The organism is Acidobacteriota bacterium, from assembly GCA_012517875.1.
Classification (GTDB): Bacteria; Acidobacteriota; JAAYUB01; order JAAYUB01; family JAAYUB01; genus JAAYUB01.
Map to the genome: position 1 here is coordinate 1 of JAAYUB010000111.1, position 81,203 is coordinate 81,203.

Annotated in this window: 74 protein-coding genes and 2 tRNA genes; 27 read left to right on the top strand and 49 right to left on the bottom strand. The window is 63.1% G+C overall.

All coding sequences use genetic code 11. The features are described 5' to 3' along the window. The 11 genes from GX414_11860 to pilM all read right to left on the bottom strand — a co-directional run. On the bottom strand, positions 1 to 1,339 hold a 1,339-nt coding region (locus GX414_11860), incomplete at its 3' end, for a hypothetical protein (GenBank protein NLI47791.1). Beyond that, entirely contained in the window at positions 1,336 to 1,911 is a 576-nt protein-coding gene (locus tag GX414_11865; protein ID NLI47792.1) for a hypothetical protein, read from the bottom strand. The genes GX414_11865 and GX414_11860, both read right to left, overlap by 4 nt. A 119-nt stretch (positions 1,912 to 2,030) precedes the next feature. Then, a complete protein-coding gene (locus tag GX414_11870; protein NLI47793.1) occupies positions 2,031 to 3,725 on the bottom strand; it encodes a sodium-dependent transporter in 1,695 nt (564 codons plus the stop codon). Between the two features lie 47 nt (positions 3,726 to 3,772). Further along, entirely contained in the window at positions 3,773 to 5,119 is a 1,347-nt protein-coding gene (gene accC / locus GX414_11875) for an acetyl-CoA carboxylase biotin carboxylase subunit (protein ID NLI47794.1), read from the bottom strand. A 4-nt stretch (positions 5,120 to 5,123) separates the two neighbouring features. After that, on the bottom strand, positions 5,124 to 5,591 hold the full coding sequence (gene accB / locus GX414_11880; GenBank protein NLI47795.1) for an acetyl-CoA carboxylase biotin carboxyl carrier protein: 468 nt from the start codon (positions 5,589 to 5,591) through the stop codon (positions 5,124 to 5,126). Between the two features lie 124 nt (positions 5,592 to 5,715). Then, on the bottom strand, positions 5,716 to 6,093 hold the full coding sequence (locus tag GX414_11885) for a hypothetical protein (protein NLI47796.1): 378 nt from the start codon (positions 6,091 to 6,093) through the stop codon (positions 5,716 to 5,718). Positions 6,094 to 6,109: 16 nt separating this feature from the next. Beyond that, positions 6,110 to 8,137 carry a type IV pilus secretin PilQ gene (pilQ, locus tag GX414_11890; protein ID NLI47797.1) on the bottom strand — a complete coding sequence of 676 codons (2,028 nt, stop codon included), beginning with the start codon at positions 8,135 to 8,137 and terminating at the stop codon, positions 6,110 to 6,112. A gap of 31 nt (positions 8,138 to 8,168) precedes the next feature. Then, positions 8,169 to 8,657, bottom strand: coding sequence for a hypothetical protein (locus GX414_11895; protein NLI47798.1), 489 nt, complete (start codon positions 8,655 to 8,657; stop codon positions 8,169 to 8,171). Between the two features lie 13 nt (positions 8,658 to 8,670). Next, positions 8,671 to 9,264 carry a type 4a pilus biogenesis protein PilO gene (gene pilO / locus GX414_11900; protein NLI47799.1) on the bottom strand — a complete coding sequence of 198 codons (594 nt, stop codon included), beginning with the start codon at positions 9,262 to 9,264 and terminating at the stop codon, positions 8,671 to 8,673. Then, complete coding sequence (locus GX414_11905; GenBank protein NLI47800.1) at positions 9,257 to 9,859, bottom strand: hypothetical protein; 603 nt, start codon at positions 9,857 to 9,859, stop codon at positions 9,257 to 9,259. The genes pilO and GX414_11905 overlap by 8 nt, the downstream gene beginning before the upstream one ends. After that, positions 9,853 to 10,860: a type IV pilus assembly protein PilM gene (pilM, locus tag GX414_11910; GenBank protein NLI47801.1), complete on the bottom strand. Its 1,008-nt coding sequence runs from the start codon at positions 10,858 to 10,860 to the stop codon at positions 9,853 to 9,855. Before pilM ends, GX414_11905 begins: the two co-directional genes overlap by 7 nt. A gap of 266 nt (positions 10,861 to 11,126) precedes the next feature. On the opposite strand from pilM, the gene GX414_11915 reads away from it, so the two are divergent. From GX414_11915 to GX414_11960, 10 genes are all read left to right on the top strand, one after another. Then, positions 11,127 to 11,705: an orotate phosphoribosyltransferase gene (locus tag GX414_11915; GenBank protein NLI47802.1), complete on the top strand. Its 579-nt coding sequence runs from the start codon at positions 11,127 to 11,129 to the stop codon at positions 11,703 to 11,705. A 46-nt stretch (positions 11,706 to 11,751) separates the two neighbouring features. After that, entirely contained in the window at positions 11,752 to 12,522 is a 771-nt protein-coding gene (gene truA, locus GX414_11920; GenBank protein NLI47803.1) for a tRNA pseudouridine(38-40) synthase TruA, read from the top strand. Positions 12,523 to 12,609: 87 nt separating this feature from the next. Continuing rightward, complete coding sequence (gene ruvA / locus GX414_11925) at positions 12,610 to 13,218, top strand: Holliday junction branch migration protein RuvA (protein ID NLI47804.1); 609 nt, start codon at positions 12,610 to 12,612, stop codon at positions 13,216 to 13,218. Position 13,219: 1 nt separating this feature from the next. Continuing rightward, entirely contained in the window at positions 13,220 to 14,257 is a 1,038-nt protein-coding gene (ruvB, locus tag GX414_11930) for a Holliday junction branch migration DNA helicase RuvB (protein NLI47805.1), read from the top strand. A gap of 5 nt (positions 14,258 to 14,262) precedes the next feature. Beyond that, on the top strand, positions 14,263 to 16,821 hold the full coding sequence (gene polA, locus GX414_11935; protein NLI47806.1) for a DNA polymerase I: 2,559 nt from the start codon (positions 14,263 to 14,265) through the stop codon (positions 16,819 to 16,821). A gap of 8 nt (positions 16,822 to 16,829) precedes the next feature. Then, entirely contained in the window at positions 16,830 to 19,232 is a 2,403-nt protein-coding gene (locus GX414_11940) for a hypothetical protein (protein ID NLI47807.1), read from the top strand. Between the two features lie 81 nt (positions 19,233 to 19,313). Next, positions 19,314 to 21,062 carry a DNA primase gene (locus GX414_11945; protein NLI47808.1) on the top strand — a complete coding sequence of 583 codons (1,749 nt, stop codon included), beginning with the start codon at positions 19,314 to 19,316 and terminating at the stop codon, positions 21,060 to 21,062. After that, the gene (gene rpoD / locus GX414_11950; protein NLI47809.1) at positions 21,059 to 22,747 is read left to right on the top strand and encodes an RNA polymerase sigma factor RpoD; all 1,689 of its coding nucleotides are present in this window, start codon (positions 21,059 to 21,061) and stop codon (positions 22,745 to 22,747) included. Before GX414_11945 ends, rpoD begins: the two co-directional genes overlap by 4 nt. A gap of 59 nt (positions 22,748 to 22,806) precedes the next feature. Continuing rightward, positions 22,807 to 22,880: transfer RNA gene (locus GX414_11955), tRNA-Ile, on the top strand. A 24-nt stretch (positions 22,881 to 22,904) separates the two neighbouring features. Beyond that, on the top strand, positions 22,905 to 23,612 hold the full coding sequence (locus tag GX414_11960; protein ID NLI47810.1) for a hypothetical protein: 708 nt from the start codon (positions 22,905 to 22,907) through the stop codon (positions 23,610 to 23,612). Here GX414_11960 and GX414_11965 read toward each other — a convergent pair whose 3' ends face one another. The 3 genes from GX414_11965 to GX414_11975 are packed head-to-tail and all read right to left on the bottom strand — an operon-like array spanning position 23,613 to position 26,914. Further along, complete coding sequence (locus tag GX414_11965; GenBank protein NLI47811.1) at positions 23,613 to 24,554, bottom strand: deoxyribonuclease IV; 942 nt, start codon at positions 24,552 to 24,554, stop codon at positions 23,613 to 23,615. Then, positions 24,493 to 25,788, bottom strand: a complete 1,296-nt coding sequence (locus GX414_11970; GenBank protein ID NLI47812.1) for a hypothetical protein — start codon at positions 25,786 to 25,788, stop codon at positions 24,493 to 24,495. The genes GX414_11965 and GX414_11970 overlap by 62 nt, the downstream gene beginning before the upstream one ends. A gap of 19 nt (positions 25,789 to 25,807) precedes the next feature. Continuing rightward, the gene (locus GX414_11975) at positions 25,808 to 26,914 is read right to left on the bottom strand and encodes a hypothetical protein (protein NLI47813.1); all 1,107 of its coding nucleotides are present in this window, start codon (positions 26,912 to 26,914) and stop codon (positions 25,808 to 25,810) included. Positions 26,915 to 27,150: 236 nt separating this feature from the next. Here GX414_11975 and GX414_11980 point away from each other — a divergent pair, with 236 nt between their 5' ends. From GX414_11980 to deoC, 5 genes are read left to right on the top strand one after another with little or no spacing between them, the layout of a single operon-like run. Next, on the top strand, positions 27,151 to 29,181 hold the full coding sequence (locus GX414_11980; protein ID NLI47814.1) for an amino acid permease: 2,031 nt from the start codon (positions 27,151 to 27,153) through the stop codon (positions 29,179 to 29,181). A 55-nt stretch (positions 29,182 to 29,236) separates the two neighbouring features. Further along, the gene (locus tag GX414_11985) at positions 29,237 to 30,235 is read left to right on the top strand and encodes a hypothetical protein (GenBank protein ID NLI47815.1); all 999 of its coding nucleotides are present in this window, start codon (positions 29,237 to 29,239) and stop codon (positions 30,233 to 30,235) included. After that, positions 30,232 to 31,866, top strand: coding sequence for a hypothetical protein (locus GX414_11990; protein NLI47816.1), 1,635 nt, complete (start codon positions 30,232 to 30,234; stop codon positions 31,864 to 31,866). The genes GX414_11985 and GX414_11990 overlap by 4 nt, the downstream gene beginning before the upstream one ends. A 60-nt stretch (positions 31,867 to 31,926) precedes the next feature. Continuing rightward, a complete protein-coding gene (rpiB, locus tag GX414_11995) occupies positions 31,927 to 32,724 on the top strand; it encodes a ribose 5-phosphate isomerase B (GenBank protein ID NLI47817.1) in 798 nt (265 codons plus the stop codon). A 57-nt stretch (positions 32,725 to 32,781) separates the two neighbouring features. Beyond that, complete coding sequence (gene deoC, locus GX414_12000) at positions 32,782 to 33,489, top strand: deoxyribose-phosphate aldolase (protein ID NLI47818.1); 708 nt, start codon at positions 32,782 to 32,784, stop codon at positions 33,487 to 33,489. Between the two features lie 88 nt (positions 33,490 to 33,577). Here the strand turns inward: deoC and GX414_12005 are convergent, their stop codons facing one another. Both GX414_12005 and GX414_12010 read right to left on the bottom strand, forming a co-directional pair. Next, positions 33,578 to 34,096, bottom strand: a complete 519-nt coding sequence (locus GX414_12005) for a hypothetical protein (GenBank protein NLI47819.1) — start codon at positions 34,094 to 34,096, stop codon at positions 33,578 to 33,580. 27 nt (positions 34,097 to 34,123) lie between these two features. Beyond that, complete coding sequence (locus GX414_12010) at positions 34,124 to 34,465, bottom strand: YtxH domain-containing protein (GenBank protein NLI47820.1); 342 nt, start codon at positions 34,463 to 34,465, stop codon at positions 34,124 to 34,126. Between the two features lie 231 nt (positions 34,466 to 34,696). Here GX414_12010 and thiD point away from each other — a divergent pair, with 231 nt between their 5' ends. The 7 genes from thiD (at position 34,697) to GX414_12045 (ending at position 45,126) form a co-directional block, all read left to right on the top strand. Then, complete coding sequence (gene thiD, locus GX414_12015) at positions 34,697 to 35,542, top strand: bifunctional hydroxymethylpyrimidine kinase/phosphomethylpyrimidine kinase (GenBank protein NLI47821.1); 846 nt, start codon at positions 34,697 to 34,699, stop codon at positions 35,540 to 35,542. A 12-nt stretch (positions 35,543 to 35,554) separates the two neighbouring features. Continuing rightward, on the top strand, positions 35,555 to 36,508 hold the full coding sequence (locus GX414_12020) for a MoxR family ATPase (GenBank protein ID NLI47822.1): 954 nt from the start codon (positions 35,555 to 35,557) through the stop codon (positions 36,506 to 36,508). A gap of 17 nt (positions 36,509 to 36,525) precedes the next feature. Then, positions 36,526 to 37,902 (top strand): DUF58 domain-containing protein, encoded by a 1,377-nt coding sequence (locus tag GX414_12025; GenBank protein ID NLI47823.1) that lies wholly within the window; start codon positions 36,526 to 36,528, stop codon positions 37,900 to 37,902. Continuing rightward, entirely contained in the window at positions 37,899 to 40,109 is a 2,211-nt protein-coding gene (locus GX414_12030) for a DUF3488 domain-containing transglutaminase family protein (protein ID NLI47824.1), read from the top strand. Before GX414_12025 ends, GX414_12030 begins: the two co-directional genes overlap by 4 nt. A 17-nt stretch (positions 40,110 to 40,126) precedes the next feature. Beyond that, entirely contained in the window at positions 40,127 to 42,817 is a 2,691-nt protein-coding gene (locus GX414_12035; protein ID NLI47825.1) for a tetratricopeptide repeat protein, read from the top strand. 175 nt (positions 42,818 to 42,992) lie between these two features. Continuing rightward, positions 42,993 to 43,838 carry an ATP-binding cassette domain-containing protein gene (locus GX414_12040; protein NLI47826.1) on the top strand — a complete coding sequence of 282 codons (846 nt, stop codon included), beginning with the start codon at positions 42,993 to 42,995 and terminating at the stop codon, positions 43,836 to 43,838. Continuing rightward, positions 43,828 to 45,126 carry an ABC transporter permease gene (locus GX414_12045; GenBank protein ID NLI47827.1) on the top strand — a complete coding sequence of 433 codons (1,299 nt, stop codon included), beginning with the start codon at positions 43,828 to 43,830 and terminating at the stop codon, positions 45,124 to 45,126. The genes GX414_12040 and GX414_12045 overlap by 11 nt, the downstream gene beginning before the upstream one ends. Positions 45,127 to 45,227: 101 nt before the next feature. On the opposite strand, the gene GX414_12050 is transcribed toward GX414_12045, so the two are convergent. The 7 genes from GX414_12050 to GX414_12080 all read right to left on the bottom strand — a co-directional run bounded on the left by GX414_12050 (position 45,228) and on the right by GX414_12080 (position 51,008). Further along, positions 45,228 to 46,727: a succinate CoA transferase gene (locus tag GX414_12050; protein ID NLI47828.1), complete on the bottom strand. Its 1,500-nt coding sequence runs from the start codon at positions 46,725 to 46,727 to the stop codon at positions 45,228 to 45,230. A 30-nt stretch (positions 46,728 to 46,757) separates the two neighbouring features. Beyond that, on the bottom strand, positions 46,758 to 47,192 hold the full coding sequence (locus tag GX414_12055) for a hypothetical protein (GenBank protein NLI47829.1): 435 nt from the start codon (positions 47,190 to 47,192) through the stop codon (positions 46,758 to 46,760). Positions 47,193 to 47,282: 90 nt separating this feature from the next. Then, positions 47,283 to 47,963 (bottom strand): outer membrane lipoprotein carrier protein LolA, encoded by a 681-nt coding sequence (locus tag GX414_12060; GenBank protein ID NLI47830.1) that lies wholly within the window; start codon positions 47,961 to 47,963, stop codon positions 47,283 to 47,285. Positions 47,964 to 47,977: 14 nt separating this feature from the next. Beyond that, complete coding sequence (locus GX414_12065; GenBank protein NLI47831.1) at positions 47,978 to 48,172, bottom strand: hypothetical protein; 195 nt, start codon at positions 48,170 to 48,172, stop codon at positions 47,978 to 47,980. A 16-nt stretch (positions 48,173 to 48,188) separates the two neighbouring features. Then, on the bottom strand, positions 48,189 to 48,908 hold the full coding sequence (locus GX414_12070; GenBank protein NLI47832.1) for an ABC transporter ATP-binding protein: 720 nt from the start codon (positions 48,906 to 48,908) through the stop codon (positions 48,189 to 48,191). Between the two features lie 80 nt (positions 48,909 to 48,988). Next, positions 48,989 to 50,086 carry an ABC transporter permease gene (locus GX414_12075; protein NLI47833.1) on the bottom strand — a complete coding sequence of 366 codons (1,098 nt, stop codon included), beginning with the start codon at positions 50,084 to 50,086 and terminating at the stop codon, positions 48,989 to 48,991. Between the two features lie 7 nt (positions 50,087 to 50,093). Next, positions 50,094 to 51,008 (bottom strand): hypothetical protein, encoded by a 915-nt coding sequence (locus GX414_12080; protein ID NLI47834.1) that lies wholly within the window; start codon positions 51,006 to 51,008, stop codon positions 50,094 to 50,096. 120 nt (positions 51,009 to 51,128) lie between these two features. On the opposite strand from GX414_12080, the gene GX414_12085 reads away from it, so the two are divergent. Both GX414_12085 and GX414_12090 read left to right on the top strand, forming a co-directional pair. After that, entirely contained in the window at positions 51,129 to 53,402 is a 2,274-nt protein-coding gene (locus tag GX414_12085; protein ID NLI47835.1) for a DNA translocase FtsK, read from the top strand. Positions 53,403 to 53,543: 141 nt separating this feature from the next. Beyond that, complete coding sequence (locus tag GX414_12090) at positions 53,544 to 54,404, top strand: PDZ domain-containing protein (protein ID NLI47836.1); 861 nt, start codon at positions 53,544 to 53,546, stop codon at positions 54,402 to 54,404. Between the two features lie 70 nt (positions 54,405 to 54,474). Here GX414_12090 and GX414_12095 read toward each other — a convergent pair whose 3' ends face one another. The 9 genes from GX414_12095 to tgt form a co-directional block, all read right to left on the bottom strand. Next, positions 54,475 to 55,248 carry a tetratricopeptide repeat protein gene (locus tag GX414_12095; GenBank protein ID NLI47837.1) on the bottom strand — a complete coding sequence of 258 codons (774 nt, stop codon included), beginning with the start codon at positions 55,246 to 55,248 and terminating at the stop codon, positions 54,475 to 54,477. A gap of 19 nt (positions 55,249 to 55,267) precedes the next feature. After that, the gene (locus GX414_12100; GenBank protein ID NLI47838.1) at positions 55,268 to 55,684 is read right to left on the bottom strand and encodes a biopolymer transporter ExbD; all 417 of its coding nucleotides are present in this window, start codon (positions 55,682 to 55,684) and stop codon (positions 55,268 to 55,270) included. A gap of 12 nt (positions 55,685 to 55,696) precedes the next feature. Then, a complete protein-coding gene (locus GX414_12105) occupies positions 55,697 to 56,059 on the bottom strand; it encodes a hypothetical protein (protein ID NLI47839.1) in 363 nt (120 codons plus the stop codon). A 49-nt stretch (positions 56,060 to 56,108) separates the two neighbouring features. Further along, positions 56,109 to 56,759 (bottom strand): flagellar motor protein MotA, encoded by a 651-nt coding sequence (locus tag GX414_12110; protein NLI47840.1) that lies wholly within the window; start codon positions 56,757 to 56,759, stop codon positions 56,109 to 56,111. 84 nt (positions 56,760 to 56,843) lie between these two features. Next, positions 56,844 to 57,638, bottom strand: coding sequence for an energy transducer TonB (locus tag GX414_12115; protein NLI47841.1), 795 nt, complete (start codon positions 57,636 to 57,638; stop codon positions 56,844 to 56,846). Between the two features lie 82 nt (positions 57,639 to 57,720). After that, positions 57,721 to 58,929, bottom strand: a complete 1,209-nt coding sequence (gene secF / locus GX414_12120; GenBank protein ID NLI47842.1) for a protein translocase subunit SecF — start codon at positions 58,927 to 58,929, stop codon at positions 57,721 to 57,723. Between the two features lie 51 nt (positions 58,930 to 58,980). After that, positions 58,981 to 60,585, bottom strand: a complete 1,605-nt coding sequence (gene secD / locus GX414_12125; GenBank protein NLI47843.1) for a protein translocase subunit SecD — start codon at positions 60,583 to 60,585, stop codon at positions 58,981 to 58,983. A 22-nt stretch (positions 60,586 to 60,607) separates the two neighbouring features. Next, the gene (yajC, locus tag GX414_12130) at positions 60,608 to 60,937 is read right to left on the bottom strand and encodes a preprotein translocase subunit YajC (GenBank protein ID NLI47844.1); all 330 of its coding nucleotides are present in this window, start codon (positions 60,935 to 60,937) and stop codon (positions 60,608 to 60,610) included. Between the two features lie 49 nt (positions 60,938 to 60,986). Further along, positions 60,987 to 62,111: a tRNA guanosine(34) transglycosylase Tgt gene (gene tgt, locus GX414_12135; GenBank protein NLI47845.1), complete on the bottom strand. Its 1,125-nt coding sequence runs from the start codon at positions 62,109 to 62,111 to the stop codon at positions 60,987 to 60,989. 178 nt (positions 62,112 to 62,289) lie between these two features. Here tgt and GX414_12140 point away from each other — a divergent pair, with 178 nt between their 5' ends. Then, positions 62,290 to 64,065, top strand: a complete 1,776-nt coding sequence (locus GX414_12140) for a hypothetical protein (protein NLI47846.1) — start codon at positions 62,290 to 62,292, stop codon at positions 64,063 to 64,065. Positions 64,066 to 64,119: 54 nt separating this feature from the next. Beyond that, positions 64,120 to 64,665: a signal peptidase I gene (gene lepB / locus GX414_12145; GenBank protein ID NLI47847.1), complete on the top strand. Its 546-nt coding sequence runs from the start codon at positions 64,120 to 64,122 to the stop codon at positions 64,663 to 64,665. Positions 64,666 to 64,690: 25 nt separating this feature from the next. On the opposite strand, the gene GX414_12150 is transcribed toward lepB, so the two are convergent. The 10 genes from GX414_12150 to gap all read right to left on the bottom strand — a co-directional run bounded on the left by GX414_12150 (position 64,691) and on the right by gap (position 73,177). Beyond that, positions 64,691 to 65,557, bottom strand: coding sequence for a hypothetical protein (locus GX414_12150; protein NLI47848.1), 867 nt, complete (start codon positions 65,555 to 65,557; stop codon positions 64,691 to 64,693). After that, positions 65,554 to 67,341: a hypothetical protein gene (locus GX414_12155; GenBank protein NLI47849.1), complete on the bottom strand. Its 1,788-nt coding sequence runs from the start codon at positions 67,339 to 67,341 to the stop codon at positions 65,554 to 65,556. The genes GX414_12150 and GX414_12155 overlap by 4 nt, the downstream gene beginning before the upstream one ends. Beyond that, positions 67,338 to 68,018, bottom strand: a complete 681-nt coding sequence (locus GX414_12160; protein NLI47850.1) for a hypothetical protein — start codon at positions 68,016 to 68,018, stop codon at positions 67,338 to 67,340. The genes GX414_12155 and GX414_12160 overlap by 4 nt, the downstream gene beginning before the upstream one ends. Before the next feature lie 12 nt (positions 68,019 to 68,030). Then, the gene (locus tag GX414_12165; protein ID NLI47851.1) at positions 68,031 to 68,666 is read right to left on the bottom strand and encodes a hypothetical protein; all 636 of its coding nucleotides are present in this window, start codon (positions 68,664 to 68,666) and stop codon (positions 68,031 to 68,033) included. 4 nt (positions 68,667 to 68,670) lie between these two features. Beyond that, positions 68,671 to 69,276 carry an RNA polymerase sigma factor gene (locus tag GX414_12170; GenBank protein ID NLI47852.1) on the bottom strand — a complete coding sequence of 202 codons (606 nt, stop codon included), beginning with the start codon at positions 69,274 to 69,276 and terminating at the stop codon, positions 68,671 to 68,673. A gap of 160 nt (positions 69,277 to 69,436) precedes the next feature. Further along, a tRNA-Leu gene (locus GX414_12175) sits at positions 69,437 to 69,523 on the bottom strand. 53 nt (positions 69,524 to 69,576) lie between these two features. After that, positions 69,577 to 70,092 (bottom strand): preprotein translocase subunit SecG, encoded by a 516-nt coding sequence (gene secG / locus GX414_12180; GenBank protein NLI47853.1) that lies wholly within the window; start codon positions 70,090 to 70,092, stop codon positions 69,577 to 69,579. Between the two features lie 16 nt (positions 70,093 to 70,108). Beyond that, positions 70,109 to 70,861 (bottom strand): triose-phosphate isomerase, encoded by a 753-nt coding sequence (locus GX414_12185; protein ID NLI47854.1) that lies wholly within the window; start codon positions 70,859 to 70,861, stop codon positions 70,109 to 70,111. Between the two features lie 70 nt (positions 70,862 to 70,931). Further along, entirely contained in the window at positions 70,932 to 72,119 is a 1,188-nt protein-coding gene (locus GX414_12190) for a phosphoglycerate kinase (protein NLI47855.1), read from the bottom strand. 62 nt (positions 72,120 to 72,181) lie between these two features. After that, entirely contained in the window at positions 72,182 to 73,177 is a 996-nt protein-coding gene (gene gap, locus GX414_12195) for a type I glyceraldehyde-3-phosphate dehydrogenase (protein NLI47856.1), read from the bottom strand. A gap of 265 nt (positions 73,178 to 73,442) precedes the next feature. On the opposite strand from gap, the gene GX414_12200 reads away from it, so the two are divergent. After that, a complete protein-coding gene (locus GX414_12200; protein ID NLI47857.1) occupies positions 73,443 to 73,664 on the top strand; it encodes a NifU family protein in 222 nt (73 codons plus the stop codon). On the opposite strand, the gene GX414_12205 is transcribed toward GX414_12200, so the two are convergent. From GX414_12205 to GX414_12235, 7 genes are all read right to left on the bottom strand, one after another. Beyond that, a complete protein-coding gene (locus GX414_12205) occupies positions 73,661 to 74,488 on the bottom strand; it encodes a histidinol-phosphatase HisJ family protein (GenBank protein ID NLI47858.1) in 828 nt (275 codons plus the stop codon). The two genes, GX414_12200 and GX414_12205, sit on opposite strands and share 4 nt — an antisense overlap. Positions 74,489 to 74,495: 7 nt before the next feature. After that, a complete protein-coding gene (locus tag GX414_12210) occupies positions 74,496 to 75,509 on the bottom strand; it encodes a hypothetical protein (GenBank protein NLI47859.1) in 1,014 nt (337 codons plus the stop codon). A 10-nt stretch (positions 75,510 to 75,519) separates the two neighbouring features. Beyond that, entirely contained in the window at positions 75,520 to 77,226 is a 1,707-nt protein-coding gene (locus GX414_12215) for a bifunctional metallophosphatase/5'-nucleotidase (protein NLI47860.1), read from the bottom strand. Then, positions 77,201 to 79,051, bottom strand: a complete 1,851-nt coding sequence (uvrC, locus tag GX414_12220; protein NLI47861.1) for an excinuclease ABC subunit UvrC — start codon at positions 79,049 to 79,051, stop codon at positions 77,201 to 77,203. Before uvrC ends, GX414_12215 begins: the two co-directional genes overlap by 26 nt. 52 nt (positions 79,052 to 79,103) lie before the next feature. Further along, the gene (locus GX414_12225; protein NLI47862.1) at positions 79,104 to 80,003 is read right to left on the bottom strand and encodes a sugar kinase; all 900 of its coding nucleotides are present in this window, start codon (positions 80,001 to 80,003) and stop codon (positions 79,104 to 79,106) included. A 61-nt stretch (positions 80,004 to 80,064) separates the two neighbouring features. Beyond that, on the bottom strand, positions 80,065 to 80,946 hold the full coding sequence (gene mtnP, locus GX414_12230) for an S-methyl-5'-thioadenosine phosphorylase (GenBank protein ID NLI47863.1): 882 nt from the start codon (positions 80,944 to 80,946) through the stop codon (positions 80,065 to 80,067). A 25-nt stretch (positions 80,947 to 80,971) separates the two neighbouring features. Then, on the bottom strand, positions 80,972 to 81,203 hold a 232-nt coding region (locus GX414_12235), incomplete at its 5' end, for a methylmalonyl-CoA epimerase (GenBank protein NLI47864.1).

The window sequence follows — 81,203 nt, forward strand, 5'->3', positions numbered from 1 at the left end:
CCGCGTTTCCCTGGGGATCCAGATCCAGATTCAGCGGCGCGATCCGGGCCGCCGGGCGCGACAGGAAGGTGTGCAGATCGGGCCCGGCGGGTGTCCAGGCGGGGTCAGGATCTTCGAACCGGTGGAATCCGATGACCCCGTTGGAATACAGGAAGATTCGCCGGCAGGGAACACCGGCAAAGTCAAAGGCGAAGCCGTCGGGGAGTCCGAATTCGACGGCATCATCGTCGGCGAGCGGCAACTCGTTGATGCTGAACATGAATCCGGTCACGACCTCTCCAGCGGACACATAGGTGGACATGCCGGAGGGAATCTCGCTGAAGCCGTCGATGGTGCAAGCGCCGATGCCGTCGTCCTCGATGGTGGCCGCGGTGATGTCGTCCCGGCCGTCAATCCCCTCAACCACCAGCCGGTAGTCGCCGGGTGGCACGCCGGCGACGCGGAACTCGCCGCTGCCGTCGCCGGCATACCCGGACAATCCGGCGACCTGGATATTTGGATTCGAGTTCATGATGGCGCGCACATGGGCGGCGGTCACCGGAACCATGTGTCTGTAGTGCACATGGCCCTTGATCGTGCCCGTCTCCAGCACGAAGGGCAGGTGATCGGGCGGCGAATAGGTCGTCTCGGGATAGAGCGCGGAGATCCCGGCCGTGTCGTCGAACTCCAGGGAGCGGCCGAACCGGTCGTCCTCGGGATTGGTATACGGGTACATGGTGGGAATGTAGAGGGGCTGAATGGGATCGGCACCCGGTTCGCCGTTGACCGTGTTGATGGCGCCCACAAACGTGTGACCCAGGCCCCAGATATGGCCCAGCTCGTGCGTGGCGGTGGCCTCCAGATCCAGATCGGGCGAAGAGGGGAATGTGCCGTTGAGGATCAGCAGGGCGTCCACGATCTCCTGGGAGGCGGTATCCTCGATGGTGATCCCGACGCCGGCGACCGTTTCCGGATCCAGCCCCAGGGCTTCGAAAACCCCGCCGGTTTCGTCAAACACGATTTCGTTGATTTCGTCGCCGATGATCCCGTAGTCAGTACCCAGGTTGTCCTCGTTGAAGTCGGGCACGTCGGTGTAGATGTACAGCTCGCCCCCGAGGCGCAGCGCGGTGGGCACGTTGTCCCAGGTGTCGAGCGAGTCGGCGATGAGCGGCAGACCGTCGCCGCCGGCCAGCGTCCCGGCGTCAAGAACGAATTCGACGGGCGGGTGAGCCCATCGGACGATCCGGGTGCGGTGGTCGACGCTGGACACGCCGCTCTGGTGCACGTACGCGTCAATGGCGCCGGTCAGCAGCGAGACCAGCAGGAAGAGGAACCATCGAGTGAAGGTGCGTGCGTTCATTGGGCCACCTTCCCGACGGCGTTCTGAAGCAACGGCCGGATATCATCCAGACGGCGCCAAGAGAGTGAACCGGAGGCGGCGGCTGACTGGCTTGGGCTTGCAGCCTTGGCTTCGGTGAGTGCGATCTGCCGGCGGTTCAGGGCAATCTCCCATTGTCCGGATTCGCCGGCAATGCGCGCCGGCGCGATTCCGTTCATGGCGCCGGCCACCAGGAGCGAGCCGCTCCGAGCGGTGCGGCGGAGGAGCAGGAGGTAGGACTGCCCGGGCTGGAAGCGCGGTGCGTCGTGCAGCACGACGCGGTACTGGCCGGCGGCCCCGCCGGCCACCCGCAGGGTGAAGGTCTCACCGGGCGACTCACCGGCCAGGGTATCGAGCCGGTTGAACTCGTACACAGTGAAAATCATGCCCCCGGTTCCGGCCTGGACCCCGCAAGCGGAGGTGCACGTCGCCAGCACTGCGCTGTCGGCCCGGCGGGCGGTTTCCACCAGGGGAGCGCTCCGGGTTCGCGCCAGCACACCGCTGACCGCGGCCAGCGACAGGATCGACAGGGTGATCAGGACGCGCAGTCTCATGTTGCCACCTCCATCATGCGCACACAGATAGATCCGGTCAGGAGCGGGAAAGTTCACCGCAGAGCGTAACGTTTGGCCTGGTATCAGGGACGGTCGCGGCGGGCGATGCGGTTCCGAAACTACCGGGACGCGGTCCCTTCGGCCTCATGCCGGACCCGTCGAGACCAGGCGAACCGGATGATCACCAGGGTCAGTAGGGCGATGATGAAAAGCAGCGCCCGGGCGCCCCAGAGGTAAGGCTGGCGCTCCGTGGGAACGCCCTGCATGACCAGTTTGGGCATCGCGTCCTGGACCAGCCAGACGCCCAGGATGATCAGCAGGTAGATCGGGGTGATGTATTTCATGACAAATTTGAATACCTGCGGAACGCGGAGTTCGGCTCCGCGGGTGATCTCCTCCCAACCCCGGCGGATGCCGTACACCCAACTGAACAGGATGCTCTCGCTGGCCCCGAGCACCACCAGGCCGAAGGTCCCGGCCCAGAAATCCAGTTCGTCCAGGAATCCGTAGCGGAAATAGAGCACCACCAGCGTGGCGGAGACAAACAACACGCCGAAGACCACCAGCACCGCCCGCCGGCGGCTCCAACCCAGGTCATCCTGCAGCAGGGCGATCGCGGGCTGGGTCAGCGCGGCCGATGAAGTGATCCCCGCGATGAACAGGAGCAGGAACCAGGCGGCGCCGAACAGTTCGCCCAGCGGCAGTTGCTGGAAGATGACCGGCAGTGCCTGGAAACCCAGGTCGTAGGCGCCCTGGCGGGCGATTTCCTGTGTTTCGACCAGACCGAAGAAAGCGACGGCGGCGGGGATGGCGATGGTGCCGCCGAGGATGACTTCGACGAATTCGTTTGTGGTGGCGGTGGCCAGTCCGTTCAAGGTGAGATCGGCATCGCGGCGGATGTACGACGCGTAAGTGGTCATGATCCCCATGCTGATTCCGGTGGTGAAAAAAATCTGGCCGGCGGCGGCCAGCCACACGGACGCATCACCGAGGCGGCTGAAATCGGGATTCCACATGAAGCCCAGCCCGCTGGCCACGTTGCAGTCCGGGTGAGCGGGATCGGGAGTGCCCAGGAACAGTACCCGGATGGCGAGCACCACGGCGAACACGAACAGCAGGGGCATGCCGTACTTGGCCAGCACCTCGATGCCGCGGGAGATGCCGCGATAGAGGAAAATGAAATTGATGCCCAGAGTGATGACCAGAAAGACGATCAGGGTTGCGGGCGACTGGAAGAACGCGTTGCTCTCGGCGCCCTGAAAGCCCCGCAGGAACTGGCCCATCGCTTTGCGGGAGGCGTAGCCGAAATACCGGCCGGTGGCGGAGAACCATGTGTACGCCAGAGTCCACGATTCGATCACGTTGTAATAGACCACCACGACCAGCGGCAGGAAGACGCCCAGTGCGCCGAGATATTTTGCGGCGGGACGACGCCACAGCAGGGCGAACATGCCGGGGGTGGATCCGTGCCCGTGCTGGCCGCCCATCCGGCCAATCGCCCATTCCATCCACATCATCGGGATGCCCAGCAGGAGGAACGCGCAGAAGTACGGGATCAGGTAGGCCCCGCCGCCGTTGGAGGCGGCTTGGACCGGAAAACGCAGAAAATTGCCCAGACCGATGGCATTGCCGGCCATGGCCAGGATCATCCCGATCCGCGAGGCCCAGTAGTCCCGCTGGGGGCCCGCCGTCGTCTCCGGCTGCCGTCGGCGCGCACGGAACAACCGGATCACGCAGAATGCGGTGAGGGCGAAGATGCTCCCCCATCCGGCCGTCAGGAAGCACCAGCCCCAAATGCTCAAGCCGCCGTCCATTGTTATCTCCTGCGGATCCGGAGTTCAGCCCCGCCGGCGCCGGCAGATCAGGACCAGCGAGGCAGCAGCCGCTCCAGAAAATGCGTGTCGTAATCGCCGCGGATGAAATCGTCATCCCGCAACACTTTTTGGAGGAGAGGGATGGTCGTTTGCACGCCCTCCACCACAAATTGCTCCAGGGCCCGGAGCATGCGTACGCGCGCTTTCTGCCGGTCGCAGCCCCAGACAATCAGCTTAGCGATGAGGCTGTCATAGTAGGGCAGAATCCGGTAGCCGGCGGAAACGAAGGTGTCGACCCGGACACCCGGCCCGCCGGGCGGACACCAGCCGGTGATCAGGCCCGGGCAGGGCCGGAAACTTCGCGGATCTTCGGCGTTGATCCGGCACTCGATGCTGTGGCCGGAGAAGCGGACACGGCGCTGAGCCAGCCCCAACGGCTCGCCGGCGGCGATACGCAGTTGCTGCTGGATGAGATCCAAGCCGCTGATCATTTCCGTGACGGGGTGTTCCACCTGGATCCGCGTGTTCATCTCCATGAAGTAGAATCGGCCCTCGGCGTCGACGATGAATTCGACGGTTCCGGCGCTCTCGTATCCCATGGCCGCGACAGCCCGAGTCACCTGCTCGCCGATCGTGCGGCGCTGGTCGGCGCGGAGCAGAGGTGAGGGCGCCTCCTCGATCAGCTTCTGGTGGCGCCGCTGGATGGAGCACTCCCGCTCGCCCGCGTGGATCACATGGTTGTACCGGTCCGCCAGGATCTGAAATTCGATGTGGCGGGGATTTTCGATGTATTTTTCCACATACAGGCCGGCATTGGCGAAAGCGGCGGCGGCTTCGCCCGAGGCGAGCGCGAACAGGTTGTCCATCTCATCCGCCGAGCGGACGATGCGCATGCCCTTGCCGCCACCGCCCGCGGTGGCCTTGAGGATGACCGGGTAGCCGATGGTTTCGGCCAGCCGGCGGGCGGCTCCGGCATCCGGCAGGAGCCCGTCGCTGCCGGGAACGACGGGCAGCCCGGCTTCGGCCATCCGCCGGCGGGCTGCTGCCTTGTCGCCCATCAGGGCGATCGCCGGAGCGGACGGTCCCACAAACTTGATGTTGCAAGATTCGCAGATTTCGGCGAACCGGGCGTTTTCCGCCAGAAAGCCGTAGCCTGGGTGGATGGCGTCGACGTTGGTGATCTCGGCGGCGCTGATGATGGCTGGGATGTTGAGATAGCTGCGGTCGCTGCGCGCGGGCCCGATGCACACCTTCTCATCGGCCAGGCGGACGTGCAGAGAGCCGGCGTCCACATCCGAGTAGACAGCCACGGTTTCGATCCCGAGTTCGCGGCAAGCGGTGATCACCCGGACGGCGATCTCGCCCCGGTTGGCTATCAGCACTTTTCGGAACATGGAATCAGTCCAGACGGACGGTGAAGAGACGCTCGCCGTACTCGACCGGCTCGCCGTTCTCCACCCAGACCTTCTCGACAACACCGGCGACGTCGCATTCGATCTCGTTCATGATCTTCATCGCTTCAACGATGCAGAGCACGGTTCCGGGTTTGACCCGATCGCCGGGCTGGACGAACGGTTCGGCTCCCGGGCTGGGGGACCGGTAGAACGTGCCGATGAGCGGTGAGCTGACCAGGTGGGCCTTGGCGTCGATCGGTGCCGCATCGGTTCCGGGAGTCGCCGTCAGTGGGGCGGAGGGTGCCGCGACCGCGACCGGCGCCGGAGCATTCGCCGGGGGTGCGGGGGCCGTCGTGGGCCGGTTGTCGCCGCGGCGCGTGCGCAGGTAGAACTCGCCATTCTTCAGTTCAAATTCCTCGAACTGGCTGATTGAAATCATCTTCAATATTTCTTTCAACTCTTTCAGTTCCACAGTGTTTACCTTTTGTCCGGATTCTGCTCGTTGATGGTATCACCGGCGGGTTTGAGCTGTCAAACCACTAAAAAAAAAGGAACCGGCAAGCGGTTCCCTTGGATGCATGGCCGATGCGGTAGGCCTAAATCCGAAAATCCTTTTCCAAAATGATCTTGGCTTTTTTCAACTCGTAACGGGCGCGTCCGTAATTGCCGCCGGGTTGCAGGATGAACATCAGGAAGTACTCGCTGGTGATCATCTTGATCAGAAAGTGGAGCTGCTCCGTGAAAATGGTCATCTCCTGCAGCATGCCGATTTCGACGTCTTCAGCGGTGCGGACGGCATTCTTCAGTAGGGAGGTGTACTCCGCCGCCAGTAGATCGAAATTGAGCCCGTCCTTGAGGTGATCGGGATGGACGGCGCGGTCGATGATGATCCCGTCCACCCCGACAATGAGAACGAGGAGGGCGCCCTCCACTCGGGCGACCATCTCCTCGATTGTGTCTCTGAAAAGGTTCATTGACGCGTCCGTCGGGTCAGCGGATGATTCTCGGTGTCAGGAAGAACAGGATCTCCTTCGTCTCCTTGGATTTGGAGTCGCGGCGGAACGCGTGCCCCAGGATCGGGATGTCGCCGAACAGCGGCACCTTGTCGTTGTTGGTCTGATCGGAATCGATCAGGATGCCGCCGATCACAGTGGTTCCGCCGTCCGCCACCAGCACCTCGGTGGAGGACATGCTGGTGATGATCGACGGAATGTTGTTGACCGTGTTGACGAAATCGGCCCGATTGTTCTCCACGGTGATCTTGAGCAGCACCGTGCCCTCCTCGGTGATCTGTGGCAGCACGCTGAGCTTCAACGAAGCGGAGAAGAAGCGCACCGAAATGGTGTTGTTCTCAACAACCTGGACCGGGAACTGGAGACCTTGCTCGATCATGGCCTGGCGGTTGTTCTGAGCCTGTACCTTGGGCTGGCTGATGACCCGCACCAGGCCGCTGCTTTCGGCGGCGGTCAGCGAGGCGTCCAGCAGGAAGGTGTCGAGGATGTTGCCCACGGAAATGCCGATGCCGCTGGTGGCCTGGGAAGCAGGGAAGGACCAGTTGTAGTTGCCGGTCCGGTTGTTGCCTTCCGTGCCCACGCTGATGGCGGCGTTCTCGGATGCCTGGGCTGTGGAGGCGCCGCGGCCGGTGCTGCCATCGCCGGCGTTGTAGGCTGACTTGGGCGTTTGGGATGGCCGGGAGCCGCCGATCGTCCCGTAAGTGTTCGGGCCGCCGATGGTGATCCGCTCCAGGTTGCCCACCACGAAGCCGACCTGGACACCCAGGCTGCGGGCATAGTCGCGGCTGGCCTGCACGATCCGGGCTTCAATCTCCACCTGATGCTCCGCCACATCCAGGGCCTTGACCAGCTTGCGGATCTCGGCGATCCGTTCTGGGATATCCCGGATGACCAGCGAGTTGGTCCGGATGTCGGTCTTGATTTCGCCCGATTCGGTCAGAATGGGCACCAGCTTGTCGAGCAGCTCGGTGGCGGTGGCGTAATTCAGCTTGATGATGTCCGTGACGGTTTCACGGGTCCGCTTCAGTTCTTCCCGGGCCTTCTCTTCCGCCTTGAAGGCATCCAGAGTGCCGATGCGCACGACGTTCCCCTCGATGACCTTGGCCAGGCGGTTGTTCTTCATCGCCAGGTCGAATACCTGATCCCACGGCACGTTGTCGACCTTGATTGAAATGGTGCCGGAGACGCTCGGATCGACGACGATATTCAGCCCCTCGATGTCGCTGATGAGTCGGAAGAAGTCGACGATGTCCGCTTCCTTGATATCCAGGGTGATGGGTTCGCCGGTGTATTGCACCGTCTGCTGAGCATCGTCCTGGACGTAGTTCACCGCATCCGCCGACGGGCCGGCCTTGGCCAACATCATCTTCGGAGCCTCGCCCAGGACCAGAGACGGCGTGTTGTCCAGGGGCTTGCTCTCCAGTGCTTTCGGCTTGACCACCGGTTCGGGGATACGGACGATGCTGGCGTCCGTCATCTCCGCCTCGGTGGCGGCAGCCGGCGGGGCGGTTGCCGCGGCGGGTTGGGTGGGGATGACATCCACCGGAATCTCCTGGGCCGCCGGCGCAGAATCAGTCCGGACCAGGGTTTCCTGTCCCACCGCGATCTTCAAACCTTCCGCCACCGGCAGTACCTGCACGTCGCGCACGTCCCGGGTCAGATCCAGCACGATGCGGATTGTGCCTTGGCCGTCGTTGTTGAATTTGGATACCCGAATTTTTTGGACGATCTCGCCGTTCACATGCAGCACGTTCTTGCCGTAACGGGTCGCCGTGTTGGGCAGATCGACCACCAGGCGGAAGGGATCGGCCAGCCTGAATTTGCGATATTCTGCGAGGTTCTGGCCAACCAGCGTGAGTTCGAAGATCCCGTCGCGAGTCGAAAACTGGACATCATTCAACTCGCTGGGCGTCTGGGCGCCGGCCGGTGCGCTTTGAGCGATCGCGAACACAGTGGCCAATGCACTCATGATCAACAGCGAAAGGAGCAATTTATTGGACCGCATCAAGTGCCTCCTTATTACAATTATTTGCATTCTATTCATGGAGATCGACCAAAACGACGCTCTTCTCGACGCGCTTGTCCAGGTAGCGCTTGAATTCTTCGAAGACCACGCCGTCCTTCTTTATCTGTTTGACTTTGGCGTTGAATAGATCGTCACCCGGGCGAATGAAGTGGGCTTTCTTGTCAACGCCTTCAAAATAGGCAACGTTGCCGTCCGCTTTGGCGACGATGCCTTTCAGAGCAAGTTCCTTGATCAGCATGCCCCGGATGCCCGGAAACTGCTGTTGCCGCTCCTCGAAGGAGGGGACAGGTTCCAGCTGCGCCTCGGCGTTTTTCTGGCGCTCGATTTTCTGGACGTCCAGGTTGATGAAGGGATCCTGGCGACCCATCATTTCGAAGCGGATGGTCTTTTTGACCACCACGACGTCGGATTTCTCAGACGTGTCGTCCTGTTGGGCCACCAGCATCGAGGGAACCATCAGGAGCAAGCCCGCGGCAAAGATGCATTGGATCAGCTTCATGGCCGTTCCCCTTCTACTGGATTTTCTCAGTGGCATCGCCGGTGTACACGAATGTGCTGGCGATGAAACCCGCTTTGAGAGTGGGGCGGGCATCGGAGCCCTGAGCGGTGGATTCAAGCTTGAGGTTGTACACGTTCAAGATCCGGTCAAAGTTCGCCACCTGTTCGAAAAATTGCCCGATGGAACTATAGCTGGCCTCGCAATTGATGGTGATGGGCCACTCGTAGTAAAACTCGTGATCAACGGGCTTGTCAGGCCGGAACAGGGTGATCTTCAGGTCCCGGGATTCATGGGCCAAATTCTCCAGGCGCCGAACCAGTTCATCCGTTTCGCGCTCTTTCGGCAGGATCTTCTTTTCGCGCTCCAGTTCGGCCAGCCGCGAATTGTAGATTTGCTCATTGAGCGCCTTTTTCTGTTGGAAAGCCTGGGCTTTCTTGACTTTCAGATCCAGCTCAGCGATCTGGACGTCCAGCTTGCTGAGTTCGTCGTTCATCTTGTCGAACACGTACATTTTCAAGACGAAAAAACTCAGCGCGATGATCATGATCACCAGAGCGATCTGCAAAAGCATGGGCGTTCCGCCCTTCTTTTCACCTGTTTTAGCCATTTTGCGCCTCTTCCTCAGCGGGTTTCGCAAAATTCTTCCGACAGTCAAACTCGAACTTGATCGGCAGCTTGCTCTTGTCGTAGTAGAGCCAGTCGATCAAGGAATAGTAATTCTGATTCTTGAGGCTGGCATAGAAGTCGGCGATCGCGTTCACCTCGTAAGCGTACCCCACGATGTGCGTGGTCTCGCCTTCGCTGTCGCGCGTTTGAGTCATGTTCTCAACCCACAGTTTCGGGTCAGTGGCGGGCAGGCTTTGAATCAAGCCGTTCATCATTTCGATGGGGCCGGTTTGGTTTTCTTTCAGCTGTTCGATGACCTTTTTCCGCTCTTCCAGGATCTTGTTGATCCGCTCGTATTTTTCAACTTCTTCCTGAACGTTCTGCAGCCGGTCCGCTTCTTGCTGTAACTCGACGGCCTGCTGGCGTTTTTCCTGCAGCTGATTGTATTTGGACCACCAATACCACGTCCCCAACGCCACCGCAGCGACCACGAGGACAGCGATCACTAAAATCGCCTGAATGGGTTTCGGCTCGATGGGCGCCCGTTGGACGGGCTGTTCGACAGAACGCTCGCGTAACAGGTTGATTTTTACCATTTGTCCTCCGTATTTCTCATTGCCAATCCGACGGCGATGGCAACTCGTGGAGAAATATCGTTAATAAACGATGAATCGAATTTCTGAGGATTGTATGTGATCCGCTTGAACGCATTGAAGATCTCGACCGGAACTTCGAATTTCTGAGACAAATGCTCCGACAGACCGCGGGTGCGGGCCGCGCCGCCGCTCAGGATCATCCGGTCGATGCGGTCAGTGGTGGTGGTGGCCTTGAAGAAGTCAAAGGTTTTCTGGATCTCCAGTTCGATGATCTCGGAGACCGAGTCCATGATCCGATGGACTTCGGCCTCGTTCACACCGCCCACGGCGGCGCCCCGCTTCACCTTCTCCGCTTCTTCGAAGCTGATGCTGAGGCCTTTTTGGAGAAAGTCCGTGTACTGGTTGCCGCCGATGGAAATGTCGCGCGTGAACAGGAGCTCGGCGCCCTTGGCGATGCACAGGTTGGTGATGCTGGCGCCGATATTGAGAAGTGCCGTGACCGTCTGCCCCGTCGGCTGGTAGTTGTAGACATAGGAGGTGAGCAGCGCGAACGCATCGATATCCACGATGGACGGCACCTTGCCCGCCAGGTTGATCACGCTGGTGTGATCGGAAATCTTCTCCTTCTTGACCGCGACCAGGAGCACCTCGATTGTTCCGGTGCCCGGTACGCTTTTGAGAATTTCATAGTCTACGTTGACATCGGAAATATCGAACGGGATGTACTGTTCCGCTTCCCACATGATGGATTCGGACAGTTCCTCGGGGCTTTGGGCGGGGAGGTTGACTTTCTTGACGATGACGGAGTGGCCGGAGATCGATGTGGCGACATTATTGACCTTGATCCCCTGCAAGTTGTAGATTCGGTTGATGGCTTCGGCAACCGGAAGTTTGGCCATGATGGCGCCGTCCACAATCGTGTCAGGCGCCAGCTGCTCCAATCCAAGGTGCACCAATTCAAACTCGTTCTTTTTGCCGGGTTTTAGTCCAACAATCTTCACGGAGGTGGAACCGATGTCGAGTCCGACAATTTGTTTTGATTTAAACAGCATAAATTCCTCTGCGTTGGAATTTCGTGTTCACCTGTCTGTTATTTAAGTGTTTATGTAGTTTAATTAACAGAGGACGCGCAATTTTGTCAAGGAAATAATTGAAAAATTTTACAAAAGATCGATATTGTTTTTTATAATGAAGCTTCAATTTCCAGCATATTTCCCGATGCTGGGTTCAATATTGTGATGCCGATCGTAACAAGCGGAGGTGCTTGATGGAGCAGGCGGATGTTCTCAATGTGTTGCGGGATTCGGGCGCATTTCTCTCCGGCCATTTCAAATTGAGCTCCGGATTGCACAGCGGCCACTACCTTCAATGTGCGGCGCTGTTTCGATTTCCCAGACCATCGGCGGATTTGTGTACGGATCTGGTGAAACAGATCCGGACGGCGGGCATTGCGTTTGATTGTGTCATCTCACCGGCACTGGGCGGTGTGTTGATGGGCTACGAGGTGGCGCGCCAGGCCAACGTGCCCAATATCTTTGCCGAGCGCGACGCCGGCAATGCCATGGCCCTGCGCCGGGGGTTCGCCATCGAAGCGGGACAGCGCACCCTGGTGGTCGAGGATGTCATCACGACCGGCGGATCCGTCAAAGAGGTAAAGGCGTTGGTGCAAGCCGCCGGGGGCATCGTGGCGGCAGTGGGCGCCATCGCTGATCGAAGCCGCGGCAAGGCTGATTTTGGAGTCCCTTTCTTCTCGCTGGTCCAACTGGACTTCCCAACCTACGAACAGAGCCAGTGCCCGCTCTGCGCGGCCGGCGTGCCGGTGGAAAAACCAGGCAGCAAGAAATAACGGATGGTGCATCCGCTTCGGGATCGATCTGACCGCGTGGTGGCGCGTGCCGAACTACCGACTGGACATCGCATATGTGGGAACCCGCTACGCAGGCTGGCAAATCCAGCCGGAGCGGCAGACCATCCAGGGGATCGTGCAGGCAGCGCTGGCATTGCTCTACGGAGAGCAAATCCACCTTGTCGGCTCGGGACGCACCGACGCCGGCGCCCATGCCATGGGACAGGTGGCCAGCTTTCGGGCCCCGGCCAGACTTCCCGAAGAGCGCTTGCCGCTGATCCTGAACAGCCGCCTCCCCGCCGACATTCGGGTGCTGCGGGCGACCCGGGTACCCGCCTCCTTCCACGCCCAGCGGTCGGCTCTTTCCAAGTTGTATCGGTATCAGGTGTTCAACGGCCGCATTCTCGATCCTTTCCAGGAACCCTTCTACCACCGGGTGTTCCAGACGCTAGATGTAGCCGCGATGGCCGAGGCTGCCGGCGGCTTTCTGGGACGCCACGACTTCACTTCGTTCTGCGCCCACGCCGACGCCGAGGCGGATCATGTCCGGGAAGTGTACCGGTGTTCGATCACCAGGCGGGGGCCGCGGATCACCTTTGAGGTCGAGGCCAACGGATTTCTGCACCATATGGTTCGGAACATGGTGGGCACGCTGCTCGAGGCAGGGCAGGGGAAACGAACCCCGGCGGACATCCCCGTGATCCTCGCCGCCAGGGACCGCCGGTGCGCGGGACCCACCGCCCCGGCTTGCGGCCTGTTCCTGGTCCGCGTCTGGTACCGCCGGCGGTCAAGCGGAACCCGGCCGGAATGTGATTGAACGGGCGGACCTATTGGAGTATAAGATCCAGTTTGAACCACCCCGGGCATCGCGGCGGGTGGCGGTTGCGAATCGCCGGAGGATCCATTGATCGGCTACCTCAAGGGTACGCTCAGGAACAAGAAACCGGATGTCCTCTTGTTGGATGTCCACGGCGTGGGTTACCGGGTGCACATTCCGCTGTCCACGTTCTATCTGCTCCCGGGCCCGGGCGAAGAGATGGAGCTGCTCGTGCACACGCATGTCCGCGATGACCAAATCACCCTGTTCGGTTTCAGCCGTCAGGAGGAGTTGGATATCTTCCGTGCCATCACCTCGGTGCGCGGCTGCGGGCCCAGAATCGCCCTGACGGTGCTCTCGGGGATGGAGCCCGACGCCGTCCTCGAGAGCTTGACCTCCGCCGATGCGGCGCGCCTGGCCACCGTGCCCGGCATCGGCAAGAAGACGGCCGAGCGACTGATCTATGAGCTGAAGGAGAAGCTGTCCCGTTACCTGAGCGACCGGCCGGCCGCGGTGTCGGGAGCGGAGAGTCAGCCGGCGCCGGCGCGCATGGACGACCTGCTCTCGGCCCTGGTCAATCTCGGCTACCCCAAGGCGCAGGCCGAGAAAGCCGTGCAGCAGGCATACCGGGAACAGCCCGAGGCGGCCTTCGAGATCCTCCTCCGCAAATCGTTGCGGCATATGATGAAGCGGTAACATGAAAGAATTCCGCGGTATCCTCAATCCCAACCGGACCGAGGAGGAACTCCTCGAGGTGCAGCTCCGGCCCCGGGCGTTTATCGATTACATCGGCCAACGCAAGGTGACCGAAAACGTCGGGATCGCCATCGAGGCGGCCAAGGGACGCAAAGAGGCGCTGGACCACACGCTCTTGTACGGCCCCCCCGGCCTGGGTAAAACCACGCTGGCCGTGGTGATCGCCAGCGAGATGGGGGTGAACCTCCGCACGACGTCCGGTCCGGCTATCGAAAAAAAGGGCGACCTGGCGGCCATCCTGACCAACCTCGAGCCCATGGACATTCTGTTCATCGACGAAATCCACCGCCTGCACTCGACCATCGAGGAGATTCTGTATCCGGCCATGGAGGATTCTGCCATCGATCTGATCATCGGAGAGGGGCCCTCGGCTCGTTCCGTGCCCATCCCGCTGCCGCCGTTCACCCTGATCGGCGCCACCACCCGGTTGGGGCTGCTCACCGCGCCCCTGCGCGCCCGGTTCTGCATCGTCCACCGGCTGGAATTTTACGAGGACGAAGACCTGTACATCATCCTGCAGCGTTCGGCCCGAATCCTGAACGTCCCCGCGACCGAGGACGGGTTGCGGGAAATCGCCCGCCGGGCCCGGGGGACTCCTCGCATCGCCAACAGGCTGCTGAAGCGCGTCCGTGACTTCGTCCAGGTCCGCTCCCACGGCACCATCGACCGCGACAACGCCTGCGCCGCCTTCCGCATGCTGGATGTGGATGACATCGGCATGGACGACGTCACCCGCCACCTCCTCGAGGTGATCGTGGACAAGTTCGGCGGCGGGCCGGTGGGCATCAACACGCTGGCCGCCGCCACCGAGGAAGAGAAGGATACCATCCAGGATATCTACGAACCGTTCCTGATCCAGAAGGGATTCCTCGACCGGACGCCCCGGGGGCGCATGGCTACCGCGTTGGCCTACCGCTACCTGGGCCGCCCCGTGCCGGCCGGCGTGCCCGACAATCAGAAAAAACTGTTTGAGAGGTAAAGCCCATGGCCGGCCCCTCGCTGTTCCTGATCGACACCATGAGTCAGGTGTACCGGGCGTTTTTCGCCATCCCGACGCTGAGCACCGCCAATGACTTTCCCACCAACGCCCTGTACGGTTTTGTGAGCATGCTGAACCGGATCGTCGCCCAGCACCATCCCGATTACATGGCGGCGGCGGCCGAATCCCGGACCCCGACCCGACGACACGAAGTGTTCAGCGGCTACAAGGCAACCCGCAAACCCATGCCGCCCGAACTTGCCGTGCAGCTGCCGTTCATCGACGAGCTGTGCGCGGCGTTCCGCGTGCCGATCCTGCAGCAGGACGGATTTGAAGCGGACGATATCTTGGCCACTCTGGCCGACCGCGGCCGGGCCGAAGGATTCGTGGTCAGCATCGTCACCTCGGACAAGGATATGTACCAGTTGGTGGACGATCGTGTCACCGTCCTGGACACCAAGGCGGACATCGCGTACGGTCCGCAGCAGGTGTTGGAAAAGATGGGCGTGAAACCGGCTCAGGTGGTGGACCTGCTGGCACTCATGGGCGACACGTCGGACAACATACCCGGTGCGCCCGGAATCGGCCCGGTGCACGCCCGAAAGCTGCTCACTGCCTTCGGCGACCTGGATACCTGCTACCGACGCCTCGACGAGGTGGAGCCGAAGCGCATCCGCGAAATCCTCCGCGAGCACCGCCAGCAGGTGCTCGATTCCAGAGCGCTGGCGACGCTGGACCGCCGGGTGCCCGTGCGATGGGAGTGGGCCGATCTGCGCGCCGGGACACCCGACCTGGAGCACCTGCGCGATCTGTTCACCCGGTTCGGTTTTCGAAGCCTGCTCAAGGAGCTGCCGAGCCGGCCGGCAATTGCCGCGCCGTCCGCGCGCCTGCTGGACGGCGGTGCCGAATTGCGCCGAATGTGTGACCGTCAACCTCTCCTGCCTATTGCGATGATGGTTTGGGGCCCTGACCGCGCGCTGGCGCAGGCAGCCGGGAGTGCGGACATCCTGGCGCTGAATCGGCGGCGGGACCAGCCGGCGATCCAGGCCTGGCTGGCGGAGTCGTCGCCGAAGCGCTTTCATGGGTTGAAACGGTTCGCCCTGGAGTACGAACTCCCGGTTGGATTTGAGGGGCATGTCGATGACGCCGAGCTGATCCACTATCTGCTCTGGCCCCAGATCGAGGATCACTCCCTGGAGCGGATCGCATTGGAGCTGAGCCGGAGCGTCCCCCCGGCAACCGAGGACGAGTCGCTCCTGGTCGAGCCGCTGGCGACGCGGCTGGAGGTCATTCACGCAGCCTGTGCGGAGTGGTTGCCGCGGCTGCAGGCGGCCGGACTGGAGACCATTTACCGTGAGGTGGAGTTGCCGCTCCTGCCCATCCTGGCTGGTATGGAACGCACCGGCATCCTGCTCGACGTGCCCTGGCTCGAGACGCTCGCTGCCGAACTGGCCGGCCGGATCGCTCGGCTGGAGAAGGAGATCTATGCGCTGGCGGGCGAGGAGTTCAACATCAACTCGCCCAAGCAGCTCGGCGAGATTCTGTTCGACAAGCTTCAACTCCCCTCTTCCAAGAAAACGAAGAAGACCAAGTCATACTCCACCGGGGTCGAGGTGCTGGAGTCGCTGGCCCCGTTATACCCGCTGCCGGCCCGCATTTTGGACTATCGGCAGTTGACCAAACTCAAGTCCACCTATGTGGACGCGCTGCCGCCGCTGGTCAATCCCGTCACGGGCCGCCTGCACACCACGTTCAACCAGACTGTCGCAGCCACCGGCCGCCTGTCCAGCACCAATCCCAACCTCCAGAACATCCCCATCCGCACCGAGGAAGGGCAGAAGATCCGGCGGGCGTTCGTCGCCCCACCGGGCTGGCGTCTCGTGTCGGCCGACTATTCCCAGATCGAGTTGCGGATCATGGCCCACCTGAGCGGCGACGAGTTGCTGCTGGCCGCCTTCCGCAGCGGCCAGGACGTGCACACCCAGACGGCCCGCGATGTGTTCGGGGCCGCCGCCGAGGCCAACCCGGCCGAATACCGGCGCCGGGCCAAGATCATCAATTACAGCATTCTGTACGGGAAAAGCGATTTCGGTTTGGCCCAGGATCTCAAGATCCCGCAGCGCGAAGCCAAGGCCTTCATCCAGTCGTACTTCGCCACATATCCCGGCGTACGGCGCTGGCTGGACGAGAATCTGGCGGATGCCGCGGCATCTGGAGCGGTGCGCACCATGTTCGGCCGGATACGGCCCATTCCCGAGCTCCGGCACTCCAACTGGAATGTCCGCAGCACCGGCGAACGGATCGCGGCCAACTCGCCGATCCAGGGCGCTGCGGCCGACATCATTAAACTGGCGATGATCCGGCTGGTCCGGCGATTGGAGGGCAGCGGGCTGCAGGCCCGGTTGCTACTCCAGGTGCACGACGAGCTCCTGCTGGAGTGTCCCGCGGAGGAGGTCGACCGCCTCCGCGGCATCTTGCGTGAGGCCATGGAAGATGTGGTGCCGCTGAAGGTTCCGCTGGTTGTGGACATCCACGACGGCGCCAACTGGCTGGAGGCCAAGTAGGGCACCCCATGCGCTTCACCGACGATTCACTGGCCAACCTGGAATTCGGCCGGCTGCTGGAACTGCTGGCAGGCCTGGCCACCTTTGACGGCGGTCGGCGGGATATCACCGCACTGGCGCCGCTGGCCTCGGCGGAGGAGTTGAAGCGGATTCACAGGCTGGTCGGCGAAATCCGCCAGGGGCTGGAACGCGGCGAAGGGTTCAACTTCAGCGGCTTGGGCGATGCACGGTCGGCGCTGAATTTCCTGGACGTCGAGGGAATCGTTCTGGAGCCGGGCGACATCCTGGTGATCCACCAACTCATGACTGTCGCAGCCGACACGGCGCGTGCGCTGACCGCGGGGGAGGACCCGGAGTCGCCGCTGCGGGAGCTCGGCGGCTGTTTTCCGAAGCTCAGCTCCGCGATCCGGCTCGTCGAAGACAAGCTTGATCCCAGCGGCGAGGTGCCCGATCGCGCGTCACCGGAACTGGCCACCGTGCGGCGCCAGCTGCGGGACCTCAACGAGAGCATCCAGCAGGCATACGCCCGCATCCTGGACCGGGCGGCCCGACAAGGCCTCCTCCAGGACAGCTACGTCACCGTCCGCAACAACCGCTACGTCATCCCGGTGAAATCGCAGGGGCAGGGCGCCATCGAGGGGATCGTCCACGGCACTTCCTCGTCGGGCCTGACGGTGTTTCTGGAACCGTTCGATATGGTCGCGCACAACAACCGGTTCATCGGCCTGCGCGACCGGGAGCAGGAGATCGTCCAGCAAATCTTGGCCCAGCTTACCGAGGTGCTACGGACGAGTCGGGACGACCTGGAACGCGCTTGGGAACTCCTGGGCGTCGTGGACAGCCTCACGGCGCGAGCCCGCTTCGCCATTCGCTTCCGAGCCATCGCGCCGCTGCTGGACACCGGCCGCTACCTGGTGCTGGAGGAAGCCCGGCACCCTCTGCTCGAGGACAGCCTCGTGCAGCAGGGCCGGACGGTAGTGCCCATCAGCCTGGCGCTCACTCCCACCGAATCGTGCCTCATCATCTCGGGCCCGAACACCGGCGGCAAGACCGCGGCGCTCAAAACCGCCGGTTTGCTGGCCCTCATGGCGCTGAGCGGCATTCCGGTGCCCGCGAAGCAGATGGAGTGCGCCGTGTTCACCCGCGTGTTCGCGGTGATCGGCGACCAGCAGTCGCTGACCGACGACCTGAGCACCTTCGCCTCCCATGTCCTGAGTCTCAAGCACATGCTCGACCATTACCGCCATCCGGCGTTGCTGCTGGTGGACGAGATCGGCACCGGAACCGATCCGGAGGAGGGTGCGGCGGTGGCCATGGCCGTACTGGACCACTTCCAGCGGCTGCAGGCGCCCCTCATCGCCACCACCCACACCCAGGCGCTCAAGGAATATGCGCTGACCACCACCGGCGTGGTCACCGCGGCAGTGGAGATTCATCCCGACACGCTGGAGCCCACGTACCACCTGCATCTGGGCGCCCTTGGGAGCAGCCGCGGCCTCTTCATCGCGCGCAAACTGGGCTTGCCCGAGCCGGTAGTGGCCGACGCCAACCGCCGCCTGTCCGGCGGCCGGCAGCTCAGCGAGGAGGTGATGACCCGGCTCAACGAGCTGGTCCGGAAACGGGAAGCCGAGCTGGCCGATATCACCCGACTCAAGCACGAACAGATCCTTCGCAAGATCCATCTGGAACGCCAGGCCGAGGAGCGGAAGCGGTCCGTGATACGGGAACTCCGGCAGGAGTTCGACTCGGTGCGCCGGCAGTTCGAGGCGGAAAAGAAAGCCCTCTTCGAGGAAGTGCACCGGCAGTCGGGTGCCGCTCTGGCCGCCGACCGGATGCAGCGTCGGGCTGAGCGGCTCCTGGATGCCGTGGAGCGAAGGCTGGAGCCGGTGATCCAGGACGCGCCCGCGGCGAGACGGCCGGCGTTGCGACCCTTGCCAGCCGGCGAGCTGGCCGTCGGCATGGCGGTCTATGTGGAACCGCTGCATACGGTGGCCACCGTGCTCGACTGCGGCCGCGACGGCGTGCTGGTCCAGGCCGGTGACAAGCGCATTCGCGTCCCCGTCGCCTGGCTGTGCCAGCGGGAGGAGTCCGCGGGGCCGCTGACGCCGGCTGAATCAGCGCCGCCGCGCCCGGCCGCAGCCGCCGAGGCGGCGGATGACACGCCCGCGGCCACCGAACTGCACGTGATCGGCCGGAGCGCCGAAGACGCTCTGGCTGAGTTGGACCGGTTCCTGGACTTGATGTTCCGCCAGGAGCAGCGAAAAATCTCGGTGGTGCACGGCATGGGGCGGGGCATCCTCCGGGCGGCCATCCACCGCCGCCTGCGCGAGACACCGTTCGTCCGGCATTTTTACCACCCGCCGTACGCCGAAGGCGGGGAGGGGAAGACCATCGTCGAACTGGATGTCTGAGCCAAATTTCTCTTTACTTATTGACCTGATTTTCATACAATTTCTGATCTTTTGCCCGGCGGGCGGAGCCAGGCGTCACCCATGCGCATTTCATCCCAGTTCGTCCAGCAGTTGAAGCATACCCTCAACATCGTCGAGGTGGCGGGGAATTTCCTGAAATTGACCCGCAAAGGCAAGAATTACTTCGCTCTCTGCCCCTTCCACACCGAGAAAACACCCAGTTTTTCCATCAACGAACAACTCCAGAGCTACCACTGCTTCGGCTGCGGCAAAGGCGGCGACGTGATCCAACTGGTGATGGAACTGGAAAACCTCACCTACTCCGAGGCCATCCATTTTCTGGCGGACCTGGCCCATCTCCGGGTGCCGGCGCTGGACCCGGCCGAGGAGAAGCGATACCGCGACCGGGAGCACCTGCAGACGGTGATGGCCGAGGCGTCCAAGTTTTACCAGCGCTGTCTGAAGGACCCGGAGGGCGCCGGCGCGCGCGATTATCTCGATGGGCGCCAGATCGCACCCGGCACGATCCAGCGGTTCATGCTCGGGTTCGCGCCTGGCGACGGCCAGCGGCTGGTGAGTTACCTGCGCGGCCTGGGCATCCGGGAGCCGCTGGCCCAGCATGCCGGGCTGGTCCGTGTTTCCGAGGTCACGCAGCGCAGCTATGACCTGTTCCGCAGCCGGCTCATCGTCCCCATTCAGGACATGCACGGCCGCGTCATCGCCTTCGGCGGGCGGATTCTCGGCGAGGGCGAGCCCAAATACCTGAATTCTCCCGAAACCCCACTGTACCAGAAGGGCTACCATCTGTTCGGTCTGGGACACGCCCTGAAGGCGATCCGGCAGGCGGACCTGGCCATCCTAGTCGAGGGGTATTTTGACATGATCGTGCCCTTCCAGGCCGGGGTCGAGAACGTGGTCGCCTCGCTGGGCACCGGCCTGACCCCGGCCCAGGTGAAGCTGCTGGGTCGGTTCACCCGCAACATCGTGATCTGCTTCGATCCAGACACCGCCGGGGCCAATGCCGCCTTCCGTTCGGTGGAGCTGTTTCTGGAGAACGAGTTCGACTGCCGGGTCGCCACCCTGCCCGGCGGGCATGATCCCGACACGTTCGTGCTGAAACATGGGGCTGATTCGTTCCGGGAAGCGGTCAAGCAGTCACTTCCGTTTCTGGATTTCCAGCTCCATCACAAGCTGCAGGCTGCGGGTGCCGATCTGTCGGTGGAGCGGAAAGTGAAGATCCTGGAGAGCATGTTCCCCTTCCTGGCTCGAATCCAGCAGGAACCTATCCGCTCAAATTATCTGACCGGCTGGGCGGACCGCCTGGGCATCCATCGGGACGCGCTGTTCAACCAGTACAACGCCTTCGCCCGCTCGCGGAAAGTGGATAAATCCGTGGTGGCTCAATACAGCCAGTCTCCCCTGACTGCGGCCGAGACCGAGCTCATCAATTTTATGCTGCATTTTCCCGAGATGGCACCGAAGATTTTTTCTGGTGTTGCTGTAACTTTTGAAGGATTGGCGACATCTAACATTCTGACCTGTATTGCGCAGCAGGTGCAGGAGGGGGGGGCCTTCCGCTTGGCTGAAATCGAAAACATGCTCACCGAATCCGACCGCACCCTGTTGCATCAGGTGATGTCGCGCGCGACGACCGTGGTTACCGAAACCGAGGCTGTCAACTGTCTGCTGTCCCTGCGCCAGCGGTCCCTCGAACAGGAACTCGAGCGTCTGACCGCAGAGTGCCAGCAGGCGGAGCAGTCCGGCGATATGGACCGTTGCCGCGGCATCCTGGAGCGGCGGAAACGAATCATCATGCAACTCAATAAATGACGGAGGAGGCGCACTTGTCTCTCGAGGATAAATTTGATGAAGTCCGGCAGCTGATCTCCCGCGGCAAGGAGAAGGGTTTTCTCAGCTACGAGGAGGTCAACGACCTGCTGCCAAGCGAACTCAGTTCATCCGAGGACCTGGACGACCTGTTCGATCTGTTCGGTTCCAACGGCATCGAGCTGATCGAAGGCAGCAAGGCCTATTCGGACGCCATGATGGCGGACGGGAAGGGATACGGCGGCGGCGACGACGCGGAAGGCGCCGCCGAAGCTGTTGAGAAGACCAACGATCCGGTCCGGATGTACCTGCGCGAGATGGGCACCGTCCCCCTGCTCAAGCGCGAAGGGGAGATCGAAATCGCCAAGCAGATCGAGCGAGGCCAGAAAATGGTGCTCAAGGCGCTGTCGCGCTCGTCCATCGTGGTGCACGAGATGATGGCTCTTCAGGAGGTCCTGCAGGGCAACCCGGGCAAGCTCAAGGATATCGTCAACCTCAATGACGACGAGTACTCGGACGAACTGCTGGCTGAAAAATACCGCGAGACTATCACCCGCATCGAGGAGGTGGGCGAACTCGAGCTGAAAGCCAACAAGATCCTGGCTCAGCTCAACAAACCGGGGCTCACCACCCGCCGCGAGCGCCTTCTGGCCCTGAAACTGGCCCGCTACAAGATCCCCATCGCCCGGATCATCCGCGAGCTCGACTTCGCCAACATACAGAAGGAGAGCTTCCGCACCAGCGTGCTCAGCGTCAAGCTGCAGATCGACGAACTGGAGCGGGAAATCGAGGTGTATAAGCGCCGGCTCAACCGGACGGACAAGGAGCACATCAAGGCCGACCTCCGCCGGAACATCAAACGCGTCCAGAAGAAGATGCGCGCCATCGAGCTGAAGTACAACACCGGCCGCGAGGATATCAAGCGGACCCTGGACAGCATCCATCAGGGCGAAATCATGGCCAACGACGCCAAGAGCCGCCTCGTGGAGGCCAATCTGCGCCTGGTGGTGTCCATCGCGAAGAAGTACACCAACCGCGGCCTCCAGTTCCTCGACCTGATCCAGGAAGGGAACATGGGGCTGATGAAGGCCGTGGACAAGTTTGAGTACCGGCGCGGGTACAAGTTCTCGACCTACGCCACGTGGTGGATCCGCCAGGCCATCACGCGCGCCATCGCCGACCAAGCCCGCACCATCCGTATCCCCGTCCACATGATCGAGACCATCAACAAGCTGATTCGCACCAGCCGGACGCTGGTGCAGGAATACGGGCGGGAGCCCACCTGCGAGGAGATCGCCAAGAAGATGGGCATGCCGGTGCAGAAGGTGCGCAAAGTTCTGAAAATCGCTCAGGAGCCCATTTCCCTCGAGACGCCCATCGGCGAGGAGGAGGATTCCCATCTGGGTGATTTCATCGAGGACAATGCCGTGATGAGTCCGTCCGAAGCGGTAATCAACCTGAACCTCAAGGAACAGACGATGACGGTGCTCCGCACGCTGACTCCGCGCGAATCCGAGGTCATCAAAATGCGCTTCGGCCTTGGGGACGGCAGCGAACACACGTTGGAGGAAGTCGGCAAGAAGTTCAATGTCACTCGTGAGCGCATCCGGCAGATCGAAGCCAAGGCGCTGCGAAAGCTCCGCCATCCGTCGCGGAGCAAGAAACTGCGACCGTTCCTCAACTCCTGATCGCCGACCGGGGGAGTTGACATCGACTCCGATTTGGGGCATAACGGACGCGTTTCCCGGGGCCCATAGCTCAGTTGGTCAGAGCTACCGGCTCATAACCGGTTGGTCCCAGGTTCGAATCCTGGTGGGCCCACTCACTCTTCATTTAGGGGTTGCTTTGCATCGCGACATCAGCCTGTTATGGGATCTTCAAACCATTGATCTGAAGATCATGGAATTGCAGCACGACGTGGAACGCATACCCATCCGGCGGGCCGAGGTGGACAGCGAGATCGCCAAGCTCGGCGACCTGTCGGCGCGCGCCGATGAGGGGGTGAAGGAGCTGGAGCGCCGCATCCGGACTGAGGAGGGAGAAGTCGAGTCGTTGCGGGCTCGCCAGACCCGGCTGAAGCAGCAGCAGATGGAAGTCAAAAAGAACGAGGAATACCGAGCCATTCTGGATGAGATCGGATACTTGGACAAGCAGATCGGCGAGAAGGAGGATTTCATCCTCGACCTCATGGAGCAGGTTGATGTGGCGCGGCGGGAGGCCGCCGAGACCGCTCGCCGCCTGCGGGATGATAGTGCCCGGCTCGCGCAGGAGAGCACCCGGCTGGACGACGCGGCCCGCTTCCTTCAGGACGAGTCGGCGAACTTGAAGCGGCGTCGGGAGGAGGCACTCGGCGGCGTGCCCGCCGACATGCTGCGGATCTACACCAAGCTGGCCAACAGCTTGGGGGGTATCGCGGTCGCAGAGGTCCGGGAGGAGATCTGCCAGGTTTGCCACGTCCGGCTCCGGCCCCAGGCCTACCAGGAACTGCGCACCACCGATAAGTTTTTGCAGTGCGAGAGCTGCTCCCGTATCCTCTACTGTCAGAACGGTTGATCACCCGCGGCGGGGGCGGGCACCGCGCCCTCTCAGTCGGCGCAACACATCCAGATTCATCCGGTCAGCGTCACCGTCTTCGGTTTTCTCCGTTTCGATGACTCCCGGCAAGGCCCGCAGGCGTGGATCATTAAGGAGCAGCCGGAAAGCGGCGACACCTAGAGCGCCCCGGCCGATGTGCGCGTGTCGATCCACTCGGGATCCCAATTCCCGTTTCGAATCATTCAGATGCAGCGCCCGCAGGAATTCGAACCCCACCGTCCGCTCGAATGCGGCCATGGTGGTCCCATACGACTCGGCGTCTCGGAGGTCGTACCCCGCTGCGAACAGATGGCTGGTGTCCAGACAGACGCCCAGACGCTCCGGCCGGTCCACGCCCGCCAATATGTCACGCAGGTGCTCCAGCCGATGGCCCAGCGAAGTGCCCTGGCCGGCCGTGTTCTCCAGCACCAGACCCACGCCGGAGCCGGCGGTGAGCCGGATGATCGTTCGCAGCCCCTGGACGATGCGACGGATTCCCGTCGATTCCCCGTCGCCGCCATGGGCGCCCGGGTGCAGGATCACGAACGGGAGCTCCAGTTCTGCACACCGCTCCACCTCCTGCACCATGGCGTCGACGGACCGGCGCCGGATGGCGGCGTCAGCCGAAGCCAGGTTGACCAGGTAACAGTTGTGGGCGAAGACGGGGTCGATGTGAGTGGCGCGGCGCAGCGCCTGGAACTCACGCACCGCATCCGGCTCCAGCCGCTTGCCCACCCACCGGTTGTTGTTCTGAGTGAAGATCTGAACCGTCTCGCATCCTACGGCGGCCCCGCGGGACAGGGCCAGGCCGATTCTGCCGGCGATGGACATGTGGGCGCCGAGTCTCACCGCCGTTCCCTCATCCGGCTTGAATCTCGACGCTCCGGCCGGCGGCGCGGACCACCCCACCGATGGAGGCATGAAACGGGGTGTGCCGGCCCTGACCCACGACCTCCCCGGGGAGCACGTGCTGCCCGGCGGTGACCGCCGGTTCGGCGCTGCCGCCGCCGAATTCAGCCAGATCGATCCGGACATGATCCACGCCGACCACCGGGCCGCTGAAAGCGTTCGGCGCGTCGTAGCGCGCCAAGTCAAGCCGCGCCATCACATACCGGATGGGCAACCCCTTGCGATGATAATCGGGGTGAAGCGTGTAATCCGCCTTGCCGCGCCTGGCGGACGGGGCCAGCTTCCGCTTCATGGCGCCGATCAGCCGCCGCGGCGTGATCCGGAGCGGACAGGCGATGAGTGAGCAGACGCCGCACTCGCAGCAGTACCATGCGATGTGGTCGGCGTCCGCCGGCTGCTCGAGCACCTGCGGGGCTCGTCGCATCAGCAGGTGCGGTTGGATGTCGTGGCCCAGCAGGTAGCGGGGGCACAGCTCGGTGCAGGTGAAGCATTGGTCGCAGACCGACATGGATACGCGCGCGGCCCGCTCCAGCGACTGGACGCGTTCTTCAACCGCGGGATTCTGCGCCGGCAGAACCAGGATGCCGCTGGTGGTTTTTCGGATGCCGAAATCCAGCTCGACCAGTTCGCCCATCATCGCGCCGCCGGCCAGAAAACGGGGCTCGGGGCAGGTGATGCCGCCCGATTGTTCCACCAGGTGCGCCAGGGGGGTGCCGATGGGGGCCTCGAACGTCGACGGCCTGGCCACGGCGCCGGCGATGGTGACGAAGCGGTGTGTCACGGGGCGGCCGTCCAGCGCGTCGTAGATGTGCGCGAGTGTCTGGACGTTCTGGACCAGGCAGCCCACCGCCAGGGGGATGCCCCCCTGCGGTACGATGCGCCCCGTGGCCGATTGAACCAGCAGGTGCTCGTCCCCGGACGGATACGTGTCGTGGAGTTCCAGCATGCGGAAGCCCGGATACGCCGCCGCCAGCCGCGCCATGTGCTCCCGCAGGCGCCGTCGTTTTTTCTTAACAGCCACGACGATGTCGCGGATGCCGAGCAGACCGCGGATCACGTCCGCGGCGGCCAGCACCTTGTCTCCGTAGTGGAGGAGGCAGTAGTAGTCCGCATGGAGCAGGGGTTCGCATTCCGCACCGTTGAGGATCAACGTGTCGGCGCCCGGTGCGCCCTCCAGCTTACGCCACGTGGGGAAGCCCGCGCCGCCGGCGCCCACCACCCCGGCCGCCCGGACGCACGCGACCAAATCACGGAGCTGCTCGTTGCTAGTCTTTTTGGATGATGTCCAGGAAGTATTTGGCTTCATACATGTTGGCGACGAACTTGCGAGGAGGCACCAGCATAGCCGCGGCGGTATCCTCCTTGAGACACTCCTTGTCCACAAGGATGTAGTCCTTGTTCAGAAAGGGAATCCGCAGCGTCGGGGAAAGCCCGAGAAAATTCTGAATGTGCTTGCCCTGAACCTGGGGATAGACCAGGTTGATGATCTCGCGGTCATCGGTCATGGGGGATGTGTCGATGAAATTCTTCACCATCATGTTGATCCATTTGGTGTTGGTGCACAACTCCAGGGTATTGATCACATGCGGCTTTTCCACAATCAGGTAGGTGGCCGACTCGATGTCGGTGTTGTTGTAAAACGTGCGGCCAATCAGGTAATGGCCGCGCAGCGAGTAAATCTTGCTCTTCTGGAACGCGACTTCATCCAGCGAGGCCACCGAGTACTTTTTCAGATCGACTTTGATGATGTGCTTCTTCATCTCGGGATCTTCTTTGACCGCCGTGATGGCCTTGTCTTCGGGGATGACGATGTTGTTCAGCCGGTCGAAAATGGTATACACCTTTTCGAAATGGAAAATCTGGAAACCCACGTCCAGATTGGTTTTCATGCGATCGGCCAGACCGGCGTCAGCCTGGACGGGGTTTTCGCGGATGAACTGCGTGTTGGACATGGTGCCGCCGAGGAATGACGGATCCCGGAGGGGGGTGCGCTCCAACGGCCGGGTCTTGCCCTTGTCATCCGGATACAGGATGTCGTAGAAAAACTCCTCCACGGATGAAAACGTGTGGATCAGTTTGGTCTTGTCCAGCACCAGCATGTCGTAACGGGTGGGTTTGAGATAGTTGTAGAACGAGTTGATCAAGACCTTGATGTTTTTCTTGGCTAGGACATCCTTGATGATCATCCCACTGAGGATGAGGTAGGGATTCAAGTACGCCTGGTAGATCCGCGCATCGATGTTGCCCGGCATCGGGTCGACTTTTTTCGCGAACAAAGCGATCTTTGTCTGCGGCAGCAGATCGTGGTTGGAATCGGAATTGTCGTAGAAAATGATGTGGTATTCCGCCCTGGAATCCGTTTCTTGAACCATGAATTCCCCGTTGAGTGCAGTGTTTCTCAAATTATACCCGATCCGAACATTCAAGCCAACAGAATTTCCCCGGCAAGTGTCGGATGTGCTTCAAAAATATATGGCCTTGCGATGCGACGGTGGTATAATAACCCGCCTGCAAGTCTTGGAATGATGGGTGGAGAAGTCACGGAGCCGAGATGCTGTCCCGGCCGGATCTGGTTCGGCGGATAATCCAGCAGGTCGCACGAGTGGGCATGTCGCTGAAAAAGCTCTTCCAGGTCAAATCTCTCGACCAGATCCTGGTTGATGCCGAAAAACCGGAATACCGGTTGAATCGGGCGCTGGGCCCGGTCCACCTGATCATGCTTGGCATCGGCGCCATCATCGGCGCCGGCATCTTCGCCACCATTGGAACCGCTGCGGCAGGCGACGCCTATCGGCCGGGGGCGGGGCCGGCCCTGATGATCTCGTTCATCATCACCGCGGTCGTCTGCGGGTTCACCGCGCTCTGCTATGCCGAATTCGCGTCGATGGTCCCCATATCCGGTTCGGCCTACACGTACTCCTATGTCACCCTGGGCGAGATCGTGGCCTGGATCATCGGCTGGGACCTCATCATCGAGTACGCCGTGGGCAACATCGCCGTGGCCATCAGCTGGGCGAACTACTTCAAGACGCTGTTGCGCGGGCTCGGCATTATCATCCCCGACTGGCTCTCCATGGATTACCGGACCGCCGCCCGGATCGTCGACGCGACCGGGCAGTCGACCGTGTTCCGCGACGCGCCCCATGTGTTCGGTGTCCCCATCGTCTTCAACCTGCTGGCCGTACTCATCGTGGCTGCCATTTCCATTGTGCTGGTGATGGGGATCCGCGGCAGCGCCCGCTTCAACGCGATCATGGTGGGGATCAAGATCCTGGTGCTGTCCTTTTTCATTGTGGTGGGGCTGAAGTGGGTCCAGCCGGAGAATTGGACACCGTTTGCACCGAACGGCTGGGCGGGCATCAGCGCGGGCGCGGCCATAGTCTTTTTCGCGTACATCGGGTTCGACGCGGTCTCCACGGTCGCTGAGGAAACCCGCAATCCGAAGCGCAACCTGCCCATCGGCATAATCGGGTCGCTGATCCTCTGCACATTTTTCTACGTGGTCGTCTCCGCCGTCTTTACCGGCCTGATCTCGTACCCGGACCTCCGGACGAAGCTGGCCACCGAGCAGGCCGAGCCCCTCACCATGGCGCTGGAACACGCCATCCCCCATTTGGGGTGGGCGGTGGGCATCGTCGCGCTGGGCTCGGTCATCGCCCACACGGCTGTCCTGCTGGTGTTCCAATTGGGCCAGCCGCGGATTTTCTTCTCCATGGCCCGGGACGGACTGCTTCCGGCCATGTTCCAAAAGGTCCATCCCCGCTTCCGCACCCCCCACGTGGCCACACTCATGACGGGCGCGTTCGTCGCTTTCTTCTCGGCCATCGCCAGCATCGACGAGATGGTGGATTTGACGAACATCGGCACGCTGTTCGCGTTCATCCTGGTCTGCAGCGGCATCATTGTGATCCGCAAGCGCGATCCCGACCGGAAGCCGTCGTTCCGAGTGCCGGGCGGGTGGGGCTGGACGATCGGACTCTACGTCGCGTTTGCCCTCGGCTTGTCGCTGTTCACTTTTTCGATCCTCACCAAGCTGATCATTCTCGGTGTCGCCGGCGTGGTGTTCGTGCTGGCGCGGAATCACATCTTCCCCGTGCTGGGGATCCTGTCCTGCTTGTACCTGATTTACTATCTCCCGCCCACCTCGTGGCTTCGGTTCGCCGCGTGGCTGAATTTCGGCTTCGTGATCTACGCCGGCTACGGAGTAGTCCATTCCCGCCTGCGCGGACGTGCTGTCAGCGAGGATCCCGCCACCCACGACCGGTACACGGCGCTCACCGGGGCCATCCTCGGGCTGGTGGGGACGGCGCTGCTGCTGGTGACCCGGGGGCTGGACATCATCCTGGTTGCGTTTCAGGCGATCCGGGGCCCGGAGGGGTGGGCGCGCGTTCAGGAAGCCGCCGGCCACATCCAGAGCCTCGATGCCTGGCTGCAGTCGTCCTGGTTCCTCACCGCGCCTCTACTGCTGAATACCATCGTGCTGGGGCCCCTCTCCCTGCGGCGCGCTTGGCGGGCCCGCCAAGCGGAGACCGCTGCAACGGGCCGTCCGTCCGGCACCCTCGCCATCGGACTCAGCGCGCTGTTGCTGGCGTTGGGCGCCGTCTACCTGATCGCCATGCTGGTGCACAGCATCGCCTGACGCGGAGAAACGGCCAGTCGGAACCGCATCAACATCCACACCGGAAGGCGCACACATGTCCATCGAGGTGGTCTACACGCATGACGATTTTGACGGTATCGGCTCGGCGGCCATCTTCGCCCATCATTTCCGACCGGCGGAGTTCCGCTTCACGTCGCCGAAACGCCTTGCCGACGAACCGGTGGGCGAGCGAGACGCCGTACTGGATCTGCCGTTCGCCCGGCGGTGCGCCGTCTGGTTCGACCACCACGAACAGAATTTTGACGAACCGGGCTTTCACGGCGTAGATCCCGCCAGCCTGCCGGGGTTGAGGCAGCCGGCCCCGTCGTGCGCGCGGGTCATCCTGAACTGGTATCAGGCCGAAGGCATCTCGTATCCGGATCATTTCACCGAGCTGGTGGACGCCATCGACCAGTTCGACGCAATGAGTTTTGCCGACCTGGACGCCTGGCTGCAGGTGACGCCGGGCCGGGTGGTCAACGAGAGCCTGGTCCTGCCCAACGAGCCGCCGCGCGACCGTTTCCGGTACTACGCCTTCCTGGCCGGGCTGCTGGAGCAGCGACCCCTGGCTGCGTGCGCCGCCGAACCCACGGTGGCCGCCCGCTACCGGGAACACAGCCGGCTCAGCGAGCAATACCGCGACGTGTTGCGCAAGATCAGCCGGTTCGATCCCCGCGACCAGAACCGGCGGCTGCTGCTGCTCGATTTCACCGGACTCAAGTTCCAGCCCGCGGTGGACAAGAAGCTGGCGCTGATCGATCACCCGAGCGTCGACTACATCCTCAGCGTCTACCCCGTTTTCGAGAACAAGGTCAAGACGAACGCCGTCACCATTTCCATCGGCCGGAACTTCCTGCGACCCGACGGGCGGCGGGTGGATTGGGGCGAGTTTTTCGCTCAGAAGAACATCGGCGGCGGGCACCCGGACGCCGCCGGAGCCCGGCTCGACGCCCGCAGCAAGCCGGAGCGTGACCGCCTGCTGGAGGAGCTTGTCCAGGAGATCATCCGGCTGGTGAATGAACCGCCAGAAACAGGCGACGCGGAGGGAGCGTGAAGCCGCTCTGCCGCACCCGGTGGCTCATCGCTGCGGTATGCCTGGCTGTGGGCGTCGCCGCCGGTTGCGCGATCTGGCTCGCCTCCGGCGACAATTCGCCCGCCCTGCCGGAGAGCGCCTATTGCTGGGGCGCCTTTCACGTTCACTCGACGTATTCCGACGGCCTGGGCACCTTGTCGGAGATTGCCGCCGCGGCGCGGGACCGGGGGATTTCATTCGTGATCCTCGGTGATCACGGAGCCCCCAATCCTTCCGCCGGCGCTCTGGACTGCTCTGTCGACGGCGTCCGGTTCTGCGGCGGATCGGAGACCAGCCACCCGGACGGCCATCTGCTGGTGGTCGGCCTGAACCGAATCCCGCGCTACATTCTGCCGCCCTCGCCGCCGGATGCGATCGCTGACGTCCGGGCGCTGGGCGGTTTCACGGTTCTGCTCTACCCCGAATGGGCGAAATACCGCTGGCGCTACTGGGACGACGATTTCCGCCCGCAAGGCATCGAGGTGCTGAATCTGTTCAGCGCCCTGCGTCAAGCCGGGACCATCCAGCAGATCGACATGCTGATGACGTCACCCTTCGGAGATTTTCACATCCTGAAAGTGCTGCAGCGGCCGCAGCCGGAAATCCGTCGCTGGGACGAGTTGTTGGAGCGGGGGATGACATACGGATTCTATGGTTTGGATCTCCACGGCGGATTCCGCTCGATCCTGGAACTGCCGGTGCGGGTGCCGTCGTACCGGCTGGGCTTCGGAATGCTCGCGCTCGGCATCCGGCAGACCGATGCCGGCGATCCCATGGCCGCCGTGCGACGAGGAGATTTTTTCTCGGTGATCCGCGCCGCGGCCGTGCCGAATCGATTCGAGTTCTGCGCGCGGCAGGATGGCCGCACCATCCCGCCCGGCCGCATCGTTTCGGGCAGGGCCGACCTGGAGGTCGAGGTCGCGGTGTCCGGGTATGCCACGCGCATCGTCCTGTTCCGAAATGGTGAGCCCGTTAGCCAGACGGACGCAGGGCGGCTGGAACTGGCTGATGCGCCGGACGGCATGTACCGGGTGGAGGTGTACCTCCGGGACCATCCGTCGCTCGCGATGGGGATGCCGTGGATTAGTTCCAACCCGATCGGGATCGGCGACCGCCAGACGGGTCCGCCGGTTGATGAGACCGCACCGCCCGCAGCCCGGTCCGCCATCGACTGGAGGCGGTTCCGGGTGGAGACCGATGTCGTCTCGCAGGCGGCGTTCACCGCCACGGGATCGGACGGCGAATTCGCGTACACGCTGACACGGCCGAACGACCCGGGCGACCCCAGTTGGTGTGCGCTGGCGCTGCGTGAGCCGCTGGACCTGTCCGGTGGCCGGGGTGTCTACATCGACGCCAGGTCCGATCCCGAGATGCGCTACAATCTGGAGCTACGCAGCGGCGACCGCTGGTACTACGCCTCGTTCCGGGCGGGCCCGGACGGGGAGGGGCAGCCGGTGTACATTCCGTTCCGGCGCTTCTACCGGGTGAGCGGCGGCCGCGAGACCTTGCCGCTCAATACGCTCGACGGGCTGTTTGTCACCATCAGCAGTCAGAACGCGATGCCTGGCTTTTCGGGCCGGCTCAACATCCGGGAGATCGGCTGGTACCGCTGAGCCCACCGCCACAGGATTCCAGTTGCTCGCGGTCCAGCCTCCGGTATAATAGGGGCACCTATGGAACCCGATTCTTTGCGGCAGCTCATCCAGGAAATCGTCCGGCGGGAGGTGGAGCGCGTTCAGGCCCCCGTCGCGCCAATCGCGCCGGTGGCCTCCGTTGCCTCCGCCGCACCGCCACCGGTCGCGGGAGGGGGCACGGCGCCTGCTCCGGCGTCGCCGCCCACCGGGAACTGCCTGCGGGAGTTTCGTTTCGCGGGCAAGGTGCTCACCGCCTCCGACTTGGCGGAGATTGCCCCGCAGACGGATGTGGTGATCGCCCCGGGCACAATCGTCTCGCCCCTGGTTCATGATGTCGTCCGCGAGCGCCGGCTCCGGCTGCGTGTCGAGGGTGACACCGGACATCCCACGATCGCGGTGGGTTCCGACCACGGCGGTTTCGCGCTGAAGGAGGCGGTGAAACGCTGGCTTCAGGAGTGGGGGTATCTGTTCTTCGATTATGGCACCCACACCGACAGCGCCGTCGACTATCCGGAATTCGCCCACAAGGTGGCTCGGGCCGTGGCTGATAACCACCAGGACCTGGGCATCATCGTCGACGGCGCCGGCATCGGCTCCTGCATCGCGGCCAACAAGGTGCCGGGGATCCGGGCGGCCCTCTGCCACGACGCCGCCACCGCCCGCAACAGCCGGGAGCATAACTACGCCAATGTCCTCACGCTCGGCGGGCGGATGCTCCAGCCGGCCGACGCGATGGTCGTCGTGCGCACGTGGCTGGACACGCCGTACGGTGAGGAACGGCACGCCCGCCGCGTCCGTCTGATCGGTGAGATCGAGAAAAAGTACCTCAAGGACTGAGCCATGAAGCCTCTCCCCGACCTGAACCGACTGGTCGACCGCATCACGGACGAGGTGATGCGGGAGCTGGCCCGGCGTGCCGCGGTGCCGGCCACCGCCGGCGGGCCGCAGCCGGCGACTTTGGCGGGCATGATCGACCACACCATCCTGAAACCGGATGCGGTCCGCGACGACATCGTCAAGCTGGCACGCGAAGCCCTGCAGTACGGGTTCGCCGCGGTCTGCGTGAACGCCTGCTGGGTGCCGCTGGTGGCCGAGATCCTGCGGGGTTCCACGGTCAAAACATGCGCGGTGATCGGCTTCCCCCTCGGGGCGATGGTGACGGAGCTGAAAGTCGCGGAGGCGCGCCGGGCGATCGCGGACGGCGCCGCCGAAATCGATATGGTGATCAATGTGGGAGCGCTCAAGGGCGGCGAGCTGGACTTCGTCGAGAGCGACATCCGGGCCGTCGTGCAGGCGGCCCGGGAACAAGGCGCCATCGTCAAGGTCATCCTGGAGACGTGCCTGCTCACCCGGGACGAGAAAGTCACCGCCTGTCTGCTGTCCAAAAAAGCCGGGGCCCAGTTTGTGAAGACGTCAACGGGCTTTGCGTCCGGAGGCGCCACGGTGGCCGACGTCCGGCTGATGCGCGAGACAGTGGGCGACACCATGCAGGTGAAGGCCTCGGGCGGCATCCGAAACTACTCCACGGCGGTGGAGATGATCCAGGCGGGGGCGACGCGGATCGGCACCAGCTCGGGCGTGGCCATTGTGTCCGGCCGCTGACAAGCGGGCGCTGCCGACAGGATTTCTGCGCGATGCTTGCGGGAGAGGAGACGGGGGACGCCGCGCGGGCGTCCCCCCGCGGTAATTCTCAGATGAACATTTCTTCGTCGGCGATCGCCTGATTGACGTCCCGGTGGCGCCGGTCGCCCCGCAGGTACATCATTGCAGCGCGTACGCCCTTGACCACCGCCGAGATTTCCGCCAACGGGTTCAGCAGGTTGTTGGTAATGGACGTGGTGACGAGCTCCATCTTCTTGACGGTGTCCGTCAGGACGTTGTCGATCTTGGAAACCTGCTGCCGGGCGGCAGCCGTGGTCTCGCGGAGGAAACCGGCGATGTCATCGGTGGTTTCGCGGGTGGTCTGGAAAACTTCCTTCAGGTTCAAACTGATGTCCACAAGCTGCTCACCCACCGGCCGGACGGCCTTCACGAAATCACCCATGCCGTTCAAAACTTCGGTGATTTTCGGGGCGGAGTCCTCAAGGAAGCGATCCAGCTTGCGCGCGCTCTCTTCCAACTTGCGGGTGGCGCGGAATGCGACGACGGTCAACACCACCATCGCGGTCGATTGAATGGCGAGAATCAGGACCAACAGCGTCATTTCCATGTCCGGTTTCCTGTCATGGTATCGGAATCAGATCTTCTTCTTGACGGATTCTTTCTCTCCCTTGTAGGCCTGCTTGCCGGCTTCGATGGCGGCACTGATGACCTCTTTCTCACGGGCAACCATTTCCTTGCCACGGGAGATCAGGTCGGCGGTGTCGGCTTCAAGCTTTTCCTTCGTTTCCACGAGTTTCTGGCGGGCGGTCTGGAGGTGATCCTTGAGCGCCTCCGTCCCGTCCTTGACCTTGGTGGCGATCAGCTCGCGGGTCTCCTCGCCCGAACGCGGGGCGAACAACAGGGCGATGGTGGCGCCCACAAATCCGCCCAGAAGGAAGTACAGCGTCCGATCTCCCCACCTGCTTTTCTCTTCCATCGCGACCTCCTCGAAATTCGGAACTGAATCCGGTGCAGTGTATCTCAAGCTGTCTCATTCTAGCAAATCTCATCAAGCCAGTAAAACATGTTTGTGTCATTTGTCGAAGATCGAGCCGGGCGCCGTCGGGGCGAGTGATACCGGTGCGGGCGGGGGGCGCGGAGCAATCCCCTTTCCAATTGGCCGCACGTGTCGTATCATGGGCTCTGAGCGCCATACCGAGGAGCTCCCATGAATGCCGAACGCAAGATCAAAGATCTCATCGGTTCCCATCGGCCCTTTCGGTCCATCCTGGTCAAACCCCGTGTATTCAAGGCGTTGACAGTGGCGGGATCCGACCCCTCCGGCGGTGCCGGGATCCAGGCTGACTTGAAGACATTCTCCAGCTTCGATGTCTACGGCAGCGCCGTGATCACCGCGCTCACCGCCCAGAACACCACGGGCGTGGACGGCATCTTCACGGTGGAGCCGGACTTCATCCGACGCCAACTGACCATGGTGTTGGACGACCTCGGCCCCCAGCCGCTGAAGACCGGCATGATTCCGACCACGGCCGCCATCGAGGTCATCGTGGCCGCCGTGGAGCAGTATAAGCTGAAGCAGCTCGTGGTGGACCCGGTGCTCATCGCGACCAGCGGCGACAAGCTGGTGGTCGAGACCACCCTGGATGCGCTCCGCCGCCTCATGGGACACGCGCTCCTGGTCACGCCGAACCTGTCGGAGGCGGCCCAATTGTCCGGCCTGACCCTAACCTCGTTCGACGACATGAAGGACGCGGCGCTCCAGATCTATCAGACCGGTGTGCGGAATGTCCTGATCAAAGGCGGGCATCTTCTCGATGACGCCACCGACCTGTTCTTCGATGGCAAGGAATTCATCTTCCTGAAAGAAAAGCGGATACCCGTGGGCGACACGCATGGCACCGGTTGTACCTATTCAGCGGCGATCACCGCCGGGCTGGCCAAAGGGATGCCGCTGCTGGACGCGATCGTCAACGCCAAGATCTACATCACCCGGGCGCTGAAATTCCACCTCGATGTGGGCAAGGGATCGAAGGTGCTGAATTTCAGGGTCTAGCACAGGAGTGCGATGACAGCCAACGGCCAGGACCTGGAACAGATCCGCTCCCTCATCGACAACATCGGTTCCGTGCTGCTGGGCAAGGAGGATGTCGTCCGGCTGGCCGTTCTGGCCCTGCTGGCGGAGGGCCACCTCCTCATTGAGGACGTGCCGGGTGTCGGCAAGACCACGTTGGCGCAGGCGCTGGCCCGTTCCATCGACGGGACGTTCAAGCGCGTTCAGTTCACCAGCGACCTGCTGCCGTCGGACATCCTGGGCGTTTCCGTCTTCTTTCCCGAGGCCGGTGAGTTCCAGTTCAAGAAGGGCCCGGTCTTCGCCAACGTCGTGCTGGCCGACGAGATCAACCGGGCGACGCCCAAGACTCAGAGCGCCCTGCTTGAGGCCATGAACGAGCGCCGGGTGACCATGGACAACGTCACCTACCAGCTTCCGGCGCCGTTCCTCGTGCTCGCCACCCAGAATCCCGTAGAGTATCACGGCACGTTCCCGTTGCCCGAGTCGCAGCTGGACCGTTTTCTCATGCGCATCCGCGTGGGCTACCCCGATCCTGGCGAGGAGCGCCGCATCCTGCTGCAGAGCCGCGGGCCGGAGGCTGTGGAACGGCTGGCTCCGGCGATCGGCGTGGCGGCAGTTCAGGCGCTCAGCCAGCGCGCGCGGCAGGTGGAGGTCGAGGAAAGCCTCCTCGACTACATCATGGAAATCGTCACCGCCTCCCGACGCTCTCCGGCCATCCAGGTGGGGGTGAGCCCGCGCGGCTCGCTGGCGCTGTATCGGGCCGCCCAGGTCCAGGCGTTCCTGTCCGGCCGGTCCTACTGCATTCCCGATGACGTGAAACACGTGGCCGTGCCGGTGCTCTCCCACCGCATCATCCTGAAAAAGAAATACGCCCACCTGATGGATATCCGGGAAGAGGCCGAGGCCGTCATCGCCGAATTGATCGGGGGTATCCCGGTCCCGGTCTGAGTCCGTCACGGAGCCCGATGAAAACGTCCATCTGGAACCTGAAACGACCGTTTTTCTGGTCGCTGGTGCTGTCCGGCCTGTCGCTGGTCTGCCTCCAGCTGGCGGTGGCCATGTTCCGCCAGGGACTGCGCCGGCCGGGGTTCTTTCTGGCGCTGGCCGGCATGATCTGCCTGCTGGCGGAAGTGGTGCTCTTCGTGCCCGTGCTGGCCCGCAACGCCCTGCGCAGCGCGGGGCTGTCCATCCGGTTCCGCATCACCCAGGCGGGCTGGATCTACATCGGGCTGATCTTCCTGATCGCCGTTGCCGCGGTCAACACCGGCAACAACCTGCTGTACATCGTGCTGGCGTTCATGATCTCGGCCATCGCCGTGTCCGGCGAGCTGTCCCGCATCCTGCTGTCCAGCCTGCGGGTGGCGGTGGATTACCAGGATTCGATCTTCGCCGGGGAATTCACCAGCTACCGCCTGCGGCTGCTTAACGCCAAGCGCTGGTTCCCGGCGTTTTCCGTGGGCGTGGATGGCCACCTGGTCAACAAGACGTGGCTGGCCGCCGCTGGGCTGGCCGAGACCAAGCCGAAGCGGCTGGACGCGCAAGCGCTCCAGGCGCGCGGCGTCCCCTGCATGCGGACCGTGGCCTACTTCCCGTACCTGTCGCCGCGCGGCACCGACACCCAGTCCTTCCAGGTGCGGTTCCTGCACCGCGGCCTCTACCGGATCGACGCCATCGAGGTGCTGACTGCCTTTCCCTTCGGTTTCTTCCGCAAGGGACGCAAGATCCAGGCGGCCGGCGAGCTCGTCGTCTTTCCCGAGCTGCTGGAGAAGGGCGATTTCCAGTCCTCTCTGGAACACCAGCTGGAGACCATACCGATCCTGCGGAAAGGCCTGGGGGCGGAACTCTTCGCGCTGCGGGAGTACATCCCCGGCGAGGACGTCCGCCACATTCATTGGAAGGCTTCGGCCCGCGTGGGACGCTACCTGGTCAAGGAGTACAGCACGGAGACCCTCCAATCCTACGTCCTGGTGCTCGATGAGGGCTACCCGGGCAACCTGGACGAGGTGCGGGTGCGCTACGAGCGGGCCATCTCGTTCCTGGCCACGCTGGCCATGGAGTTGTACCAGCGTGGTAAAAGCGTGCGGGTCGTGCCCAGTCACAGCCGACCGCCGGAGGCGGGCGCGCGTTGCGATCTGCCGTCCGTGCTGGAGGATCTGGCGCTGTCATACCTGCGCCCGGTGGAAGACGCGCCCAATGCGCATCCCCTCAACAGTGCGCCGTTCGAGACCTGGCTGTCCGAGGAAGCGCCCGGCAGTCTGATTCTGTGCTCCTTTCGGAGTCCGGCGATGTTTTTCCGGCTCGCGCCGCACCTGGACGGCTACCTGGACCTGAACCAGATATGAAATACCGGCGCCTCTTCAAAACCGTGTTCTACCAGCTGATCCTGTCGGGATTCGGAGCGCTGGCCTTCACCGGCAAGCTCGGTTGGCTCACCTGCGCCGTCTACCTGGCGGCGCTGGCCGCGGCTTACGTCAAAGGAGAGGAGATCTCGCGCCGCCATGCCGGGTTTACGCGCGGCTCGATGCTGGCGATTTTCGTCGCGTTCGTGGCCGGTTTCGCGGTGGATTTCCTCCTGTTGGCGGGCGAGTTCACCGTGGCGGTGATCCACGTGGCCATGGCGGTGTCGATCCTGAAGCTGTTCACCGCCCGCACGGCGCGGGACTACCTGTACCTGTTCCTCATCGCGTTCGGTTATCTGCTGGTGTCCACGACCTTCACGATTGACATCGGCTTCGCGCTGTTCGCGTCCTGGTTCATGATTGCGGGGATCCTGGCGCTGATGCTGTTCGAGATCCGGACGGCGTCCATCTACTTCTCCCAGCGCGGCGATACGGATGTTGACGAGACGCCGCGGCCGCCGCTGGAACCGGCCTCGCCCGGCCGGATCAACGTGTCGGCGGGACTGGTCACCGCGCTGGGCGGGTTGATCTACGTGCTGATGATCGGTTTGACGATCCCGCTGTTCACCATCCTGCCCCGGTTGTCTTTCGGCATGTGGCAGTTGAACCTGTCGGACCGGCAGGAGATCAGTGGGTTTTCCGACACCACCGAGCTCGGCGACGTCACCTCGATCAAACTCAACGACGCGGTGGTCATGCGGATCCGCACCGATCCGGAACCGGACCGGCTGCCGCCGGACCTGAAATGGAAGGGCATCGCCCTGGACCGGTACGACGGGCGCGGGTGGGGGCTGTCGGTGCCCTGGAAGCAGGTGGTGGCGCTCAGCCCGGAGGGGCTCTATCCGCTGGCCCGACGTCACAGTCCCGAACGGCTGCTGTATCAGGAGGTGTTCCTTGAGCCCATCACGTCGCAGGTGCTGTTCCTGGCCCACCGGCAACTGGCTCTCACCCGCGACGTCCGGAGCGTCTCGCTGGCCTGCACGGGCACGCCCACCAAGGGATACGAGCATTATCAGAAATTCCGCTACGCCGGTTACTCGGACATTCACCGCTACAGCGAGGCGGAGCTCGGCCAGGCGCCGGCCGGCTATCCGCTCGGCCTCTCGACGACGCTGCTGGAGATCCCGGCGTACTCGCCGCGGATCGCCCAGCGAGTGGCCGATGTCACCCGTGGCATCGATTCGCCCTTCCGACAGGCCCGGGCGCTGGAGGCTTACCTCCGCACTAATTACGCCTATGCGCTGGAGATGGAGCCGTGTCCTCCGGACCGTGACCCGGTGGAGTTCTTCCTCTTCGACATGAAGCGCGGCCACTGCGAGTACTTCGCCTCGGCCTTGGCCATCATGTTGCGGTATGCCAAGATCCCGGCGCAGGTGGTCAACGGCTTTCAACGGGGCGACATCAATCCGTTCAACGGCGTCATCGTCGTCCGGCAATCCGATGCCCACAGCTGGGTGGAAGCCTGTTTCGTCAAGTCCGGTTGGGTGGAGTTCGATGCCACGCCGCCGGTGCGAGAACCCGATCGGTCCCGCTACCTGGCGTTTCTGGATAATCTGCTCGAATCAGTGGAGTTTCTCTGGATCCAGGACGTGGTCAACTATGATGTCTCCGATCAGGTGCAACTCCTCCGTTCCCTTCGGTCGGGCGCGGCGGGTTGGCGTCAGACCGTCGCCCGGACGCTCAAGCGGGTTCAGGAGTGGCTGAACGATCAAGTGGCTGTGGCGTGGCTCCGCGCCGCCGATCTGGCGGAGGCGCGGGGCGGCGCGCTCACGGCGATAGGTGCGGCGGTTCTCGTGGCTCTCGTGGCGCTGTGGGGGCTGCGGCGGCGGTTCGATGCCTCCGGTCGGCGGTTGCGTCGCGAAGGCGGGCCGGGCCGGGCCGCCGGACTGGTCTATCAGCGTTTCCTGAAACTGGCCGCCCGGGCCGGCTTCCGGAAGGAGGCGCGTGAGACGCCGCGCGAATTCGCCCAGCGGTTGGGCGGCGCCCTGCCCGCCGGACTGCTACTGGAATTCACCGACCTTTACTATGACCTGCGCTTCAACCCGCGCAGCGTCGTGGCCGAGATTATGCCGCGGCTGCACGGGTTGATGCGCCAGCTCGAATCCCTGGCCGAGGGACCCAGGCGGCCGGGCCGGGGGCGCCGAGCTTGATTCGGCAGGAGGCAACCATGAACCGGCAACCCGAGCATCCCGATTCCCCGCCCGCCGGCGGCGAAGCGCCCACCGAACGGGTGGAGCGGAGCGGCCCGGCGCTGCGCCCGGCCTTGGGTCCCGACGACCGGGTCGGCCCTTACACCATCCTCGACCGGCTGGGGGAAGGGGGAATGGGGGTTGTGTACCTGGCCGAGCAGCGCGAGCCGGTCAGCCGACGCGTGGCGCTCAAACTGATGCGGTGGGGCGGCGATTCCGAGTCGGTGGTCGCCCGGTTCGAATCGGAACGCCAAGCGTTGGCCCTCATGAGCCATCCCCACATCGCCCAGGTCTTCGACGCCGGCACCACGCCCGACGGACGCCCCTTCTTCGTCATGGAGTTCGTCCAGGGAGTGCCCATCACATCATACTGCGATGCGCGGAAAGCCGACACCCGCCGGCGCCTCGAGTTGTTCATGCAGGTCTGCCATGCCATCCAGCACGCCCATTTCAAGGGGATCATCCACCGGGACATCAAGCCGTCGAACGTCCTCGTGACGGACCGGGAGGGGCAGGCGGTTCCCAAGGTGATCGATTTCGGCGTGGCCAAGGCCACCGGCCGGCGCCTCACCGACCGCGAGGTCCACACCGAGATCGGCCAGCTCATCGGCACGCCGGCCTACATGAGCCCGGAGCAGGCGGAGATGAGCGCCCTCGACGTGGACACGCGCAGCGACATCTACAGCCTCGGGGTCCTGCTCTACGAGCTGCTGGCCGGGCGACTCCCCTTCGACCTGACGGAGGCGCGGCAGAAGGGCTACGCCGAGGTGCAGCGGCAGATCCGCGACGTGGAGCCGCCCACGCCAAGCTCCAAACTCAGCACGCTGGGTGAGGCGGCGGCGGAAGTGGCCGGCCGGCGAGGCGCCGAGCCGCGCGCGCTGGCCCGGGACCTGCGCGGCGACCTGGACTGGATCACCATGAAGGCCATGGCCAAGGACCGGAACCGCCGCTACGCCACGGCGGCGGAGATGGCGGCGGACATCCAGCGCCATCTGAATCACCAGCCGGTGTTCGCCGGACCGCCCGAGTGGAGCTACCGTTTCCGCAAATTCGTCCGGCGGCACCGGCCGGCGGTCATTGCCACCGCCGCCATCGCGGCCGCCCTGCTGCTCGGTCTGGCGGGCACGACCGCGGCCCTGCTGCAGGCCCGCCGCGCGGAGCAGGAGGCCCGGCGCCAGGCCCAGCGGGCCGAGGAGGTGACGGCGTTTCTGACCGGGATGCTCCAATCTCCGGATCCGTACCTGGACGGCCGGGATGTGCGGGTGGCGGACCTGCTGCGACGGGCTACGATCAACCTAAACAACGACACCACCCTGGACTCTGAGACCAAAGCCGCCGTGCACATGGCCCTGTCCAGGCCGTACATGGTCCTGGGACAGTTTGAGGACGCCGCCGCCCAGCTCAACGCGGCGCTGGAACTGCGCCGCCGGACTCTCGGTCTCCGGCATCCCGACACTCTGATGACAATATCCGACCTTGCGCTCCTGTACACCAACCAGGGCCGTCTCGACCAGGCCCAGCCGCTGCATGAGCAGGCGGTCGAGGGCTTGAAGGCCTTGCAAGCCCCGGCTGGCCTGGAACGGCTGACTGCCCTCGAACGATGGGGGGATTTCTGGCTGGCCAAGGGGGATCCGGCCCGCGCGGAGAAGATCTATCGGGAAACTCTGGAGTTCTGGCAAACGCCGACGGCCCGCGCCAAGACCTGTCTGCGGCTGGCCACGTCGAGTCAGGAACAGGGCCGGCTGGAGGAGGCGGAGACGTTCGCCCGCCAGGCGCTGGCGGCTGCCTCGTCGGGGTTGGGTCCGGACCATCCGGAGGTGCTCGACGCCGAGGGCGTGCTGGCGTCCATCCTGACATACCGCGGCAAGAACGCCGAGGCCGTCCCGCTCATGGAGCACGCCCTCGCCGCCCATGAGAAACAGTTTGGCCCGGAGCACACGGTCGTGGCGACGGATCTGTTCACGCTGGCCAACGCCCAACTGGCGCTCGGGCGCCTCGATGACGCCGAGCGCAGCGTCCGCCGGGGGCTGGATATCATGGCCCGCCGACCGGAGCGCGGCACGATCGCCGAACTGATGCTCACCAACACCTATGCCAGCGTGCTGCGCCTGCGGGGCCGTCCGGACGAGGCCGCGGCGGTCCTGCAAGACGAGCTGGCTCTCGGCGCCAAGCAGATGGGGCGCGAACACAACGTGGTGCTCAACGCGTACTCCGAACTAGCTCTCAACCTGTTGCGGGCGGGACGCGGCCCGGAGGCCGAACAGATCATCCGGGAGAATCTGGCCGTTCGGGAGCGGACCCAGGGACCGAACCATCCGGGCACGATCATTGAAACCCTGAATCTGGCCAGCGGACTGGTCCGTCGGCAAGCGTATGCCGAGGCGGAACAACTGGCCCGATCGGCGCTGGAGCGGGCCAGCGCGATTTGGCCGCCGGGCCACGAGGCCATCCTCAGCCTGCAGACGACGCTGGCGAAATGCCACATGGGCCGACGGCAGTATGCCGAGGCGGCGGCGGTCCTGCAGCCTGCCTATGCCACCGCGCGATCAAGCCTGGGGGAGGAGCACCGCGTCACCCTGCGGATCCGCGAACTGCTCACCGAGCTCAACACGGTCCGGGGAAGGCCGGAGAGAGTCCCGGCGCTGGATTCCGGCAAGACCCCTGGTTGATCCGGTTGTTCGGGCCGGTTGTATTCCCGTCGTCCGTGAAATAGAATGCCACGATGGCAAACAAAACCCGTCAATATGATTCCAACTTGAACCGAGGAGGTAACCCCGCGTGATTGTATCCGTGCGATCGGTACGCAAGCGGTTCGGCAATTTCTGCGCGGTGGACGGTGTGGAGATGGGTGTGCCGCCGGGCGTGATCTATGGGCTGCTGGGTCCCAACGGCGCCGGCAAGACCACCACCATCCGCATGATTTTGGGTATTTTCCTGCCCGATGAGGGCTCAATCGACGTCTTCGGCAAACCGATGGACGACGCCGCCCGCGACCGCATCGGCTACCTGCCCGAGGAGCGCGGCCTGTACCGGAAGATGAAGGTCCGCGACCTGCTGATGTTCTTCGCCCGCTCCCACGGTCTCAGCCAGAAAGAGGCGGCCGAGCGCGTCAACGGCTGGCTGGAGCGCGTGGAACTGCCCCAGGTGGCGCGCAAGAAGGTGGAGGAGCTGTCCAAGGGGATGCAGCAGAAAATCCAGCTCATCTCCACCATCCTGCACGAACCGGAGCTCCTCATTCTGGACGAGCCGTTCAGCGGACTGGATCCCATCAATCTGCAATTGATGAAGGACATATTCCTGGAGCTCCACAACCGGGGCACCACGGTGATCTTCTCCACCCACAACATGGAGGAAGCCGAGAAGATGTGCAACTCCATCTGCCTCATCAACAAGGGGCGCGTCGTCGTGGAGGGCGACCTGCACCACGTCAAGGAGAGCTACGGCCACAGCTCCATCCTCATCGACGCCTCGGGGCCGCTGGAATTTCTCAAGAAGCTGGATTACGTGGCCGAGGCTGAATTGTATGAGAACTACGCCGAGGTCCGCCTCCAGGACGGCCAGGCTTCGGGGCGGCTGCTCGAAGACCTCGTCCGCCAGCCGGGCCTGACGATCCGCAAGTTCGAGCAGGTGGCTCCCACGCTCCGCAACATCTTCATCGAACGGGTCAAGGGAGACAGCCATGAAAACTAGAACCTGGGAAATCATCCGTCGGGAATACCTGGAGCGGGTCACCAAAAAGAGCTTCTGGATCGGCACCGTGCTGATGCCGGTACTGATGCTGGCCATGCTCTTCGTGCCGGGTCTGCTGATGCAGGTGTCGCTGGACAAGGAGCTGCGGATTGCCGTGATCGACCGGAGCGGCAAGGTGTTCGAACCGCTCAAGGAGAACCTGGAAAAAGCACAGGCGGAGGCAGCGAAGGCCGAGCCCAGTCCGTTCATCATCGAACGTCGCGAGGCCGGAGCCGACCTGGATGCCACCCTGGCCGGCATCAAGCAGGAGATTGGAGACAAGAAGCTCGAGGGATGCCTCATCGTCGGGCCCGACTTCGACGCGGAGGACAACTTTCATTACTTCGGGCGCAACGTCAACAACCTGACGGTCATCCGCGGCCTGCAGGGCGGGCTGAATCCCATCGTCGTCGCCGACCGGCTCACCCGCAACAACATCAACGCTCCGCCGGAGAAGATCCGCGAGTGGATCCGCCGCGTGGAACTGGTCACGTTCCAGGTGGCCGCAGGCGGCGACAGCAAGAAGAGCGATCTCGGCTCCTCGATCTTCATCACGTTCACCTTCGTGATGATCCTGTACGTGTCGCTGCTGGTCTATGGCATCGCCAACCTGCGCGGTGTCCTTGAGGAGAAGACCACCCGCATCATGGAGGTGCTGCTGGCCAACTTCACGGCGAAGCAGATCATGACCGGCAAGCTGATCGGGATCGGCCTGGTGGGGCTCACCCAGATGCTGGTCTACTCCCTGACCGGCGGCGTCATCGCGGCGTACGGGGCGGTCACGGCCGCGCAGATGAGCCCGGAGCTCGCCGAAGGGCTGGCTGCGGTCAATCCCATGTCGCTCGTGTACTTCGTTGTCTTCTTCGTGCTGGGTTATTTCATCTTCTCGGCGATGTTCCTGGCCATCGGGTCGCTCTGCTCCACGGAGGAAGACGCCCAGAACATGCAGGGGCCGGTGATCATGCTGCTGGTCGTTCCCATGGTCAGCACGATGTTCTTCATCTCCAATCCCGACTCGCTCATCGCGGTGATCATCTCGTTGATTCCCGTGTTCACGCCCATGGTGATGATGATGCGGATCCTGGTGCAGACCCCGCCGTTGTGGCAGATCCTGCTGTCGATCGTCCTGAGCGTGGCGTTCATGGTGGGCCTGATGTGGGCGGTGGCCAAGATCTTCCGCATCGGGGTGCTCATGTACGGCAAGCGGCCATCGGTCAAGGAAATCATCCACTGGTTCAAGGCGGCCTGAGCGCTGCCGCCAGGGAACGGAAAACAAGCGGCCGGGTCACGGGGACCCGGCCGCTTGCTCTTTGCCGGCCGCTGACAGCCGGCCGGGGCGGGCAGGATTGGTTACCGGGGTTTACGCATGTCGCCGGTATCCATGTAGCGCGTATGCATCTGAAACACTTCGCGGATCAGATGCGGTTCATGACCGCCCACCTCGCGGCAGGCACGTTCATAGTAATCCATCAATTCATCGCGGTAATCAGGGTGGACGCACTGGCGGATGATCTCCGGCGCCACCTCGCGGGGGCATTTGCCCCGCAGGTCTGCCAGACCTTGTTCCGTCACCACCACCTTGACGTCGTGCTCGGAGTGGTCGAAATGGGTGACGAATGGCACGATGCTGGAGATTTTGCCGCCCTTGGCGACGGAGGGCGTGACAAAAATGGACAGGTACGCGTTGCGCTCGAAATCGCCACTGCCACCGATGCCGTTCATCAGGTGCGTGCCCATCACGTGGGTGGAGTTCACATGACCATAAATGTCCGCTTCCAGGGCGGTGTTGACGGCGATGACACCCAACCGGCGGATTATTTCCGGATTGTTGGACATCTCCTGCGGACGCAACAGGATGTGGCGCTTGTACCGGGCGAGGTCCTGATGAAACCGCTTCTCGCCTTCGGCCGACAGCGTGATGGAAGTGCCTGAGGCGAAGACGACCTTGCCGGCATCGATCAGGTCCAGCACCGAATCCTGAATGACTTCGGAATAGAACTCCATGTTCTGGAATTCGGAGTTGAGGAATCCTTGCAGCACCGCGTTGGCCACCCCGCCCACGCCCGACTGCCACGGCAGGCCCCGGGGCATCCGACCGGAGCGGATCTCATGGGTGATGAAATCGATGATCAGTTCGGCGATTCGTTTTTCCGCATCGCTGCAGGGGGTGAAGGAGCCGTGGCTGTCCGGCTTGTCCGAGACGACAATGTGGCGGATGCGATCGACGTCCGTGACCATGTAAGGCCGGCCGATCCGGTTGGACGCTTTCACGATGGGGATGGGCTGCCGGTCGGGCTGGTCCTGGGGCACGTAGATGTCGTGGATCCCTTCCAGTTCCAGCGGGTGCGTTGTGTTCAGCTCCACGATGATTGTTTTGGCGAGCCGGCACAGCGTGGGGGAGATGCCGACGCTGGTCGTGGGGACGAGGTGGCCCTCCTCGGTGATGGCATGGGCTTCGATCACGGCCACGTCGATGGGGCCAAAGTAGCCGTAGCGGATCTCCGAGGACACATGGCTCAGGTGCTGATCGTAGAACCGGGTTGCCCCGGCGTTGATCTGGTCGCGGAGCTTCTTGTTGGACTGGTAGGGCATTCGGCGGTCGATGGCGCCCACCTCCGCCAGTGCTCCATCCAACTCGTCGCCAACGCTGGCGCCGGTGAACAGGTTGATGCGCGTCTTCTCACCGGTGCGTTTGATCCGCTCGGCCAAGGCTTTGGGTACCAGCTTGGGGTAGCCGGCCGGGGTGAAGCCGCTGCACCCGACATTCATGCCGTTCTGAATGAGATCGGCGGCTTCCTCCGCTGTGGTGATCTTGTCCGACAGTTTGGGATGACGAATTCGATTTTTCATCGCACGATTCTCCTGGCTGTGAAGGTACTTTCATGTGATGGATTCCAACTTGCGGATGACCACCCGCTTGCCGGCGGCGCCCACCACCTCGACGGTGTCGCCGAGGGCGACGGAGCCGGGCTTTTCCGGCAGGCCGATCCAGTCGGCGCCCTCGCAATGGAGCATGAAGAGTCCGGCGTGCGGATCGACGATGTCTTGAAGCCGGCCGGTGCGGCCGACGATGGCCTGGATCTTCGGATCGTCCGCCGGCCGGATGCACCGCCGGAACAGCCAACGGGTGAACGGTTCCAGAATCAGCACGCCGCCAGCCACGGCCAGCCACTGGCACCAGGTGGGGGCGCGCAGGTGCGCGGCGGCCGATGCCAGCAGGCACCCCCCGATCAGCGGCAGCAGCGGCCGGAAGCGGGTCACCAGGTAGAAAATCAGCAACAGGATGGCGGGAACCAGCCAGTACCAGTGGGTCATGTATCCTTCCCTGAAATCATCCAAATGATCGGCGTGTGGCTTGTCCGACGGCAGTCACACACACAAGGCTGCCCGGACTGCGGCCGGCGCTTATGAGATGAACTCAACGTCTCGAGGCATCTTGAGCTCGAAGGTCTTGTCCTTCACCTTCTTATTAATTTCGATCTTTCGGAACTGAATATCCGTGTAGTCGCCGTTGGGTTCCTCGATTCGCTGGCGGGCCGGAATGCCGGTGCCGGCCTCGATCCACAGGTTCAGGCTCTTGAAATACGACTTCAGCTTCGGGCTTTTCGGGTACAGCGTAAGCACGTGGTAGACCATCTTCCCTTCCACTTCATCGTGGAGGTAGGTGATGTCGAAATTGCTCTTGAGATCATCCACCGAAGTGCCGATGCCGAAGTTGGCATAACGCGCCTGCGATTCGTCGATCTTTCTCCTGACCGCCTGGTTTTTTTTGGGGTAGAACACCAGGATCTCCCGGGGAGTGACCAGCAGGATGGTTTTGCGGGGTTCCTCGATCTCCTTTTTCAGGTAAATCCCGTCGGTTTCTTTCTTGAAGTAAAATTTCCCTTTTTCGAGCTCGTCGTATTCCTGAATGATGTTGAGGTATTTGCGCTGGATGATGTCGGCCTGGAACGTGCGCAGCACCTTGTTAAGCTGATTGAGCTTTCGCAGCACCCGATCGAGTTTGGCGCTGTCGCCCGCGGCGGCTGAGGGAACGCTCAGCGTCGCAAACAGGAACAGCAAGCCGGTCAGAACCATGCGTTTCATCTGTGGCCTCGAGACTACCCGATGAGGTGGAGGTGGGCGGCCGGCGGATGAGTGACGGCCGGGGTCGGCTTGGCCCGCCGCTCGAAGCAGCTGTGCGGCACCAGGAAGATGAACAACAGGATGAGTATGACGATGATGTCGTAGGCAATGCTGCCGCGCTCATACTTCCACAGGAAAATATTGTGCAACAGACTTTTGATTCTGCCCATGCCGTACGCCCGTCGCTCAGCGACTGAAGATGTCCTCGTGTTCCACGAGGAGTTCGCTACGGGGCTGCCGCAGGATCTGGCCGTCCCGCATCTCCACAATCCGATGCGCGTACGACGCCGCTTCGGAGTTGTGGGTGATCATGACCACGGTCTGGTTGAACCGGAGATTGAGATCCCGGAGCATCGTCAGGACGATCTGCGAATTCACGGTGTCGAGGTTGCCGGTGGGTTCGTCTGCGAGGATGAGAGCGGGCCGGTTGATGAGCGCCCGGGCGAGGGCCACGCGCTGCTGTTCGCCGCCCGACAGCTCCAGCGGTTTGTGGTCCATCTTGTCCTGAAGGCCCAGGATGCCGAGAATCTCCTCCACGGTGTGGGTGTCGAACGTCCCGTTGCCGCGGATCTGGCGCGCCAGCTGGAGATTTTCCCGGGCGGAGATTGTTGAAAACAGATTGAATCGCTGGAACACAAAACCGATCTTGGCCCGGCGGATCTCGGTCCGCTCGCGGTCTGAGCAGTCGGCCAGGTTCCGGTCCTCGATCAGGACGTCGCCGGATGTCGGACAGAGCAGGCCGCCCATGATGTGCAGCAGGGTGGATTTGCCACAACCCGACGGCCCCATGATGGCGATGAATTCCCCGCGTCTGATCTGCAAATCGACTCCGCGCAGTGCCGGTACGTCCACCTTGCCGATGCGGTAAATTTTGGTCAGTTTGCGGATAGTGACGATATCTTGCATCAATCCAATCCGGTGAAAACGTAACAAACCAGTATATTTTGATTTGCCCGCCTGTTCAAGGTGAAAGGCAGGCACGCGCTTTATTCGTACATCAGCGCTTCGACGGGATCCTGGCGGGCGGCCCGGTAAGCGGGATAGGTGGACCCGAAGATCCCGCTCGCCAACGCGATGAGCGCCACGTAGATGATCCACTCCAGCCGAATCTCGAACGGCAGCGACGGGTACAACACGTGCAGCACCCGCGTCGCCAGGAAGGTGAGCACCAGCCCGACACCGACGCCGACGACGGTGAGCAGCATCGACTCCTTCAGGATCAGGTTGACGATGTAACCCTTCGAAGCGCCCAGCGATTTCAGGATGCCGATTTCGCGGGTGCGTTCGGTGATGGTGGTGTACATGGTGAGCAGGATCACCAGGAAGCTGATGAGGACCGCGCTGACGATGATCGCCGCGGTGAACTCCTTGAGGCCGGGCAGGTTCGAGGCCATGACCTTGTAAATGTCCGAGGCCCGCGTCACGTTGTAGCCTTTGAACGGATCGACGCGGAGCAGGTGCTGGTAGACCGGCTCGATCCGGGAGTCCGAGTCGCATTTGATATAGAAGATGGAGACCTTTTCCTTCGAATCGTTCAGGTCCTGCAGCGTTTCCAGCGGCACCAGGATGCGGGCGGCAATGCCCGCCTTGAAAATGCCTACAATCGTGAAGGTGTGGTTCAGGATGTTCAACGTGTCGCCAAGCTTGGTGTGGTGGGATTGCTGGTATACATCGTCCACGATGCACTCGAATGGAGCCTGGAACAGGCGGCCCTGCAAGACTATGATGCCGTCACCGCTCACTTGGTTGAAGGAATGGGGATCGATGCCGAAAATCAGCGAGAAACTCTGCTTGGAAAACTGATGGAGCATGGGGGAAACATGCCGGATGCCATCGACTTCCAGCAGTTTGTCCTTGATCCGGATGGGCATGGTGGCGTTATTGAGGGCCAGCAGGAGCGAGGAGCCGGGAGGTTGAAACAACAGATCCGCCTTGATGTTTTGCGTGCGGTACGCCGAATCCTTCAGCATGCCCTGGGTCAGCCCGACGAACAGCAGAATCATCACCACACCCAGGCTGACCGCCAGGATGCTGACGATGGTCCGGGTGGGACGCTTCTTGACGTTGGCGATGATCAGGCCCACGGGCACCTCATGACTTGGGGGATATCTGTTCCACCGTGGCGTCGTCCGGAACGCTCAAGGCGAACATCTGGTCATTGAGCGGCGCATCGACTTCCAGCCGTTTGACCGAGAAGTCCACCCGATAGCCCTCGCGCGGGCGATAGAGCCGGATCTCCGCGGGGAACTCGCCGGAGGTGAACGGGCGGTGGGGGCCGTAGCTCACCTCGCTGACCGGTGCTCCGTCGGGGGCGTACAGGACCTTCTTGCGGATGCTGAGGCTGGAACGTTCCAGCCAGATTTTCTGGAGCACCAGCGGCGCGCCACCCGTGACGTCCAGCTCATGGATCACGTAGTACCGCTCGACGGCGGTGTCTTCCTGGGTGACGGCCAGGCGGGAGTCCGGCTTGAGCCGTTGATGGAAAAATGTCTGGGTGATGTGCCAGGGGCGCAGCTGGGACAAGTTGTAGCGGGGTGAGCGCTCGTCGGCAGCCGGTTCCTGGGGCAGGGCGGCGAGGTCATCGCCCATGACGCCCCGGTACAGGGTGTTGCGGCGGGGATACCAGATCTCAAACTGGGCTCCCCGGGCCACGACGTCCAGGGCGGTGGTCTTGATCATGGGGAGGTGGATCTGCAGCCGGAGGTCGCCCTGCCGGTTGACGATCATCACCGCGTCGGCGGACGGCAGTTTCTCGCGTTTCTGTCGGGTTGCGGATTCGGCGGAGAAGGTCAACTCCGCTTTCCGGATCAGCAGCGTGCTGGGCGCACCACAGAGCCGGTCGAACCGGGCCAGAAGCTCCTCCCGGCTCAGCGTCTGGGCCTGCTGGAACGCAGGGCTGACCCGCACGGTTTCCTTGTGCACGCCACACGCGCCGGTAGCCATAGCGGCGGCCAGGGCCAGGCCGGCCGATGCGGTTCTCAGGTGATGCTGCCAGCTGCGGTTCAAGGCGTTCCGCCCTCCAAAAAATCCAGAGAAATCTATCAGAAAGGGCCTTCCGAGTCAAGGTTTACGCTGGATTTCACCCCTGTTTCTGGTAAAATCGAGGCCATTGAAGGCGGGGGAGTCATGAATCGTTCCCAACAAAAGAAATTCCGCGAACTGCTCGGGTTCCTGCTGCTGTTTCTGGTTTTCCTGTTCGGGCTGGCCCTCGTCTCGTACAGCCCTGAGGATGCGTCGCTCAACGTCAGCACCACCCTGAGCCAGTCGCGGAATTTCATCGGCCGTACCGGCGCCTGGATCAGTGATTTCTGCTGTCATCTGTTCGGATACGGCGCCGTCCTGCTGGCCCTGCCGGTGGTCTTCCTGGCGGTCCGGATGATCCGGAGCCGGGAGATGGCGGGGCTGTTCGTCCAGTGGTTGGGGACCGTGGTGCTGATGGCGGCCGTATGCGGGCTGCTGGACCTGCTGTTCTCCACGCCGGTGGGATTGGCCAATTTCACACCGGGCGGCATCCTCGGCGGCACGCTGAAGCACTTTCTGGTGTACTACCTGAACACGGGCGGCGCCGCTCTGCTGCTTGGCGCCTGCCTCCTGGCCGGGCTCCTGCTGCTCACCCCAAGGACTCTGGGCGAGCTCTTCGGTCGAATCGGTGGTTTGTTCCGGCGACAGTCCGCGGCCGGCCCGGAGCAGCCGGACGAGGCTGACTCCGACGCTTCGGCACCCAAGGCCGAAACGAAGTCGTTCTCTCCGGCGGAGACCGAACCGGTCCAGCGGCGCGGCGCTCCTGAACCGGAGACTGTCGCCGGCGACGCCCGGACGGAGGAGGCGGCGACCGCGGGCGGTGACGCGCGGGCCGCGGCGGCCAAACCCGGGTTCCGAATTCCCATCACCCCGCTTGAGTTCACCGAAGAGGCGGGGCCCGAACCGGACGTGCACACCAGCAACCGCCGCCAGATCGGACGCTTCCGCCTGCCGCCGTTCTCCCTCCTCGAGCGCGCCGACAGCGTGGCCAAGATCAGCGAAACCGAGCTGATGGAAAAGGCTCAGCAGATCATCCGCAAGTATCAGGAGTTCGGCATCGAGGGGGCCATCGATGCCATCCATCCGGGGCCCGTGGTCACCCTCTTCGAGTTCAAACCCGCACCCGGCGTCAAGTACAGCAAGATGATCTCCCTGGTGGACGACTTGTGCCTGGGACTCCGGGCGGAGTCGATCCGGATCGACCGCATCCCCGGCAAGTCCACCGTCGGTATCGAGGTGCCCAACTCCCAGCGGCAGACCATCCACATCCGCGAGGTCATCGAGTCGAAGGAAGTCCAGAACTCCCGCTCCCGGCTCACGCTGGCCCTGGGCAAGCGGATCAACGGCGACGTTTTCGTCACCGACCTGATGAAGATGCCCCACCTTCTGGTGGCCGGGGCGACGGGTTCGGGCAAGAGCGTGGGCCTGAACACCATGATCACCTCCATCCTGTATCGGGCCACTCCGGACGAGGTCCGGTTCATCTTCATCGATCCGAAACGGCTGGAACTGGGGGCGTACGCCGACATCCCCCATCTCCTGACCCCCATTGTCACCGATGCCAAGCTTGCCGCCAACACGCTGCTGTGGGCCGTCCATGAGATGGAGGAGCGGTACAAGCTGCTGGCGAAATACTCCGTGCGGGAGATCGATGGTTTCAACCGGCTGTGCCTGGAAAACGAGGACCTCGATCCGCTCCCCATGATCGTCATCGTCATCGACGCGTTGGCCGAGCTGCTCAGCGTGGCGTCCAAGGAGGTGGAGTTGTGCCTCCAGCGGCTGGCCCAGATGGCCCGGGCGGTGGGCATTCACCTGATCATCGCCACCCAGCGTCCGTCGGTGGAAGTGGTGACCGGCGTGATCAAGGCGAATTTCCCCTCGCGCATCTCCTTCCGGCTCCTGTCGCGGCACGACTCCAAGACCATCCTGGACACCATCGGTGCCGAGCATCTCCTGGGCAAGGGCGACATGCTGTTCCTGCCGCCCAATTCGGCCAAGCTCATCCGCGTGCACGGCGCGTTCGTCTCCGAAGAGGAGACCAAGAAACTGGTGGACTTCCTCAAAGGGCAGGGAGAGCCGAGCTACACCGAGCTTCTCACGCCGGAGGCGGACAGCGCCGAAGACTCGGACAACGGCAACGGTCTGGGCGACGATCCGCTGTTTGACGAGGTGGCCCGATTCGTGGTCAAGAACCGCAAGGCGTCCACCTCGGTGCTCCAACGCCGTTTCCGCATCGGCTATGGCCGGGCGGCTCGCCTGATGGATATCCTCGAGGAAGAGGGCATCATCGGACAGTCGATCGGCAGCCGGCCCCGCGACGTCTTGGTACCCCCCGACTATTTCGACTCGGTCAGCGAAACCCAGAACCCCGAAGCCTGACAACTCTGGATCAGCGCGAGTGCACCCAGACGGTGCCGCCGGCATGCCGCCGCATGGGATCTGGCCGCCCGGGCGGGAACCGTCCGCGCCTTGCGGCGTAATAGAAGCTGACAATTCATTGCGGAGAGCGGGAGGTGCTCCATGAAACGGTTGATTGTGTTGACGGCGGTGGCCCTGATCACGGTGGCGGCTGTGCCGGTGTTTGCCGGACCGCCGGATGATGGCGACCGGCAAGTGTACGTACATGTGTCCGGCGACGCCAGCCGGGCTTTTCTGGGAGTCAACCTGCGCGATCTGAACGCGAAGGAACTCGATGAGTGGAAGGAACCGGACGATCTGGGGGCCTACGTGGTGAAGGTGACGGCCGATTCGCCGGCGGCCAAAGCCGGCTTGGCGGAGGGGGACATCATCATGCGGTATGCCGGAATCCCGGTGCTCGGCGTCACCCATCTGACCGGCTTGGTCCGCGCGACTCCTCCCGGCAAGACGGTGAGCATCGAGATCGCCCGCGGCGGCAAGCGCCAGACCCTTCAGGCGACCCTGGGCAAGCGGGACGGCGATTACTTCGTCGGCGTGCCCGGCGAGTCTTTATTCACCATCCCGGAAATGCCCAAACGAATACCGGATGAATTTAAGGATTACAACCGCACCTTGCGGCAGTATTTTGTGACGCGCCGGCCCCGGTTGGGTATCTTCTACGATGACCTGACCGATCAGCTCGCCAAGTTTTTCGGTGTGCCTGAAGGCAAGGGTGTGCTCATCACCTCGGTGGCCGAGGATTCGCCGGCCGCAAAGGCCGGCTTGGCGGCCGGTGACGTCATTGTGGCGATCGGCGATTCGAAGGTGACGGATTCCAGCGACCTGATGCGGGCCCTGTCCGGAGAGGAAGACGATGGAACGTTGGCGGTCAAGATATACCGGAAAGGAAAGGCCATGGATGTGCGCGTCACACTGGATGATGACAAACCCGAGCTTCCGAAAGCCCGGAAGCTGTCTGTCTGAACCGTCCCCCGATTGACGGGCATAAAAAAACCCACCCCGAGGGGTGGGTTTTTCATTTTCCAGAGACGGATCAGAAGATCTTTTTCTTCTTCTTTTCCTCTTCCGCCTGCAGCTTCTTTTTCAGGATCAGCGACTGGGCGGCCAGACGGTCGGCCTTGAGAGTGTAATCGTCCTTGAGCGCCTGGTCGTCCACGAGCATGGCCTTCTTGCGGTAGCACAGGTTAAGGAAGCTCATGGCGTCGGCGTAGTTCGGATCGATCTCCATGGCCTTCTGCAGGGAGGTGATACCTTCCTCGATGACTTGGTCGGCCTTGGCCTTGTCCTCGGGAGTCATGTTAGGCACATTCTCTCCGTTGGGCCCGGTGGACTGGTTGACGATGTTCCAGTCGATGACCCCGATGCCGTATAGAGGCACGGGATTGTTGGGTTCCAGCTCGATGCGCTTGCGATACCAGGTTTTCGATTTTTCGTACTCGTTCATTGCGTTGTAAAGGCTGGCAATGCTCTGGATCGCATTCACGTTGTCGGGACTGTATTCCAGCACTTTCTCGAAGGTCTTGATCGCCATGTTGGCCGTCTTGAGGTTGCGGTCGGTGAAGAGGTTGGGCACGTACTGTTGCATGTAGGAAGTAGCCAGGTATTCGTAGGCGATGTGGAGATCGGGGTCCAGTTCGATGGCCTTCTGAAAATTGGTGGCGGCTTCTTCGTACGATTTGTTCTTGAAGGCTTTGACGCCCTTGTTGAGCTGGTCGCGGGCCTTGAGGTTGTTCATCAGATCACAACCGCAGAGCCCCGCCACGAGCACAAGAGTAACCAGCAGCGTGAGGAAATGTTTGATTTTCATTTGGTCGCTCCCTTGTGGCTCACTCGAGTTCCGTCATCAACCCGATCTGCTCCACGCCGGCTCCCTTCGCGATGTCGATCGCCTTGACGATGTCGCCGTAGATCAGCCCCTTGGCGCCCTTGATGAAGATGGACTTGTCGGCGCGGGCGCTGTAGATCTGGGTCAGCCGCTGGCTCAACGAGTCGAAGGTGACCGGATCTTTGTTGATGAACATGGAGCCGTCAGTGTTGAGGCTGACGACGATGCCCAGGAACCGGTCCGCGATCTCCTGGGTGACTTCCGGCGGCAACTTCTCGGGAACCCGCACATCGAGGCCGTGTGGTGTGAACGGCGTGATAACCATGAAGATGATGAGGAGCACCAGCAGAATGTCGATGTACGGGGTCACATTGATATCCGATTTGGGGCCTCCTCCGCCCCCGACTGCCATTCCCATAGTGGCTCTCCTTTAGATTTTTTGCTTGTCGACCAGCAGGCCGATCTGCTCAAAGCCGACTTCCCGGATAAGGTCCAGCGTCTCGGTGACCTTTTCGTAGACGACACCCTGATCGCACTTGAGGAACACCCGGTCCTGCTGACGGACCTCCATCGCGGTGATCAGACCATCTTTAAGGTTGGCAGCGTCCTGCGGCACGTTGCCAAGGTAGAGCCGCATGGTCCGGTCCATGCCGACGACCAGGGCCTCGCGGTTTTCAGCTTCGGGCATCTCGATCACGTTCCGGCCCTTCGGCAGGTTGACCGTGATGCCTTTCTGCAGCAGCGGCGTCGTGATCATGAAAATGATCAGCAACACCAGCATGATGTCGGCCATCGGGGTCACGTTGATATCCGAGTTGACCCCGCTGGCTTTGTGTTTGACCTTAGAGGTTGCCACGGCTCACTGACCTGCGCTTGATGAAATAGTCAATCAACTCGGAGGAGGAGTTGTCCATCTCCACGGTGAAGGCTTCGATCCGGGTGGTGAAGTAGTTGAACAGCCACACGGCGGGGACTGCGACGAAGAGGCCGAACGCGGTGGTCACGAGGGCTTCCGAGATGCCGCCGGCGACGGCGCCGATGCCGGTGTCCTCGCCCTTGCTCATGCCGGCGAACGCGTTGATGATGCCGATGGTCGTGCCGAACAGGCCGACGAACGGGGCCGTGGCGCCGATGGTGGCCAGGGCGCCGGTGCCGCGCTTGAGCTCCTCACGGTTGATGGCGGCAGCGCGCTCCAGCGCACGTTTGGAGGCCTCGATCAGCTCGCCCGGCAGCTCGCTGGAGGCGGTGTGGGCCTGGAATTCCTTCAGACCGGCCACCACCACCTTGGCCAGGTGGGACTTGGTGTAGCGTTCGGACACCATGATCGCTTCTTCAATCTTGCCGTCCTTCAGCGCCTCGGCCACGGCCGGGGCGAATTCACGGCTCTGTTTCTTGGCGGCGCGGAACGTGAAGTAACGCTCCAGCATCACCGCGATCGACCAGACGGACATGATGGCGAGGATGAAAACCACGGCGCGCGCGGTCCAGCCCATCTTGTTCCACATGTCCATGTAATCCATGCCGCCTTCTTGAAGCAAAAATAGATACATCGTCGTACCTCCCAGTATTAGATTTGGTTATTGTGCGCCGAGCGTGAATCTGACCGTGACGGTGCCGATCACCGGGATCGGCTCGCCATTGAGCAAGGTGGGGGAGTATACCCACTGGGTCACCGCGTCAACCGCGGCCTGGGTAAGCAGGGGATGTCCGCTGATGACCTTGGTCTCGCGGACCCGGCCCGACTCATCCACCACAACCTGGAGGATCACCGTTCCCTGGACGCGCGCGGCGCGGGCCAGAGGCGGATAAACGGGTTGGACCTGATTGATCAACCGGGACGTCAACACCTGGCCGCCGACCCGGACCGGTTCCTTCTTCGGCGGGGGCGGAGGTGGCGCCACATTGGCCGTGCCGCCGACAACCGCCGGGCCGGTGCTGCCCACCACGCCGCCGACAACGCCGCCGGGCACGCCGCCGGGCACGCCGCCAGCCACACCGCTGCCGCCTGTGTTCAGGCCGAGCAGGTCGGCCAGGTCGGACTTGTCAGAAGGAGGCGGGATCTCGTTGGAGATCTCTTTCGGGGCGTAAGTTTTCGACAAGTCAATATTGACTTGCGGCCGATCCACCTTGGGGGCCTGCTTGGGCGCCTCAGACGGCGGCGGCGGAGGGGGGGGCGGCGGCGGTGGTGGCGGAGGCGCCGCCAGGAACGTCAGCAGCTCGCCCACCTGGGCGGGAAGCGCCTCGGGAAAGAGCAATGGGACCAAGACGAGCGCCAACAGGGCCACACCGTGTATGATCAAGGCCACCACCATGGTCACACCGGTCTTGGTCTTTGCCCTGTTGGTTGAAGATTCCAACAAGTTCTCAAACATCTGCGCCTCCTGGCCCCCGCAAGGGTAGTGGTCCGACGCGGGAGCTTAGATATGACATTATCAATTCAGAGACCAGCCGAGATCAAGCGAATTTATAGACCTTTTTCTCCTTGGCGGTGCCGAGGTATCGCATCCAGAGGTAGGTCAGCGGGCTGGCGACGGCGATCGAGGAGTAGGTGCCGATGATGATGCCGATCACCAGCACGAACGAAAAGCCGTCCAGCGTCTCGCCGCCGAGCAGCCACAGGCAGAAGACCGAGATGAACGTCAGGCCCGAGGTGATGACGGTCCGCGATAGCGTCTGGTTGATGGACTTGTTGATGATGGTCCGGAAGGTGTCGGCGCGGTTGAGCTTGATGTTTTCGCGAATCCGGTCGAACACCACGATGGTGTCGTTGATGGAATAACCCACCAGGGTGAGGAATCCCGCCACGACGATGAGGGAGATCTCCTTGCCCAGAAGACTCATCAGACCCATGGTAATCAACACATCATGGAAGAGGGCGATCACGGCGCCGACACCGAAAGCGAATTTGAATCGCAGCGCGATATAGACCAGCATGCCCAGCAGCGAGAAGAACACCGCCTTGGTGGCCTTGTCCTGCAGCTCCTTGCCGATCTTGGGACCGACGCTGTCGACGCTCAGCACGGTGAATGAGCCCGGATAGTAGTGCTGCTTGAGCACGCCCAGAACGGGGTTGCTGATGCCGGGGAGGGAGCCGAGCTGGCCGATATCGGTGATCAGGCCACCCCGGTCGGTGCGGTGGTTCACGATGGTCTCGGCCAGTTCCCGGTACACCCGCTGGGTTTCCTCGATGGTCGCGCCCGCCGTGAGCCGACCCATGTTCTCCAGCACCCGGCTTTCGCTCAAGGTGGCGGCCAGCTGATCGATTCCCACCCGATTCAGGTCCTGCTTGCCCTGAACCTTTGCCTTGTCCAAAATCCCGTGCAGCGCGTCGTAAATGTTCTGGCCCAGATTCTGGAAGGATGCGGAGTCCTCGCTCTCGATCTTCTTCATCCGGATCTGGACGAGGTTCTTCTCCTCGGCGTCGAACCGGGTGACGTCCGCGGCCCCGAGGCTCTGCTTGAGCGCGTCGCGCAGACGGTCCACGTCGGGTTTCTGGGCAGTCTTGACCTTGATCAGGGTGCCGCCGGTGAAATCGATGCTGTAGGTGAATCCGCCGTGCTGGAGCACCGAAAACCATCCCACAACCAGCAGAACGAGCGAAGCGGACAGGAAGAGCCACACTTTGCCCATCCAGTCCACATTGATATTCTTGAACAGTTCCATGACGACTCCTCAGGCGATGAAGTTAGACACGGGGTGTTGGATTTAGTTCCGTCAAATAGAAAGTTTCTTGATCTGCACCTGCTGGAGCAGGGTGTTGAAGATGGTCCGGGAGACAAAGATCGCCGCGAACAGGTTGGCCAGCAGACCGAAGGTCAGGGTGACCGCGAAGCCGCGGATAGGGCCGGTGCCGAACTGATAGAGGAAGGCGGCGGAGATCAGGGTGGTCACGTTGGCGTCGAAGATGGTCCAGCTGGCGCGGGCGAAACCGGCGTCCACGGCGGCGGCGACGGTCTTGCCCCAGCGCAGCTCCTCGCGGATACGCTCGAAGATCAGGACGTTGGAGTCTACGGCCATGCCAATGGTCAGGATGATGCCGGCGATGCCGGGCAGCGTCAGGGTGGCGCGGAAGTAGCCCATCACCCCGAAGAGAATCAGCACGTTGACGATCAGGCACAGGACCGCGTTGAAGCCCGACAACCGGTAATAGAACACCATGAAGAGGACGATCAGCGCCAGGCCCAACAGGCCGGCGTTTACACCCTGGCGGATCGACTCAAGGCCCAACGAGGGACCGACGGTGCGTTCCTCCAGGATCACGATATCGGCCGGCAGGGCGCCGGACGGGAGCGAGAGAGCCAGCAGCTGCGACTCCCGCTCGCTGTCGATGCCCGTGATGATGCCGGAATCCGTGATCTTGGCCTCGATCCGGGGCGCTGAAATCGCCTTGTCGTCCAGAATGATGGCCAACTGGCGACCCTGGTTGGCTTCGGTGGCATCGCCGAACAGCCGCGCGCCCTCCGAGTTGAGAGTGAAACTCACCGCCGGCCGCGACAGGCCCAGCGAGCTGTCCTGGGACGCCCGGGCGTTGGTCAGATGCTTGCCGGTGATCACCGGCGCTTTCTGAACGACGATGTAGCGCTTTTCCTGCTCGCCCCGGTTCTCGCCGCTGTAGTCGCCGGTATAAAGCACGGCGGTGTGGTCGCCCGGTATCTGGCCGCCGAAGAACTGGTTGATCGCGTCCAGCGACGCGGCGTACGGCGCGGTGGGGTGGACCATGTTCAGGCTCAAGGAGGCGGTCTCCTTGAGCAGCGTCTTCACTTCCTCGGGATTCTCCACCCCGGGCAACTCGACGATGATCTGGTTCGACGTGCCGGCGGCGGTGGAGCCGAAGAGTTGGAGGGTCGGCTCGGCCACACCGTACGCGTCGATGCGGCGCTCCAGCGTGTCGCGCGAGCTCTGGACGGTGGTCTGTTCCAGATCGCGCACGGCAGCGGCGGTGAGGTTCAGGGTGAAGGACACTGCGCCCCCCTCGAACTTGGAACTGACGTCGAAGTAGTGGCCGAAGTAATCCTTCAGGTTCTTGCGCGTGGCTTCCGACTGGCCCTCGGGCACGCCGCTGAGGGTGATTTTCGTGTCTTCGGCGAGCACCTGGGTGTAGGCCGTCTTGTTTTCTTCCATCAGGCGCTTGATGCGTTCGCCGTACTGCTGGACTTCGGCGCGGATCACCTTGTCGGTCTTGACCTCAAGCACCAGGTGCATGCCGCCCTTGAGGTCGAGGCCGAAGTTGATCTTTTCCTTCGGGGGATAGAAGAGGTACGCACTGCCGGCGCAGATGATCAGAATGATGATGTAACGGACTTTAAGGCTTTTGAACATGGGGGAATACCTTGATGGGATTTCAGCTCTTTTCTTCGGGGGAGGTCGGCTGGAGGCCGGCGACGGCGCTCTTGCCCACTTCGATCTTCACGTTGTCGGCGATCTTCAGGATAATCGAATGGTCCTTGATTCCGGTGATGGTGCCGTAGATGCCGCCGGACGTGATCACGCGGTCGCCGTTCTTGAGGTTGGTGATGAGCGATTCCTGGTCTTTCTGGCGCTTGCGCATGGGCCGAAAGATCAGGAAGTAGAAAATGGCGGCGATGAGAGCCATGGGGATGAGCATGCCGAAAATCGGGTCACCCCCTTGTGCCGCCTGCAGCAGGTACAAGGAGTGCCTGGATCCAATCATGAATGCACCTCGAAATTACCTGGATTTGCTGCCGCGTCGTGACCGCAGATTACTCGGTGGCGGAATGATACCGGGCCAGGAAATTCTGTTTGAAATCCGCGAACGCGCCAAGCTCGATAGATTGCCTGATCTGCCCCATGATGTCAAGATAAAAGTACAGGTTGTGGAAGGTGTTGAGTGTGGCCGAGAGCATCTCCGATGACATGAACAGATGCCGCAGATAAGCCCGCGAATAGCGGCGGCAGACCCGGCAGCCGCACTCCGGGTCGAGCGGTCGGTCCTCCCGCGCGTGACGGGCGTTTTTGATGATGATCCGGCCGTCACGGGTGAACAGGCAGCCGTTTCGGCCGTTGCGGGTGGGCAGGACGCAGTCGAACATGTCCACCCCCAAGGCGACGGCTTCCAACAGGTCTTCCGGCGTACCCACGCCCATCAGGTAGCGCGGCCGGTCCTCCGGCAGCAGCGCGGCCGTCGCGCCGGTCACCGCGTACATCGTCTCTTTGGGTTCGCCCACGCTCAGGCCGCCGATGGCGTAACCCCGGAAACCGATCTCGGCCAGCCGGCCGGCGCATTCCGCCCGTAGGTCGGGATAGACGCTGCCCTGCACGATCCCGAACAGCAACTGGGTGTCCTCATCCGGGTGCGCGGCCCGGCTGCGCCGGGCCCACTGCAGCGTGGTCTCCATCGAGGCGCGTGCCTCCTCGCGCGTCGCGGGGTAGGGAGTGCAGTCGTCGAACGCCATGATGATGTCTGCACCCAGGGCCTGCTGGATCCCGATGCTGACTTCGGGCGTGATGACGTGGCTGCTGCCGTCGATATGGGAGCGGAAGTGGACGCCTGCCGGATCGATGCGCCGCAGTTCGCGGTGGCTGAAGACCTGATAACCGCCGCTGTCGGTGAGCAGGGCGCGCGGCCAGCCCGAGAACCGGTGCAGTCCGCCAAGGGCGCGCACGAGCTCGTGCCCCGGCCGGAGGTACAGGTGGTACATGTTGGCCAGCAAAATGCGCGCGTCGATCTCCTCGAGCCAGTCGTGAGGGATGGCCTTGACGGTGCCGGCGGTGCCCACGGGCATGAAGACCGGCGTCTCCACCACCGCGTGCGGGGTGATGAGGCGTCCCCGGCGGGCGGCGGTGTGCGGATCGCGATGAGTGACGGTGAAGTGGAACGCAGGCATGATGCGGCACCCTCAAGTTCTGAAAGGGGGGATTATAAGCGAAAGCGGACCGGAGCCAACGGGTTTTTTCCATCCCGATGCAGATGAGGCGGTTCGGCACATTTGGGGTTGAGTCGGCGACGGCGGCTATGCTATAACAGTCAATGGTTTCTGATTGAAAACCAGGACAGAGGGAATTATGAGCAAATCCTTGCGTCTGTTGGCCGCGCTGGCCGTGACGGGCTGCCTCCTGCTGGTGCTGGCCGGCTGCGACACGTTCCGCAATCTGCCGGGGATCCGCTCGGAGCAGAACCCGGAGTACAAAATTGCCGACTGCGAGCCCGGCATCCCGTCCAAACTCTTGCGGATCAGCGTTCTTCATCCGCCCTTGACCTTCAATCCGGTCCTGGCTCAGGACCGCGTCTCGATACTGGTCGCCCAACAATTCACCGCGGCCCTGTATCGGTACAACCCCATCGCCGACACCTTTGAGCCGGGTCTGGCCACCGGTTTTGACCGCGACAAGGACAGCAAGGTATTCACCATCCACCTGCGCCGCAACGTGTTCTTCAGCGACGGCACGCCGTTCACCGCCGACGACGTGATGACCACGCTCAACTACATCGGCAACACCGACATCAAATCACCCCTGCGCGCCTATCTTGAAGTCGCCGATCAGAAACTCCAATTCCAGAAACTCGATACCGAGAGCATCCGGTGCAGCAGCCCGGAACCGCTCTACGCCCTGGAACCCATCCTGGCCAAGATCGTCGTGCTCCCCCGTGCGCTTATCGAAGGCGCCGCCAGCCGCAATCGCATGGACCGTCTCTACGGCGTCGATACGCCGCCAACCGAGCTGGTCAGCATCGGCCCGTTCGTTTTGAAATCGTTCTCCCGCGAAGAAAAGAAACTCGTCCTCGGCCGCAATCCTTACTACTGGGTGGTGGACGCAGTGGGCCGCCCGCTGCCCTACCTGGACGAAGTGGTGCTCGATTTCACCGGCACCTCGGCCGACATCTCCGTCAAGTTCCGGACCGGCGAGTCCGACCTGATCGATTTCATCGACCCGGCGGACGCCGCCCGGCTGGAGAACGTGCGCGGGTTGCGCATTTTCGACACCGGTCCCAGCAGCGCCACCTACGTGGCCTGGATCAACCAGAACATGAAGACCGACCCGGCCAGCCGGGAGAACTACATCCCGGCATTCCGCCTCCAATGGTTTTTCGACGCGAAGTTCCGGCACGCCCTGAGCCTGCTGTTCGATCGCGAGAACATCATCGCCAATGTCTTTCAGCGGAAGGCGGTCACCACGGGCGGCCTGATCGCACCGGGTGACGGCCCGTGGTGGTCCGGCCTCCAGGCCGACTCGTTCTCGACGACGAACGCCCGCCAGTTACTGACCGAGAGCGGCTTCGTCATGAACACCAGCGTGACCCCCAACTCACTCTACGGGGCCAACAAGAGCCCGGTGCAGTTCACGATCACCGTCCTGACCGGCGACGCATTCGCCGAGCGGATCGGGATCCAGACGGAGCGGATCTGCGCCAGCCTGGGCATGAAAGCCACCATGGTGTCGCTCCCGTACGACCTGTTTTACCAGAAAATCCACTCCACGTATGATTACGACATGGCCGTTATGCTGCTCGAACAGCCCACCCATCCGTTCTTCCTGAAGGAACTGATGAGCTGGTCCAGCCCGGGCCATCTCTGGTACCCGGAACAGGGCGCGCCCGCCACGCCGCTCGAGAAGGACATGGCCGTCGCCCTGGCCACGATGTACGGCAGCCCGGACTGGGGGAAACGCTTCGAGGCCGCGCACCAGATCGAGCAGTACAACGCCCAGGGCCGGTACCTGATCCCCATTGCGAAACCTCACGGACTGTTCGGCGCCAAGGGCAAGGTGCAGAACCTGCGGGTCAACCACCGCTGCATGAGTCTGATGTGGAATCTGGAAGAGGTGTACGTCCAGGAGTAGGGCCCGCGTGCGGGCCTTACCCCGCAGACGGATTCGAACGACGCAAAGAGTACGATGTCTGACACTCCGCCACGGTTGTCTGAAACGACTGCCCGCCATCTTCGGGAGGGCCTGCGTGATCTGTTGCTGGCGTCGACGGTGGTGTTGTTCCTGATCATCTTCCTGGTTCAGCCGGTGCGGGTCGAGGGCACCAGCATGCAGCCCCAGCTCGATGATCAGGAACGGGTGTTTGTCAGCAAGATCACATACAGCGTGTTCGATATCCAGCGGGGCGACGTGGTGGTGTTCTATTTCCCCGGTGACCCGAAGAAATCGTTCATCAAGCGTGTGGTCGCCCTGCCGGGTGAAATGGTCCAGATCGTCGACGGGCGGGTGATGGTCAACGGCCGCATCCTGCCGGAACCGTACGTTCCGTCCACGTATTGCGACAATTCCTCGTTCGGCCCGCTGTACGTGGCCCCGGACTCATACTTCGTCCTGGGTGATCACCGGAACGTCAGCAACGACAGCCGGCACTGGGGTTGCGTACCGCGCACCTCGATTTTCGGCAAGGCCATCCTGAAATACTGGCCGCCCGACGACTTCGGGTTGATCCGCTGATGCGTCGTGGTTGTTTGAGGAGCGGTCAATCCCGAATCTTGAGGGTGGCGTTGCCCAGCCCGGGTTTCATCGACAGTTCGACGACCTGCCTGGCATCGCGATAGGCAGGATTCACGTAAGCGCCCGCGCGGCGCTCGAAGTGCTCCATCGGAATACACAGCGAATCAGGCACGTTGCCGGCTGTGAGCACGCGCACGCCGAAGTCGGCGGGCAACTCTATGTCCAGATTGCCGATGCCCACGATCAGGTGCGCCTGGGTCCGACCTGGTCGGACGCCGTCAAAGCCGAGCCAGGCGCGGCCCAGCCCGCCCTTGATGTCGATGGTTTCCGGCATCAAATTGCCCAGATCCCGCAGTTCCATCTCACCCACGCCGCAGGCGATATCCATGGAGCGGCAGACTGTCTCCTGGGGCTCATCGATGGTGACTTTCAATTTGCCCACTCCGTGGGTGAGGTTCACTCGGTCGACGTTCAAGCCGGTCAGGTCCAGATGTGTCTCGCCGGCGCCGGTATCCACCATCAGTTCCAGCGGAATATCAGGGGCCAGCGACAGGATGGAGTGAACCGTGTCGTCAGACGGCATCTTGCCCTGGAGTGTGAACACCAGACTGGCGGTGTCGCCGGAAGTGAAATCCACGCGTCGGCTCATGTTGGCAGCGTCCCAGCGCAGATCCAGGTTGTAGAGCAGGCCCGGATCGCTCCGGTCCAGCGTCAAGCGGCCGCCGGACACCCGGGCATCCAGGCGGAGCCGGTTCTCCGCACCTCGGTCTTGGCGGAAGCTCTCCTGTCGGATCACCGGGCGGTCGGCTTGCGGCCGTCCGCAGCCGATGGTCAGCAGACCGGTGGCCCACAGCAGCGTGATTGCCAGGACGCGGAGCCAGTGCGGATTCATTCGGATTTCTCAACCTCCTCGCTCGGCTTCAGCCGAATATCGCCGTAGGCGGCCTTGCACTGGACGTCGGCCTGTTCCGGTGCGCCGGAAAAATTCTTCCAGACCAGCGTGCGGTCGCCGATGGAGGGCGCGACCACAGGTGAGCCGAAACGGGAGTCGATTTTCCCGTTGTCGGCCGACAGAAAAAGCCGGTGCGATTCCGGGAACGCCGACAGGATGAGGAGAATATCCCCCCGTTCCGTGATCGCCCGGACACGGGCTTTCCCCGCGGGAGGCAGCGAGCGCAGGATGATGGTGGCGTTTTTATTCGAGCATTCGATGTCGGTCTCGGCGCCGGAGATGGAGACGTCCTTGAGCGTGTTGCTGATCGTGAGCTTGCCGGCGATCCGTTCGATTCGGCAGCGGGTTTTCTCCAAATTCAGGATCGCGGGACCGGCCGCGTCCTTGATCGTCACGGCTCCCGATGCGGCTGTGCCCGCAATGGCGCCTCCGACCTCGCTGGCTGTCAGTTTGCAGGCGCGCAATTTGAAATCGATGCCGCCCTTGATATCGGCGAGCTCGATTTCATCATCGCTGTTCTCCAGTTTCACGTTGCCGGTGACCGCCGTCAAGGTAAGGGTGGCGTTCTTGCCGGCAAGTTGAAAATCGCCGTTCAGCCGCTCGCCGGTGACCGTCACGTATCGGACCGTCAGCGCCGCCTTCCCTGTGATATCCGCCAGCTCGATCTCGCCGTTCTTGTCGTCGAGGGTCAGCGGCCCGTTCAGGTTGAAGACGCAGATATCCGTGTCCAACCCGCGGATCTCCGTCTCGCCCTCCGAATCCTCGACTGTGATCTTGTCATACCGGTTGGAGAGGCGCAGCGCACCGCGATGCCGGCGCACCTGGATCGAGCCGTTCCGCGTGGTCAGACTTGCGGGATTGCGCAAGCCGGTGGCGGTGATATCGCCGAAGCTGTTTTCGAACTCGAGCGGAACGTCCGGCGGCACAGCCAGCCGGATGCGAACCTCGACGGAGGCCGAATCGGCGTCCGGTGTCTGCAGCGACAGGCGCAGCCGCCCGGTTTCGCGCTCGCTCTTGATCCGGACGGCCTGGGCCGCTTCGGTCGCGGCCGCATCGGTGTCGGCGTACACTTTGGTGTCCAGGCGGACCTGGATGCGGTCGTCCTCGGCGGGGACCAATTCCAGGTCGCCGTTGGTATGGATCAACGAGATGGCCGTCGCCCCCTCGAGCGCGAGGGATTCCTCGGCCGTTTTCTGCACGCTTCGATGGAGCAGATCTTTGAGCCGGTATTCTCTGCCTTCGATCAGCAGGGGCGGCAGCCGGTTCAGGTCGAATTTCGCGACCTGCCCGGCGATCAGACCGGCCAACAGGACGAAGATCATGAAGACGATCTCGCCGCCGGTCAGTCGGCCGGTTCGGCCGGGGAAGAAAATGTCCACGAGCTTGCCGGCACCCACAAGGATCAGGAACACCGGCCACCAGGTGCCGAGCCAGGCGAAGAAATTGGGGACGTACCCGAGGGTCCAGATGAGCAGAAACACGCCGCAGCCGATCCAGATGAGGGGCGAGGAGAATGACGGCGCTTTCTCATCAGGTGCGTCGGGCCGATAACGGAAATAGACAACCGCTTTGTTGATGCCCACCCAGATGAACACCAGCGGACTGTACCGCCAGATCACCGACCAGATGGATGCATGGCCGACGATGTTCTCATAGATGAAACAGGCTCCGAGCAGAATCAGGAAGACGCCGATCTGGATCGAGCGCGACACGGCGCGGCTCATGATTGTTTCCCCTCCGTGGAGGCGGGCGGTTCGACCGGGGCGCGCGGAGCGGCTGCCGGCGCCGCCGCGGGGGCCGGCCCGGACTTTAGTTTTTCAATCCCCTTCCAGACCATATAGGCGCCGACGCCGATGAGCAGCAGCGGCCACAGCCGGTGGAGCCAATCGAAGTCAAACAGCTCGAAGTTCCTGAGGAGGAACAGCAGGCCCAACACCACCAGACCGACGCCGTAAAAGAGCTTGGTGCGCGGAGTGAGCATCAGGTCCGGCGTGCTGCCGTCCAGCAGGCCCGCTTTCATCCTGGAGGCCACCCGGTAGGCGTCGATGATCGTGTACACGTAAAACAGGATGCTCCCGAGCGCCCCCAGGGGGCCGAGATCGGCCGCGTCGAACAGCAGGATCAGCAGCGCCATGCCCAGAAACTGGGACAGCGCCCGGAGGTAGGTGCCGTTGTAGATCGCTCCGAGAAATGGGATCAGGGCCAGCCAGGCCGATGCCACCGGATTGATGGAACGATACTCCGGTGTCAGCGACCGCTTGTAGATTTGGACAGCCTGACTCAGGCAGTCGGGGCATAGGGGCCCGCCCTCCGTTGCGTGCTGGCAGGTCGGGCACAGCGTGCGCTGGCAAATTGCGCAGGCAGCGGTGGCGGCCTGGTCCGGATGGTAATGACAATTCATGGCCGATCTCCTCTAAGCGGTGGCGTCGAAGTCGTGAACCGCTTGCATGGATTGATTGATATTCTTCTGGCTGTCGGGGGCCGGTTTCTTTTTTTCTTCCTTGCCTTTGAAGGCATCCTTCACCTGCTGCCAGCTGGTCTGGAAGAAGTCCGCCGTCTTGTCGTAGTAATTGCCGGCGGTTTGCCAGGCATCCTGGACGCCGGAATAAAACTGCATCATGCTGCTCAGAAGCCGATTGCCGGTGTAGTCGACGACGGTGACCAGGTTGGCAGGTTGGCTGGCGCCGGCGGCGGCGTCGGGCGGGCGGAAGAACATGTTGTACGACAAGGCCGCCGCGAACAGGATGAGAACCGACGCGGCCAGGAGTTGGGGCGCCAGTTCGCGCTCAAACCGGACGAAGCCGAGCAGCCGTCGCCCGAGGCCGGCACGACCGCCGGATGTGGCGGCCAAGATCCGCTCGGCCAGCCCCGGTGGCGGCTCCACCTCTTCCAGTTGGTGCAGGCGGGAAAGGCTGTCGTTGACGCTGTCCAGGAGCATGGCGCAGAGGGGGCACTGGACGCGATGCAGCTCGAATCCGGCCAGCGTGTCGCCTTGCAGCGTGCCGTCCAGGAACTCGCTGACGTGATTTTCAAATTCGTTGCAGTTCATCGAACTACCTCTCCAACAGGGGTTCCTGTTGCCCGGACAGGAGCCTGATCTTCTTCATGTTCATGATGCGGGCCAGCTCGATCCGGCCCCGATTGATGCGGGACTTGACGGTTCCGAGGGGGATCCGGAACTGGTCGGCGATTTCCTCATAGCTCAATCCTTCGATCTCCCGGAGGAGCAGCGCGGCGCGCAGGTCGGGCGAGAGCGTCCGCAGGCAGTCGTGGACGAATTCGATCCGCTCTTTTTGCTCCAACTGCCTGGCCGGATCTGAAGCGCCGCCGGTGGGGAAATCCAGCTTCTCCAGCTCGTCGGTCCCACCCACGCGAATCCAGCCCTTCTTTTCCTTCCTCAGGTTGTCGATCAGGTGGTTGCGCGCCATGACCATCATCCAGTTCTTGAATTCACCCCGCTGTTTCTGAAAGGAGTCCAGCGACCGGTAGATCTTCATGAAAATCTCCTGGGTCATGTCCTCGGCTCGATCGAACCGGGTCGTGAAGCGGTACGCGATGTTGTAGATGAGCTTCTGGTGACGGTAGACAAGCTGTGCCCACGCATCGTGATCTCCTTGAAGGCAGCACTCGACTAAGACCTGATCCGATTGCGGTTCCAACCGGTGCTCCTTTCATGACTCCCGCTTACAAGAACGTAGGCGGGCGCCAAAAAGTTCCACTCTTGAATAGAGATTAATAATTCAATCTGAGAATCTATTGTAACCGACCACAGGGCGGCCACAAACAAAAAAGCCTTCCGTTGCCGGAAGGCTTGAAAGATGGTGCCGAAGGCGGGACTTGAACCCGCACGCCCCGTAGAGCGCCACCCCCTCAAGATGGTGTGTCTGCCAGTTCCACCACTTCGGCATCCTCAAAGATCTTTACCGGCCTGGGGCCGGAGGCGGTCAGTTTGAGAGTCGCTACTTCTTGGTCGGCTGGGATTCGGTCGCCTGTTTGTGCTTGGCCTCCTGCTCCTTGAGCAGCGCCTCGAGCTCGGCCTTGGACAGCGACTTGACCTTGAAGCCCTGGCCGGACTCGCCGCCTTGGACCGTGGCTTCAAGCGGGGTGTCGCCCGACTGGCTCGCGGCAGCCGCTGGCGCCGGGGCAGTGGGCGCAGGCTTGGCCGGGGCGGGCTTGGCTGGTGCGCTGGTGGCGGGCTTGCCCTTCTCCGGCGATTTGCGGTCCATGATCGAGGAACCGCCGCTGGCCGAACTCATCATGAATGACAGCGCCAGCGAACTGACCATGAAGACGATCGCCGCGCCGGTGGTGACCTTGCTCAATAGCGTGGCCGTGCCCCGCGGACCGAAGGCGGTCTGGGAGCCCATCATCCCGAACGCGCCGGCCAGGTCGGCGCTCTTGCCGGATTGCAGCAAGATGACCAGAATCAGGATGAAACAGCAAATCAGGTGAATCACCAAAATCAAATTGACCATCAATATCCCGCCTTCGTCAAAATTTCACGATCCGTACAAAATCGTCTGCCTTGAGGCTGGCGCCCCCGACGAGGGCGCCGTCGATGTCGGATTCGGCCATCAGGGCGCTGATGTTGTCCGGTTTGACGCTCCCGCCATATAGCAGGCGCAAACTGCCAGCCGCCTGCGGATCATACAGTTCAGTGAGAACGGAACGTATGAACGCGTGCATGGACTGGGCTTGCGCCGGGGTAGCCGTGCGGCCGGTCCCGATCGCCCAGACCGGCTCGTAGGCGAGGATCATACGGAAAACTTCCCCGGGTGTCAAGTCCTTTAAGGCCGTCCGGAGCTGGGCGCTGACCACCGGTTCGGCTTCGCCGCGTTCGCGCTGATCGAGGGTTTCGCCGACGCACAGAATGGGCGTCATCCCCTTACGCAGTGCGGTGGCGACCTTGCGGCCGATCAGGTCGTCGGTTTCCTGCAGGATGTGGCGCCGCTCGGAGTGTCCGATGATCACGTGGGTGCACCCGGCGCTCAGGAGCATAATCGGCGAGATTTCGCCGGTGAACGCTCCGGAATCGGCCGGGTAGAGGTTCTGGGCGCCCAGCAGGATCCGGCTGCCTTCCAGCGCCCGCCGGACGTCCGACAGCGCGGTGAACGGCGGCGCCACCAGGACGTCCCGGTCCGCCAGCTGGCCCACCGCGGCCGCCAGCTCCCCGGCCAGTTTGACCGCTTCCGGGTTGGTGAGATTCATTTTCCAGTTGCCGGCCAGCATCGGTTTGCGCGCCATAGCGATTCTCTCCTTTGGGCGACTGGGCTGCGCGACCGCGGGTCGGCCAGATCCGGCCCGCGTCGGATGATCAGCGGTCACTGAGCGCGGTGACGCCGGGCAGCGCGAGGCCGCCCAAAAATTCCAACGAGGCGCCGCCGCCGGTGGAGATGTGCGTGATCGCGTCGGCGACGCCGGCCTGCTGGACGGCGGACACCGAATCGCCACCGCCGATGATGCTGCAGGCCGACGACGCGGCGACCGCCTTGGCGATGGATTGCGTCCCGTTGGCGAATGGACGGATCTCGAACACGCCCATGGGCCCGTTCCAGAGCATCGTTCGGGCTTGCTGGATCTTCCGGGCATACGCCATGTAGGTCATGGGTCCGATGTCGACACCCATCCAGCCGTCGGGGATCGGGTCGCCGGGGTCCGTCGTGTTCACCCGGGCGTCTTCGGCGATCCGGTCGGCAATCACGTGATCCACGGGCAGGAGGAACTCCAAGCCCCGCTCCGCCGCCTGGAGCAGGAGACGGGCGGCCAGCTCAATCTTGTCCGGCTCGACGAGGGACTGGCCCACCGACTCGCCGCGGGCCTTGAGGAATGTGTAGGCCATGGCGCCGCCGATCAGGAGCGCGTCCACCTTGCCCATCAGGTTGGTGATCACCTCGATCTTGTCCGAGACCTTGGCGCCGCCGAGGATGGCCACAAACGGCCGTTCCGGCTCACTCAGCGCTTTGCCCAGGTAATACAATTCCCGCTCCATCAGCAGGCCGGCCGCCCGTTCCTTGAAGAACCGGGTCATGCCCTCCGTGGAGGCATGCGCGCGGTGGGCCGTGCCGAACGCGTCGTTGACGTATACGTCCGCCAGGCCGGCCAGTTGTTCGGCGAAGCCGGGGTTGTTCTGCTCCTCCTCCTTGTGGAAGCGGAGGTTTTCCAGCAGCAGCACATCGCCGGGCTGCAGGGCCTGGACGGCCGAGCGGGCCGGTTCGCCCACGCAGTCCGTTGCGAAGCCGACCTTGCGCCCGAGGAGGCCGGCCAACTCGGCGGCGACGGGCTCCAGACTGAACTCGGGGCTCGGCCCGCCCTTGGGCCGACCCAGGTGGGAGGCAAGGATGACCGCAGCACCACCGTCGAGCAGGTGACGGATGGTGGGGAGGGCGGCGGTGATCCGGGTCTTGTCCTTGATCTTGCCGTCCTTGATGGGGACATTGAAATCCACCCGGACGAATACGCGACGGCCCCTGACGTCGATGTCCTTCACCGAGAGCTTGTTCATGTGTCCTCCGAAAAGAACGGCCCGGGACAAGAGCCCGGGCCTGATGCGTTGCGGCGGTGAGCCTATTTCAGCACGAACTTGATCAGATCGGCGACCCGGCAGGAGTAGCCCCACTCGTTGTCGTACCAGGCCAGCACCTTGACCATGTTGCCCATGACGGCGGTGTAGTTGGCGTCGAACATGGAGCTGTGGGTGTTGCCGATGAAGTCGGACGACACCAGCGGTTCGGTGACATACTCCAGGTAACCGTGGAGCGGGCCTTCGGCAGCCGCTTTCATGACCGCGTTGACCTCCTCCTTGGTGGGCACTTTCTCCACCGTCCCGACGAAGTCCACGACGGACACATTCGGGGTGGGGACGCGCAGCGAGATGCCGTCGAATTTGCCCTTCAGATCCGGGATCACCAGACCGATGGCCTTGGCTGCGCCGGTGGTAGTGGGGATGATGTTGAGCGCGGCGGCGCGGGCGCGGCGGAGATCCTTGTGGGGCAGATCCAGCACGCGCTGATCATTCGTGTACGAGTGGATCGTAGTCATCAACCCGTGCACCAGCTTGAAATTGTCATGGAGCACCTTCGCCACCGGGGCCAGGCAGTTGGTGGTGCAGGAGGCGTTCGAGACGATGTGATGCTTGGTCTTGTCGTAGGCGGCGTCGTTGACACCGAGCACGACGGTGAGGTCCGGATCGGTGGCCGGCGCCGAGATGATCACCTTCTTGACCGTGTCGCGCAGGTGCTTGGCGGCGTCGGGCCGCTTGGTGAACAGGCCAGTGGACTCCACCACGACGTCGACTCCCTGATCCGCCCACGGGATGGCCGCGGGATCCTTGACGGCATACGCCTTGACGGTTTTGCCGTTGACAACGATGCCGTCGGCGGCGACGGAAACAGCGGCGGGGAATGTGCGCATCACCGAATCGTACTTGAGCAGGTGAGCCAGTGTCACCGCGTCCGTCACGTCGTTGATGGCCACGATCTCGATCGCCGGATCCTGGCTGACGATCCGGAAGAGCTGTCGCCCGATCCGACCGAAACCGTTGATCCCCACTTTGATAGCCATGGCAACCTCCTTGAAATTTGTCAGAAAGTCTTGGGGAGTGATGAAAATTGTCTGACATCCGGACAATACAACACTGGTGTCATTATTTCAAGCGGATTTACCTGCCAGCCGGGCGCGCGGGCACTCATCGGACAGGCCGCTTGGCGCGGGCAGGCGGAGTCGAAAAAATCCGGTTTCGCGTTGCGGCAATCTAATGCATCGGCTAGAATGACCGGACGGTCTGCACCGGACGGTTGATCTTGGAGCAAGGAGCGCAGTGATGGAGTTGAAAGAACGAGTGGATGCAGCGTTGCAGAAGACGCGCGCGTTTTTACAGGCCGACGGCGGCGACGTGGAGCTGGTGGACGTCCTGCCCGACGGTGTCGTCCAGGTGCGACTCAAGGGCGCCTGCGGCGGCTGCCCCATGGCCACACTAACCCTCAAGCGCGGCATCGAACGGATCCTCAAAGAGGAAGTTCCCGAAGTCAAGTCCGTGGAATCGGTCTAACGGCCGTCCTCCAGCTTGGGCAGAATCTCCGCCAGCGCCCGGTCGAAATCGGTGCCCGGACGGTCCGGAGCGTGGCTGTCGGATGCGAAGACCAGGTTCAAGCCCATCCGAATCGCCTCGGACAGGGTGCCCGGCGCCGGGTACAGCTGTCCCGTGTAGACGTAGCCCGCCGTATTGATCTCCAGCGCCGCCCCTGCCTGTCGCATGGCGGCCAACACCCGCCGGATAGCCGCGCGGACCGCCGGCTCGTCCGACACGTCCGGCAGGTTGCGGCGGGGCACGTCCAGGTGGCAGATCATGAAGGGGCGGAATACCGGGATGTGGCGCGCCAGTACGTCGTAGTACTCCAGCGCCAGGGCCACGGGGTCCCGCGCCTGCAGCAGCCGAAGGTTGGGGTCCTTGGCCGAGCTGATGTTCAGATGGATGTTCGCCGTTTCGTCCCAGACAAAATGGTAGGACAGGGCGACGCGGTCCCAAGGATGTCGCTCCGCCACCTCCGTCAGCTCCCGAACCGCCGCCGGGTTCACGCCCAACTCGATGCCTGCCGAGACCACGATCTGCCGGGCGTACTGTCGCTTGAGCATGATTGCCTCGTTCCAGTAGACATCCACCTCGACGTCGTCCAGCCAGGTCCGGCGGCTGTACTGAATCCCGCGCTCCACATGTTCCAGAAAACCGATCTCCTCGAGGCCCCGGTCGATGGCCGAGCGGACATAATCCTCCATTTCACCGACGGCGTGACGGCAATACTTCGTGTGACAGTGCAGATCGCGGCGCGCGCGGCGGCGCAGTTCATCCGGGGTAAGTGGGGTGTGGCGGATCATGGTGCTCCTACAGTTCGAAAAATCGACGCGCCGGTTCGCGCCGGAGGAACAAGCGGGCTTCCTCCTGGCCCTGATCGAACGTCCGCATGGTTGCCGCCGGGTCCCGGGTGACCGTCGAGTTGCGGATCCGGCGAGCCGGGTGTGCCACCAGCAGCCTCCCGGCCGCGGCCTCGCGGCGGACCCACTCGGAATCGTTCCACGCCTCGAGCCGCAACGCCGTTTTCCACATGATGCCCTCCGGATTGTTCGCAACCACCAGCGTGCGATTCGTCCGGACCAGTCGGTCCAGAGCGTCACCGCCGGGATGCTGGGCGAACGCCAGCGGCGTCTTGAAGGTGATGCCGCCGTCGATGAGCCGGGCTCCGTCGAGAGAGACGGGCTGGCCCATAACGAGAGGCAGCAGGCAGGAAGCCATCAGCGCCTCCCGCACGTTGACCGGGGTGAGCCGTCGCAGCCAGGGGCAGCCGGCGGCGGCAGCCGTCAGCTCCGGGTCCTCCGGCCACCGGCCGTACACCACGGGTTCGAAGCGGAGTCCGCACGGCCGGTATTTGTGCCGCCACTCCCGTGTGGCCATCATCAGGAACATGCGGATGAGGTCGCCCCGACGCGGGGCGGTTTCCGGCACCACCCGCGAGGTCACGATAAACAGGCGGCGGGGATTGCGGGGATCGAACAACGCGGCTTCAGTCGGCGGATCCAGGGTGAACGCGATGGACTGCTTCACGCTGCGGCGGAACGAGAACAGACCGAAGAACCCTCGTTCATCCGGGCCGATCGGGACGTCCACCGGGATTGAGTCCGACCAGTTGGACCAGCTTCGGTACAGGACCTCCGGGTCGCCGGTGGCCAGGTCCATCGACGTGAACGCCCCGATGGAACTCCCCGTCAGCACTGTCGGGCTGATGCCGGTCTCACCGAGATCCTTGGCCAGCCGGTAGCCGAAACCGCCCGACCAGGCGCCGCGGCCGGAGCCGCCGGTGTCGAAGATCCAGCGATAGCTGAGCGCGCCCGCCGATGCCATGGCCGGCCGATCAGCGGGAGTCGGACGCGGGCGCAGTCGTCCGGCGGGAAGCCAGCCGGAGTTCCACCGGCACCGCCAGATGCCAGTTGTGGTCGCACTCCGGAGCCAGACGGCCTTTCCGGCGGATGTGCTGGATGATCAGCGTCCGAATGTCGGTGGAGTCGAACGCGATTCGGCGTCCCCGCCGGAACATGTCGTAGTGTCCGCCACCCACCGCCTGGTAGTTGGACACCGCCACCGTGAACTCGGCGGCGGGATCGATTGGCCGGTTCTGGTAATACAGATAGCGCAGCCGCTCGCCCGCCGGCCGGGTGGGGTCGATGGCGTAGTCAGCGCCGGACAGGGTGTCGAAGTTGTATATCCGGAAATTGGGCGCCTGTCCCAACCGCAGGAGCTGCTGGCCGGGATCCCATTCCGCCTGGTCGTACACACCGGCGGCGTGCTCCAGGGCGGCGGCGACGTCCTTGCCCGACAGGCCGAGGGTGACCGTGGTGTTTTCGTACACGTAAAGGGCGTAAATGTCCCGGACCTTGATGTCGCCCCGCCGGATCGTCAGCGGACGGCCCGGCAGATAGGCGGCCATGCTCATCTGGGCGCCCGTGTGCACGCGCATCACCGTGTGGACCAGGTCCAGCAGCGGATTGTCGCGGACGTAGACGCCCTCGGCCGAGAGATCGTCCTCGGCGGTGCCGATGGTTTCGTCCAGCCAGCGCAGCGTGGCCGCGTGAGCCGGCTCCACCAGCGCGGCCACCGCGGGGTCTTCCGGGCCCTTCATGGGCACGTTCCGTCCGGTCTTTTCGGCCAGCGTCCACCGCTTGCCCTGTTTGCGGAACACCAGGTCGATGTGTACGAGATGCTCCGCCCAGCGGTGGCCCTGGGCCGTGAGCACGCCGTTGACCAGGCGCGGCGGGATGTTCTCATGAGCGTGGCCGGTGAGCAGGACGTCGACACCGGGCACCTGCTGCAGGATGGCCCAGGCGGCGTTCTCGTATCCGGAGCCGTTCGGCTGCCCGGTTTCCAGGTCGGCCTCGTAGCCCTCGTGGGTGTTCACGATGATCGCGTCCACACGTTCCTGGTCACGGAGGATTTTCACCCACCGGACGGCTTCCTGGAGCGTCTCGCGGAACTCGAGCCCCTCATAGTTGGCCGGCGTTTCCCAGTTGGGGATGTTGCGGGTGGTCAGGCCCAGCACGCCGATGCGCACGGGGCCGTACTGGCGGACGATGTACGGCTCGAAGAACGGCTGGTCCGGACGGTCGGTCCGGTAGGTGTTTGCCGACAGGAAGGGGAAGCGGGCCTCACGGCGACAGCGCTGCAGCACGTCCAGACCGAAATTGAACTCATGGTTGCCCACCGTCATGGCGTCGTAGTTCATCGCGTTCATCGCCTGGATGACGGGATTGGGTTCGTCCGACTTCACCTCCGCGTAGTAGTACGCCAGGGGACTGCCCTGGATGGAGTCGCCGTTGTCGATGAGCAAAAGGTGAGGGTTGTCCTGACGGGCCGCGCGAACGTGGGCAGCGACCCGCACAAGACCGAGGTCCGCCGGAGCCCCGCGGTAATAATCCCACGCGGCCAGTCGGCCGTGAATGTCCGTCGTCTGGATGACGGTGACCCGGACCTGGTCCGCGGGCTTCTTGACGGCGGCGCCGGGGGGCGCCGGTGCCGCCACGGCGAGCAGCAGGATCAGGCTAATGATCGGCAGCGTTTTGATCATGTGTGTGCACCTCGTCAGGATGGAGCGCCTGGTAGACTTTGGCCGCGGTCCGGCCGCCCAGCGCCGCGGCCAGATCCGCCTCGCTGGCGGCCGAGACGCGCCGCCAGGATCCGAACTGTTTCAGCAGCGTTTGCTTGCGGCGGGGACCCACGCCGGGAATGTCGTCGAGAGGCGAGGCGAACAAAGCCCCGGCGCGGCGGCGACGGTGGTAGGTTACGGCGAAGCGGTGCGCCTCGTCGCGAACCTGCTGGAGGAGTTTGAGGGCCGGCGAGGTCCGGGGGAGCCGGATCGGCTCCTTCCGGCCCGGCAGGTAGACCTCTTCGCGCTGTTTGGCCAGCCCCGCCACCGGCACCCGGATAGCCGGATCCAGCGCGGCCAGGCCGTCCAGGGCGGCGGCGACCTGGCCCTCGCCGCCGTCCACCAGGATCAGGCCGGGCAGCTCCCGGTGCTCGTCCAGCAATCGCCGGAAACGCCGGTAAACAACTTCCCGCATGGCGGCCAGATCGTCCGGCCGGCCGCCGGCTGTGCGGATTCGGAAACGGCGGTACTGCGCGGGCACCATCTGCCCCTCGACCATGGCCACCATCACGCCCACCGACTCGCGGCCCTGGGTGGTGGACATGTCGAAGCCTTCAATCCGCCCCGGCGGTTCCGGCAGATCGAGGGCAGCCTGGAGGAGGCGAAGGCTGTCCGGCTGTTGGTCCACGGCCGGGAAGCGGAGGAAGAAGGCGTGGCGCGCGTTGAGCTCCGCGAGCTCAAGCAGGCGCAGCCACCGTCCGCGCCGCGGATGGGCGATCACCACCCGCCGACCGCGTCGCTCCGCGAGCCACTGGGTGAGCAGGTCCGGTTCCGCCACCGCGGTGGGCACGAACACCCGGGGCGGGATTCGTAGCTCTCGGTAGTAGAACTGGCGGAGGAATTCGGCATAAAACTCGTCCCCGTTCCAGTGCGGCAGATCCTCCCAGAAGTACTGCCGCCGGTCCACCACCTTGGTGCCGCGCATGTGGAACACCTGCACCGAGAGCCGGCCGTCCCGGTAGTAGCCGCCGAATACGTCCGCATCGTCATTGATGCCGAGCACGGACTGCTGTTCGTCGGCGAGCGCCTGGACTGCCTGGATCCGGTCCCGCAGCCGCGCGGCATCCTCGAACCTCAGTTCGGCGGCCGCCTGGTTCATGTCGGCTTCGAGGCGCCGCCGCAGATCGCGGTCGCGGCCTTCCAGGAACAGAATCGCCGCGTCCACCGCCGCCCAGTACTGCTCGCGGCTGCACAGGGCGGTCACGCACGGGCCCAGGCATCGCGCGATGTGGTAGTCCAGGCAGCAGGGCCGGGTCGCGGACCCGTCGATCTCCTTGCGGCAGTGGCGGATGCCGAACGTGCGCCGGACCGTGTCGATGAGCAGCCGCGCCCGGGAGGCGGGGATGTAGGGGCCGAAATAGCGCGAGCCGTCACGGATCGGCCGGCGGGTCAGGCTGATCTGGGGGAAGGGGGCCTTGAGCGTGATCCGGATGAAGGGGAACGACTTGTCGTCTTTCAGGTAAAAATTGTAGCGGGGCTGGTGCTCGTGCACCAGGTTGCTCTCGAGGATGAACGCTTCGTATTCGCTGCCGGTGACGATGTACTCGACATCGCGGAGTTCCGCCACCAGCCGGGCGGTCTTGGGATCGCGGTCACGGGCTTCCTGGAAGTACGACCGCACCCGGTGCCGGAGGTCGCGGGCCTTGCCGATGTAGATGACCGCACCCCGGGCGTCCCGGTACAGGTAGACGCCCGGTGCGTTGGGCAGGGTAGCCAGCTTCTGGTTGAGGGCGGCGCGCCATTCCATGAAACACGTTCTCCGCCCGTTTAGATTACCGGTAACGGGCGGAATTTTCAAATCAAACGCCGATCACCTGGCGGAAGCGCTCCAGGCGCGCCTGAATGTCGGGGAAGGTCAACTCGCGGAGCCGGTCGACCGAGAACGCCTCGATGTCGAACGAAGCCATCACCGAGCCGTACAGCACCGCGGTCCGGATCGCGGCCATGTCATTCCGGTCCGCGCTGGCCAGGTAGCCCATGAATCCGCCCGCGAAGCAATCGCCGGCGCCGGTGGGGTCCATCACCGCCTCCATCGGATAAGCCGGGGCCACGAACAGCTCCCCGGCGTGACTCACCAGGCTGCCATACTCACCGCGCTTCACCACGATGGTCCGCGGACCGAGGGCGGCGATCCGCCGGACCGCCGTAACCAGATGATATTCGCCGGTGAGCATGCGCGCCTCACCTTCATTGAGCAGCAGGATGTGTACCCGGGACAGGACACGGGCCAGCGCATCGGGTTTGTTCTGGATCCAGTAGTTCATCGAGTCCAGAGCGACCAGGGGATCTCCCTCCATCTGGTCGAGGACGTGGTGCTGCAGGTCTGGATCGATGTTGCCGAGAAACAGGTGCCGGACTCGCCGATGGTCCGGATGGACCTCGGGCTTGAACTCGGCGAAGACGTTCAGCTCGGTGGCCAGCGTGTGCGCCTCGTTCAGGTCGCGGTTGTATTCGCCCGCCCAGAAGAACGACTTGCCGCGGCGGCGCTGGATCTGGCGGATATCGATCCCGTGGTCCAGGAAGATCCGCAGATGCTCGTCGGTGAAATCCTCGCCGATCACCGCGACGACGGCGACGTCGGTAAAAAAGCTGGCCACCAGACTGAAGTAGGTGGCGGAGCCCCCCACCACCCGCTCCGCCCGGCCGAAGGGAGTCGTGATACTGTCGAACGCTACGGATCCGATGGCGAGCAGGGACATGGGGGTCCTCCGATGAGACTTCCGGGTTTGCGGCGAGGGTGACGGACGACGGTGCCGGCGGTCACTCCGACTTGGATTTTTCCGGCAGGTAGTGGCCGATGATCAGGGCCAGCTTCTCCCGGGTGGATTGCGGGATGCTGTCGGGCTGCGTGATCAGCGCGTCTTTGAGCGCGTGGTGGCAGGTGCAGTCGCGGTCTTCGGGCAGCAGCTTCACCGTCTCTTTCAGGATCCGCTGGGCGTTCTCGTTGTTCCGGCTCAGGTTCTCGATGATCATGTCCACCGTAACCGGCGCTTCGGACTGATGCCAGCAGTCGTAATCGGTGACCAGGGCGACGGTCGCGTAGCAGATCTCCGCCTCGCGGAACAACTTGGCCTCCGTGGCGTTGGTCATGCCGATGATGTCGAGCCCCCAGCTGCGGTAGAGCTGGCTCTCGGCCCGGGTGGAAAATGCGGGTCCTTCCATGCAGAGGTAGGTCCCCCGGACCTTCACCGCGATCTCGGCATTCTGCGCGCCCTGGGCGAGGCTGTTGACCAGGTGGCGGCACAGGGGGTCGCCGAACGCGATGTGTCCGACGACGCCGTCGCCGAAAAATGTGGCGGCGCGCCGGAAGGTGCGGTCGATGAACTGGTCGGGCAGGATGATGTCCAGCGGCTGGTGTTCCTCTTTCAGCGAGCCGACCGCCGAGATGGAGATCACCTGGCGCACGCCCAGTTTCTTGAAGCCGAACACGTTGGCCCGGTAGTTGATCTCGGAGGGCAGAAACCGGTGGCCGCGGCCGTGGCGCGGGAGGAACGCCACCCGCCGCTTGGCCAGCGTGCCGACGATGAAATTGTCGCTGGGGGGGCCGAACGGCGTCTCGACTTTGATCTCCTCCACGTCGGAGAGATCCTTCATTTTGTACAAGCCGCTGCCGCCGATGATGCCGATGGTGATGGGAAGCATGCCGTGTCTCCTGCTTGGACGGGGTTCAGCGGGGGAGGGGGGCCTGGCTGAGTTCCAGGAGGATACCGGAGGTAGCCGCCGGGTGGACGAAGGCGATCCGCTTGCCGCCGGCGCCGACGACCGGGGTTTCATTGATCAGCCGGGCTCCGCGGGCCTTGAGTTCCGCCAGGACGCGGTCAATATCCTCCACGCCGATCGCGATGTGATGGATGCCCTGCCCCTTCTTCTCCAGGAACTTGGCGATGGGTGATTCGGGC

Excerpts from the sequence above, each read along its gene's own strand:
- GX414_11905 (NLI47800.1), bottom strand. The coding sequence starts at position 9,859 with ATGGTAAAAATCAACCTGTTACGCGAGCGTTCTGTCGAACAGCCCGTC.
- yajC (NLI47844.1), bottom strand. The coding sequence starts at position 60,937 with ATGATTGGATCCAGGCACTCCTTGTACCTGCTGCAGGCGGCACAAGGG.
- tgt (NLI47845.1), bottom strand. The coding sequence starts at position 62,111 with ATGCCTGCGTTCCACTTCACCGTCACTCATCGCGATCCGCACACCGCC.
- GX414_12070 (NLI47832.1), bottom strand. The coding sequence starts at position 48,908 with ATGCAAGATATCGTCACTATCCGCAAACTGACCAAAATTTACCGCATC.
- GX414_12095 (NLI47837.1), bottom strand. The coding sequence starts at position 55,248 with ATGAAAATCAAACATTTCCTCACGCTGCTGGTTACTCTTGTGCTCGTG.
- GX414_12215 (NLI47860.1), bottom strand. The coding sequence starts at position 77,226 with ATGATCAAAACGCTGCCGATCATTAGCCTGATCCTGCTGCTCGCCGTG.
- rpoD (NLI47809.1), top strand. The coding sequence starts at position 21,059 with ATGACGGAGGAGGCGCACTTGTCTCTCGAGGATAAATTTGATGAAGTC.
- gap (NLI47856.1), bottom strand. The coding sequence starts at position 73,177 with ATGGCTATCAAAGTGGGGATCAACGGTTTCGGTCGGATCGGGCGACAG.
- mtnP (NLI47863.1), bottom strand. The coding sequence starts at position 80,946 with ATGCTTCCCATCACCATCGGCATCATCGGCGGCAGCGGCTTGTACAAA.
- rpiB (NLI47817.1), top strand. The coding sequence starts at position 31,927 with ATGGAACCCGATTCTTTGCGGCAGCTCATCCAGGAAATCGTCCGGCGG.
- lepB (NLI47847.1), top strand. The coding sequence starts at position 64,120 with ATGTCTGACACTCCGCCACGGTTGTCTGAAACGACTGCCCGCCATCTT.
- GX414_12030 (NLI47824.1), top strand. The coding sequence starts at position 37,899 with ATGAAATACCGGCGCCTCTTCAAAACCGTGTTCTACCAGCTGATCCTG.
- GX414_12155 (NLI47849.1), bottom strand. The coding sequence starts at position 67,341 with ATGAGCCGCGCCGTGTCGCGCTCGATCCAGATCGGCGTCTTCCTGATT.
- GX414_12085 (NLI47835.1), top strand. The coding sequence starts at position 51,129 with ATGAATCGTTCCCAACAAAAGAAATTCCGCGAACTGCTCGGGTTCCTG.
- GX414_11940 (NLI47807.1), top strand. The coding sequence starts at position 16,830 with ATGCGCTTCACCGACGATTCACTGGCCAACCTGGAATTCGGCCGGCTG.
- GX414_11985 (NLI47815.1), top strand. The coding sequence starts at position 29,237 with ATGTCCATCGAGGTGGTCTACACGCATGACGATTTTGACGGTATCGGC.
- secF (NLI47842.1), bottom strand. The coding sequence starts at position 58,929 with ATGGAACTGTTCAAGAATATCAATGTGGACTGGATGGGCAAAGTGTGG.
- accC (NLI47794.1), bottom strand. The coding sequence starts at position 5,119 with ATGTTCCGAAAAGTGCTGATAGCCAACCGGGGCGAGATCGCCGTCCGG.
- GX414_12010 (NLI47820.1), bottom strand. The coding sequence starts at position 34,465 with ATGGAAGAGAAAAGCAGGTGGGGAGATCGGACGCTGTACTTCCTTCTG.
- GX414_11885 (NLI47796.1), bottom strand. The coding sequence starts at position 6,093 with ATGAACCTTTTCAGAGACACAATCGAGGAGATGGTCGCCCGAGTGGAG.
- GX414_11965 (NLI47811.1), bottom strand. The coding sequence starts at position 24,554 with ATGCCTCCATCGGTGGGGTGGTCCGCGCCGCCGGCCGGAGCGTCGAGA.
- GX414_12020 (NLI47822.1), top strand. The coding sequence starts at position 35,555 with ATGACAGCCAACGGCCAGGACCTGGAACAGATCCGCTCCCTCATCGAC.
- uvrC (NLI47861.1), bottom strand. The coding sequence starts at position 79,051 with ATGGAATGGCGCGCCGCCCTCAACCAGAAGCTGGCTACCCTGCCCAAC.
- GX414_12110 (NLI47840.1), bottom strand. The coding sequence starts at position 56,759 with ATGGGCTGGACCGCGCGCGCCGTGGTTTTCATCCTCGCCATCATGTCC.
- ruvB (NLI47805.1), top strand. The coding sequence starts at position 13,220 with ATGAAAGAATTCCGCGGTATCCTCAATCCCAACCGGACCGAGGAGGAA.
- GX414_12050 (NLI47828.1), bottom strand. The coding sequence starts at position 46,727 with ATGAAAAATCGAATTCGTCATCCCAAACTGTCGGACAAGATCACCACA.
- GX414_12190 (NLI47855.1), bottom strand. The coding sequence starts at position 72,119 with ATGAACAAGCTCTCGGTGAAGGACATCGACGTCAGGGGCCGTCGCGTA.
- GX414_12005 (NLI47819.1), bottom strand. The coding sequence starts at position 34,096 with ATGGAAATGACGCTGTTGGTCCTGATTCTCGCCATTCAATCGACCGCG.
- GX414_12090 (NLI47836.1), top strand. The coding sequence starts at position 53,544 with ATGAAACGGTTGATTGTGTTGACGGCGGTGGCCCTGATCACGGTGGCG.
- GX414_12055 (NLI47829.1), bottom strand. The coding sequence starts at position 47,192 with ATGACCCACTGGTACTGGCTGGTTCCCGCCATCCTGTTGCTGATTTTC.
- GX414_11870 (NLI47793.1), bottom strand. The coding sequence starts at position 3,725 with ATGGACGGCGGCTTGAGCATTTGGGGCTGGTGCTTCCTGACGGCCGGA.
- GX414_12165 (NLI47851.1), bottom strand. The coding sequence starts at position 68,666 with ATGAACTGCAACGAATTTGAAAATCACGTCAGCGAGTTCCTGGACGGC.
- GX414_12185 (NLI47854.1), bottom strand. The coding sequence starts at position 70,861 with ATGGCGCGCAAACCGATGCTGGCCGGCAACTGGAAAATGAATCTCACC.
- GX414_12160 (NLI47850.1), bottom strand. The coding sequence starts at position 68,018 with ATGAATTGTCATTACCATCCGGACCAGGCCGCCACCGCTGCCTGCGCA.
- deoC (NLI47818.1), top strand. The coding sequence starts at position 32,782 with ATGCGGGAGCTGGCCCGGCGTGCCGCGGTGCCGGCCACCGCCGGCGGG.
- secD (NLI47843.1), bottom strand. The coding sequence starts at position 60,585 with ATGTTCAAAAGCCTTAAAGTCCGTTACATCATCATTCTGATCATCTGC.
- GX414_12035 (NLI47825.1), top strand. The coding sequence starts at position 40,127 with ATGAACCGGCAACCCGAGCATCCCGATTCCCCGCCCGCCGGCGGCGAA.
- GX414_12045 (NLI47827.1), top strand. The coding sequence starts at position 43,828 with ATGAAAACTAGAACCTGGGAAATCATCCGTCGGGAATACCTGGAGCGG.
- thiD (NLI47821.1), top strand. The coding sequence starts at position 34,697 with ATGAATGCCGAACGCAAGATCAAAGATCTCATCGGTTCCCATCGGCCC.
- GX414_11945 (NLI47808.1), top strand. The coding sequence starts at position 19,314 with ATGCGCATTTCATCCCAGTTCGTCCAGCAGTTGAAGCATACCCTCAAC.
- GX414_12210 (NLI47859.1), bottom strand. The coding sequence starts at position 75,509 with ATGGCATCGGCGGGCGCGCTCAGCTATCGCTGGATCTTCGACACCGGC.
- GX414_11975 (NLI47813.1), bottom strand. The coding sequence starts at position 26,914 with ATGGTTCAAGAAACGGATTCCAGGGCGGAATACCACATCATTTTCTAC.
- secG (NLI47853.1), bottom strand. The coding sequence starts at position 70,092 with ATGGTCAATTTGATTTTGGTGATTCACCTGATTTGCTGTTTCATCCTG.
- GX414_11915 (NLI47802.1), top strand. The coding sequence starts at position 11,127 with ATGGAGCAGGCGGATGTTCTCAATGTGTTGCGGGATTCGGGCGCATTT.
- GX414_12025 (NLI47823.1), top strand. The coding sequence starts at position 36,526 with ATGAAAACGTCCATCTGGAACCTGAAACGACCGTTTTTCTGGTCGCTG.
- GX414_12205 (NLI47858.1), bottom strand. The coding sequence starts at position 74,488 with ATGATCCGCCACACCCCACTTACCCCGGATGAACTGCGCCGCCGCGCG.
- GX414_12060 (NLI47830.1), bottom strand. The coding sequence starts at position 47,963 with ATGAAACGCATGGTTCTGACCGGCTTGCTGTTCCTGTTTGCGACGCTG.
- GX414_11865 (NLI47792.1), bottom strand. The coding sequence starts at position 1,911 with ATGAGACTGCGCGTCCTGATCACCCTGTCGATCCTGTCGCTGGCCGCG.
- pilO (NLI47799.1), bottom strand. The coding sequence starts at position 9,264 with ATGGCTAAAACAGGTGAAAAGAAGGGCGGAACGCCCATGCTTTTGCAG.
- GX414_11895 (NLI47798.1), bottom strand. The coding sequence starts at position 8,657 with ATGAAGCTGATCCAATGCATCTTTGCCGCGGGCTTGCTCCTGATGGTT.
- GX414_11980 (NLI47814.1), top strand. The coding sequence starts at position 27,151 with ATGTCGCTGAAAAAGCTCTTCCAGGTCAAATCTCTCGACCAGATCCTG.
- polA (NLI47806.1), top strand. The coding sequence starts at position 14,263 with ATGGCCGGCCCCTCGCTGTTCCTGATCGACACCATGAGTCAGGTGTAC.
- GX414_12150 (NLI47848.1), bottom strand. The coding sequence starts at position 65,557 with ATGAATCCGCACTGGCTCCGCGTCCTGGCAATCACGCTGCTGTGGGCC.
- GX414_12040 (NLI47826.1), top strand. The coding sequence starts at position 42,993 with ATGGGTGTGCCGCCGGGCGTGATCTATGGGCTGCTGGGTCCCAACGGC.
- GX414_12105 (NLI47839.1), bottom strand. The coding sequence starts at position 56,059 with ATGGCCGACATCATGCTGGTGTTGCTGATCATTTTCATGATCACGACG.
- GX414_12140 (NLI47846.1), top strand. The coding sequence starts at position 62,290 with ATGAGCAAATCCTTGCGTCTGTTGGCCGCGCTGGCCGTGACGGGCTGC.
- GX414_12065 (NLI47831.1), bottom strand. The coding sequence starts at position 48,172 with ATGGGCAGAATCAAAAGTCTGTTGCACAATATTTTCCTGTGGAAGTAT.
- GX414_12100 (NLI47838.1), bottom strand. The coding sequence starts at position 55,684 with ATGGGAATGGCAGTCGGGGGCGGAGGAGGCCCCAAATCGGATATCAAT.
- GX414_12115 (NLI47841.1), bottom strand. The coding sequence starts at position 57,638 with ATGTTTGAGAACTTGTTGGAATCTTCAACCAACAGGGCAAAGACCAAG.
- pilQ (NLI47797.1), bottom strand. The coding sequence starts at position 8,137 with ATGCGGTCCAATAAATTGCTCCTTTCGCTGTTGATCATGAGTGCATTG.
- GX414_12225 (NLI47862.1), bottom strand. The coding sequence starts at position 80,003 with ATGTCCCTGCTCGCCATCGGATCCGTAGCGTTCGACAGTATCACGACT.